Origin of the sequence: Fortiea sp. LEGE XX443 (genome assembly GCF_015206815.1) — a bacterium.
In the GTDB taxonomy this organism is placed as follows: Bacteria; Cyanobacteriota; Cyanobacteriia; order Cyanobacteriales; family Nostocaceae; genus Nostoc_B.
Genome location: NZ_JADEXZ010000003.1, coordinates 1 through 115,343 on the forward strand (window position 1 = coordinate 1; position 115,343 = coordinate 115,343).

General features: G+C 40.1%; 93 protein-coding genes and 4 pseudogenes (1 of these 97 running past the window's edge). 50 read left to right on the forward strand and 47 right to left on the reverse strand.

Annotated elements, in window-relative coordinates; all coding sequences use genetic code 11:
* Positions 1-108 precede the first annotated feature (108 nt).
* The 7 genes from IQ259_RS01900 to IQ259_RS01930 all read right to left on the reverse strand — a co-directional run bounded on the left by IQ259_RS01900 (position 109) and on the right by IQ259_RS01930 (position 6,104).
* Positions 109-501, reverse strand: coding sequence for a hypothetical protein (locus IQ259_RS01900; protein WP_228014303.1), 393 nt, complete (start codon positions 499-501; stop codon positions 109-111).
* Positions 502-1,338: 837 nt separating this feature from the next.
* Positions 1,339-1,536: a hypothetical protein gene (locus tag IQ259_RS01905; protein ID WP_193880127.1), complete on the reverse strand. Its 198-nt coding sequence runs from the start codon at positions 1,534-1,536 to the stop codon at positions 1,339-1,341.
* A 298-nt stretch (positions 1,537-1,834) separates the two neighbouring features.
* Positions 1,835-2,323: a DUF2808 domain-containing protein gene (locus tag IQ259_RS01910; protein ID WP_193880130.1), complete on the reverse strand. Its 489-nt coding sequence runs from the start codon at positions 2,321-2,323 to the stop codon at positions 1,835-1,837.
* A gap of 217 nt (positions 2,324-2,540) precedes the next feature.
* Positions 2,541-3,005 (reverse strand): DUF2808 domain-containing protein, encoded by a 465-nt coding sequence (locus tag IQ259_RS01915; RefSeq protein ID WP_193880133.1) that lies wholly within the window; start codon positions 3,003-3,005, stop codon positions 2,541-2,543.
* 415 nt (positions 3,006-3,420) lie between these two features.
* Complete coding sequence (locus tag IQ259_RS01920; protein WP_193880483.1) at positions 3,421-4,098, reverse strand: tetratricopeptide repeat protein; 678 nt, start codon at positions 4,096-4,098, stop codon at positions 3,421-3,423.
* Between the two features lie 57 nt (positions 4,099-4,155).
* Positions 4,156-5,484: an Nramp family divalent metal transporter gene (locus tag IQ259_RS01925; RefSeq protein ID WP_193880136.1), complete on the reverse strand. Its 1,329-nt coding sequence runs from the start codon at positions 5,482-5,484 to the stop codon at positions 4,156-4,158.
* A 218-nt stretch (positions 5,485-5,702) separates the two neighbouring features.
* Entirely contained in the window at positions 5,703-6,104 is a 402-nt protein-coding gene (locus IQ259_RS01930) for a helix-turn-helix transcriptional regulator (RefSeq protein ID WP_193880139.1), read from the reverse strand.
* A gap of 153 nt (positions 6,105-6,257) precedes the next feature.
* Between IQ259_RS01930 and IQ259_RS01935 the strand changes: the two genes are divergently transcribed.
* Complete coding sequence (locus IQ259_RS01935; RefSeq protein ID WP_193880142.1) at positions 6,258-8,513, forward strand: heavy metal translocating P-type ATPase; 2,256 nt, start codon at positions 6,258-6,260, stop codon at positions 8,511-8,513.
* A 160-nt stretch (positions 8,514-8,673) separates the two neighbouring features.
* A complete protein-coding gene (locus IQ259_RS01940; protein ID WP_228014304.1) occupies positions 8,674-9,312 on the forward strand; it encodes a cation diffusion facilitator family transporter in 639 nt (212 codons plus the stop codon).
* Positions 9,313-9,322: 10 nt separating this feature from the next.
* Here IQ259_RS01940 and IQ259_RS01945 read toward each other — a convergent pair.
* The 5 genes and pseudogenes from IQ259_RS01945 to IQ259_RS01965 form a co-directional block, all read right to left on the reverse strand.
* Positions 9,323-9,475: pseudogene (locus tag IQ259_RS01945) on the reverse strand (ATP-binding protein); the annotation flags it as partial.
* Entirely contained in the window at positions 9,457-10,857 is a 1,401-nt protein-coding gene (rppB, locus tag IQ259_RS01950; protein ID WP_193880151.1) for a two-component system sensor histidine kinase RppB, read from the reverse strand. The pseudogene IQ259_RS01945 and the gene rppB, both read right to left, overlap by 19 nt.
* Positions 10,835-11,572, reverse strand: a complete 738-nt coding sequence (rppA, locus tag IQ259_RS01955) for a two-component system response regulator RppA (RefSeq protein WP_193880154.1) — start codon at positions 11,570-11,572, stop codon at positions 10,835-10,837. Before rppA ends, rppB begins: the two co-directional genes overlap by 23 nt.
* A 242-nt stretch (positions 11,573-11,814) precedes the next feature.
* Positions 11,815-11,961: a porin gene (locus IQ259_RS01960; RefSeq protein ID WP_193880157.1), complete on the reverse strand. Its 147-nt coding sequence runs from the start codon at positions 11,959-11,961 to the stop codon at positions 11,815-11,817.
* 225 nt (positions 11,962-12,186) lie between these two features.
* Positions 12,187-13,554 carry an IS4 family transposase gene (locus tag IQ259_RS01965; protein WP_339383907.1) on the reverse strand — a complete coding sequence of 456 codons (1,368 nt, stop codon included), beginning with the start codon at positions 13,552-13,554 and terminating at the stop codon, positions 12,187-12,189.
* A 246-nt stretch (positions 13,555-13,800) separates the two neighbouring features.
* Here IQ259_RS01965 and IQ259_RS01970 point away from each other — a divergent pair.
* A pseudogene (locus IQ259_RS01970) lies at positions 13,801-15,067 on the forward strand (IS701 family transposase).
* Positions 15,068-15,163: 96 nt separating this feature from the next.
* Here the strand turns inward: IQ259_RS01970 and IQ259_RS01975 are convergent.
* The 5 genes from IQ259_RS01975 to IQ259_RS01995 all read right to left on the reverse strand — a co-directional run bounded on the left by IQ259_RS01975 (position 15,164) and on the right by IQ259_RS01995 (position 24,034).
* Positions 15,164-15,709 carry a hypothetical protein gene (locus IQ259_RS01975; RefSeq protein WP_193880159.1) on the reverse strand — a complete coding sequence of 182 codons (546 nt, stop codon included), beginning with the start codon at positions 15,707-15,709 and terminating at the stop codon, positions 15,164-15,166.
* Positions 15,710-15,809: 100 nt separating this feature from the next.
* On the reverse strand, positions 15,810-18,986 hold the full coding sequence (locus IQ259_RS01980; RefSeq protein WP_193880162.1) for an efflux RND transporter permease subunit: 3,177 nt from the start codon (positions 18,984-18,986) through the stop codon (positions 15,810-15,812).
* A gap of 50 nt (positions 18,987-19,036) precedes the next feature.
* Positions 19,037-20,713: an efflux RND transporter periplasmic adaptor subunit gene (locus IQ259_RS01985; RefSeq protein ID WP_193880165.1), complete on the reverse strand. Its 1,677-nt coding sequence runs from the start codon at positions 20,711-20,713 to the stop codon at positions 19,037-19,039.
* 463 nt (positions 20,714-21,176) lie between these two features.
* Positions 21,177-21,446 carry a YnfA family protein gene (locus IQ259_RS01990; protein ID WP_193880167.1) on the reverse strand — a complete coding sequence of 90 codons (270 nt, stop codon included), beginning with the start codon at positions 21,444-21,446 and terminating at the stop codon, positions 21,177-21,179.
* Between the two features lie 149 nt (positions 21,447-21,595).
* Positions 21,596-24,034 (reverse strand): heavy metal translocating P-type ATPase, encoded by a 2,439-nt coding sequence (locus tag IQ259_RS01995; protein ID WP_193880170.1) that lies wholly within the window; start codon positions 24,032-24,034, stop codon positions 21,596-21,598.
* 113 nt (positions 24,035-24,147) lie between these two features.
* Here IQ259_RS01995 and IQ259_RS02000 point away from each other — a divergent pair, with 113 nt between their 5' ends.
* From IQ259_RS02000 to IQ259_RS02010, 3 genes are all read left to right on the forward strand, one after another.
* A complete protein-coding gene (locus IQ259_RS02000) occupies positions 24,148-24,540 on the forward strand; it encodes an ArsR/SmtB family transcription factor (RefSeq protein WP_370567992.1) in 393 nt (130 codons plus the stop codon).
* Between the two features lie 200 nt (positions 24,541-24,740).
* A complete protein-coding gene (locus IQ259_RS02005) occupies positions 24,741-25,364 on the forward strand; it encodes a cation diffusion facilitator family transporter (protein WP_228014305.1) in 624 nt (207 codons plus the stop codon).
* Positions 25,343-25,819 (forward strand): hypothetical protein, encoded by a 477-nt coding sequence (locus tag IQ259_RS02010; RefSeq protein ID WP_193880176.1) that lies wholly within the window; start codon positions 25,343-25,345, stop codon positions 25,817-25,819. The genes IQ259_RS02005 and IQ259_RS02010 overlap by 22 nt, the downstream gene beginning before the upstream one ends.
* Positions 25,820-26,024: 205 nt before the next feature.
* On the opposite strand, the gene IQ259_RS02015 is transcribed toward IQ259_RS02010, so the two are convergent.
* Positions 26,025-26,582: a DUF192 domain-containing protein gene (locus tag IQ259_RS02015; protein ID WP_193880178.1), complete on the reverse strand. Its 558-nt coding sequence runs from the start codon at positions 26,580-26,582 to the stop codon at positions 26,025-26,027.
* Between the two features lie 124 nt (positions 26,583-26,706).
* Positions 26,707-28,344 carry an ATP-binding protein gene (locus tag IQ259_RS02020; RefSeq protein ID WP_193880180.1) on the reverse strand — a complete coding sequence of 546 codons (1,638 nt, stop codon included), beginning with the start codon at positions 28,342-28,344 and terminating at the stop codon, positions 26,707-26,709.
* Between the two features lie 199 nt (positions 28,345-28,543).
* Between IQ259_RS02020 and IQ259_RS02025 the strand changes: the two genes are divergently transcribed.
* Positions 28,544-29,122, forward strand: a complete 579-nt coding sequence (locus tag IQ259_RS02025; protein WP_193880182.1) for a hypothetical protein — start codon at positions 28,544-28,546, stop codon at positions 29,120-29,122.
* Positions 29,123-29,310: 188 nt separating this feature from the next.
* Here IQ259_RS02025 and IQ259_RS02030 read toward each other — a convergent pair whose 3' ends face one another.
* The gene (locus IQ259_RS02030; protein ID WP_193880185.1) at positions 29,311-30,693 is read right to left on the reverse strand and encodes a HEPN domain-containing protein; all 1,383 of its coding nucleotides are present in this window, start codon (positions 30,691-30,693) and stop codon (positions 29,311-29,313) included.
* A gap of 62 nt (positions 30,694-30,755) precedes the next feature.
* Between IQ259_RS02030 and IQ259_RS02035 the strand changes: the two are divergent.
* Positions 30,756-30,896: pseudogene (locus IQ259_RS02035) on the forward strand (tyrosine-type recombinase/integrase); the annotation flags it as partial.
* Positions 30,897-30,945: 49 nt separating this feature from the next.
* On the opposite strand, the gene IQ259_RS02040 reads toward IQ259_RS02035, so the two are convergent.
* From IQ259_RS02040 to IQ259_RS02080, 9 genes are all read right to left on the reverse strand, one after another.
* Entirely contained in the window at positions 30,946-31,926 is a 981-nt protein-coding gene (locus tag IQ259_RS02040; protein WP_193880187.1) for an SLOG family protein, read from the reverse strand.
* Complete coding sequence (locus IQ259_RS02045; protein ID WP_193880190.1) at positions 31,916-32,137, reverse strand: hypothetical protein; 222 nt, start codon at positions 32,135-32,137, stop codon at positions 31,916-31,918. Before IQ259_RS02045 ends, IQ259_RS02040 begins: the two co-directional genes overlap by 11 nt.
* Before the next feature lie 48 nt (positions 32,138-32,185).
* Positions 32,186-32,554, reverse strand: coding sequence for a hypothetical protein (locus tag IQ259_RS02050; RefSeq protein ID WP_193880193.1), 369 nt, complete (start codon positions 32,552-32,554; stop codon positions 32,186-32,188).
* Between the two features lie 183 nt (positions 32,555-32,737).
* Entirely contained in the window at positions 32,738-33,187 is a 450-nt protein-coding gene (locus IQ259_RS02055) for a hypothetical protein (protein WP_011316882.1), read from the reverse strand.
* A gap of 424 nt (positions 33,188-33,611) precedes the next feature.
* On the reverse strand, positions 33,612-34,214 hold the full coding sequence (locus IQ259_RS02060) for a siphovirus Gp157 family protein (protein ID WP_193880196.1): 603 nt from the start codon (positions 34,212-34,214) through the stop codon (positions 33,612-33,614).
* Between the two features lie 398 nt (positions 34,215-34,612).
* Positions 34,613-34,912, reverse strand: a complete 300-nt coding sequence (locus IQ259_RS02065; protein WP_071524687.1) for an HNH endonuclease — start codon at positions 34,910-34,912, stop codon at positions 34,613-34,615.
* Positions 34,913-35,238: 326 nt separating this feature from the next.
* Entirely contained in the window at positions 35,239-35,778 is a 540-nt protein-coding gene (locus IQ259_RS02070; protein ID WP_193880198.1) for a hypothetical protein, read from the reverse strand.
* Positions 35,775-36,338, reverse strand: coding sequence for a GNAT family N-acetyltransferase (locus tag IQ259_RS02075; RefSeq protein WP_190591997.1), 564 nt, complete (start codon positions 36,336-36,338; stop codon positions 35,775-35,777). The genes IQ259_RS02070 and IQ259_RS02075 overlap by 4 nt, the downstream gene beginning before the upstream one ends.
* A 54-nt stretch (positions 36,339-36,392) precedes the next feature.
* Positions 36,393-36,884, reverse strand: a complete 492-nt coding sequence (locus IQ259_RS02080; protein WP_193880201.1) for a hypothetical protein — start codon at positions 36,882-36,884, stop codon at positions 36,393-36,395.
* A 456-nt stretch (positions 36,885-37,340) separates the two neighbouring features.
* Here IQ259_RS02080 and IQ259_RS02090 point away from each other — a divergent pair, with 456 nt between their 5' ends.
* Genes IQ259_RS02090 through IQ259_RS02105 form a run of 4 tightly spaced genes read left to right on the forward strand, consistent with a single transcriptional unit; the run spans position 37,341 to position 44,003 of the window.
* Complete coding sequence (locus tag IQ259_RS02090) at positions 37,341-37,604, forward strand: HNH endonuclease (RefSeq protein ID WP_193880207.1); 264 nt, start codon at positions 37,341-37,343, stop codon at positions 37,602-37,604.
* Positions 37,605-37,630: 26 nt separating this feature from the next.
* Entirely contained in the window at positions 37,631-38,362 is a 732-nt protein-coding gene (locus tag IQ259_RS02095; protein WP_228014306.1) for a hypothetical protein, read from the forward strand.
* Positions 38,359-39,117, forward strand: coding sequence for a DUF1822 family protein (locus IQ259_RS02100; protein ID WP_096585084.1), 759 nt, complete (start codon positions 38,359-38,361; stop codon positions 39,115-39,117). Before IQ259_RS02095 ends, IQ259_RS02100 begins: the two co-directional genes overlap by 4 nt.
* A 50-nt stretch (positions 39,118-39,167) precedes the next feature.
* Positions 39,168-44,003, forward strand: coding sequence for a CHAT domain-containing tetratricopeptide repeat protein (locus tag IQ259_RS02105; protein WP_193880210.1), 4,836 nt, complete (start codon positions 39,168-39,170; stop codon positions 44,001-44,003).
* A 60-nt stretch (positions 44,004-44,063) separates the two neighbouring features.
* Here IQ259_RS02105 and IQ259_RS02110 read toward each other — a convergent pair whose 3' ends face one another.
* Positions 44,064-44,534 (reverse strand): hypothetical protein, encoded by a 471-nt coding sequence (locus tag IQ259_RS02110; protein ID WP_228014307.1) that lies wholly within the window; start codon positions 44,532-44,534, stop codon positions 44,064-44,066.
* Between the two features lie 245 nt (positions 44,535-44,779).
* Positions 44,780-45,862 carry a site-specific integrase gene (locus tag IQ259_RS02115; protein WP_193880216.1) on the reverse strand — a complete coding sequence of 361 codons (1,083 nt, stop codon included), beginning with the start codon at positions 45,860-45,862 and terminating at the stop codon, positions 44,780-44,782.
* Positions 45,863-46,141: 279 nt separating this feature from the next.
* On the opposite strand from IQ259_RS02115, the gene IQ259_RS02120 reads away from it, so the two are divergent.
* Positions 46,142-46,636 carry a hypothetical protein gene (locus IQ259_RS02120; protein WP_193880219.1) on the forward strand — a complete coding sequence of 165 codons (495 nt, stop codon included), beginning with the start codon at positions 46,142-46,144 and terminating at the stop codon, positions 46,634-46,636.
* Between the two features lie 142 nt (positions 46,637-46,778).
* Here IQ259_RS02120 and IQ259_RS02125 read toward each other — a convergent pair whose 3' ends face one another.
* Together IQ259_RS02125 and IQ259_RS02130 are read right to left on the reverse strand one after the other, a co-directional pair.
* Positions 46,779-47,282: a hypothetical protein gene (locus IQ259_RS02125; protein WP_193880224.1), complete on the reverse strand. Its 504-nt coding sequence runs from the start codon at positions 47,280-47,282 to the stop codon at positions 46,779-46,781.
* 127 nt (positions 47,283-47,409) lie between these two features.
* Positions 47,410-48,498: an ImmA/IrrE family metallo-endopeptidase gene (locus tag IQ259_RS02130; protein WP_062296200.1), complete on the reverse strand. Its 1,089-nt coding sequence runs from the start codon at positions 48,496-48,498 to the stop codon at positions 47,410-47,412.
* Between the two features lie 89 nt (positions 48,499-48,587).
* Here IQ259_RS02130 and IQ259_RS27005 point away from each other — a divergent pair, with 89 nt between their 5' ends.
* The 3 genes from IQ259_RS27005 to IQ259_RS02150 are packed head-to-tail and all read left to right on the forward strand — an operon-like array spanning position 48,588 to position 51,058.
* Entirely contained in the window at positions 48,588-49,307 is a 720-nt protein-coding gene (locus tag IQ259_RS27005; RefSeq protein WP_200929866.1) for a multiubiquitin domain-containing protein, read from the forward strand.
* 9 nt (positions 49,308-49,316) lie between these two features.
* Complete coding sequence (locus tag IQ259_RS02145) at positions 49,317-50,717, forward strand: ThiF family adenylyltransferase (protein WP_193880227.1); 1,401 nt, start codon at positions 49,317-49,319, stop codon at positions 50,715-50,717.
* Positions 50,714-51,058, forward strand: coding sequence for a DUF6527 family protein (locus IQ259_RS02150; RefSeq protein WP_144427524.1), 345 nt, complete (start codon positions 50,714-50,716; stop codon positions 51,056-51,058). Before IQ259_RS02145 ends, IQ259_RS02150 begins: the two co-directional genes overlap by 4 nt.
* A 74-nt stretch (positions 51,059-51,132) precedes the next feature.
* Here the strand turns inward: IQ259_RS02150 and IQ259_RS02155 are convergent, their stop codons facing one another.
* The 5 genes from IQ259_RS02155 to IQ259_RS02175 form a co-directional block, all read right to left on the reverse strand.
* The gene (locus IQ259_RS02155) at positions 51,133-53,319 is read right to left on the reverse strand and encodes a hypothetical protein (protein ID WP_193880230.1); all 2,187 of its coding nucleotides are present in this window, start codon (positions 53,317-53,319) and stop codon (positions 51,133-51,135) included.
* Positions 53,319-53,831, reverse strand: a complete 513-nt coding sequence (locus IQ259_RS02160; RefSeq protein WP_193880233.1) for a phospholipase D-like domain-containing protein — start codon at positions 53,829-53,831, stop codon at positions 53,319-53,321. Before IQ259_RS02160 ends, IQ259_RS02155 begins: the two co-directional genes overlap by 1 nt.
* A gap of 10 nt (positions 53,832-53,841) precedes the next feature.
* A complete protein-coding gene (locus IQ259_RS02165) occupies positions 53,842-58,809 on the reverse strand; it encodes a DEAD/DEAH box helicase (protein ID WP_193880236.1) in 4,968 nt (1,655 codons plus the stop codon).
* A gap of 519 nt (positions 58,810-59,328) precedes the next feature.
* On the reverse strand, positions 59,329-60,348 hold the full coding sequence (locus tag IQ259_RS02170; protein ID WP_193880239.1) for a PD-(D/E)XK nuclease family protein: 1,020 nt from the start codon (positions 60,346-60,348) through the stop codon (positions 59,329-59,331).
* An 11-nt stretch (positions 60,349-60,359) separates the two neighbouring features.
* The gene (locus tag IQ259_RS02175; RefSeq protein WP_193880242.1) at positions 60,360-62,570 is read right to left on the reverse strand and encodes a UvrD-helicase domain-containing protein; all 2,211 of its coding nucleotides are present in this window, start codon (positions 62,568-62,570) and stop codon (positions 60,360-60,362) included.
* Between the two features lie 388 nt (positions 62,571-62,958).
* On the opposite strand from IQ259_RS02175, the gene IQ259_RS02180 reads away from it, so the two are divergent.
* Positions 62,959-64,056: a DNA sulfur modification protein DndB gene (locus IQ259_RS02180; protein ID WP_193880245.1), complete on the forward strand. Its 1,098-nt coding sequence runs from the start codon at positions 62,959-62,961 to the stop codon at positions 64,054-64,056.
* On the opposite strand, the gene IQ259_RS02185 is transcribed toward IQ259_RS02180, so the two are convergent.
* The 7 genes and pseudogenes from IQ259_RS02185 to IQ259_RS02215 form a co-directional block, all read right to left on the reverse strand.
* The gene (locus IQ259_RS02185) at positions 64,053-64,892 is read right to left on the reverse strand and encodes a hypothetical protein (RefSeq protein ID WP_193880248.1); all 840 of its coding nucleotides are present in this window, start codon (positions 64,890-64,892) and stop codon (positions 64,053-64,055) included. The two genes, IQ259_RS02180 and IQ259_RS02185, sit on opposite strands and share 4 nt — an antisense overlap.
* Before the next feature lie 49 nt (positions 64,893-64,941).
* Positions 64,942-67,086: a tRNA-guanine transglycosylase DpdA gene (dpdA, locus tag IQ259_RS02190; RefSeq protein ID WP_228014308.1), complete on the reverse strand. Its 2,145-nt coding sequence runs from the start codon at positions 67,084-67,086 to the stop codon at positions 64,942-64,944.
* Positions 67,079-67,222: pseudogene (locus tag IQ259_RS02195) on the reverse strand (6-pyruvoyl tetrahydropterin synthase family protein); the annotation flags it as partial. The pseudogene IQ259_RS02195 and the gene dpdA, both read right to left, overlap by 8 nt.
* 712 nt (positions 67,223-67,934) lie before the next feature.
* On the reverse strand, positions 67,935-68,240 hold the full coding sequence (locus IQ259_RS27705) for a DUF3155 domain-containing protein (RefSeq protein ID WP_193880254.1): 306 nt from the start codon (positions 68,238-68,240) through the stop codon (positions 67,935-67,937).
* Positions 68,209-68,541 carry a GIY-YIG nuclease family protein gene (locus IQ259_RS02205; protein ID WP_228014309.1) on the reverse strand — a complete coding sequence of 111 codons (333 nt, stop codon included), beginning with the start codon at positions 68,539-68,541 and terminating at the stop codon, positions 68,209-68,211. Before IQ259_RS02205 ends, IQ259_RS27705 begins: the two co-directional genes overlap by 32 nt.
* 55 nt (positions 68,542-68,596) lie before the next feature.
* On the reverse strand, positions 68,597-69,706 hold the full coding sequence (locus IQ259_RS02210; RefSeq protein ID WP_193880260.1) for a hypothetical protein: 1,110 nt from the start codon (positions 69,704-69,706) through the stop codon (positions 68,597-68,599).
* A 72-nt stretch (positions 69,707-69,778) separates the two neighbouring features.
* Positions 69,779-70,366, reverse strand: a complete 588-nt coding sequence (locus IQ259_RS02215) for a hypothetical protein (protein ID WP_193880263.1) — start codon at positions 70,364-70,366, stop codon at positions 69,779-69,781.
* 233 nt (positions 70,367-70,599) lie between these two features.
* Here IQ259_RS02215 and IQ259_RS02220 point away from each other — a divergent pair, with 233 nt between their 5' ends.
* The 27 genes from IQ259_RS02220 to IQ259_RS02345 all read left to right on the forward strand — a co-directional run bounded on the left by IQ259_RS02220 (position 70,600) and on the right by IQ259_RS02345 (position 106,783).
* A complete protein-coding gene (locus tag IQ259_RS02220; protein ID WP_228014310.1) occupies positions 70,600-71,580 on the forward strand; it encodes a hypothetical protein in 981 nt (326 codons plus the stop codon).
* Positions 71,581-71,600: 20 nt separating this feature from the next.
* Complete coding sequence (locus tag IQ259_RS02225) at positions 71,601-72,422, forward strand: hypothetical protein (RefSeq protein ID WP_193880266.1); 822 nt, start codon at positions 71,601-71,603, stop codon at positions 72,420-72,422.
* Positions 72,423-72,436: 14 nt separating this feature from the next.
* Positions 72,437-73,288: a hypothetical protein gene (locus tag IQ259_RS02230; protein ID WP_193880269.1), complete on the forward strand. Its 852-nt coding sequence runs from the start codon at positions 72,437-72,439 to the stop codon at positions 73,286-73,288.
* Positions 73,289-73,789: 501 nt separating this feature from the next.
* Entirely contained in the window at positions 73,790-77,011 is a 3,222-nt protein-coding gene (gene drmD, locus IQ259_RS02235; RefSeq protein ID WP_339383910.1) for a DISARM system SNF2-like helicase DrmD, read from the forward strand.
* 14 nt (positions 77,012-77,025) lie between these two features.
* Positions 77,026-80,997, forward strand: coding sequence for a DNA methyltransferase (locus tag IQ259_RS02240; RefSeq protein ID WP_193880272.1), 3,972 nt, complete (start codon positions 77,026-77,028; stop codon positions 80,995-80,997).
* A 76-nt stretch (positions 80,998-81,073) separates the two neighbouring features.
* Entirely contained in the window at positions 81,074-82,303 is a 1,230-nt protein-coding gene (locus IQ259_RS02245) for a hypothetical protein (RefSeq protein WP_193880275.1), read from the forward strand.
* Positions 82,304-82,319: 16 nt separating this feature from the next.
* Positions 82,320-85,772, forward strand: a complete 3,453-nt coding sequence (drmA, locus tag IQ259_RS02250) for a DISARM system helicase DrmA (RefSeq protein WP_193880278.1) — start codon at positions 82,320-82,322, stop codon at positions 85,770-85,772.
* On the forward strand, positions 85,769-87,643 hold the full coding sequence (drmB, locus tag IQ259_RS02255) for a DUF1998 domain-containing protein (protein WP_193880281.1): 1,875 nt from the start codon (positions 85,769-85,771) through the stop codon (positions 87,641-87,643). The genes drmA and drmB overlap by 4 nt, the downstream gene beginning before the upstream one ends.
* On the forward strand, positions 87,640-88,440 hold the full coding sequence (gene drmC, locus IQ259_RS02260; protein ID WP_228014311.1) for a DISARM system phospholipase D-like protein DrmC: 801 nt from the start codon (positions 87,640-87,642) through the stop codon (positions 88,438-88,440). Before drmB ends, drmC begins: the two co-directional genes overlap by 4 nt.
* Before the next feature lie 7 nt (positions 88,441-88,447).
* Positions 88,448-89,788, forward strand: a complete 1,341-nt coding sequence (locus IQ259_RS02265) for a DUF262 domain-containing protein (RefSeq protein WP_228014312.1) — start codon at positions 88,448-88,450, stop codon at positions 89,786-89,788.
* Positions 89,692-90,285 (forward strand): hypothetical protein, encoded by a 594-nt coding sequence (locus IQ259_RS27010; RefSeq protein WP_228014313.1) that lies wholly within the window; start codon positions 89,692-89,694, stop codon positions 90,283-90,285. The genes IQ259_RS02265 and IQ259_RS27010 overlap by 97 nt, the downstream gene beginning before the upstream one ends.
* Before the next feature lie 281 nt (positions 90,286-90,566).
* Positions 90,567-95,576 carry a RecQ family ATP-dependent DNA helicase gene (locus IQ259_RS02270; protein WP_193880284.1) on the forward strand — a complete coding sequence of 1,670 codons (5,010 nt, stop codon included), beginning with the start codon at positions 90,567-90,569 and terminating at the stop codon, positions 95,574-95,576.
* Between the two features lie 521 nt (positions 95,577-96,097).
* Positions 96,098-96,496: a hypothetical protein gene (locus tag IQ259_RS02275; protein ID WP_193880287.1), complete on the forward strand. Its 399-nt coding sequence runs from the start codon at positions 96,098-96,100 to the stop codon at positions 96,494-96,496.
* A 22-nt stretch (positions 96,497-96,518) separates the two neighbouring features.
* Positions 96,519-97,070 (forward strand): hypothetical protein, encoded by a 552-nt coding sequence (locus IQ259_RS02280; protein WP_193880498.1) that lies wholly within the window; start codon positions 96,519-96,521, stop codon positions 97,068-97,070.
* A gap of 8 nt (positions 97,071-97,078) precedes the next feature.
* Positions 97,079-97,327, forward strand: a complete 249-nt coding sequence (locus tag IQ259_RS02285; protein ID WP_190706433.1) for a hypothetical protein — start codon at positions 97,079-97,081, stop codon at positions 97,325-97,327.
* Positions 97,328-97,329: 2 nt separating this feature from the next.
* Positions 97,330-97,548: a hypothetical protein gene (locus tag IQ259_RS02290; RefSeq protein ID WP_011316696.1), complete on the forward strand. Its 219-nt coding sequence runs from the start codon at positions 97,330-97,332 to the stop codon at positions 97,546-97,548.
* A 10-nt stretch (positions 97,549-97,558) separates the two neighbouring features.
* Positions 97,559-98,401: a phage terminase large subunit family protein gene (locus tag IQ259_RS02295; protein WP_096585991.1), complete on the forward strand. Its 843-nt coding sequence runs from the start codon at positions 97,559-97,561 to the stop codon at positions 98,399-98,401.
* A gap of 4 nt (positions 98,402-98,405) precedes the next feature.
* On the forward strand, positions 98,406-98,972 hold the full coding sequence (locus IQ259_RS02300) for a hypothetical protein (protein ID WP_193880290.1): 567 nt from the start codon (positions 98,406-98,408) through the stop codon (positions 98,970-98,972).
* An 18-nt stretch (positions 98,973-98,990) separates the two neighbouring features.
* A complete protein-coding gene (locus IQ259_RS02305) occupies positions 98,991-99,479 on the forward strand; it encodes a hypothetical protein (RefSeq protein WP_190970517.1) in 489 nt (162 codons plus the stop codon).
* A complete protein-coding gene (locus IQ259_RS02310) occupies positions 99,479-99,820 on the forward strand; it encodes a hypothetical protein (RefSeq protein ID WP_193880293.1) in 342 nt (113 codons plus the stop codon). The genes IQ259_RS02305 and IQ259_RS02310 overlap by 1 nt, the downstream gene beginning before the upstream one ends.
* A gap of 4 nt (positions 99,821-99,824) precedes the next feature.
* A complete protein-coding gene (locus tag IQ259_RS02315) occupies positions 99,825-100,475 on the forward strand; it encodes a M23 family metallopeptidase (RefSeq protein ID WP_193880296.1) in 651 nt (216 codons plus the stop codon).
* Positions 100,476-100,501: 26 nt separating this feature from the next.
* Positions 100,502-101,329 (forward strand): lysozyme, encoded by an 828-nt coding sequence (locus IQ259_RS02320; protein ID WP_193880299.1) that lies wholly within the window; start codon positions 100,502-100,504, stop codon positions 101,327-101,329.
* Between the two features lie 9 nt (positions 101,330-101,338).
* Complete coding sequence (locus IQ259_RS02325) at positions 101,339-103,513, forward strand: DNA translocase FtsK (RefSeq protein ID WP_193880303.1); 2,175 nt, start codon at positions 101,339-101,341, stop codon at positions 103,511-103,513.
* Positions 103,503-103,967 carry a hypothetical protein gene (locus IQ259_RS02330; protein ID WP_193880306.1) on the forward strand — a complete coding sequence of 155 codons (465 nt, stop codon included), beginning with the start codon at positions 103,503-103,505 and terminating at the stop codon, positions 103,965-103,967. The genes IQ259_RS02325 and IQ259_RS02330 overlap by 11 nt, the downstream gene beginning before the upstream one ends.
* Before the next feature lie 21 nt (positions 103,968-103,988).
* Complete coding sequence (locus IQ259_RS02335; protein ID WP_193880309.1) at positions 103,989-104,468, forward strand: ATP-binding protein; 480 nt, start codon at positions 103,989-103,991, stop codon at positions 104,466-104,468.
* A 271-nt stretch (positions 104,469-104,739) separates the two neighbouring features.
* Positions 104,740-106,005: a hypothetical protein gene (locus IQ259_RS02340; protein WP_193880312.1), complete on the forward strand. Its 1,266-nt coding sequence runs from the start codon at positions 104,740-104,742 to the stop codon at positions 106,003-106,005.
* Positions 106,006-106,276: 271 nt separating this feature from the next.
* Positions 106,277-106,783 carry a hypothetical protein gene (locus IQ259_RS02345; RefSeq protein ID WP_193880314.1) on the forward strand — a complete coding sequence of 169 codons (507 nt, stop codon included), beginning with the start codon at positions 106,277-106,279 and terminating at the stop codon, positions 106,781-106,783.
* 91 nt (positions 106,784-106,874) lie between these two features.
* Here the strand turns inward: IQ259_RS02345 and IQ259_RS02350 are convergent, their stop codons facing one another.
* Positions 106,875-107,327, reverse strand: coding sequence for a helix-turn-helix domain-containing protein (locus IQ259_RS02350; protein WP_045873776.1), 453 nt, complete (start codon positions 107,325-107,327; stop codon positions 106,875-106,877).
* 517 nt (positions 107,328-107,844) lie between these two features.
* Here IQ259_RS02350 and IQ259_RS02355 point away from each other — a divergent pair.
* The 3 genes from IQ259_RS02355 to IQ259_RS02365 all read left to right on the forward strand — a co-directional run bounded on the left by IQ259_RS02355 (position 107,845) and on the right by IQ259_RS02365 (position 112,192).
* Positions 107,845-109,029 carry a hypothetical protein gene (locus IQ259_RS02355; protein ID WP_193880316.1) on the forward strand — a complete coding sequence of 395 codons (1,185 nt, stop codon included), beginning with the start codon at positions 107,845-107,847 and terminating at the stop codon, positions 109,027-109,029.
* A gap of 557 nt (positions 109,030-109,586) precedes the next feature.
* Positions 109,587-111,788, forward strand: coding sequence for a hypothetical protein (locus IQ259_RS02360; protein ID WP_193880318.1), 2,202 nt, complete (start codon positions 109,587-109,589; stop codon positions 111,786-111,788).
* 86 nt (positions 111,789-111,874) lie between these two features.
* Positions 111,875-112,192, forward strand: a complete 318-nt coding sequence (locus IQ259_RS02365) for a hypothetical protein (protein WP_339383912.1) — start codon at positions 111,875-111,877, stop codon at positions 112,190-112,192.
* A gap of 69 nt (positions 112,193-112,261) precedes the next feature.
* On the opposite strand, the gene IQ259_RS02370 is transcribed toward IQ259_RS02365, so the two are convergent.
* On the reverse strand, positions 112,262-113,203 hold the full coding sequence (locus IQ259_RS02370) for an Rpn family recombination-promoting nuclease/putative transposase (RefSeq protein WP_193880320.1): 942 nt from the start codon (positions 113,201-113,203) through the stop codon (positions 112,262-112,264).
* A gap of 301 nt (positions 113,204-113,504) precedes the next feature.
* Here IQ259_RS02370 and IQ259_RS02375 point away from each other — a divergent pair, with 301 nt between their 5' ends.
* The 3 genes in view from IQ259_RS02375 to IQ259_RS02385 are tightly spaced (at most 55 nt apart) and all read left to right on the forward strand, a layout consistent with a single transcriptional unit that may run on beyond the window.
* The gene (locus tag IQ259_RS02375; protein ID WP_193880322.1) at positions 113,505-114,413 is read left to right on the forward strand and encodes a chromosome partitioning protein ParA; all 909 of its coding nucleotides are present in this window, start codon (positions 113,505-113,507) and stop codon (positions 114,411-114,413) included.
* A gap of 23 nt (positions 114,414-114,436) precedes the next feature.
* Complete coding sequence (locus IQ259_RS02380; protein WP_193880324.1) at positions 114,437-115,243, forward strand: hypothetical protein; 807 nt, start codon at positions 114,437-114,439, stop codon at positions 115,241-115,243.
* A gap of 55 nt (positions 115,244-115,298) precedes the next feature.
* On the forward strand, positions 115,299-115,343 hold the 5' portion of the coding sequence (locus tag IQ259_RS02385; protein WP_193880326.1) for a DUF6753 family protein. 576 nt of this gene lie beyond the right edge of the window; 45 of the gene's 621 nt are visible here — the first part of the coding sequence; the start codon lies at positions 115,299-115,301; its stop codon lies off the right edge, out of view.

Consider the following 115,343-nt stretch of genomic DNA (forward strand, 5'->3'; position numbering starts at 1 on the left):
TATCCCTCAACTTTCATTGGGATTTGCTAAACTTCAAGCCATTGTTTATAGGCTCACTTCCCCAATTTTTATATTCCTAACTCACCCTGAATTCTATTTTTCCTCTGCCTAAAGTGACACAACAGGGATAAATACTATACCTACCAAGCAAAACAGAACAGTATAAATATTGATGCCATACTTGCGCTGCCATTTCTCAAAGTTGGAAAGTAGCAAGTTTGCTTCCTTGGGTAGTAACGCCACAATGCCAGTTCCAAACGCGAGTGATGCCATCACCATGTGGTGGAGTGAGATATCTGCAATCATCAAGCCCGTACCAACTGCCATCAGTCCGGCAATGCTGGCGTTTTCTTTCCAGTTGCGCTTTTTGCGGCGGGTGGAAGCGGGGTATCCGTATTCTTCGTTGGAAGGAATGCGATCTGCGCTTCTCTGCGAGACGCTCCGCGAACGCAGCAGCGCTTCGCTATCGCTACCAAAATCAGATTCGTAGTCTGTTTTCATAAAAAGATTATTTCAGAAATTAGTGGATGAGACTTTGTAGAGTAACTAAGGTCGAATCACTGCTTTTTACCAAAGTTTTGATTGGAGTAAATATTTGCTCCAACTTCTCACTTGTGAAATTATTTTATGAGATTAATAACCGTGAAATCATCTAAAAATTTTCTATTTTTAGACACTATGTTTTTCAGTAAATCCTTCATTAAAAAATTAGAAAAATTCGATTGACAACTTTCAATAATTAAATCAGTGGTTTATTTCATAATGTTTACCTTTTGGTATTTATCATGCTGAAGGAAAGCTTTGATATGTGCAAAGCTTCCAAATCCGCTTTTAATGAGGCATAAGAAAATTTCATTCAAAAATAGTCAGAGCGATGGACTCTTACCATTTCAACGGTGCTACTGCCGATGCATCTGTGTCAAATATGGGTATGGAATTGGATGCAAACGAAAGCCTTGAATCCAAAAAGGCGAAGAGTGCAGATAAACGGGCTATTAGGTTGATTTTTCAAATTTTTATTGCAGATTTGGCTAAAAACAGTATAGTATGTTTTTTATTGCGTTCAGATAGTATTATTTCTGAGTATCTCAGGAAACGAATTTTGCTATCTACCTTTAGATAATTTTTTACTAAAAATAATCTCTATGAGAAAGATTTTTTAACTAATAATGAAACTCATTCGTCGAAAGAGATTACACCTGTATCTTTAGTCCCTAAAATCGCTTCTAGTTCGGCTCTAGAACGCGTATCAGCCGCAGTAAACAGACAGAACTCATAATTAGCCAGAATTTTTCAACTTTCCGCTCTAGATATGGTTCAAAATGCTCAAAATATGATTCAAATCACAAGGATAATCCCAATTGCTATTAACCCAGCACCGATCGCATAATGCAACACAGCAGTAGCGCGATCGCCAATCAAGGGACGAAAAAATTTTCGACTTGCGTTATTCCAGTATGCGGAAGGCTTGTAGTAAGTCAGGATAATCGTGATTAAGCCTGAAAGGATAGAGGCAATGGCACTGGCACGTTGCATTGATTTAAGCACTCACTACAGTGCTGTTACATACATCATAGCTAGACCTAGAACAAATTCAAAAAAACTCGCTTGAGACAACAGCCACGAGCCACCCTGCTTTTGTGCAGTGCGTGTCAAGTATGACCCCACTTCAACAATTACTTGCAACACAGATCCTGCGCTAATGCTGAAAAAAATACCGCCCAAATCGGAGTAAATACGAACGCCCCGATCCAAGTGCCAATCACAGCAGGCAAACCTGCTAAAGATGCTTCGAGTGTGCCTGCGAAGCTTGTTTTATTGAATAGCATTGACTTTAAAGATTTATACGAAATCTAGCTACACCTATAGGTATTTCTGTATTAGTGCCAACAAGATTAACAGATAAATGGTAGACAGGGCCATTACCAAGAAATGGTTGTTTAACATTCTTGATGTCAATTTTTAGCTTAGTGTTAGGAGCAACTGGTTCAGCAAAAGCTAATAGTATAGTTTTGCCATTCACAGAAACAGTCGTCTTAACTTCTTTACCATTTTCTTCGCTTACAACAACATCATTAGTATTATCGCTCCACCTGACGGTACTTGGAACTTTAACTTTTAACTGTGAAACACTCTTGCTATTTTTGGGAATGTGGACTCGCAAAGTGTGCCTAACACGTGACCAGCGAGTCTGAGGAAATTGATAGTTACCATCGACATGAGGAAGACTATCATTTTCGTCATTAGCATTTGCATAGTGGGTGGGAAATAAAAATGCAGTAGCTAAAGTAGATATAGCAACATAAAGTAACATTTTTTTCATATTGACGATTAATTTAAACAGTAATGTCCGCAAATCTTTAGGTTAGTGCTTTATAGGTTGCTATAAACTCATACAAAAGAATTACGTAAAGATACAATTAAATAACTCCTATATTTATATATAAATCAGGAGAAATTAAAGTTCTAACTCTATTGAATAGTTTGACAGGTCTTAATGAAATTGGGGTGAAATTTTTGATTAATGTAAAATTTAAATATTAAAATGTAGGAAATTGAGCCACACCAATGGGAATCTCTAGCTCACTACCAACGACTTTGGCCGAAAATCGGTATACCGAGGCTGGTCCAGTAGTTGGCTGTTGAACTTTATTAAAGTTAACTAAGAGTTTATTATTAGAAATAACCTGTTCAGGAAAATCTATAATAATCTGTCTGCCATTAACGGAAATATTAGTATTAATCCTCTGACCATTCACATCCAAGACATTAATGTCATTACTCACTGCTACAGTAGATGGAGTTTCAATAATAAGTTGAGAAAGAGCATTGTTATTTTCGGGAATGTTTACTCGAAAAGTATGTTTTACAAAACGCCAGCTATTAGTAGGATATTGCAAATTATTATCAATATTAGTCTCCTTAGCATTTGCAGAATCAAGGAAAATCAAAGCTATAGTGCTAATAGCAAACACTGTACCTATATAAATCGATGTTTTCTTCATCTTGAATTGTTAAACAACAATTATGTCAAATATGTTACGAGGTTCAATGAATAGACCTTTAAATAATAAGTTTGACAGGTCAGGATGAAATTAGGGTGAAATTTTGGCTAGTTCAAAAAATAATTTATTGATGTTGTGGTAGGTAGCTAAACCTGAACTCAAACTTTAGTTACTGCCACAAAAAATTCAATATTTTCAGTCTCAAGAACTAACAAGATCGTGAAAATCAGTTGCAGATGATATTAAAAAATCAGGCTTTTAGTTGTAATACTACAATTAAAAGTCTGATTCTGCATCAAAGCATAAGTTTAAACGGCTCAATAATAGTATAGAGACATCAAAGTGAAATTAAGATGAAAATTGAGCATGACTAAAGAGAAAATTAGTGTTTACTATCATTCACCCGAACAAATTATTAACGCTGAATTTGCTGAATCAGGGCTTGTGTTTGTTGATAAGCTTGGGTATCACCTTGTTTAAGAAACAGGTTTGCAGCTTGCTGAAGGTCTGTAACAGCACTATTACTGTCTCCTAAAGCATATTGTGCCAGTCCTCGGTTCCCATAGGCATCAGCTAGGTTAGGATTGATTTGTAGTGCTTGGTTAAAGTCTGCGATCGCTTGTTGATGATTACCCTGTCTAAAATGAGCAAGTCCTAAATTATAGTAACCGTCTTGTGAGGTCGGATCAATTTTTATTGTTTGCTTAAAGTCAGCAATGGCTTTCTGAAAATCTCCTAGTTCTACATAAGAAATTCCCCGACCATTATAAGCATCTGTATGCTTGGGATTTAACCGCAGTGCTAGGTTAAAGTCAGAGATTGCGGCACTAAAGTCTCTCAATTGAGATTTAGCTAAACCTCGAAGGCAAAAACCCTCGTAATATCGTGGATTCAGCTGCACTACAGAGTTAAAATCTGCGATCGCATCATTGAAGTTACCTTGGTTAAGCTTTTGCACCCCTTGGTTGTAATAATCTTGAAAATTCGCCGCCTTCAGAGGTAATTGTGCTTCCCGCGCCGAGACAGCAATAGGTATGACACCCAGTAGACTTGTTATTCCCAGGATGGCTATTGTTCGCTTGATATGGTTCATAGCTTTACCCTTTACTTGCAGCATGACGTTGGATTGCCAAGGAGTTGTTCTTTCATTTTAACTGGGAACTGATAACAGCCATCCCAAAAGACTTTGTAATAGCAGCCAAGCATTTAAGCCAACGATGACAATAGCAACTCCCCAGGCTAAAGATTTTAACCACAAAGGATTAACAAACTCACCCATCAAGCGGCGATTACTAGTAAACATTACTAATGGAATCACTGCAAACGGTAACTGCAAGCTGAGGATAACTTGACTAAGAACGATGAGGCGACTTGTACTATCTTCCCCAAAGATAATAATCGTAATTAACGCTGGAATAATAGCAAGCAAACGGGTAACTAAACGGCGTAACCAGGACGGAAGGCGAAATTGTAAAAATCCTTCCATCACAATCTGCCCAGCCAGGGTTGCAGTCAGTGTTGAACTTTGACCAGAGGCAAGTAAAGCAATTCCAAAGATGGCACTAGCAGCACTAACTCCTAACAATGGTGAAAGCAGTTTGTAAGCATCTTGAATTTCTGCCACATTCTGATTCCCAGAGAAATGAAATGTGGCCGCAGACACAATTAAAATAGCTGAGTTAATAAACAATGCCAACGACAGAGCAAAAGTTGAATCAATTGTGCCAAACTTAATTGCTTCCCATCTTTTGTTAGAAGTTGGTTGCCAATCACGGGTCTGCACAATAGAGGAGTGTAAATATAAGTTGTGAGGCATCACGGTTGCGCCTAAAATGCCAATGGCAATGTAGAGCATTTCTGGATTTTGTAAAATTTCTCGCTTGGGCAAATATCCTAACAAAATTCCCCCCATATCAGGTCGGGAGAACAGAATTTCCGCTGTGAAACATAAGCCTACGGTTGCTACCAGCATTATTACCAAGGCTTCTGTATAGCGAAAGCCTTTATGTTGCAAGAATAGTAAGACTATGACATCTAGCGCAGTGATGCACACACCCCACACCAAGGGAATACCGAATAAAAGTTGCAGCGCGATCGCACTTCCTAGTAGTTCTGCTAAGTCACAAGCTGCAATAGCAATCTCGCACAGTACCCACAAACAAAAGCTTATCTTCGGACTGAAATAGTCTCGACAAGCCTGTGCCAAATCTCGCCCTGTAGCAACACCCAAACGTACACATAGCGATTGCAGTAATATCGCCATCAGGTTAGACAGCAAAATGACTGTCAACAAGGTGTAGCCAAACTTAGCCCCCCCAGCGATGTCTGTAGCCCAGTTTCCAGGGTCGATATATCCCACTGAAACGAGATATCCTGGCCCTGCATAAGCCAGCATTTTACGCCAAAAGCTCTTGCTGTTGGGGACTCTGATGCTGCGGTGAACTTCGCTTAAGCTGGGTTTGTTTTCTGGTATAGCCATTTATTCTGCCGAAGAGATTTTCATATTTCTCTCATAATGTCAAAAAATCTGGCAGAAATATCAATATACTGAATATAGATATTTATATATGTACTCATATCTGTACTCAGACATAGAAAAGAGCATTTGTAACTGCTGTCACAAATATTTTTATAAAGATTAGTTTAGATGGAATTGCATAACCTTTTTATACACTATTGTTAAAAACAAGGCTCAGCTTAATCCTTTACCTCTCTCAAATGTTCTGAAACTTCTGTGTAAAGGTTGATAATATGGCGGTCAGCCAAACTGTAATAGACATTACGCCCTTCTCGCCGATATTTCACCAAGCGTTGCGATCGCAAAATTCGTAATTGGTGCGATACCGCCGACTCACTGACCTTGACAGCAGCAGCTAAATCGCAGACACAGAGTTCTCGATGAGCTAACGCAGACATCAAACGCAAACGGTTGGGATCGGCCAAGGCACTAAAAAACTCTGCCATCTGTTGCGCCCGATCGATCGGCATTACCTCTGACTGCACCTGACGTACCTGCTCAAGATGGACGAGATGCGTGTCGCAACTGGGTAGATCCTGGCTGGGAAAAGACTGTGATTTTGATGACGATGATTTGCTCATAGAACTTGGAGTTAGCTGCAAAGCGCAGGATGCAGATTCAGTATAGGAAATGATTCTCATTCTAACACATGAATATCTGAGAATATCTTCAGATATTTCATGATTTATGTTAAAGTTCAGAAAAGTTCTTCCTCAACCGTGGATTAAACCCCTATGGCTCAAACTCCATCGCTCAAAACTCAGCAGATGCAGATAGGTGGTATGGACTGCACAGGCTGCAAGATGAAGATAGAAGGTAGCCTGGAACGATTGAGAGGGGTGAGTGAAGCATCTGTAACGGTGGCAACTGGGCGGTTAACAGTGACCTACGATCCGCAGCAGGTGAGCGAGGTAACAATCCAAGAGCGAGTCAAGTCACTGGGCTATACCATTGAAAACCCAAAATCGCCCGCACCTAAAACTTCCACTAAAGCGCCCAACCATCACCACCATCATGGTGAAGGACACAACCATGACCATGATTGTGCAGGGCATAGTCATGAAGATGGTCATACTCACGACGAGCATGACGAGGAAGATGAACACGATCATGGTCACTCTCACGGTGCTGGCGAATTTAATCTTAAGAAAGAACTACCACCCGTACTGATAGCGATCGCTTTGTTTACCATTGCCATTGTGTTTGAAAAACCCTTACACAACACACCCTACAACATTGCTGAATTTGCCGTAATTATTCCAGCTTATTTGTTAAGTGGTTGGACAGTGCTGAAAACGGCTGGAAGGAACATTCTCCGAGGGCAAATCTTTGATGAAAACTTTTTGATGACGATCGCAACCTTGGGCGCACTCGCCATTCATCAGCTGCCTGAAGCCGTTGCCGTAATGTTGTTCTTTCGGGTTGGGGAGTTGTTTCAGGAATACTCAGTCGGGCGATCGCGCCGTTCGATTAAAGCGTTGCTAGAAGTTCGTCCCGATACCGCTAACCTGAAAGTAAATGGCACAATCAAACAGGTTTCCCCAGAAAAAATCAACGTCGGAGACTTGATTTTAGTGAAACCAGGCGAGAAAGTACCGCTTGATGGTGAAATTCTTGAGGGTAACTCCCAAGTCGATACTTCAGCTCTCACAGGAGAGTCAGTCCCCCGCACCGTGAAACCTGGAGATACCATTCTCGCAGGCATGATTAATAAATCGGGTGTGCTGACGATTCGAGTCACGAAACTGTTTGGCGAATCATCGATTGCCAAGGTGCTTGACTTAGTGGAAAATGCCACCAGCAAAAAAGCATCTACTGAGAAATTTATTACTAAGTTTGCCCGCTACTATACACCCGTTGTAGTCTTTCTCTCACTAGGGATTGCCCTGTTACCTCCCCTACTGATTCCAGGAGCAAATCGAGCAGACTGGGTATATCGGGCTTTGGTGCTACTGGTCATTTCCTGCCCCTGCGGACTAGTAATTAGTATTCCTCTGGGTTATTTTGGTGGAATTGGGGGAGCCGCCAAGCGGGGAATTTTGGTCAAAGGCTCGACGTTCCTAGATGCGCTGACTACGGTAAAAACTGTTGTGTTTGATAAAACGGGAACCTTAACCAAAGGCACATTTCAAGTTACCCAAGTTGTGACAAAAAATGGGTTTTCTGAGTCGGAATTGCTGACCTTGGCAGCGAAAGCCGAATCTCACTCAAATCATCCGGTAGCACAGTCGATTCTCCAAGCTTACGCTCAACCAATTGCTGAATCTGAGGTTACAGATTACGAAGAAATTCCGGGACATGGTATCCGGGCAGTTGTTCAAAATCAAGTCGTGATAGCAGGCAACGATCGCCTCTTACATCGAGAAAAAATTGACCATAACACTTGTGATGTCGCAGGTACAGTGGTTCATTTGGCAGTAGATGGACGCTACGCCGGATACATTCTCATTGCAGACGAAATCAAAGAAGATGCTCTTCAAGCCATTCGAGATTTGAAACGAATGGGTGTAGAGAAAACTGTGATGCTGACGGGAGATAATCAGGTGGTTGCTTCCTCTGTGGCTCGTCAACTCGGTTTAGATACTTTCATCGCCGAATTGCTACCAGAAGGAAAAGTAGACGAAATCGAAAAACTGCTAGACCTATCTGGCAAAGCAAAACTCGCATTCGTCGGCGATGGCATTAATGATGCGCCTGTAATTGCTAGAGCCGATGTCGGTATAGCAATGGGTGGTTTAGGGTCAGATGCTGCCATTGAAACTGCTGATGTCGTGCTAATGACAGATGCTCCCTCTAAGGTGGCAGAAGCCATCAAAGTTGCCCAGAAAACCCGTCAAATCGTAGTGCAAAATATTGTAGTAGCACTAGCAATTAAGGCACTCTTTATTGCGCTAGGAAGCATTGGACTGGCAACACTTTGGGAAGCCGTGTTTGCAGATGTGGGTGTAGCACTGTTGGCAATTCTCAATGCTACCCGCATTGCTAAGTAGTGGACTGTGCTTTCAGGAGTAGTCGCTCTCTAGAGCAGTCGGAGTATAGGTTAGGACAGTCCTGATTACTCAAAACCTATCACCAACCGCATTTTCACTCAGTACGCTGCTCAACGCCCCGCTGACGCTAACAGCACTTTTCTCTAGCTTCTATTAAATTATGTATACATCTACACTTGCAAATGAAACAAGAGAACAGCCTATCAAGCTTCTATGGATAGTGTTAGGAATGCGGAGTTGGCTTTTTTTGGCAGAGTTAATCGTCGGACTGTGGATTCATAGCCTGTCTTTACTTGCTGTTGCGGGACACATGATGGTTGATGTCTTAGCGATCGCTGTTGCTCTAGTGGTAGCTGAACTCAACCGTCGTTCATCAAATAAACTAGACTTTAATCCAAACCATTTAGAAGCTTGGTCAGCTGCGTTTAATAGTTTGCTCCTACTCGGAATTGCTGTATTCGTAGCTTGGTCAGCGTTCAAGCAGATTCAAGCGCCACAACTTAGTGCAGGTCTGCCCATGCTAATTATGGCTGTCTTGGGATTTGTGGTGAAAGGGGTAAACGCTGCTTTGCTATATGAGGAGAGCCATCACAGCTTAAATATACGCGGTGTATTTCTGCACGCGATCGCTGATGCTATCAACTCTATTAGCCTTTTAGTTGCATCTTTGGCAGTTATAATGCTGAACTGGTTTTGGGCAGATGCGATCGCCAGTATATTTGTTTCCCTACTAATTTTCATCAACGCATTATCCCTACTTCGAGAAAGCTCAAAAACTCTTAAAACTGAGTTGAATTGAAAATACAGCGTCATTGATTTTCGGTCGGTTCCTTCCGCTTGTTTGTCAAGGGTAAGTGAACGATGAAAGTGCTACCCTTACCAACTTGGCTTTGCACCTGTATACTACCTCCATGAGCTTGAACAATTGCTTGGGCGATGATCGCTAATCCCAATCCAGATCCCTCAGTACGATGCGAGCGATCGCTTCGTCTGTCAAGGGTAAGTGAACGATGAAAGTGCTACCCTTACCAACTTGGCTTTGCACCTGTATACTACCTCCATGAGCCTGAACAATTGCTTGCGCGATCGCTAATCCCAATCCAGATCCACCAGTACGACGCGAGCGATCGCTATTAACTCGATAAAAACGATCAAAAATCAGCTTATGCTCATGCGACTCAATACCAATACCTGTATCTTGAACTTCAATTACAGCATGACCGTTGCTGCGTTTGAGAATGACATTTACATAACCGCCAGCAGGGGTGTATTGAATAGCATTGGCAATTAGGTTAGAAAGTACACGTAACAGTTGGTCTTCATCTCCCATTACATATAAAAGTTCTTGGCATAAAATCGAAGATGTTAGCTGCAAAGAAGCCGCAGCCGCTAAGGCTGAAAATTCTTCTATCAGATCATTAATCAAAACATTCAGACAGCAATGTATTTTTTGTGTCGCCAGCGTGTGCTGTTCTAATCGAGACAGTAACAGCATATCCTGAACTAATTCAGCTAATCGATGATTTTGACGTTGAATAGATGCCAAAATATCTCGCGTCTCCTCAGTTAGATACTCCATATCAAATAAAGTTTCTACCGTTGCATTAATCGCTGCTAGGGGAGTACGCAATTCATGAGAGGCATCAGATGTAAACTGTTGCATTTGTTTATAAGACCTGTCAATTGGTCGCATTGCTAACCCTGCCAGCCACCAACTAGAACCGCCAACTAACAATACCGTAATTGGCAATCCCAACGCCAAAATCACTTTTAAAGCAGCCAGACGACTGTCAAGGTCACTTAAACTGCGTCCTACCTGAATATAGCCCCAATCCCGATTATCTTGAGTGTGTAACAATAGAGATTTTTGACTGTAACGATTGCCTTGTAAGTCTTTGACTGTTTGCCACACTTGAGTTTCCACAGTCGGTGGTAGTTCATTAGCTTTGAAACCTGCTACCGCAATTAACCGCCCTGAACCATCGACAAAACGGATGTAATATTGCTTATCTCTGTATACAGTACTAAAAATGCCGTGTTCATTATGGGTGCTTTGACTGTGACTGAGAATCTTTTGGGTAGGACAACTGGACTGGGCTAAACAAATATTTGGTAAAACCTGCTGGAAAACTGGCTCTATAATACTAGGTTGTTTTAAATTTGGTTCAATTACATCATGTAGTGTACCTGCTACTGATTCCAGTTCTCGGTTGATAGAAACTACATAAGCCTCAATGATTACCTCATAAACTACGAAAGCGCATAAAGACAGAATCAGAGCCATAACTACCGCATACCAGGTAGCCAATTGCCAGCGAGTCTTACGAAATAGTCGAATCTGCATTGCCAGGATTGAAACGATAGCCCATACTAGGGACAGTTTCTATTAAGCCATCACAACCATATTCCGATAATTTGCGTCGCAAAAGTCGGATTTGAGCTGCTACTACATTACTAACGCGTTCTGCACTAAAGGCATACAGATGATTTAAAATTTGATCGCGGGTGATAACTGTATTAGGACGTTTCATCAAGTATTCTAATAACTGAAATTCTTTTTTTGTTAAATAAATTACCTTATTTTCACCATTAGGATACTGCCGAGAAACTGTAAAATTACCGCAGTCTAGAATCAGTCCACCAACTTGCAATTGTAAAGGTTGGATCTGGGGCGTAAGCGATGCGCTTCCAAAAGCAGCTCGCCTTTGCAAAGCACGCAACCTTGCCAATAGTTCTGCCATACCGAACGGCTTGATCAGATAATCATCAGCCCCAGCATCTAGACCAGCCACCCGATCTGCCATGCTATCTTTAGCGGTTAGCATCAACACAGGCAAAGCATTGCCCCGACTACGTAATCGCTTGCATAGTTCTAAACCTGAGATTCCCGGCAACAACCAATCAAAAATTGCTAGTGTATATTGAGTCCAATTATGTTCTAGATAAATCCAGGCTTCATTTCCATCCAAAACCCAGTCAACAATATATCTTTCTTTACTCAACTTTCGCTGAATCGACGCACCTAGATCCGGCTCATCTTCAACTAGCAAAACTTTCATAAGCAGTAAATTTACTTTAGTAATTTGTTAATTTAATTACTTCAATATGTTGTTTAATGATCAGAATCATTTTTGGTAAATGAAGCTACCACTTAAATAGTTTGACAAAATGAGATGAAATTTGGATGAAATTTTAGCTAGTTACATGGATTTAAAATTGTCAAAATCAAGGCACTAATAAGTTAGTGCCTTTCCCTTAGTACTTAAAATCGGCAAGCAAAATTAAATACGATATAGACAAATTATTTGTCACAATTTACTTCTGGACAATCAGGAGTAGGAGTAGTACAAGGGGTTGATGCCCAAACTGCTAAACCAGTAACCGCGGTAACAGCAAGCGCAGCAACCGCCGCTAGAGAAAGCCTCTTAATCTGATTGAGTTTAACCATGAATTTGTCCTGTTATTGAAAGGGTTTTCAAGTTTCTGTAGGAAACTTTTGCTAATATATACTCTCCTCTTGACTGGAGAGTCAAGAGAGAATAAGAAATTCTCCGATTACAGATGCCATTGATAGCAATCAACTAATATGAATTGTTATCGGGACTTAAACAGAAGAGTAAATAAAAAAGGGTTATAATGGAATGGCACTAAGAAAAGCGAAAACGCTTATCAATTAAGCACTCTGCAATTGCTGACGTAATTCGTGCCGGGGTTTGGTCAATCTGGGGTAAGCTTTGGGGCGGCGTTTAATAACTCGTGGTTCATTGCGTGCGGGACGCTCAGGAACGATTTTGTGAACGATAATTTTAAGCAAAGTGCGGTAGAGTCTAAGCCGTTTTTGAGAGCTAGCAGCTTCTAATTTGGGAAAAAAGTTAATTAAATGATGACGAGTACCTTGCAGGGATAAACGTAAGGGAGGAGTATTGTAAGTAGTCCCGGCAGACCACATTAAGCTACGAAGTAGATTGTAAGCTAATAAATAAACGTGAATTTCTTTTCGTACCATTGAAGGTGTTTTACATCGTAAAACATCCATATCTAAGGTAGTTTTTAAATGTTTTAAGTCGAGTTCAACTTGCCATCTTTGATAATAAAGCCGAACGATTTTTAAGGTAGGATAGATATTTTGCTCCAGAAGGGTAGTAATTAAACTAATCGTTTGAGTACGAAAGCCAGGAATAACAATGTAATAGTAAATTTCTCGCACAGTTATACTTTTAGGTAAAGCATCAAATTCATCTTTACTTAATCCATTAGGGCATTTTTTAGGTTTATGCCAAGTAACAAGCTTGTCACAATCACCAATAATTTTACCTTTCCGCATAGTGGTTGTGCGAGATTGATGCTTACGAAATACAGCATCACAACCTAGTTTAGTAATAGTAACCATATCGGCATAAGCGCAAAAAGCTCTATCACCTAAAAGTACATCATTGGGTTTAAGAAAACTGTACAGTTTTCTTGCTAATTTAATATCATGAGTATTCAAGACATCGATGCACAAAGCAACGGCGGCTCCTGTAATTAAACTGAATATCACCCCAATTTTCGCAATTGGAAATCCACATCCTTCTTGTTGGGTACTAGGTTGAGGATATTCTTTTTGGTTCTCTACTGTGTCTGGCATAGATACAGTAGAGCCATCTATTACCTTTACATTACGACCACACCATAAATTTCCTTGGTTCACTTTCTCTTCTAGGCTTTGTGCAGAATAATTGAAAAGTTTCTCTAATAATTTCTCTGGCAACCTTGCCCTAGCTTGACAGTAAGCACTAGTATCAGTTGATGGAATTTCTACCTCTTCTTCTGCCAAATGTGCAATTACTTTACTCACAGCATTATGACAAGTTTTATCATTATCTAATACTTGCGATAAAAATGTCCATAAAGTTATTAACGGGTCAAATAACCGCTTTTTATATTTTATTTTTAGCTCAGATATTGCTTGTTTAATTATCGATTCTGGCAATATTTCTTTGAAAGGTAAACCTAAACTTTGGCTAAATTTATCCTTGAGGATTTGTACTCTTAGTGTCACAGTAGTCTTTATGATCTTGGCTTGCTCGTCTTCAAGAAGTATTTCATGAACGAGTAAGCTTTTTCTACCTCCAAAAATTTTTGACTAACCATACATCATCTTTAAGAGAGCGATCGCCTGACTCAGGCTATTACTACTAAATGGGCATTAAAGGCTGTAGCCCTTGAAATGTCTGGCTTCTAGCTTTTCTTAGTGCCATTCGGTTATAATGCTTAAACAGCATAGCTTTCACGTTGACAGAAGCTCATGAAAGAAACTACCTCCGCAGCCATGCCTCCGTGCTTTGAAAGATGGTGTCAACGGTTTGATGATTTGTTTAGTCATAAAGCTCAAAAAAGAGAGTTTAGGCACTATGTAGGAGGATTATTGGGTGAAAGCGAAAGAAAAAACTTGTCTCAAATGGCAGAGAACGCGGTAGAGGTGAGTTACCACCGATTACACCACTTTTTAACCGAAGCACCTTGGTCTAGTTCACAGGTGAATGAGCGTCGCTTAGAAATCATGAACAAGTGTAGCCAGACGAGAATTAGTCGAGGTTTTAGTTTAATAATTGATGATTCTGGTCATAGAAAGAGTGGGAATTTTACTGCTGGAGTAGGGAGACAGTATATCGGAGAAATTGGCAAAACCGATAATGGAATAGTAGTAGTAACAACACATTTAGATGATGGAAAAAAAAGCTTACCGTTAGATATAGAGTTATATCAACACGCTGATTCGTTATCCCAAGGAAAGCAAGACCCGCTATTTGAGAAGAAACCAGAACTAGCAATCAAGTTAATAGACAGAGTTATAAACAGAAAATATCATCCTGGGATAGTAATTGTAGATGCAGGATATGGCAATAACACATCCTTCCTATTAGAGCTAGAAAAGCGGCAATTAAAGTATTTAGGAGGATTGGCTAAAAATAGAAAAGTAAATGTTGCTTCTCAAGATGAAATTCAACAAACAATTAGGCTTGATGAACTCGCACAGAGTTTATCCAAAGAGGCTTTTAAAAAAAATTCAACTAAACTTAGATAAGCCAAAAACAGTATGGGTAGTAACTAGAGAAATAGAGATGCCGCAACTTGTGGGCAAGCGAAATATTGCCATCGTCATGAACGCTGATACTTTCGCTCAAGCCACGGATATTGATTATTTTATTACTAATATTTCCTCATCAATTGTTACGCCTCAATGGATAGTTGACACTTATTCTCAACGGAATTGGGTGGAAGTTTTCTATCGAGAAGCCAAGGGATGGTTAGGATTTAAAGAATATCAAGTTCGAGATAAAAGGAGTTTACTGCGCCATTTTATTCTAGTTTTCTGTGCCTACACTTTTATTCTTTGGCATCAGTTAACTGGGGGATTAAGACGAAGGTGGGCTAACAAACCTTTGAATACTTTTACTGAAGCTTTAGAAGCGTTTAGAACAGCCATGTCTTTTCGATTTGTTGATTGGTTGAACTTGAATCGGGACGTGTTTGCTTCTTATAAAGCTAGTTTGGGCTACGTTTGGGCTTGATTTTTGTTTAAGTCCCGTTATTTACTTCCATTTGGTTAGTTCGCGGTCATGTTGGTGAACCATAACTGTTATCTGATTGTTAGCACTTGCTGTTAATTATCGCTTGAAGGTAAAGCGACCGTTCACTTTTTCACCATTGATATCAGAAAGAATAGCAACTTTATACTCACCTGCTGCTTTTTTAGAAAGTACAGCATGGTAATGTTGTTCTTTAGCTTCATAGGTGAGGGGAAGCGATTTTTGGCTACCATCAGGTAGCTGAATTTGAGCCGTTACTCTTGCATTGGAAACTGTATCGTGTTTCTCTCCTTTCTTTAAATAGAAATCTATGTGAGTCACATCATTTTCCGGTTCAGCAAGAAACTCCAAATGATACTGCCCCGACTCAATAACCTGACCGCCGTGTGAATGCTCGCCTTTGCCATCTTCGGAATGACTATGAGCATTATTTTTATTATGAGAATGACCATCATTTTCTGAATGATTATCTTTCGCTGCGGTTTCAGTCTTGGCAGCCGTTTTTGTTGTTGATGCTGCTGAATTAGTCTCTGAATTTGCAGCTTGATTACTACCACTACAAGCACCTAAGAAAAGCAAGCTGACACTGCCTAAAACTACAAAGCTGGTTTTTAACAATTTCATTGATTGACACTCCTCAATATTTGGTAAATTAACAATTAAAAACTTGCCTCTCCTGCAACTTCTGACTGCATCACAAGCTGGCGGAGTTCTTCTAAGAAAATTAATTTTCTAAAACAGGACTAGCAACTTTCCCATCCTCCACAAAGGTTGGATTTTTCTGAGGCAATAAAAATTTGCCAAATTTAGAATATAAAGCTGGTAAAACCAGCAAGGTTAACGCTGTAGAAGTAAACAAACCACCCAAAACTACTATCGAAAGTGGTTGCAAAACTTCTTTACCTGGCCCTACTGCAATGACTAATGGTACTAATCCTAAAGCCGAAGTAAATGATGTCATCAAAATCGCATTGAGTCTTTCCATTGACCCAGCTATCAGGATTTCTTTTAACGACATTCCGATCGCAAATTTGGTGATGTAATTATCTACTAAAAGCAGTCCGTTACGAGTGGCGACACCAAATAAAGTTACAAAACCTACCAAGGAAGCAACTGAAACAACCCCCCCTGTTAAGGCTACAGCAATTACACCTCCGACTAAAGCAATTGGCAAGTTAATCATAATCATTGCTGTAGAAGCAATAGATTTAACAGAAAGATACATTAATACCGTAATTACTACGAAAGAAATGGCACTGAAAATTAAAATATTTTGTGACGCTCTTTCTTCGGCTTCAAATTGACCCCCATATTGAATAAAGTAACCAGAGGGCAATTGCACTTGTGCCTTGACTTTGTTTTGAATTTCATTGACTAGCGATCGCAAATCTCTACCTTGAGCATTCGCAGATACTACAATTAGACGAGAGACATTTTCCCGGTTAATAGTATTGGGGCCAGTGCCATAAGTAACTTTAGCTAAGGTAGCTAAAGGAATTTTATTTGCCCCTGCATCTCCCCCAACAGAAGGGATATCAACTAATAAATTTTCAATTGTTTGTAAATTATTTCGGTATTGTGGTTGTAACCATACCACTAAATCAAAACTTTGTTGTTGCTCCAAAACTTGCGATACTACTTTGCCATTGAGCGCAGTTTCAATTATTTCAGATAGTTGCCCAACAGTTAAACCATAACGTGATGCAGCAACACGGTCAAATTTTATTTGAATCTGTTCGATAGGCACTTGCGGTTCTAATTGTAAATCCACCAGCCCAGAAACAGATGACATTACACCTTCAACTTGTTTACCAATTGCGCGGAGTTCTTCTAAATCTGAGCCAAATATTTTCACAGCGATTTGACTTCTGACCCCAGATAATATTTCATCAATTCTGTGCGAAATAAATCCACCAATATTGGCAGCTGCACCCGGTACTTGATTAAATTCTTCTCGCAACCATTCTACTGTTTCTTGACGTTTTTCCATTCCTTTGTCAGTCAAGCCAATATCGAGGTGAGCGAGATTTACAGGTGCTGCATCTGGGTCATTAGGGGCGCGTCCTGCCCGTAATTGCACATATTTTAATCTGGAATCATCTTTAAGTTTAGTCTCTAATACAAAGGCGGCACTGTTAGTAGCTTCTAAAGATGAGCCTGGATAAACAGCTAAAGTATTTACCAAAGTTGTTTCTTGAAACTCTGGTAAAAAAGCCCGTCCTAAAGCTGGAAAAATCACGATTGCTGCTACCATTCCCGCCACAGCCACAGAGATAATCATCATGGGACTGTGGATAGCAAAATCTAAACAAGGATAATATAACCGCTTGAGAATTCGGGGTATTAATGGTTCTTTTAACGGCATTTTTCCCTGTGGCAGTAAAATTGCACACAACGCCGGACTCACTAGTAATGCTTCTAAACTAGAAACCATGACCACTACTAGATAAGTTATCCCCATTGGCCCAAAAATTCGACCTTCTACACCTGCGAGGGCAAATATTGGAGAAAATACGACAATAGTAATTAAAGTTGCCCCAATTAGAGATTGCTGGACTTCCTGTACTCCTTCAAAAACAATTTCTAGTACTGAGCGAGGGTTGGAAGAGTGCTTATTTTGTCGCAATAAACGAACAACATTTTCCGCATAGACGATCGCATCATCGATCGCTGTCCCAATGGCTACGGCTAATCCTCCCAAAGTCATTGTATTTAGCCCTAAGCCCAAAAAAGATAATACTTGCAATGAAAATATAAAAGTTAGGGCAAAATTCAACAGCACAACTCCCAGAGTCCGCCAATTCATCAAAAATGGAATGAGGATAATTGCGGCAATAATACTACCTTCCACCAAGGCGGATCTGACATTTTCTACTGAAGCATCAATATAATCTGCTTGGCGGAAGGTTTGTGTTACCTTTACTCCTTTCGGTAAACCTGCTTGCAACTCTGTCATTGCAGTTTCAATGGCACGGGTAACGGTAGGAGTATCAGCTAGGGGTTGTTTATTTACCAGCACCACTACAGCATCTTTGCCATTTAAGCTGCCATCGCCAATCTTAATCGCACCGCCAATTTGAATGTCGGCAACATCTCCCAACCGGACAGGCGTTCCTTGACGGGCAACAATTACAGATTGTTTTAAATCATCCAGGGATTCAATTCGCCCTATTCCCCGAATCAAAGTTTGCTTATCAGGTGTGATTAAAAAGCCACCAGGAGCATTGACATTTGCTCCCTGTACTGCTTCAGATACTTGCTGTAAGGATACATTGAAAGCTCTGAGTTTGTTCGGATCTACTAATACTTGATACTGACGCACTTCACCGCCATACACTAGCACTTGACTCACGCCAGGAACTGCTAAAAGGCGGTTTGTCACTTGCCAATCAACGATGCGCCGTACTTCCATTAAATCGATTTTGGATTTGAGGTTTTGGTTTTCTTCTTCCGCTTCTACTGTGAAAGCATATTTTAATACAGTGCCGATAGGCGAACTAATCGGAGCAAGTCTTGGTGTTTCAATTCCTTCAGGTAGCTTACTCACTGCTTGTTGCAGTCGTTCTTGTATCAACTGGCGGGCTTGATAGATGTCTGTTCCCCAGCCAAAAACAACTCTGACTACAGACAGTCCTGCTGAGGAGGACGAACGAACAGAGTTAATCCCCGGTGTACCGTTGATTGAGCTTTCAATTGGTAATGTCACTAGAGATTCTATTTCTTCAGGAGCAAGTCCAGGAGCTTCTGTTTCAATTTCGACCTGGGGAGGAGCAAAGTTAGGAAAAACATCCAGTGGCATTTGCGGGATGGTATTAAATAATATGATTACTGTAGAAATAAGTGCCGCAATTACTACTAACCAGCGTCGAGAAATTACCCATTTAGCGACTGCACTAATCATTATTTATTGAATTGTTGATTGCTAATTGTTGATTTTGTTTTTGTGAATTGTTAATGACTGTCTGAACGACGAGATTTTTCCTGTTCTTCGGCAGAAATAGAGGCGGTTGGTTGTTTGTGGTTGTCAATATAAACCTCTGTTTCATAATTAAAAGCATCACTTACTGGTACTAGACCGGAACGGATACGACGGCTAGACCAGAAGCTACCTCCCATGAAAGCTACGATAGCAATGCCTAATCCTCCCCCTGCACCTAGCAACCATAAGGGTATTGGCAAACTGCTAGGTTTAGCCTCAGTTTCTTGAGAGTGGGAATGTCCTTCTTCGTTATGTTCTTCTTTACTACCACCCTTCAAAGACTGTGCATAAAGTTGTGGCGCACGCTGAGTAACGACTGAATCTCCCTCAAATAAACCACTTTTAATCTCTATTAAATCTCCAGAGGTTTGTCCTAACTCAACTTCCACAGATTGGAAGGCTTTGCCGTTTTGGACATAGACTAATTTCTTATTATTTGCATCCACTACAGCAGAACTAGGAATTGCCAAAATAGCTGGAGATTTTTGGTCTGTTAGAACTTCCAGTTCGGCAAACATTCCAGGTTTGAGCTGTCCTCTAGCGTTATTGATTTCGGCTTGTACTGGTACTACTCGCGTTTCTCCTGCAACTACTGAGCCAATCCGTGTAATTCTTCCTGTAAAGGTTTGATTAGGCACACTAGCAACCTTCATCCTTAAGGGTTGACCTGTCCCTACCTTGCCTAAATCTTTTTCATAAATATTTGCTGTGGCAAACACCCGACTATCATTCACAATTGTCATTAACTTGCCACCTGCGTCCTCAAATGATTGACCGATGGTAACTTCTCTATCAGCAACCTTACCGGAAATTGGCGAAGTGACTGTGATTAGCCCCTTAGCATTAGCGCGGCTTCCTAGTTGTAGTAGCCGCGTTTCATAAATAGCACTGCTGCGATTAATATTAGACTTCGCTAGGCTAACTGCTGCTTGAGCGCGTTTTAGCTGATTTTCAGCAGCAATCACATCACGGCGACTATTGGCTGCTGTTAGTTTGGCTTTAGCTTCTGCCAGTTGGGTTTGAGATTCTAAGGCGTTGCGTCGGGGTAAAGCACCAGTGTCAGCTAACTGTTTGTCTTTCTCGTACTTTTCTTGAGCAAATGCGACTTGGCTTTGGGCTTGGGCAATTTCAGAGTCGGCTATTTGTTGGTAGCGGTCATAGTTTTGTTGTGCTAACCTCAAATCAGCTTCAGCCTGCTGTAAATCAGCCTGTGCTTGTGCCAGTTTTTCCTGAGAATTAACTCGTAGTTCCACTAAGTCAGGACTAGTGACAACAGCGACGGGTTGACCTTTCTTTACTGATGTGCCTGGTTCTACCAGTAGTTCAACTACTTTTACTCCTTGAATTGGAGTGGTAACTTCTACTTTCTGGCTAGGTAGAGTTTCAATCTGTCCAGTAGTTTTAATGCCAACCGCTAACCGTTGGCGTTGCACCGGTTCTACCTTAACTGCTAACAGTTTTGCGGTTTCTGCATCTACTTCAACGGAACCCGTCGATTCGCCTCCTGCTTGAAACGCACTGCTGCCACTGTGGTCGTGACCAGCACCAGCCAAAACAGTAGTAGGCGTATTTAGCAGTAACAAACTCAACGTTGTCAATGAAACATAACGCAGTGGAGCAGAAGATTGAAACAAATTCGAGATTCCCATCGCTTGTTGTGTCCTAAATATACTCAGAAAGCGGAGTCGCGTTTGATGTGTAAATTTGGACTACCACTTTCTTTAGCTAGTTACATTGCTTTTGTGAGTAGTTTACAGAATAGTAGTCTTTTTCCAGTGTTTCATATCAACATGAAATTTGGGTGAATTTTTTAGTGACGATTGCTATTAAGAAAAACTGCAATATTTAGAATAGATTCATGTTATGAAAATTACAGTTTTCTCAAATGCGTTAATTACACACAATATTTTGATAATTGTAGGTATTTTCATTACATAACCATAGATATTTACTTAAATATATTTACTGTGATCGCGGTGTTCCGATTCAAAATTAATTCTGCTTGGTTAGTGCTGGCAGGAGGAGCGCTCGGACTTGCCTCACGTAATATTGCTAGGCTCTAGGTGCATACATCATCACTAGAACACCTACCAGAACGATCGCAGATCCTACCTAGTCCAAGCGATTAGGTGCAACATTGTCGATTCGCCAGCCCCAGAGGATAGAAAGGATGATGAAAACTCCGCCGTAAGCGGCATAAGCCCGACCAAAGTTTGTCGGTTGAAGGGTGGCAACAAAACCATAAGTTGTTAGCAAAACAGCCCCACATAGCACTAGCCAAAGACTTTTCCCTTCACGCAACCATAGCCAAACTAAATAGCCACCTCCGATTTCACAGAAACCAGACAGAATGAATAGAAGTAGTGAATTGAGAATGTGCATATTGTAGTAGTTCAAATCTCTGACATTAAAAGCTTAGTTCTTGAGACTGACTAGGCAGTGGAAAAAAATGGCTGTAAACAAAAGTGTTGATACAACTGCTAAATGATACATAATAACCTCCAACAATATTGACCTGATTTAGCAAAACCTTAAACTTCGCCAATTCGTGTATTAAACAATCGCATGGCATTGAGCGTTACGAACAAGGAAGATCCCATATCTTCTAACACTGCTACTGGCAAACCGATTATCCCCAAAGTTCCCAAGAGAATAAACGTGCCATTCAAGACAAGTGCCAGGACAATACTTTGCTTGATTACTGACAGAGTGCGTTGGCTGAGTTTAATCGCATAAGCCAACCGGCGCAGGTCTCCACTTGTTAGTACAACATCAGCCGTTTCCAGGGTAACGTCGATGTTGCCCACTGCAAAACTGACATCGGCGGCTGCCAAAGCGGGAGTATCGTTGATGCCGTCCCCGACCATACCTACCACTCCAGTACGGCGAAGTTTGTAGATTGCTTGGAGTTTGTCTTCGGGTAGTAATTGAGCTTGATATTCATCAATGCCTACCTGTTGAGCAATCTCTCTAGCTACAGGAGAGCGATCGCCTGTCAGCATTACCAGCCGCTTCAATCCAAGTCGTTTCAACGCTCGAACCGCTTCTTTTGATTCCAGACGCAAACCATCTGCTAGAGCGATCGCACCGATTAAGCCTTGGCGAGTCCCGACTAACACGGGAGTTTGTCCCTGTGATTCCATCTCCTTCAACAAAGATTGATCTGCTGCTGATAGTGAAATTTCTTGCTCAGTAAACAATCGGCGATTGCCGACAAAGTAAATAGACTGTCCAAACTTTGCCCAAATTCCTTTACCAGGGACAGCAGTAAAGGATTCTGGCGACTCCAGTTCCATTTCCTTGGCTTTTGCTTGTGCCACGATCGCCTTTGCCAAGGGATGCTCTGATTGTTGTTCTAAAGAGGCAGCAATTAGTAGCACAGTATCTGCACTCATTTCCCCTAAAGTATAAACCTCTTGTACAACAGGCATTCCTTGAGTAATCGTGCCAGTTTTATCAAAGGCAAGGGTTGTTAGTCGTCCGGCTGTTTCTAATGCCTTGCCACCTTTGAACAACACTCCTTTTCGGGTTGCTGCCCCAATTGCACTGACAAGAGAAACGGGGGTAGCAATTACCAAAGCACAAGGGCAAGCAATGACGATCAGTACCAATGCTTTGTAGAACCAGACATTAAGCGGTTGGGCAAAGAACAACGGCGGAATAAATGCAATTGCTGCTGCAAGAGTCAGGACGATCGGTGTGTAGATGGTAGAAAAACGGTCAACCCACTGCTGGATAGGAGCGCGGCTTTCTTGAGCCTCTTCAACCAGATGAACAATCCGAGCAACAGTTGTATCTTTGGCAGTATGCGTGACCTCAACTTCTAAAAACCCTGTCTGATTCAGAGTTCCCGCAAACACTTGGTTTCCTTTTTCCTTGTTTTCTGGCAGAGATTCCCCGGTAATAGGAGATTGATCGACTGCACTTATCCCGGACATAACTATGCCATCGAGAGCAATTCTCTGTCCGGGGCGGATGGTCAAAATTTCGCCTAAGAGAATACTTTCAACCGGAACAGAAAACTCTTGCCCATTCCGCCTAACAGTTGCGGTTGTAGGAGTCAGATCCATTAAGTCTCGAATCGCATTGCGGGTACGACCAAGTGTAAAATTTTGTAGCGTTGTTCCGAGTGCAAAGAAAAAAATGACTAATGCGCCTTGAAACCACTGATTCAAAATTGCCGCCCCGATCGCTGCTAAAGTCATGAGCAGGTTCATATCGGCACGACGCAATTTGAGTGCAATCCAGGCTGCCCTGAGAATGGGTACGATGGCAACAATCAAACTAATAGCATAGAATCCCTGAGCAACCAGAGGTAGTGACAGTAGCCGTTCTGCAATCAACCCCAGTATTAGCCCAACGCCACTCAAAACAACCGTTTGTCCCCGGCGAGTATAGAGCCAGAATTGCCATCCACCTAGATCGGACTTGCGAGATTGCAAATTATCAGCCAGGTTCTCTGTTGAAATGCCCGTACCAGCAGATGAATTCGCTGTCGTATCTAGTTCGACTATGTAGCCCAAATCAGTTACACGCTTAACTATGTCAGCTTCACTGGCTTGTTGCGGGTCATAAATGACGTTCAACCGTTCTGAAGCGAAGTTAACCGTTGCCTCCGTAATTCCCGGTAACTGCTGTAAATTTGCGGCAATAGTCTTAGCACAGCCGCCACAGTCCATCCCGCCTATATACGCTTGTAGAGTTTGAGTCGATGGTGTTTGAACTTGAGTGACCTGATTTGGAATTGGTTCAATCGTGTAACCCAAGGCTGTAACGCGATCTCGAATAGTGGCTTCATTCGCCTGCTGCGAGTCGTAAGTTACACTCAGCCGTTCTGTAGCGAAACTGACTTTAACTTCAGCGACTCCGGTAAGTTTCTGCAAAGTCGCTTCGATTGTCTTAGCACAACCACCGCAGTCCATTCCACCGATTTGTGCCTGGAAAATTTTCAGTGCTGAAGCTGAGTTCATCTTGCCAGCCCTTCAAAAATGTGCTTTTGTTGAGGTCAAACGTATCAGTAGTTGCTGATATGTAATATATTATCAATTAGTGATATGTTGTCAACGTATCAGCCTTTGGTAATATGTCATGGTCTAAAGCACGCAATAAGCAAATGACTACCTGTACTCAAACAGCAGACTTGAAGGCGAAGCTATTTCGAGGATTTTCTGATTCCTCTCGTCTGTCCATCCTTAACACGCTGCGGAAAGGTTCGCTAACGGTAAGTGAAATCGTTGACCAAACTGGTCTTAGCCAATCAAACGTATCGAATCATCTCAGTTGTCTGCGCTGTTGCGAGCTGGTGGTACGCAAGCAGCAAGGACGGTTTATGTACTATGAGCTTGCCGATATGCGAATTGCGAAGCTTTTAGATTTAGCGGATGAATTGCTAGCAGACGTAGCCCAAGGCGTTCGTCAATGCTCTCACTATGAATCTTCGTCAGTAAATAAATTGAGTCAGTACTCAAGCGATTGAAGCCAACTGTTCAATAGTTATTTCATGCCGTGTATGGTGGGTGGCATGATGAGAGGACGGTAGCTGACAAATAACTTGGAGTAGCGATCGCAGTTTTGACACTATTGAGGATGATTGGAGAATTGAACCGAGATATCAAAACGAAAAATATATCTGAAACAGAATCTAAAACTTAGCCACTCGAACTCTTATGGATTGTTTTGTGTTTGCGAAGCGGACTATTTCTAGCGGAGTTCATGACGGGATTTCGAGTACATAGTTTATCCTTAATCGCTCTATCTGGTCATCTTTTCGTCGATTTAAGTGCGATCGCTATTGCTATAGTTGCTGCTTGGTTAGTCGATTATTATCCTCAAACTAAGTTACCTCTCAATCCTCCGCAAATTGAGGCTATAGCTGCCTTACTGAACGGCTTGATTCTCTTAGCCGTGGCAGGATCGATTCTTTGGGGAATCATACATAATTTTCAAGCTTTTGCATCTGAAACTAGCTTACCGATGCTGGCAATAGCAGCATTAGGACTGGCTGTTAAAGGAATAAATGCCAGTTTGCTTTACGAAGAAAGTCATCATAATTTAAATGTGCGGGGCGTATTCTTTCATGCGATCGCCGATGGTGCTAGTTTCTTCGGTTTATTAATAGCAGCGTTAGCTATTTTTTATTTAAATTGGGTTTGGGCGGATACGGCAGCTAGTTTTTTAGTAGTAATTTTTATGTTAGTGAGTGCATTTTCCCTACTGAGAGATAGTTGCTCGCTGTTAGTTAGTTTTGATATAGAAAACGGACAACACCCCTCAAGAAATTGCGAAGACAGTGGGGATTAACTCAGGTAGCTGGTGCAGCTTTTGTGGGTTTAGCTGCTGCTAGTCCCGAAATTGGTATTAATACGGCGAGTGCGATTACAGGAGTTTCGGATATCGGTTTAAGAACGATGCTCGGTTCAAATATCATTGCTATTCCTATAATCGTTACTAATGCTTACTTGGCTTCTCGCCGGGAGCGATTGGGAGAAGAAAACGATCCAGAATCGGGAAAAGATTTTGATACCCATGCCCGTCACCGCCAGCAAATATTGTTGCGAGTAGAAAAAGCAGCCGTGAGCGTCCAAGCGATTCCTTATTTGGCAATTATTGCCATAGTTGCCGTTTTGACTCTGCCGAAATCGGTACGGGGACTTCAGCCCATCGATGGTTTGGTAAACAGAAATGACCGTATATTGCAGTCCTTCTTGTGGCTGTTGTGGAGGATGGATCGAACATGCTCAAAAGCATGGTTTTAAAGTCAAAAACCACCAAATCATCGAGCGGTAACGTTTGGTAGCATCCACAACAGGGGTAAATAATAGAAGAAATGCCACCTGCAATTGCAAATGGCTTCACTGTAACATCTCGTTCGCAACTTCAGACACCGAAAGGTAAAGTTGTACTCCTCCAACAATTAGATGCACCCTGCCACGTTCTTCTCAAAAAGACTGTTTATTTCTGCTATTTACTTTCTAAAAAGTTTAGATGAAGTTTCTTGCCAACTTTAATGCCTAGAGTTTTGGTGCTGTTAGCAGGTAGTTCGATAACCTGGTTAACAGGATAGACGGAATCGTACTTAGGACAGATTTTGGTATTGCAAGGGGGAGCTGCTTCTACGATTGATTTGATAACTCCATCTTGGAGGAATATCATATCTAAAGGAATATACGTATCTTTCATCCAAAGTTTAACTTTTTCAGGTTTTTTGAGGACAAATAACATTCCGTGATTTTCAGGAATCGAATTACGAAATTTGAGCCCGTGGGCATATTCTTTTCTATCGTCAGCTAATTCGAGTTGAACTGTTTGATTGTTACTGGTAAAGGTCGCGCCAATAGGTAAATACTGGGGCTGGCGAGTCCAAAAGTATAGCGGTAGGGGTGATAAGGCAGCAGTAAAACCAGCAATTGGCCCAACAAATTTGATAAATTTGATGAATTTGTAAAATAGGCTTTTTTCTGGATTTTGTGATTGTTTAGTTTGAATGTTGGTTTGAGCAGTTTGTCTTGTGACTTCCATAGTTTTAGCTAAATAAGGTAGTAAAGTGTTTAGAAATGGTAAGGATTATGAACTGTTGAAATGTTTTGGTTACATTTGCTTTCGTCCAAACATGATGAAACTTTGAATTGATTTATGATGTGTCCTAGCTAAAAATATCAATGTTGCCAACAGCAAACTTGCTTTCGTCTATGGGACTACTAGGTAAAGCTTGTTGGTCAGCTTTGTTACGCATTGATTCGACTCTATCGGCTTCACGGATAGCAAGCGGATTAATCTGGCGGCGTTCTTCTAGTAATGCCTCGATTGTTAGTTCAAGTGCCGGGAGTTGGCTTTCTGAGTAGGTATCTTCTGTTATGGTTTCGCAGAATATCGTACTAGCAGCGCGTTCTACAATTGTCTGGATTTCTGCACCTACACACCGATTGGTGGCTTTAAGAATTCTGCGCCACTGTTCCTCACTCCAGGGGTCGCCGCCATTGCGAAAGCGTTCGTCAAACCGGGCAGCGTGCAGTTTGAAGATACTATATCTTTCTCCATTATTGGGCAAGTCTACTTTAAATAAATAGTCAAACCGTCCAGCACGGGTGAGTTCGGGTGGCAGCCATTCCATGCGGTTAACTGACGCGATGACCAGAACATCTGACATACGCTCTTGCATCCACGTCAAAAGCTGACCAGCAAGCCGTTTGGCGAGGTCATCATCCCCGGCGAAGCCTTTATCAAAGTCGTCGAAATACAAAATTACTTGGTTGAGCCTATCTGCCAGTCGCAACAAGCGTTTGAGTTTCATTTCTGCTTGGTTGCCAAAACTTCTAAAGTTGCCCCAATCGACCATGATGAGGGGAACACCCATGTTCTGGGAACAGGCTTTTGCTGAGTGTGATTTTCCTGTCCCTGGTGGCCCCACAAGCATAATCCCCTTGGGTACGCGCAGATTGTATTGTTTGGCACGGGGGGTAAGCAATCGCTTGAACTTTTTGAATGACTGCTGCATGAGTTCTAACCCACCAAGTTCGACTTTTGGTGGAGGTAAGAATTCGATGTCATACAAGCGGTTGAGCAGTTGAATTTTTTTTGCTAGTAGAAGCTTTGCTATCTCACTGGAATTTCCTAAGTCATGATTTTTTCTAATATCGCTTATGCAAGAAATAATATCAGAAATATACAACCCAGCACTAGCGTTAGCAATTTCTAAATAGTCTTGTTCATTATAAATTAAAGGAAATAAATTACTGCTGATTAAACTAGTAATTATTTCTTGTATATCTGGTAATTCTTGACTCCATAGTGGAATTTCTGCCGCTATCTCGCTTGCTATCTCGGCATTGGCTCCTAGTAATATGGTAGTCTTATCACTATTTTTTGTATGAAATTTTAGATTAACTAGCGACGACTTAATCCATTCTGATAGAAGAAGAAATTCAGTATCTTTAGTTATGCTTTCTTTTAACCAAGGAAAAATATTCTCAATGATTAGTACTCCAGTGCCAGAATAAACCCTCCAAAAATTGAGTACTTGAAAATAATCTTCCGTATTTTGTTTAACAGAAGGTTTATAGTCGTGAAAATATTGAAAAATAAGATTATTTTCGGGGCTGACGACCAATTCTTTAATACTGTCCTCGCTTAAATTCCATATATAGACTTTTTTACCTACTTGCTGGCAGGAAGTAGTAAGACGAATGAGGAAGCGGTGACGTTCTTGGAGGGGGGATTCACAGGCGATGATTGGATAATTGTCCGCAAGCAGGTCTTCGAGATACTCAAAGCTAGACTTCATCTTAGTTGCTTGTAGCGTAATCAGAAGCAATCTTATCTAGAAGGGATGCTGTACGATAACTGATAATTTTCTAATTTCTAAATCCAAAAAATTAGAAAAAAGTTGGTTTCTTTTCAGTATTTTGTTGATTGTGTAATGGTGTTGTGAATTTAGATAATTGCCAAGAGTTCTGATTTTCTAAGTGTTTCGATTTTCAGTTATGGCAAAAACACCGGAATATCCAATCGTTGTTATTCCAGAGTTAGTGAAAGACAGAAAACAGTTTACCCCTTTAGTTTTTCCGTCCGGACAAGGAGATGCACCAATTGGGGCAAGTGAGGGGCTGTTTGAAAATGTTCTCAAACATTATTTTGGTGAAATTGTTTCTCCTCAGCAGATGATGCTTCCACCAGGGCATCGACTACCATTTACGGCTGATTTTCTGATGGTTGAACCAAATACTGGCTTACACATAGACTTGGAGGTTGATGAACCTATCTCATTTGCAACTGGGAAGCCTACTCACTGTATCGGCGAGGATGACTATAGAAACAAGTGTTTTGTCGATGCAAACTGGCTGGTTATCCGGTTTGCAGAAGAACAAGTCTCATCTCAGCCAGAACGCTGCGCTCGATTTATTGCTGGTGCGATCGCCCAACTAACAGATAATAATACTTATCGCCAGAAGCTACTTCATGTAGAGAAAGTTACTCCTATGCGTCAGTGGTCTGCACGTCAAGCTTCCAGATTAAAGAAAAGTGATTACCGCCAAGGCTATCTTGTTCAGAGGAAGAACTAAGAGATAATTTGGTCAAAGCGATGAGCGTTCATCAGTTTTGAAATTTATCGATGAGGGTTTTGTTTTAAGATTTTTGGTGGGCTGATCGCAAAGATCATCGAGTTAAGTTGTTAAGCTAGGCAGCAAAAACAACTCAATGTCGGTTCAATAATTGCGTTAGGTAGCGTTTTACACACAGTTCCTGGCTATTAACCATTCCACTGTGAATATAACCTATTAATTTGATCGCCAACCTCTTGCATACTCGTGTAACCAATAGAACGTAGATGGAACAAGCTGAGAATACTCCATGCTGTGTACTTACAAATTTTAGAAATGTCAGCTTCGTTAATCACTTGATTGGCTAAATAATTCATACCTCGATGAATGATATCTGAGCGTTTGTCATAAAGCTTCGTCATATTTTTATACACTTCTTTGGCATCTTCAATCCTTATAAATTCATAGCCACTAAAAGCATTGACTGTTGCAACCCCTTTCGCTAAAGCGTGTGTAGGTTTTTCAGTTCCAGTAAATATACACTCCAGTGCAGTCCAGTACTTCAGAAAAGACACATCTAGATCGGCTTCATTTTGGGCTTCACCTATCCAGTAAATTGCCGTCAAAATGCATCCTTCTAGCTGCGTTTGAGAAGAAGCATTAATAATTGTAGAGAAGTCATCTAAGAAACCATTAAAAGATAAATCCTCAAGTCGGTTTTTATTGATGGGAAAAGTTTGTAGAGGTTTGCGACCGCGACCAGAAACCAAAATAATGGCATTATCTTTATTCCTTCTAATTAAAGTTTTTTCGCTATTACCATATGCTTCAAATGAAAGATTTATCTTTATCATTTGCTCTGAAACTCTATCATGTATGAACAAACAGAGTATATATCTAAAATAGTTTATTAACTCTCGTGCTTGCCTGTAAGCTTTTTTATTAGCAATATCATAATCTCCATAAGCAGTAGATTTCATACACAAGCGATTTAGGAAATTCTTATTAAAGAAATCTTGGGTATGCGATAAAACTTCTGGCTTCTGTGAATCAATTTCTCCAAAGTAAGCAGTGATCATCTGATCGCACAATTCTTGATTAAAAGCAAAAATTTCAACTTTATTACAACTGATTTTATCAAGGTCTTCTAGCTCCAGTCCTTCAACTGCAAAAAAGAAGTCAAAATAACTAATCTTATCATCAATATAATTTTGAATACTTTCTAGCGCAACGACAAACTCTCTTTTGCTTGTTGAATCTTTGTCTCTATTAGCAATTTCTACTTCTAATTCCTTCTTTAAAGCAGTATAAACTGTTTCATAAGAAACTACTCCCTTTAACCCAGGAGCCTCATGAATTCTGTTAAAAACTTCATTAAATGCCGTGATTGCATTTTCTAATAAGATCCAGTCTCGAAAATTAATTTGTAATCTGGGCGCAAATTTATCAAAATTATTGTACTCCTCAATACTGGTAGGAAGGCAATAATTTTTGTTTTTATTTTTGTTGTTTACTAACGTATTCCAATTCTGTGTAGCTGCTTTGAGATCACCTTTACTTAGCTGAATTTTCATAGATACTTCTTTTTTCAACTCCTATTTCGGATATCATACAGAATTTTTCCGTATAACCAACCTTCACTGGAGGATTATGCTTTGCTACCCGTTTATTACAAAACGGCTACGACATTCGCACAGTGCAGGAATTACTCGGACACAAGGATGTAAAAACTACGATGATTTATACCCATGTTCTGAATCGGGGCGGTAAGGCTGTGTGTAGTCCCCTTAATTAGAACTACTGGCCTATACCTTAAACAGCAGTCTCATTGACTGCTGATTAATTTACCAACTTCCTAACTTTTGATAAGTGTTTGTAAACCAGTTATAAATTATGACTCTGCGGTTTAATTTTGCTGCATCAGCGATAAAATTACCTGTTCCTCCAGGTTGCCCATCCCAGATAGCAATAATCATATCGTAGGCATTTTTTATTTTATTAACTATCCATCGATTACGAGCATTTAAGCATTTGATTCCTCCAGCTTCTTGGTAAGGTAAGTTGGAAATAAATTTGATAGCGTCGCATTGGGATAACAGCCAATGATACTTCTGCTTATCAAGATTATTCCATTTGGCATCTTGGTTAATGCAGTGTACGGCGGCAGTGAGGTTTATCTCAATAGGGTACTTATCTTTTAAGCCTAAGATTATCTCTACTGCTGCTGTATCAACCCCCAAAGCCATGCCTGAATAGAACTGGATGCGTTTGTAACCCCACTCAAGAGCGCGATCGCAAGCACGAACAATCATAGCTTCAAGTCGGTTACGCACCTGATTCCATCCCGACTCATCAAATTTTTTGTGACTGTTTCCTGTAAATGCCACTTTTAGGGTTGGTTTATCTTCTATAAGGCAATCAACAAACTCTTGGGGCAACCAGATATTAGGAGGAAGATTAAAATTGCTAATCAGGGAAGCTATCTCTGGGTCAGTGTATCCTGCAAGGTTGCATCCAATCCTAGTTGTTAGGAATTCTAGTTCAGGATGAGTCTTTGCATATTCGACTAGTTTCTCAATTTGGGATTTGATTTGGGGAAGGGGAATTGACCGGATACCCTTATTTAGGTCTTTGGTCACGATCGCCCAGGATTGTCCTTGTCGTCCTTGGGGATTACCGTATTCTGCATTGCAGTACTGTCGCGCAAATAAAGCACTTCCAGCACCATGTCTTCCTTCTGTGTTGCTGCCAAATACAAAAATCTGGTTTTTTGCTAGTTTGATAATTCTATCAGGAATAATTTTGTAGGGATGATTATTTGACATTTGGTTCTTTTACCCAAAAGAAAAGATTGGGATATCTGTGATTAAATTTTTTTACTTCTGCTTGAGCAGCAGTTAGGTTATCCCATAATTCCATCTCTCCATAATCACCTCTTATCATTGCTTCTTGTCTAGAATTTGGATGATTGAAAATTAGGGGTGTTGCGTCTTTACTAAAATTTTTTCTTCGCCAACAAATACAATATTTGTCCATTTTATATAAACTGATAATAGAATTAATTACTATCAGTTTATATTCTTATTATGCTGACTGTTTCATTTGGCTTAGAGCTATTAACATTTCTTCTCGATTGAGATGTCGTTTCTTGCCTGTTTTAGATACTTGGATAGCGTAACTCCATTTTATTCCAGCTTGCGAGCATCTTTTTCTTAACTGTTGAACAGTGATATGTTTGTTTGTAGATACTTGATTTTTGTTGGATATCTGAAGTTTGGATTTATCAGTTAAGTTTTCAATTTTACTTACAGTGTATTTTATGGATGTAGTGCAATTGCAGTGCTTTTCAAAAGCGATAGATATCTCTAGCAAGAATTGGAAAATGAAGAGAGTAGAAAATCCGTAAATAAGAATGTAGAGAAGCCCTGTTAGCATATACTGTGCTAATTCCATTGTTTTAACTCCTGTTGATATAATTAGTAACTGGCTATTTAATGAAGCGGTATACCAGCCTTCTATTTATATCAAAGCGTTAGCTTGTGTAAATTTACTCTGAAGAAAAGGCTCGATAATAAATTAATGGTGTAATAGTGATGAAATATCTTGGTCTTGGTTTGCTTAGATAAAGATGTCACTCTACATATATCTAACAACTGTTCTAATATTATCAACTAACTGTATTATCATATTCCAAATAGCTTTCCAGCCAAGTATCATTCCCCAAAATCCGCTAACAAATAGACCAAGTACTGATTTAAGGAAGATAACTCCCCTGTAATTTATCTCGACATTTGATTCGACTTTGGCATAGATAACACCATCCTCAATTTTATTTTTCAAATTTTTCATTTTTTGTTCTTCTTCTCTAATCCTTCTTTCTTCTTGCACTTTCCAGCCCCAAGGAACAAATCCCAAAATAATCGAAATTGGAAGGTAGAATGGCCAGTTATATATGTAGCCCAGGGAAGCATAGATGATGAAAAACGTTAGCCCCAAACCAGTACGCCAAACTAAGCACCAAATAATAAACAAACTGTTGATAATAGCGTTACGGATAACTATACTTCGATTTTGATGATATGACATTTGAAGATGTCTCCCGATAGCTAATATTTAATTTTTATTTCTGGTGATTGCCTACCTTAAGGTTAAACTTAAGGCTGGTTTGAATTATCATCTTGATAGTTGGAAATTATAAAATACATAATAAATTCAATTACTTATTGAACCACACCAAATAAGGTTAAATCTACCAAACTATCATAACAATGTTTGTACTTAGCCCGGTATAGTTACTGTTGCTTAAATTGATATTTACTGTTTTACCAATTATATCTTCACTGATTTTAAATCTAAGCAAAGTTTTGATGATTTTTTTAATAAGTTTAAAATTGAGGTATAGTTTAAAAAAATAAAAATGATTAAGATTTGACTCTTAACCATTTGATGATATATTTGTAAAATGATGGGATATACCTGTGTTTGATTTACATGGTTGAGGCGTATGCCATTAGTTGTGGTTTTTCTTGTTGCGCCCCTTAGTCGCTGATTGCACCTTAAACCGTACCTGTTTCCCAATAGTTATCTCAGCAACATCGCTAATATCTTTACCAGATTTATAGGCTTCAAGAATTGCCTTATTATTAGCTTGGTACTTAATAACTCTAAATTCATCAGGAAAATCTTGATCGTCTACCTCTACTAGTAAGTTAGCGACTTTGGGTGGGTTATCCCTGATTTCAATTACCCTTTCCTTACCAATATTTTTGTCACTGATTAATCCAATCTTGTGTAGATGGATCAGGGTACGCTTGATTTGTTCAAGTTGAGTTTTACGACGTGAGATTACCCGGTCGTGGAGTTCGGCTACTAGCACTTTTCTTTCTTCCCACGTTTCCAGGTCAAGATTTAACTGGTCAACTACCCAGGCGATCGCATCGATTTTAGTTTCGATACCATCTTGAACACCCATAAGTTCTTGTACGAGTTGTTCTACTTGACCTTCTTCGCCTAACTCGCTTGCTTCTTCTATCTGTGACCAGAGTTTAGCAGCATCTAAGCTTAACTCTTTGAGCGTGAGTTGATTGATTTCGCGTTCAATTGCTTGAGTCATGATTTACTTTTTGATATGAAAAGTCAGTAGCAGTTACCTATTTACCTGCTACTGCTTGTTGACTAGGAAGAGTTGATGCTTGAAGGGAGATTGAATCTAGTACCCGTACTGCAAGTGATAGTAATCTGACTTTTCTTGTGCTAATTCTGCTTCGTAGTCGTAGTAATCCGCCTCGCTTAGTAAGGTGCTTATTTGTTGAATTTGCTGGGCAGAGGTTACTAATTTTTTGTTAGCTTTTAGATTAGAATTAGTAGTAGTTTTCATGTCTATACAACTTCAATTTTTCAATGAAGTTATTGCGTTAGCAAATGTTGTGATATTGACTTAGAAAGATAATATTTCTTTTTTACCTTTCTCATAACTATCTACTACTGATTTGTCTTTAACCACTGGCTTTTCTACCACAAAGATAGTTGTCCTGGTGATATGTTTCCCCGTCGTCGCGTATGGAACAGCAGATGACAAGCGGTGCATAAAGCCGCGAGATTCTCGACTCGATTATCTTCGGGCAGATAATTCCAATGGTGAACCACTAAAGTTTTAATACTGCGTTCTCTACGATTTAACCCATCTCTTTTATCAGTTGGGCGTAAGCATTGTATACCACAGCGCGTGCATTTCCAGTCGGATTTTGATTTGACCTCAAGTGCGATAGTATCCCAGTTTGAAGAATAGCGACTGCGGGTTTTGCTAGTCATTAATCAGTCCTTTTGGGTTACACAAAAATAATTTTGATTATATCGTTAATGTTTATCATAATATATGTAATTTTTTTATATTCAGTTTGGTTTATAAATTTATTTGCGTAGTTAAGGAACTCTTAACTTTTAAAAAAGGATAGATATGCACTGATTATTGTAATTGAATAACGCAGGTTACGCCAAAAAATAAAATATAAATCTTTGATATCGCTATGGATTCATAGCGGAGTAAGTTAATGATTGACGCACACAAAGTACCTATTACTCTTGCGGTTACCCCTTTGATGAATTTGATGCAATATTGTTGTTTTTATATTGAGTATTTAAGCAGAAAGTTTTTCGGAAAAATTCACCTGCGACATAACTTGTGCGCGTATTGAATTAGCAGCCGTCTCTGCAATTTCTGCTCTATCAGAATCAGTAAGAAGTACTGCAAGTAGCGATTTGAGAGCTTCGCGGTTAGATATAAACTCTTCACCGTATAAATCATCTTGCAGTAGGGTCGCTTCTAAGTGAGGTAATAGCTCAGGCGCAGGAGATAGTAACCGCTCTTTAATGCGTGTTCTTGCAGTCTCTGTTGCCGCTTTTGTACCTACACCTAAATCCCATGTTTCAATTATTAGCCTGATTTCACGGTTAAGTGATACACGCAGCGTTGATAGGCGACCAAATAAAGGAAGGTTAAGCATTAAAGGTGGTAGTGCATTACCCCAATCCAAACCAGCACCAATAGTGCAATTGGCTTCATCTTCGATACGAACAGCCTCATCGAGCCATCCTTCACCAAAAAGTAAATCTATAGCTTCTTGGGTTGTGACTGGCTCATTCACCTGAGAATTATTATTTTGCTGTTGATGATTCATAAATTTTCACCGGCTCTCCGTCTCAATACACCATACTCAAAATAAACCAAATTATCATATTCTTCTTCAGGCCCGCAGTTAAACATATTTTGTTTTTCATAAAATCCTACAGACCTTGGTAAAGAATGCAACCCAACTCTACCTTCATACCCAAGCTCAACACTTCTAATTCTGGCAAAATTTAAAAGTGCTTGACCAACACCTTTGAATTGAGGCGGACGCTGAATTTCAATTCGGTTAGTGGGGGCAGTTGCAATACCATCAACATAAACTAGTCTCTTACCAATATTCAACCGGGAACCGTGCATTTGTGTTTCTATTATCATTAATCCTTGAGTTGTGTTTTCGCACTCAACTGCATAACCTTCAAGATTTGCTTGATTAGCAATATATCTTAATTTAAATATCCAGTCCCAGTATTTGTCTTCTTGAATAAATAACCTTAATTTTTCGACCCAATCATTTACATAATCATCAACGTGTCTTTGTCCTAAATCTACCAAATATGCTTCAACAGATGTGTTATCGCTACCTCTTTTTAATTCGATTTTTCGCTGCACCTAAAGCTCCTATTTATTAACTTATTCTTAAAGCTTATAACGGCTATTTTACTACTAAATAAAAGAGTAAAAGGAACTGCGTATATCAGTGGCTTTATGCCAACCAGCCAGCACAGCATCATCTGAAATTTCTCCAATAACTACCAAACTATTTTCTTTATCCACATAGTAGGGTAAAGGTTCAGCACTCAACCAACCATAAGCAATGGCTTCTTGGTCTCGCTCAAAAATTGAAACTTCTAAACTTTGCTCATATCTTGAGTAGTAGTAAGGTAAATAGCAAGCTGGATATTCTCTTAAAGATTCGCGATTAACTGTATATGATTGCCAGCGCAGTCGCTCACCCTTAATTTCTTTTGGATTAGCTTCTAGCCAATCATAAAGTTTTTTAGCTTGCCGCAATGCGTGGTCGTTGCCTTCAAAAACAACGCTGGGAAGAAAAATATCGCCGTCAAAATGTACCGCAACTTCAAATAAATCTTCATCCTCATCTTCGGCTTCTGCTTCTGTTACCTCAATGATTCCAGCCTTATATAGTTCGCTCATTTCCCAGCATTGCTTGATCAGATATACCTCTACATTATTAAAATTTTAGCTTTCAGTTACAAAATAATCAGAACGCTCTGTTGGTTCTAATCCTTTATCTGGTAGGAAATTTTGTTTGTGTAGACGAGCCAGAGCCGCAGTGCTAGCGCGGGTCGGCAGTCCGATTTTGCAGGTTTTCTCCTGGAGGAACTGCCGTGCATGGTTTCCCACTCCAGTTCCCACAATGGAGGTTCCCCCGGCAAGTGGTTGGGTTGGCTCGACTTGAGGCGACTGGTGTGCGGTTTATAACCACATTTTTAAGTTTAAGTTGGCACGAATAAGCTACCGTTGCATCCAAACAAGAACTGCTATAGTTTCTGCTTTTTACAACGCCCTTAAAAATTTTGCGTCATTTTTTAATACTGCCCTGTTAAGCAAGTGAACACCCTCAAACCTTGAAACTCAGGCAGCTGAATTATGGCTAATATGTCTCCAGCCTCTAAGCGTCGCAAGAGACACCAACTACTACAAATGTATGGAAACCATTGTTGCTGGTGTGGTAAGCAAATGACCAAATCGGAAAGAACCATTGAACACTTGGTTCCCAAGAGCCTGGGTGGATCTAATAGTCTCTCGAATTTGCGTTTGGCTTGTTTCAGTTGCAATAATTCTCGTGGTAACAGTCTGTTACCTCCACGGTTAAGAAATGTTTTTGAGCTTTCAATTGGCTCAATGGCATAATGGCGATGCCTAAGGCGAGCAAAGCTATGGCAAAAACCACACTGTTGAACAAAGAAAGTGGCATGGATGATTTAGAACAACAATTGACTGCTTTAATTACGCAGATACGTCAACACCCACCTCAGAGCCTACAATGGCGATTGGCTATGGATCGCTTACTACGTGAAATTCAGCAACTCCCAGGATTACTCAAATCCTCTCATCATGATTATCCAGCAGTCTTAAACCGTACTTTCGAGTGGGTTAGTAAGAATATTTCTAAATTTGAGCCTTATTCTGGTTCAGTTGTAGAAAGTTTGGTGAAGTGGATTAATAGTTATCTCTATAGGCGAATTCAAGATTTATCATTACCTAAGAAAAATACTCCACTCAGCCTAGATGCTCCCATAACCTCAGACTTTGGGGAAATAACTCTGCTGGATAAGTTACCCAATTTTACTTTGAGTGGTTTGGATAGTCTAATTGAAAATTCTCAGCGAGAAAATAACCAACGAATTGGTCTTCAATTAGAGCATTATATTGAGCAAGATCCCGAAGAAAAGCTCAAAAATAGTTATCCTCGTTCTTGTGTTGAGTGTAATTGTCAACTACTCAGCCAACGATTAATACTCAAAGAACCACCTGACAAAGTTGCAGAGATAGCGCGAGACTTGAGCATTCCTAGAACAACTGTCAATTCGCATTGGAAGAGAAAATGCGAACCAATGTTGCAAAAAATTGCTGAAAATTTGGGATATAAACAGGAGCAATCGTTATGAGTAGTACAACTTCCCCTTTATTAATGGTTCCGCTAGATTTAGAAATTCATTCTAGAGCCAGACATTTAGCGGCTCAACAAAGCACAGTAGAAAAAGGTAAGCGAGTTTATTTGAATGCGTTAGCAGTTTACGCAGTTCATAGCTATTTAAAATGGTTGCAAATACCAACAAATTTTCAGGAATCAGATTGTTGGAATCCAGTAAAAGCAGCTTTATCAAATGCAGCTGATTTGGTAATTCCAAATGTGGGAACTTTAGAATGCCGTCCAGTTTTACCCCAAGAAACTGTCATATTATTACCAAGCACTAGCGAAAATCGGATTGGCTATGTAGCTATACAGTTTCAGGAAAGCCTAGATTCAGTGCAACTATTGGGATTTGCACCTGCCTTTGATGAAGTAAATCTGCCTGCACAGCTAGAAGTGTCACAACTCCAACCTATTGACGCTTTGATTGAGCAAATCACCCGTCTTGAAGAAGCGATCGCTTTTCTACAAACTGATGACTCAGTGGCAGTACAAGTACGTTCTGTATTAGACAATAAACCTTTATCAGAGATTGTGGCACAATTTGAGCTTCTTTACCGGACTGTCGATGAATTTGAGTGGCGGTACGCCGGAGGAGAAATATTAGCTGGAGATACTCTTGCTGTTGGTGCTACCCGTGAAACAATTCAGCAAGATGATAGCGAATTACAAGATTTAGCCCAAATGCTATTGGAGAAGTTAGCTGAAATTTGGGGAGATGTTGCGTAGTTTGAGCGGTTGGGAATGATGTATATAACTACCCAAAACATCCAATTGTCATGGCTAAAGGATTCGGCTATCAAAAATTACCAGATTTTACTCAACGCCAAAAAGCTTATTTCAAGCTGATTAAACAGCTACTCAACTGTCCTAGTGGCAGGGAAATGAAGATTCTCAGGAAACACGCACACTTGGTTGATGCTGGGTTTGTAGAAACTTTGGAAATGGTAGCTCAAATCCGGTCTAACCAAGGAGATATTCGTTCTGCTTACTTTTTGAGAAATTTAGCTCATTGGCTAGGTGAGGAACTGGAATTATATAGAGATGAGCCTTCAGCAACAGATAATCTTATCAGACCTCCTGCTTTTTTAGGTGAAATATTGTGGGCGATCTCACAAAATAAAAGCAATCCACAAGCCCTTGATCGTCTACTTAAAGCTAACTTAGATCAACTCAATGATGATTTTTATGAACAGTTTAATTACTGGATAAACTTTAGCCTACTCAACAACGACTCAATAACAGAACAAGTAATATTAGTAGGATTGGGTATTGTTGATTTCTGCACCTCGCTTGGGCAGTTTCGTAAAGGAAACAGGGCAATTAACTTAGAAATTAGCATTACAGGTTTAGAAGCAGTTGCCAAAATTTTTAACCGTCAAATTGTCCCAGAAACTTGGGCGCATATTCAAACTAATTTAGCACCAGCCTACCGTAATCGAATACGAGGAAATCACGCCGATAATCAAGAAAAGGCAATTGCTGCTTGTAATAATGCCCTACTCATCTATACCCGTGACGGTTTTACAGAAGAGTGGGCAAGAGTGCAAAATAATCTCGGTCTTGTCTATACAGATAGGATTACAGGAGACAAAGCTGAAAATATCGAAAAGTCAATTTCTTGCTATGAAACTGCTTTAAAAGTTGTTAACCGCGCTCAACTTCTTGAACTTTGGGGTACTCTTCAAAATAATTTGGGCAATGCGTACCTTTTTAGAATTCAAGGTGATAAGGCACAGAATTTAGAAAAGGCGATCGCTTGTTATCAAGTCGCGCTACAAGTACGTACACGTTCGGCATCGCCCTATTATTGGGCTAGCAGTCAAAATAACCTCGGTTCTGCCTACGCTCAAAGAATTTTAGGCAATAAACAAAAGAATCTAGAAAAGGCGATTTTGGCATATATTAACGCCTTAGAAGTCTACACTATTTCTGATTATCCTCAGCGATGGGCGGAAACAAAAACCAGCCTGGGAAATACCTATTATAAAACAGGTCAAATTACTGAAGCGCTTGACTGTCTCCGCGCTGCGTTGCAAGTCTTCACTCCCACCAATTTCCCTAGATATTGCATCACAACTGGATTGAGTTTAGGTAAAACAGCTTTGGCTACTGGTATGAAAGCGGAAGCTTTTGAAGGTTATGCGATCGCCATTGAAGCTGTTGAACAAAGCCGTCACTGGGCTGGAATTTCTCAGGAACAAGAAATTCTTGCATACACAGAGATGGTGGTTTTTTGTATCACCAATGGGGAACGAGATAAAGCTAGAGAATATGCAGAACGTTCTGGTTCTCAACAGGTTTTAAATCTTTTAGATAGTGATGAATTTCAACAAATTTACTCAAATTTACAATTCCTCGGACAGGTATTACAAGCAACTGCTGAAAACAATGGAGAATCACAGGCTGTATATCAAATACTAGAAAACAACCTGAATAAATTAGATGAGCAATTTGTTCAACACTTACAAAAGCTTGAGGATGTTTTCGGACACATACCATCAGGGCAATCTCTTCAAATTGCTACAACTATTTTAAGTTTTAGTAATCTGATTCGGGAGTTTCCACAAGGCGATAAAGCAATTAACTTAAGAATTGCTACCACAGGTTATGAGGTAGCCGCTACTATTTATACCAAAAAAGATTTCCCTGAACAATGGGGAAACATTCAAGATGCGATCCGCGAACTATTTCAGATTCAGCTATTTGAAGCAGTATTCAAGAACCTAGAAAATCCTAAAGCTGTTGTATACCCATTACTGGAAGCAAATAAATATAAACTCGATGAACGTTTTGCAACTGTATTGCGATTAAAGACAGAAGCTATGTTGTCTGAAGTTTCGCCAAAGTATGCAAAAGATATTGCCGCCAGCCTCTTAGGTTTAAGTCTTCTGATTAAAGAATTTCGACACGGTAATGAGGCGAATAATTTAGAGATTGCCATTACAGGGTATGAAATTGCTTCTAAAATTTTGACTTGCGAAGCTTTACCAGAAGCATGGGGTATGTGTCAATTCATGCTGGGCAATGCTTACCACCGTCGAATAAAAGGTGAGCAAGCAGAAAACCTGGAACAATCCGTTTCTTACTTGCACAATGCTTTGAAAGTCTGTAACCGTGAGCAGTTTCCCGAACTTTGGGCAGAAATTTACAGCAATTTGGCCATTGTTTATGGCTATCGGATTCGTGGCGATCAAGTAGAGAATGCAGAATTAGCGATTAAGGCTGGTGAAGCTGCGATGCAGGTTTTCACTCGCGATCAATCTCCTGAAGGATGGGGAAAAATCCAAAACAATTTAGGTATTGTTTACCGCGATCGCATTCTCGGTGACAAGGCTGAAAATTTAGAAAAAGCGATCGCTTGTTATCAAAATGCTCTTTCCATTCGTACTCGTGAAGACTTCCCAGAACTTTGGGCACAAACTCAAATGAATTTAGCATCTGCCTATCGTCACAGACTCAAAGGTGATGCAGCAGAAAATGTGGAAAAGGCGATCGCTGCTAATCAAGGAGCTTTACAAGTCTACACAAAAGCAGCCTTCCCTCAAGGTTGGGCAGAAGTACACATGAATTTGGCTAATGCCTATCTTCACCGAATTCATGGGGATAGGAGCGAAAATTTAGAAAAGGCGATCGCTGCTCATCAATCTGCTTTACAAGTTTTATCGAAAGAAGAATATCCGCGACAGTGGGCTATGACTCATCTGAATCTAGGAAATGTCTTCTTACAACAACAGCAAATAGAAGCAGCAATTACCTCTTATCGTTCAGGTTTAAAGATATTCACTCCCACGGCTTTTCCCGCAGATTGCCTAAAAGCAGGACAAATGCTGGGAAACACTGCTTTTAACATTGGTGATTGGGCTGAAGCGATTAGGGGCTATAGTATGGCAATTGAAGCTGTAGAAACCAGTCGCACTTGGGCAAGTTCAGAATCACGCCGTCAAGAAATCTTAGCTGATTCTCTCCATGTTTATGAAAATATGGTGCAAGCTTGTATTAATAATAAACAACTGAATAAAGCTGTTGAATATGTCGAACGTTCTCGCTCAAAACGACTCGTAGATTTAATAGTCAGTAATGACCTTTATTCAGATGGTGAAATTCCTGATGAAATTCAACACTATTTACAAGATTTTGAAGCTATACAGCGGCAAATTGATAATGAATTAAGACACTATAATAATACCAGTAACTTTGATGGTAGTAAACTCGGTAAAAGCCCACAGAACCGTGCTGCTATCGAAGCTCATAACAAAATAATTGCAGATTTGGAAGCTGACAAACAGCAAATTTGGGAACAAATGCGCCGTCTAGATCCTGTCCTGGCTGGTCAAATTCAAGTAAGCCCTATGAATTTATCATCCATACAGCAGTTAATTGACCTACCCACCACAGCTATTCTGAGCTTTTATACTACCTCGAATGATACTCATATCTTTATCATCCGGCAGAGTCAAATTACTTTGCACACTTGCACTAACTTGGGATTTGAGACTTTACAATCATCGATTTTAACTCACTGGTTAGGGCAATATCTTAATAATCAAGATAGTTGGAAAGAGCAATTTAGTTTTTTAATAGCAGAACTAGCTGAAGTCTTAAAGTTAAATGATTTAATTGCACAACATCTGAAAAATATTGATGAATTGATTCTTATTCCTCATCTGGCATTACATCAAATTCCTTTTACTGCTTTACCAATTGGAGAAAATCAATATTTGGGGGATAAATTTCTCATTCGTTATGTTCCTAGCTGCCAAATTTTAGAATTTTGTCACAACCGCCCCACAGTAAGTAATATTATGAATTACGGTATTGTTGAAGATGCTACTGAAGATTTACCTTACGCTAGTTGGGAAGGAGAACAACTAGCAAATTTATATAATATTCCCAATAATCAACGTTTAAAAGGTAGTCAAGAAGCTAGTGTCAGCAACTATCGTCAACTGATACAAAAAGTCCAAGTAATTCATTCTAGTCATCACGCGCGTTCGCGGCTCGATAATCCTCTAGAATCCGCATTATTTTTAGGAGATGGCTGTATTACATTAAGTCAGTTATTAACTCCAAGTTGGCGCAATCCCCAGTTAGAAGTTGTATTTCTATCTTGCTGTGAAACTGGTTTAAGTGTGACTGAAATAACTGACGATATTCTCACTTTTTCAACAGCTTTCCTTTGTGCTGGTGCTAAAAGTGTTATCAGTACACTCTGGGCAGTAAATGACTTGGCAACAGCACTCTTTTCAGTATTTTACTATCAATCCCGACATCAGGGAAACAAGCGACTGCAATCAATCAGACAAGCTCAATTTGAACTGCGTACCCTTACAGGTGAAACTCTTACCACAATTTACAAACCTAAGTTAAGTTATTTTTTGACGCAAAAACTCAAGGAAACTGACACGCTACGTAAAAAAATTCAAAAAGAACGGGATAGTCATCCCCATAGTTCCCTATTATATGAACAATGCAATGAAGAATACAAAAAATACGACAAAATCGGAAAATTGATTTATCAAGCAAAAAAAGATTTAGAACTTTTTTGTCGAGAATCTAAACCTTTCTCTCATCCTTATTATTGGGCAGCTTTCACCTGTTCCGGGTTAAATTGATAACTGCAATCTCTGAAGTATTCAGTCTAAATTCAGAAATTATTAAAATTAATAAAAATTCTAACTTGCCGGATAATATAATCCCGTATCCTGATTAAATTCCCACCCTAACCCTGCTCTATCCTTGCCTTTGCACCATCCCACAAAAAGCGGTGGTGGCAGATTAATTCGCTGCTCGCGTATAGTTTCTACACTTACACCAAGTCTTGAAGCTAAACCTTCTTCCGTTAGTGGTTGGATTCGAGGAGTAAGCCCAGGATAATATGAATTGTTGTTGTACGATTTCTTCTGCCGTTTCGGTTGGTTGTTGAGATAATTTTGAATTTTAATAATCGCCTCAGCAAATTGTTTCATTTGGGCTGTTATCTCTTCAGTTTTTTGTTCTAAAGAGTCCAAACGTTTATTTTCATTACCAGCAATTGCATCAAGGTCATCTAGAGAACCATCTAGGTATAGCTCAATAAAACGGGTGAGCGTCGCTGTTGCTGTCGTGCCTTTCGAGTTGCAACGGGCGATAAACTGCTCCCACATCTTTTGGTCACAGTTGAAAGATGCTAGCTTCTTTGTTCTCCCTGTATTGCTCATATCTAGGTAAAGTCTAGGTAATATCTAGGTAAACTAGTCTGCGGACAGGAACAACTGAGCGTGTTTCCATCTTGATAACTACCTTGACACTATCATGATGAGCGTATGAGTGCGATGGCCGAACCGCCCAGCGGAGGCGATACCTTCTGGAGTGGCTTCCCCGTAAGGGTAGGGTACACCTACGTTTTTTATTACCTATGTTTGCTTTTTTTACGCAGTGCGTGAGAAGTCCCAACACGCCCAACATGGTGAATGTACTTTGCAGTTGTCGCCGGGGAAGCGTGGCCCAAATCTGCTTGCAAGTCAAAATCAGAAGCTCCATTTTTCTTAGCCAGCGTTGCGTGAGTGTGGCGCAAAAAGTGGGCGCTGAACTTAATTCCCGCACAAGTAGAAATTTCCTCCATCATCAGTCGCAACCCGCGATCGCTTAAAGGTTTACCCCTATCCCGCCGACTGGGACTAGGAAACACCGGCCGATCATTGCTGGCATCCCCACGATAATCCAGTAACACTGCACTAGTTTCCGGATCGAGACTAATGGTTCTAGTTTTATTTCGTTTCCCCGTCACAGTTAACAACAGACAATCTCCATCCTCCCGAAACTGCCGCCAAAATAACCCCGGCGTAATTACGCGCTTACCATAATCAGAAGTTTGCCGGGCAATTTCTCCCGCCCTCACCCCACTGTAAAAGATGAGAGTAAACAGCAGCCAGTGCATCTTATTAGTGTTATGTTGCAAGTCTACTTCAATCGCCGCTTTTTCCAACTTAGCAATCTCGCGTTCCGAGAGAATCCGCTCTGCGAGCTTATCATCCCACTGTATGCTTAAGTCCTTGCCCAAGTCGATAGCAAAATAACCAATAGAAGCTCTAGTACCCCACTCCCACAAACTTTTAATCGCCGCAGTGTACTTAGCCGCAGTATTTTTACTAATTCCATAAGTATTTTTCTTTCCGCGTACTGGCTTTTCATCCTTGAGCCAAGCCAGATAAGCGTGTAGGTGGAATAACGTTACCATCCTCAAATCAGATATCCCAAACCGCGACTGCATATAATCGACAAGCTCATAACCAATTTGCCGATATGCCCGTCGCGTTTGGTCGCTTTTGATAGTGACAGAATGCACCCATAGCTCAATTAGCTGCTGTGTCGAATTAATTTTCTGGCGGTTGGGAAAATAATAATCCACAAGCGCGACACGAGCTTCATCAAGCGGTAGAGTCACCACCTCCACAGCAAGTGATTCCACGCTTTTGACGGGTAAATTTTCCATAATAAAATTCCCCAACCCCCACTGATAATTATGATGCCGAGAACTGTAATTCCCGGTATCTTTATGATAGTTGTTTCCAGGACACGATTAAATTGCTCATCTAGAATCATCTATATCGTATATACGCGGATATCCCATATGCGATGATGGTAGTGAGAAGAGTAAGGGAAGTAGAGGTAGATGGGGAGGTAGGGGGAGTAAGTAAATATTAGAACTTGAAGCAAATGGTTAAAGAACTGGTTAGAAATCACTTCTCCACAACAAAAGCGCGAGGGACTGGTGGAATATCCGCAGATAAATATAAAACTTCTGTCTGAAGAAGACCGGGAGTTGGTGAAGCAGGCCAAGCAGCGTGCTGAGGAGTTGCGCCTCACTTTTAAGGAGTTTGTGCTGAATTGTATTAAACAAGCACTTGTGGAAGAGAGTCCCGATAGTGCAGATAGTGTAACTGCTGCTGAAATTGAGGCTTTGAAAGCTCAAATCGCCGCCCTGGAAGAGAAGGTGAATATTCCTTCTGCGACTAAAACGGAAGTGAATACCCTTCAGGAGCGGTTAAATCAATTGCGGTTGGGGATTTCAAATGAAATTAAGAAAGATAGGGAGCAACTTGCATCTTTAACGTTGGCGATCTCCCGACTTGAAAGCCAAATTGAACAGCTAATACCTTCCTTAAATCTTCAGGTGGATGGCGAAGGTAATGCCGACAGTGATAGCGACTGGATTTTTGGGGAAGGCTCAGGTAGTTTGGGAGGAGAAGATGTTGAGGGTTTTTGAAATTGGTTATAAGACAATTGTATTCACCAAAAAATAAGTTCCCAACTAATGAATCGGGATGCGTTGGCAGTGGTAATTAATTAGTATCATTTCTTGTCCGTGCGCTTAGGCATTTGGCACAGCACATGGCTATTCCGAGTAATTAGTGCACTTTTGGGGATTTCCGCTGAATGATTTTAAATAAACAATCTTCTGCTTCCTTCCTTAATAAATGACAACGAGTCATTGTAGTAATATTGGACAATCCTTGTTGGAGAAAGTCGTAGCTAATTACTTGACGGTCAAGCATTAACTCAAATAGCAAGCTCAGTGGGTAATATTGGATATGTTCTATTTCAGCTAATTTTCCCAACTCAGGATTAATTATTAAAAGAATAAATTCAGACTTTTGAGCCAAAGCAAAGGCATAACCTTCATCCTGGCATAGAGTTGTATTACTCCGACAGTATTGCATAGCAAAGGTTGCCATTTCTGGATCAAGTGATTGAATTTGTAAACCTAGCTTTAATAGTTTTTGTCCGTCATAGTTTTTTAGTTCACGCTCGTAGAGAAAATCGGTGACATTGACTTCGATAGGTAGGTTGAACAGTGGTTCAAGAAACCCCACTCGCTCTAGCCCTATCAATATTGAAGGATTTGATACCAACAAATGCATCACATTGTACTTATGAGAATGAGCGTTCTAAAGAGATAAAAATTCAGATACTAAACTCTTAAATTTACAAATAGGGTATAATTCTTACAACAATTTTATTAGTAGCATTAACGAAAACCTACTTACGTATATCAGTATTTGGAATAGATTCTTCTTGAGCAGAATCCATCCTGGCTATCAAATCACACACTGTTAGACCTAGCAGTTCTGCCGCTTTGGCTTCAGAGATAGCATTTTCTGATAAAGCCCTAAAGCAAAGCCTTTCAAAGCGGTGTGGTTGTTCTTTAGGTACTGGAAATGGTTCATAGGGAGGAGTACGCCACCCTCTTCGCCCAAATTCAGCAAACAAAGTTTGAAAAGTGGAATTATCAATAATTTCAAGGTCTTTACATCGATAAGTTAATGCTTGCATACTAACTCCTAATAATTGCTTTAACTGAGCAAGCTCTGCAATTGTTAAGCGACTACGACGCTTCCCAATTTCAAGCCATAAAATCGAGGCTGGCATGAGAAATGCACTTGCAACTCGATGAGCGACTTTCTCTACATCAAGGTTGGGCGAAGTAGCCAGCACCATATGCCCAAGTTCATGCATTAGTGTAAAGCGTTGCCGTTCACCATTATCATCTGCATTAATCACAATCACGGGTACCTGCTTACGGTTACGGCGTTTTACCCAGCAGGTTAATCCTGAGACATTATTGTCTAGAGATAGAGACAAAATTTTGATGCCTTGAGATTCAAGAAATTCAGCCAAATTAAGAATTGGGTCAGTCCCTAATTGCCAGTAAATACGTAGACGTTCAGCCACAAACTCGGCATCTCTCAGTGAATTTACGGGAAACGGAGCTTCGCGAGGTGAGTCCCATTCCGTACTTGGAGCATAAATAATCTCTTCAATTTCTAGATACCGCTCAACATGGCTCAGAACGGCTGCTACAACGTGAGTCTCCTCTTTCTTACTGGTAATTTTTTTCTTTCTAAATTCTAACCCTTCAAGTTCTAGCTCACTTTGCCCCAGTAAATATGTCTCAGAAACCCCTAAAGCTTTGGCAAGAGCGATTAGTGTCGTCGAGTTCGGCATCATCTCGTCCCGCTCGTATTTGCCAATTGCCTGGGCCGAAACCAAGTTTCCAATTTTTGATTCTAGCTCTCGTAATGATAGACCACTTCCTTGCCTTGCTAGCTTCAATCTTTTACCAATCATAATTTATCCGTAATTCTACTAGTTTACAAATAAAGTTTTTTTGAATTAGTTTGTAAACACGTTGAAATAAATTATCCAATAAGGTCAGCATGATTAAGGTAGATGGTGAACAGCCCTTTGTTGATGAAATTATTGATTTAGAGGAATTTGCTAAATCAGGAAAAGTACCACCTGCAAGGTGTCGTGGTTACAGAATCAGGATTGGCAAGCAATTCTATACTGTAACCCGTTCAACGATGACAGGACGTGAACTGCTAGAGTTAGCAGGTAAGATTCCACCAGAGCGGTTCCGTATTGACCAGAAGTTTCGAGGTGGGCAAACGAAGCGAGTTGGGCTAGAAGAAACGGTCAACCTTGCTACGCCAGGTGTTGAACGTTTCCAAACACTACCGCTTGACCAGACCGAAGGGTATACTGCTCGTCGTCAATTTCGGCTGCCTGAAGTGGATGAAGAATATCTTAATGCCTCTGGTTTACTGTGGGAAACAGTTCTTGAGTCTAGTAACCGACGTGTTATTCTCTATAATTTCCCAGTCCCAGATGGATATAACGTCCGCACAGTTGACTTAAATCTTCGGATTGATACAGGCTACCCTGATACCCAGCTTGACATGGTGTATTTCTATCCCGCTCTGGCGTTAAGTAATGGAAAAGCGATCGCAGCAATCTGCAATGATACTTTTGATAGCAAGATTTGGCAACGTTGGTCAAGACACCGTACACCTGCTAATCCCTGGATACCTGGTGAAGACTATATTGGTACGCATTTAGGGTTGGTTGAACATTGGCTGGAACGTGAACTAAATTAAGGTGAACCAATGAAGTACTCTCTCAGTATGACTGCTGTTCAGCAGGCAGAAATTAAAGCACACGTTCTACCACCTGACGGCAAAGAAGCAGTTGCGATCGCTCTTTGTGGTCGTCGTGCTGGAGCTACAAGCCATTGTCTGCTTGTTCACAAGGTTATTCCTGTTCCTTACGAAGCTTGTTCAATTCGAGAAGTTAATCGCGTTTCTTGGTCAACCGATGTATTGATTCCGTTACTAGGGGAAGCGTCAAGGCGGGGAATGGCAATTCTTAAAATTCATGGGCATCCGCAAAATTACCCCTGGCACTCTGAAGTTGATGATGAATCTGACCGTGAACTGTTTCCTTCCATCTATGGCTGGATGGAGGATGATTACCCCCACGCCAGCGCAATTATGTTGCCTAATGGGCAGATTATTGGACGCATCGTCTTTCCAGACGGAACGTTTGAATCACTCGACGTTGTTAAAGTTGTTGGCGAAGATTTAAAGTTTTATTACGCTAATGCAGATTTACAAACTGTGCCGGAATTCGCGAAGCGAACAGCACAAACTTTTGGTGAAGATACATACGCCAAACTTAAACGCTTAAAAGTTGGTGTTGTTGGTTGCTCTGGTACGGGGAGTTGGGTTGTAGAACAATTTGGACGTTATGGTGTAGGTGCATTAGTGTTAGTTGACCCTGATTATGTTGAGGAAAAAAATTTAAACCGTATTCCTGCTTGGATAACTGATGCCCAAACGAAAATGCCCAAAGTGGAGATGGCACGACGGAACATTGAATTGATGGGTTTAGGAACTCAAGTCGAAATCTTTCCTACCAGCTTATTCAACTCTGAAGCAGTGCGATCGCTGGCAGATTGTGACGTTGTTTTTGGTTGTGTGGATACGATTGATGGTCGTTGGCTTTTAAATCGTTTAGCAACGTTTTATTTGCTACCTTACTTCGATTTGGGTGTGAAGTTGGAAGCTGATGGCAAAGGAGGTATCGATCAATCCTGTGGCGGCATCCAGTATCTTCAGCCAGGACAAAGCCTTTGGAGTCGAGGCATGTTCACACTAGAGCAAGTTCGGGCAGCTGGGTTAAGACGAACTAATCCAAAGGAGTATGAGCAGCTACGTCGTGACAAATATATTGCTGGATTACCACCAGATGAACGACCTGCTGTTATTAGCGTCAATATGAACATTGCATCGTTTGCCGTGCTGGAATTCTTAGCAAGACTGCATCCTTACCGAGAAGAACCTAATTCACAGTATGATTCCTTGATGTTCAGTTTTAGTCAAATGCAACTATACACTGAGCCAATGACAACTCTTTGTCCAACTTTAGTGAAGCATATAGGCCGGGGTGATGTGATTCCTCTATTAGATAATCCTGAGTTAAGTGACACAGAGGCGATTTGTATATGAAGTGGTTTTATTATGCCTGTCGAGTACTAAAGCTATGGCTGTTGAGAAAACCATTGCCACTAAGAACTGTATGGGTAATGGATTTACCCGAACAACTGCATTCCAAATGTGTTTACATTGCTGGTGAAGGTGAGTATCTTTGGTACGCTGCAATGTGCTGTCCTTGTGGTTGTGGTGCAACGTTACATATGAGTTTAATGCCAGAAGGTTCACCGAGGTGGCACTTAACAGAAGGTCTAGACGGCACAATTAGTTTACATCCTTCCGTTTGGCGTACAGTTGATTGTCGAAGTCACTTCTTTTTGCAAAAAGGTTTAATACATTGGTGTTCTAACAATTAATCTCAAGTGTGGACAACATAAAGAAATTGATGTGATGAAATTAGATTTTTCCAAGTGTGGAATCAGCCATTTTATTATCGCACCTTATTAAGAATTGCGCGAACTACACCACTTTTGCCCCGACAAGCTAGAAAAAAGACATCACCTGTTAAAGTGCCATCTTTTTTTAAGTCAGAGACAATTTGACTTAAATCATGACCCATATATCCAGTAATTATTGCAATTAAATTACAATTGCTTATTTGTGCCTGTACGTTACTGCGACTTATATATGCTTCACTTGAGGGGGCAACCTCAACACAATTTTTTAAACCGTAGTTTTCGCACAATTCACGGATGACTTCTCGTCGAGTTGCTTGGTGTCCACCCACTAACGCAAGATTTATAGATGCCAAGTTTTGAGTTGTTGATACTATGTTTTCATCTGAAGCTACTTGTACATTCAGCTTAGTAGCCTCAGCACGACGTTGCTGGCGATACTCAACAAGCTCATTTGCTGAATCTGAGTTAAGACAGAGTAATGCACGTTTTAAATCTTCAAAAAAAGGGGCTTCGATTTCTTCTTGACGTAATGCGTTATCTATTTCAGCGATCGCTAAACCAAAATAGTCATTTGCTAAACTTTGGCGTAAAGTAGGTTGCACATTTATGTATGCTTCCAGTCCTTCAAGTAATTCAAAATACTGTAGCGAACTGATTTTTTGTTCGATTGCAAATTTTCTTAAAATACCTAGTTCTTTGTTTAAATCTTCCCACTTTTCTACGTTAGCAAGCCAGTCTAACCAGTCAGCATAAGCATTGAGCATTCCTGACGTGTTTTGTACCTGCTTCCACAAATCTAATCTGTCTTTTAATATTTCTTCTGCTTCTGGTAAATCCCGCAGGCGTACTCCAGCAAAATTTACACATAACTCATAATAACTAACTTTATCTTCATCAGAAATATCACCAAAACCATCAAGATTAGCAACTCTAGCTATTAAAGCACGATCTGATAATGTTAATTTTTCATCAGCTGTTTCTAGGAGTATTTGATATACCTCCCCAGCTTTTATTGGATCGCCAACTGTAGCCCATAATTTTGCTAAAGGTAGCAGAATTTGAACTCTACGTTCACCTCCTTGCCACGCCTTTTCTAGGAATTCACTAGCTTGTGTTTTCTGCCCCAAGTTATAAAGGGCAGCACCACGTAATCCTGCCAATGCTGATGAAAGTTCAGAAATTACACTTGGTAATAATTCAATTACTTCTTGGAAACGTTTAGTATTTAGCAGCAGTTCTGCATGACGTTGTTGCAACTCTTCTGTCTTTTCGGTAATTGCTTGATATATTTGTAAAGCAGAGTCAGTATTATCAATTGTTACGTAAGCATCAGCTAAAGCAAGTAGTACATTAATAGCTTTGGGATACTTCTCTTGCAGTTTCTCCAGTTGGGAGATACGTTCGCCTGGATCAACTTCTAATAAATGCGTCAATTGTTCGTTAAGTGTAGCTCCTTCTATTGTTGATAAGGGTTCTTGAGGAACCAAGGACAAATGCAACAGTTTTCGTACTCCGTTAGCTTGGCGTAATCTTTCTAATTCGGGTAAAAATTCTTGTGCTAATGCTTGCACAGAAGCTAATAAATCTTGTTCTTTTGTTTGTTGGTAATGCTGGAGATGAGCATTTACCAACTGCTCTACCAACCTTCCAGAAACAGGTAAAGCTAAAATACTGTTATATTTAGCCTTACAAATTTCTACTAATTGTTCATGCTGTTCTGTCTTGGCATAAAGTGCAATTAATGTTCGCAAAGCATTGCTATCATTAATATCAACTTGCCGCAGCAGATGGTCTTCAACTTCTGTTATCCGTCCAGCAGTAATTTTTTGTTCGAGGTTATTTTGATTAATTTCTTGAACAGAGCTTATAGGATTTTGATAGTCATTATTTAATTGTTTGATAGCTTTACGAAATAGACTTTGCCATGATTTAAAGTCTTTAATATTTGATTCTTTTTTGACGCTATTAGCATTGTTTAAAGCTATGGTATTAGCTTTAATTTGTAGCATAACACTACTAACATTATCTGCTGTAGCAGTTACATAAACAAAATGAGTATAATCTTCATGACTTGAAGACATCAGGCGAGTGACTTTGAAACCCGCTTGTCTAAGTTCTCTATAAATTTCATCTGCTTGAGTTTGACCATTACACCGCAAACGTAGTCCCACTTGGTCAGCACTTCCCAGTTTGGCATTAATTTCATATTGAAAAGACATTATAGTGGCAACCCTTGTTCAAAATGCTGTGTGCAAACTTGCCGCAACTGAGCAATACTGCGTTCGTCATGGTAGTATGTGTACAACTCAATGTTTTGGTTGACTCCCCCTGCGGTTAAATTGAGGGAACCATCAACTGCACCGTAACGACCAACGTATGCCTTGGCGTGCAATTCTGATAACGTTCGCACCTGAATGCGATCGCTTTTATTGCCCAGTTGTCTCAATAAAGGATAATACTCTTTATCGCTACCTACTGTGATGTACACTTTACCGCCATTGGCGGCCATTTGATGCAGAATATCAAACAGGTGTAGTGCTTCTTGCTTTGTCTCTACAATTTCCCCAAAAGAGACATAGTAGGGTTTTTCTAAACGGAAATTTGTTACCCAAGGCGAAACAATCCAAAACTCGTAACTGCCTTCTAGTTGTGATGCTAAAATCTCATTGAGCAGAAAGTTGTAAAGCATTGCTTGACCACTGGGTTGCAATTGAGTTGATTGCTTTGCCATTGGCAGAACCTCACTTAATAGGACGAACTGTTACTTGAATGACAGGTAATTCGTTTGGTTTTAAGTCGTTAGGGTAAATAGTTTGAATATCGGTAATCATTGGGTAAACCATACCGATATCTGTGTCGATACCTGCGTCTGTCAAGTAGCTAATTGTGACACAGAGGGACGCAAGATTATCGCTTCTTACCCGTAAGTAAATTGTTTGACAGCCATTTTCCAGCAAGGTTCTCATTCTTTCACTGATGTCAGTACCGCTGACAGTGCCATCTAATTCTAGGGTTTGAGGAGTACGAACCTGATTTAACCATTCGGTCAGTAGGGGACGATTAAGAAGGTGACGGCTTAAACCTGGCGCTTCGATGTCGCCACTGCGGTCATCTAGGCAACTGGAACAATTGCAGCGACAATTTAAAAGCATCCTGCGTTCTACCCCTGCTTCAAATGCTTTACGTGCTTCGTTATCTGAAGCATTATATTCGGCTTCATAAATTTCAAGTAAGCGCATTAACTCTGGATAGGGCGGTGATTGTTGATCGCGCCTAGCTTTAACTAATTTGCGGTAAAGTAGTGCCGTTGCTTCAGTAAATGTAGGATCGCGTCCTAGCTGTTCGGCACACTCAGGAAGAAACTCGTGGTTAATTTCCCGAAAAATACGCCAGTTAACCAAAGGTGTACCCCCTAGTTGTTGAACGTAGTCGGGAATAAAAACCCGAAAGATGGCTTTGAGTTGGGCTTGGCGCATAGGCACACCCAATTGTTGCCGTACCTGTGCCATTAACTGTTCAATTTTATTTTGGCGATCGCTAGATTTACCTGCTGCTATAATTTCATTTACTCTAGTTGCACATCCTTCTAACCAAGACTCAGGTTGTGCTAATAAATGACGCAAAAAAGCTTCCTCTTGGGCAGTAGTACAGCGAGTCATTTTGTTGGCAAGGGTTGTCCAGAATTTATCAGCATGGTTGCGAAGCAAGTCATGGGTTGCCCGCATTACACCAATACCTCCCATACCAATTTCGTACAACCAAATCCGGTTAGCCGCCGTACCCTCAAAGTCAGCGTGTAACTCAGTCCAGGCGGCAACGTAATTTAGTGCCTCAACACCTGCAACTTCTTGGGCCACAGACTTTAAAGCTTGAGTCAGACTATACTGAAAGCTGTCCCGTAAGTATTGCTGATAGCTCAATCCACCGCTATGAATTTCAGCATACAAATTCACAAATATCGATAAATAATCATTGCCACTATTTATGAGGTGGTAAACAGCTTGTTGATTTTTGCGGGATAACTGCTGTATTCCATTAATTGCTTCTGTCAACCAACGGTCAAACTGATTGTTACCACGAGTAAACCAATCACGTAGCCCTTCTGGTGTTCCTCCCTCTCCACCACACCATCTATCTGCCATAGTCAGCAGCACATTAACAAGATATTCAGCAGCAAAGTAGTTTGCCTGATATTCAACCGTGAGAACACTAACAAAGGCATGGTGGATGGCATGGTAACACAGATTTTTCTGTGTCGAAGCAGAAAATTGGAGCTTAGTTAGCAAATCGGAATTGAGATCAAAACAAACTCCTTCCGTCAATATCTGGTATCCTAAAGCACAGTTACTCAGGCTCTCCTCGTCTGCTGTAAAACCCACGACTCCACGAATTTCTTCAGATGGTGAATTGTGGAATTTAATCGTGTATTCACTTCCCAAAATAATTCGCTGCACATCTAACAAATTAAGATTTGCAGTTTCGTCACTGTGAAAAACAACTCGTTGTATTAATTCTTGCCCTAATGGATCGCAAACAAGTGAAGGATGACCAGACTTAAGGCTATATGCGGGGGTGGGAGTATCACCTCGGACAGGGCGAATTGCTACCGCACTGATAGCGTTAGCCGAACAGGAGTGGGCTAATGATTGTGTATCTTGGGCTGCATTTTCAGAGGTACGGCTTTCAGATAATTCTCCTGTTTCTGGGTTACACCACCAAAATGATGAGTTATAGTCTCGACTAAACTGCTTAGGCTTAATTGCAGTGGGACGATATAAATTCAAAAAGTTGGTACTTTTTTTACTAATGTCAACTTTCTTTAGCGCCCGTGTTGGCAAGTTAACTGTATTTGGAGGGTAGTTTAAGGGGCTAATTTTATAATACTGATTAATGGCTATTCGGGAAGGTTCTCCATCAGAAATTTCCGGCGGTATCCAAGTTGAACCCTCGCCACCGCGAAATGTTACATTACCTGGGATTGTTTCGCTCACCGCCAAACTGATACTTTCAGAGTTAGGCTTCTTATTCGGGTTGTTATTATCGGGACGGTAGTCAACTTGCACCTCTGGCAAATTAATGTCAGAAAATAAATTTTCTGGTAAATGCTTGGATAACAAATTTCTCAATTCTTTGGAATTAATGCGCTGTGTGTTTTCGTGCTCAAACTGCGGATTTACTCCCTTCATTAAGCCTTCGTAGAAAATTTGGCACAAAAATCCTTCTGACTCATCGTCAAGTACCTGTTTTATGGCATCGTCTGGGATTGCAAAAGTTTGTTTGAGATAATCTTTAAATTCCAGCAATACTCCCAAATCCAAACTTTGCTCCATTAAATACTCATACCCTTGCCTAGATAAATTATCAAGTTCAAGGTCAATTCCTGCACAACTTGCACGGGTTACTAACCAATCAAAGAAAGCGTAAAACCCATGAATTCTTTGCAGGTATCGGTTTTGGGAATTGAGAGGAAGTTTTTGGAAAGTAGGGTCTGTAAGTATGTGTTCGTTACGAAACAAAAACAAATCAGTAGATTTATAGGGACTGAGTACAGTAACTACAATCGGTCGCGTGCCTACTTTCCGCCCTCCTCGACCTTTACGCTGTACAAAACTAGCGACATTTGCAGGTGCGGTGTATTGTAAAACACACATTAATGCTTCGTCATCGTAACCGACTTCTAATGCAGTTGTTGTAATTATTAAGTCATCATCAGGCTCGATAGTAATTGAGCGATCGCTCCCTGTTTTCCGTATAATATTTAGAGATTCTTGACGTGCCTTATCTTTCTGGCTGAGTACCCACCAGCACTCTCCTGCTTGGAAATATGGACAATTTAAATCTGGAATTTTACTGTTATGGCAATTACAGTTACAACTAAAATTGGCACCAAAGAAGTTAGGAAAAAGTAGCCGATTAAATGGTGGATATCGATACGCATATAGTGGAATGTACCTGATTTGCCTTTGGTCAAGAGGCGTTTTTTGCGATTTATATCTTTCTCTTTCTCTGCGTTGTTCTGGTTTTATTTTCTCAGCATCTTCCATCTGGTATAACCAGCGACCTGCAATGTCTAAAGACTGGACAAAGCCAAATGTTCGGTAGCGCTTTAGGTCTGAACTTGTCGATGGTTGTGGCATTGTGTGCAGTACGCACATTGCTGTTTGAATTAAAGTTGAAATTACAGCAGTATCTTCGTTATCCTCAGCCCGGACAAATACATAGCGTTCGGCACCAATTGTCTGCATTTCATTATCTTGAGGGTATACCCGTTTAATGCGAGGAGCAGGTATACCAGATAACTCCGACAGAAATTCAATTGGCTCAGAAATAGTGGCGCTTAATCCTACAAATGCTAAATTGCTTTGTTCGTTGCGATGCTGCTTACCCAAACGAATCCTTGCCATTAACCGTCGCAGGAGAAGCGCTACTTGAGTCCCAGCAGTTGAAGTTTGTAGGTGAATTTCATCTAACATCACAACTGAAGGCGCACAAAAAATATCATTACCAAACAGGTATTGATATTTTGTTGATAACAGCCGTCGATGAAGTGATTCTGTCGTAGCGATGAGCAAATCAGGTGGATGCTTTGCCATGACATCCTCCCTGGCAAACTGGATAAACGGATATTGCTTGTCACAAATAGGACAAATCAAGGTTTGTGGGTTTGTGGGACGCACAAGTAATCGTTGTTTATCTGTTTTGCAAGCTTTACCATCTGTACCTACACAGTAAGCAAAAGGTGATAGATAACCTGCATATTCTTCGCTAAAAGTCCAGCCCCGTTGCTTAGAAAGTTTTTGTTGGCGATCCGCAGTGATATCTTGGAAGTCTCGGATTTGATAAACTGCTGCACCACTTTCTACCCCAATTGTCAGTTGTGGAAGATTGTACTTTGCTAGGACTTGGTTGAGATAAAATAATACTTCAATAAAATCAGTAAGTTGATTTTCAGACAGTGCAACCCGTGGGTAAATGCAAATCGCTTTAACCCCTTCTCGCTCTCGCAAGCAACGTTCCAGTACCATTTTGGCGAGTACGGGTAAAAAGAAAGCATAGGTTTTACCTGCTCCTGTGCTAGCAGTAACTACAACGCCTTTTTCGATACCTTCTTGTGCTTTTAACTCGATTGCTTCGAGAATTCTTTCTAAAGTTCGTTTTTGGAAGCCACTCATCTGGCGTAGCTTCGGGAGATAGGTGTCAATTACCTCTAAAATTAGGTTTGCTGTTCGCTGTTGCTCTGTATCACCACTAAGTAAAGGTGTCATACAGCTTTGTACTGCTATGTTCCTTCGAGGTACGCGACGAGAAGCGACACTAAACTTAATATCTGCCACTAAACGCTTGCTATTGCTGATGCGGTGCGCTACTTTGAGGTTGTTTTCTCGAACAATTCTTTGACGGAGTTTTGATAGCAACCTTACAGTTTCTGCGATTCGACTGCGAAAAATCCAACCATCAGGAGACTCTTCTTGGTTAAAGCGGATAATTTGCAAGTCATTTGCTAGTTGCTCTAAAGCTTTTCTGAGTGCTTCTGGTTTTTCTTGAGGAGTTAACTCAATGTCTTCGGAGGGTTGAAAATTATCAATTACTTCAACCCCTGCCATTGTTACATCGTAAATACCGTAGGCAACTTGTTCTGCTTCACGTTGTTCAATAAAGGTCAGAACTTCATCAGCTAGGCGTTTTATTGTGTCAAGGTCTAAGCTCATGGTTTTTGGACTCTAAGGTAGATGAACCTAGTAAGCTAGAATTGGCTAATTTCACATCAGATGACAACGCTTTAGCTAGCGTCAATTTTTTTCTGCCCATATGAACAGGCTACCCTGCGTTGTTCAAGAAGCTCATCATGTACTAAATCTTGCCGATGGGGTTTTACCAATCTTCAATCAATCGGCTTAATGCCACATTTATAATGTCTTGTATGGTTAGGGTATTGTTAGTTTGGTGAAGAGCAAGCAATTACTCGAACGAATATCTGATTGTGTAGTGTACGACTGGGCATAAATTTTATCATCGCTGTATATATGAATTCCAGCATAAATACATATACACAGTTTCTGCTACCATGTATGCTTGTATGCAAGATTATAAGTAAACTGTTCGCATAATAAAAACAAGAAATCACTAAATATTAGACTTGCAAAGAACTTATTGCAGTGATTACGCGAACCAGGAGTGATTAGTTACAAGCTTTTAAATTAGATAAAAAATATTTTTTGAAATAGTAATTATGGATATCTAAGCGTAATGCCACTACCACCATTTGGAGTAGTGCAATCCCAACGAAGGTCGCAAATTGCACAATCTTTTTCACTTATAGTTCCTGTTAACGCTGGATTCCATTGGTCATTACAACGCGCTTGTTCAATCTGTATGACAGTTTGTGCAAACTCTTGTACTGCACTATCAATCTCGCTCGGTGTAATGCTGACTTCTAGCAAAGCATTAACCGGACGTTGAGTTGGACAAGTAGGCCCATCAAGCTCATTAAGAAAATACAAAATAGCTTTTCGAGGTAAAACACCATGCTTTAATTCATACAGCTTGGCATAAACCCGCATTTGAAATTCATAATTTTCTAAGTCTTTTGGGTTGACATTCAATAAACTGCTGCCTTTATAGTCCCACATTTCGCAGTCGGCAGGGTTTCCGGTTGAACCCGGTGTATCAACTAAAAGGTCAACAACACCATGAAGAATATGGGTAGTACGATCTGCTTGCAATCGGTGTTCCGTATCTTTAACTCGTTGGTAAAGCGTTGGCCCTTCAAGGGTGTTGAAATATTGAAGCAATCGTACAGCTTTCAGTCGAATGTCCTTAGTTATAGCTCTAATTCCTTGACTTTTTAATCCATTTTCAACTTCAATAAAATATTTAACAATCTGGCTTGGTGGTGTCGGCTTTGCTGATTTTGTTCTTTCCGCTTGTCTAAGATCATCAAAATAGTTAAGAATCTCTTCATCTTTTAAGATTCTTCCATTATCTGGTAAAGTCCCTATTATCGAAGGGTCAAATTTTCCATGAAAATGGGTATGGCAGCGATCTAAAACTTGATGAAGGATAGTACCAAAGTAAGCCTGAGTTTGATAAGCCGGTGCATATTTATGGACATTAAAAGCCCCATACTGACGAGCGCATCGTCTAAATGCAACTATATCTTGAGTAACGCTATAACGACGTTTTATATTTGGTGTTTTAGGAAAAGAGATTGAAAAACCTTGAAAAGGCTTTCGCCTATTTATAGTCATAAATTTTTCCTCTATATTGTAATAGCAAATATATTTCGCTTAAATTCCACATGATTACGATTGGGTACGGCAATATGATTTTTAATCTGGTCTTGCGTACCAACTAGAATCAAACCGTATTGTGCGCGTGAATAAGCTACATAAAGTAAACGTATATCATCTTCTACTGCTAAATCTTCTGGTTGTCTAGTAAATCTTGGATAGAGAACTTGTCGAAAAGGAGCTAAGGTTTGCTCAAGCATTTGTGATGCTCCGACTTTTCCCTCTTGACCTAGCTTTGTAACAACAAATACAAAAGGAAATTCTAAGCCCTTTGATTGATGAATTGTCATAATAGGTAAAGAGCCTTGAGGAACAATAACTTCCTCTTCTTCGTCATCATCAATTCCTGCTTCAATTAAATAGCTAACAAACATTGAATAAAACTGATTGAGAAAACTATCATCAATATCAGTTCCAGCAGTATTAGCTCGTAAAATATCTAAATTGAAGCTATTATAACCTTCAAAAAGGCGAGTTACCTTGGAAAGACGTAAATTTTTTTCGGGGTTTTGTTTCCATATAGAAAAAGGTTCTCGTGAAAGAATACGATAAATAATTTCTAGTAAATTTAGGTTGAGAAAATTACCAGCATATTTTGCACATATTTGCGGTAAATCTGCATTGCTACGGTTTAAGTAATCATCTAACTGATTTGTTGCTAAACTAGGGCTGTTTCTAACCTTGTTTAGAGTATCAAGCCATTGCTGGACTGTTCCCACCCAGCCAAGAGGTCTTCCTTGTGGATCTGTTTTAGATTGAAAAGTATAGTTTCGGTCAATAACTTGGACTAACGCTCCAAGTAAAGTTTGAACTTCTTCACTTTCCATGAAAGATTTTGAGCGGGGATTATATATAGGAATTCCACGTTGCTGGAATGCTTCAATAAAGGGGCCAGCATTTCGTGCGGAATCTTTTGCACTTCGTAACAGCAAAACGCACTGACTTAAGTCGGAGATAATTTTATCCCCCATTAAATGATTAATTATAAATTCAGCAACTGCATTAGCTAAGTTTCCTACTTTCTTTGTTTGAATCCAAGAAACAGCAGGATATGCACCCGTAATAGATGAAGCAGAGTTGACTGAAGCTTTCCCAGGAGCACGGACTCCTGGTACTGTCATTTCTGGGAATGAGGTAATGTAGTGATTAAAGAATTGGACAATATCAGGATGGGAACGATAGTTGTTATCAAGCTGAATTTGATGAGGAGATTTATTAAATTTTGCGAAACAAGCTTTATCAAAATTCACCATACAAGTTACATTTCCACCTCGGAAACGATACAAAGCTTGATCGTCATCACCAACTACTGTAATATTATGTGGATATTGATGAGCTAGAGCTAAGTAAATTTGTTCTTGAATTGGGTTAGTGTCTTGATATTCATCTACTAATACATATTGCAAAGGAGGATTCTGACCGCTTCCTTGCAAAAACTGTTGGCCTATAGTAGAGGTGATAAACTCAAGAAAACAAGCTTGAAGATGAGCGAAATCACAACGATAATTGTTCTTGAGTTCTTTAGAATATTGTTGATAAAAATCTGCCAAAGTTGCCCAATGTACACCAGCAGAGTGCATTGCTTTTATATCAATACAGTCTTCTACAATGTGGTTAAAAAGTGTAACTGCTGCTTTCGCTCGCTTCCATTTGTTAGGAAGATAGTTGGGATTACGCCAATCGCGCACAGTGTAGTTAAAATTCTGCCAGAAAGCTAAGTCTTGATGATTTGAAATTGAAGCATAGCGGTAAGTAAATAAATCTTGTTCTACCTGATCTAAAAGACGAACATTTTGATAATTTGGATATCGGTATTCTTGGAGAATATCATTACACAAGCTATGCAATGTCCCAATTCTTATGTCAGCTAAATCTACATTTTTCAGATTAGGATCTGTATTTTGTAGCGCCGCTAAGTAAGTCGCCAAGCGGTCTTCAAGATTATGTGCTGCTTTATCAGTAAAAGTAGTTAAAAATATAGAGCGTGGCTCAATACCATCCACACAGAGCAATTTCAGTGTTCTTGTTACCAGCACTTCGCTTTTGCCCGAACCAGGCCCAGCCAGAAGCCACAAACAACCGTTGCCATACTCCACAGCTTCTTTTTGTTTCTGATCAAGGTCGTAACCACGAGCTGATGGTTGGGCAAGACATTTGTGGAAAGTGTCCAAATCAATCATTTTGCACCCTTATTAGCTGTCCTCACTTTTTTTCCGACCCATATTTGAACGCGCAGTCCTGCGCTGTTCAAGAAGTTCTTGCTGTAGCAAATTTTGCTTGTTTTCGTCTTGCCAATCTTTAATCAGTCGCTTCAGCGCTACATTTACAATGTCTTGTAAACTTGGGGCATCACTGGTTCGATTGGGAGCAAGCATTTGCTCGCACGAGTGTCTAATTGTGTACAACTGGGCATAAATTTCATCTGGAATCCGTGCTTGGTGAGGCAATGGTTTTACCGATGCTACATATCTCACCCCAGCATAAATACACAGACATAATTTCTGCTACCATGTATGCTTGTATGCAAGCTTATAAAAAATCAAGTTAACCTATAGGACAAGCAAAGTAATGTTTGAATTGGTTATCAAAGGCGTGCCTGTAAAACGCGGTCAGGCGTGCGAACATATGAGTTATGTTGCCAGCATCACATTTGGAGATGTTGTCCGACTGTTAAATGACGGTCATCTTTATATCCCCAACATTCCGGAGTTGCCAGACTTTGCTCAACGTAAACTTAACCAGACACGAGTTAAGGCGATCGCTCGGTATATCTTAGAGACTTATCAGGATGGAACTACTTTTTTCCCACCGATTTGCGTTAACGTTCAACCATCCCCAACTTACAGAGATGGCAATATCTACCTTCCTTACCATTCGGTTAGTTTGCGGTTAACCGACGGTCAACATCGATGCTATGGCATTCGCCAAGCATTGCAAGATATCCAGGCGCAAGAGTCAGAGTATGCGATCATCCTTTCACAATTAGAAATTGGCGTGTTGATATATGCAGGACTGTCATTAGAAGAGGAACGCCAAGCTTTTCGTGACCAAAACCTATTAGTCCAACGACCAAGTGTGTCGCTATCCCATGCCTTTGACAAGCGTTCGCCTACGGTTTTAATCGCCAAGGAATTGATTTGCCGAGTTCCTCAGTTTCGTAACAATGTGGAGACAGTGGAAAACGGGTTAGGTAAGCACAATCCCAAGCTGTTAACTTTATCAACCTTAGTCACTGCTACCCAGCATATGTTTCCTCATTTAAAATCTCAAATTGATTTAGAACCTCAAATTGATTGGGCGACAACATTCTGGGCTGCGACTGCAAACATTATTCCTAACGATCCTTGGAGAATTATGAATCAACAAGAACGTGCTACCCAAAGACAGGAGTCATTGGCAGTGAGCGCTACCATTTTTCAAGCGCTCGGTATGTTGGCTCACGATTTATACCAAGAGGGAGTTTCAGCAGAGAAACTTATCCAATGGTTAAGTAGACTGCAAGAAATAGACTGGAAACGTAATAATCAACTATGGCATGACCGAGGTATTACACAAGTTGGGAGTCAGGGAGAAGCTATTATTTCAAATACTAAAACGACTATCAGTGCTTGTCATCGACTTTTACGAGAATTTGTAGGTGTTACACCCGTAAGTGGCGTTATCTAAATCGCTGCTAACTCTAAAACTTCTTGGAAGGCATTGCGATCGCGAAATTTAGTGTCATATTTCTCATTCCACCACAACCAACCAGTAGAATCTGCCCAGACATTGTGCTTTTTCAAGACTTCTGCACGGGTTAACGCTAGTCCCCCTAGAACAAATTCCGGTCGGCTCCAAGCAAGAAGTTCATCTAATTCCTGTGTGGACAAACCAAATTTCAAGCCTGTAGTTCGGGTTTTATCAACTTTTAATAATCCTCCCAAAGCAATATAATCATAACCAATCTCCCGGTAAGCACTGATCAAAGAAGCTAAGAAACTTTTGGGTGAATAATAATGGGGAGGAAAAGAATTTAATTGGGGAACTAAATTTTGTTGCCAATTATAAATTGAATACCCTACTTGAACAACACCAATCAAAGTATAGTTTCTTGGCTTTTTCCAATACTCTTGCCAGGTTAATCTTGCTAAATAAAGTGATAGTAATGGCTCTCCAAAAATATCTTGTGTAAAAACAAAATTAGGTAAAAATTGATCGCAATGTTCTAAATATTCTCTGACTTTACGTCGCAAATGCTCTTCAGAAGCCAATTTTCGTTTACGAACCCAACGCTCATCAAGGTACTCAGAATGAGTTTCATAATACCAGGGACACTCTTGATTACTAAAAACCCCACTATCTATAAAAAAAGTTTTTCCCAAATCTCGAATATTTGTCAGCAGACTTTTATTAGAAGAAATAGGTGCAAGAATACCATAATTTCCCTCTAAATTCTTTAATCTATTGAGTAAACCTAACCAATCTACTGAAAAAACAGGGAGGAAATTCTGTTCAAAACTCATACTAGCATTTATCTTAAAATAATTAAGTTGATTTACTAAAAACTCTATATTATATCGATTCTCCAGTCCTATCAAAATTATCGTTTTCAAGATGATTTTCAGTATTTAAAAATTCTTGAAACCTCTGAAAAAATACATAAGTATTGTGAAAACCACGTCTGCGGTTACGGTCATTACCACGAAAAATAGCTGTTTCTACTCCATAGTCTTTGCAGATTTTACACTCACATTCCTGCCAAGGTTTTACTTCTAATAATTCCCTATATAATTGAGTGTGTTGTCTTAAACGTCTAGCTTTCGCTGTTGGGGTTACTTTACCGTCGCGAGGTAATTCTAATAACTCATCGTAAGCTAGTAATTTCTCAAGAGATTCATCTAGCGATATATTGCCTTTATCATATTCCCGAATGGCTTTTAATGCTTCTTGCTCAAGCTGCCTAAGAGTTTCACGCTCATAACCTTCTAATAGCAAATGTTTAATTCGTGGTGATTGCTTATCTACAAAAGGAATACGCACAGCAGCATAAGCTTTACCACTTAAAGTATGATAGTTTTCTACTGCATCAAACCAAGCTTTACGTAATGGACTTGCTGAATCAAAACTGGTTACTCCCAAATGGCGGAAATAAGGAAGAGCATCAATACGCCCTACGCCAAATAAATGTAATCTGGTTTTCGGTGTTAAATGTTGATAAACTTCTTTCAAAATTTCTAAAATTTCTATGGTTGGTGTTCTGGCAACTCCCCCTATAGCAATATAGTCATATCCCATTTCAACCAGTTTTTTTACTGCATCAGCGTAAGTTTCTGGGTCCCAACCTTGAGCTACACCAATAGGAGTAAAAGTATATCCAATTTTTTGATGTTTGGATATAAATTCCTCTGCATTTTGCAAAGTCAGATCATATCGCTTCTCTCTAACTCCAGGCTCGGCAAATGGCCCTACAATTAAATGGTCAATACTTACTCCATAATCGAATTTTAATTTTTCATAATAATCTAAAATTTCTACAGTGTTATAAGGAGGTGCTTCGAGTTTAATATATCCAAAAGCTCCGCAATCTCCCATAATTTCACCTGGGAATCTTACAAAATTACGGATACCTCCTAATTTCTCTATATCTGCTCTTTTATTTTTTATCTTATCAACAACTACTTTCGATACCAGAATACCGTCATAATTAGGCTGTGAATATATTTCATGAGCATATACATCATCTCTATATGCATTTCGATTTAGACTAGATTCATCTAGTAAAAAATTATATCCAATATCTACCTTATCATCCCATTCTGGAATGAAATATTTCATTGTTAAATGTGTATTAACTGCTCTTGGTAAATTCAAAAATTCATCTAAGTCTGCTATTGCTCTTTTCGGTTTTTTATTTTTAATATTTGATTTCTTTGCTGTAGCTACAGAAATCCCTAAAGGAAGTTCTAATTGTTGGGGCTGATTATTTAAAAGATTCTCTAATATTTTTGGGTTGTTATATATCTCTGACAATAAGTTAGGTTCTTGTCGAATTTCAGTAGCAATTAACTTAAGTAATTGTCCTTTTAATCCAACTAAAGCACAGCCAAATCGTGATGCATCTGCATTAGAAAACGTTAACAATTCAAAATTGGCATCTCCTAAAACCACAAGATTTCTACTTTTATTAGAAGCTAAGAAAATAAAAGTCTGTTTGGGATTAGTTTCAATTGGTAAGTTTAAAGCGCGTATGTATTTATCTCCTAATAAGACAAATACTAAATCATATCCAATAACTGCTTCCTGGAAATCTTTATGTATTCCGATAAAATTTGCCCATGAAGAAATTTCATCATTTTTCATTGAGTTGAAAGTAACGGTATAGGGGACAATAACTTTGTCTTCAGGGATTAGTCCATAAGCTGCTGAGATGATTTTTACATCTACCACTTCTCTTCCAAAGCGCGATCTCAGGATATCCACCCCCTCCATTAGCCGTAGATGTTGCAGCCCTGTGTACATCTGGCCAGACGGACAGGAGAATTCTAAAAGTGATTGTGTGCGTTCTCTTAATCTCTCTGTGTCTTTAAAATCTTCTATTGTTAGCTGATTTGTTGGGTTATGAAGCTTTTTTCCAGTACAAGAAGTAATAATTAGTGTACGAAGGCGTGAAATTGTGCTAGTTGAAACCAAGGTTTTTGTTGGAATAGATTTAGTCATCTTCATACTCTACCCAAGAATTAGGAGTTTCTGACACTGCAACCTTTAGCTGCAAATCAGATGGTACTTGCTTCTTGGTTACGTCATAAATGTATTTGGCAATCATCTCCGCTGTCGTTTCGTACGAATGAGGCAAGTAAGTCATTGCAATCCTTTGCTTGCGTGTCCATCTGAACCAAGCGCTTACATCAGAATTCACTTGTGCCACGCACGCCACTCCGGCTTTCTACCTCCTTTACAAGCCGCGACAAATACAGCCTGCGGAGATTGAATTTTCTTACTCGTTCGGAGTGATTCTTTGAGAAAGGTGATCGCATTCGACCAATAACGCTTCACTGTATGTTGGATTTGTGAATTTAGACGGAATTTTAGCGTACAAAACATTTCGTGTAACTTTTGTAACAATTCTTGAACTTTTGCCTGGCTTGATTGGGTTGATTTTTCCACAGGCTCTAACTCCGCGTCCGAATAATTATCCGTAATTTGGGGATAATTCCATACGACTTGTTAACAAACACTGTTGTTGTGCCGAGATTTAGTAATGATGAGTCTTAGAACTTATCCCACTATTCTAAAAATGCCTACTTCTTATAGTAAAATGTGCTAGAAAAGCTTAATCTTTCGTTTCTAGTTCTCGATAAGCTGAAGCTTTTTAGCACAAATCTTAATTAATGGGATAGATACTAGAATTGCTTGGTCTTCTTTGTCCGGTTTGTAATACTCGTACCAGTAAGGCAAGATGATATTATTGGCAACCATCTCTAAAATTTCTGACTGGCTGAGGTCACTCACTAGTTCATTTTTAGCCTGCTGGAGTTGACCAGCTATTAAAAAATTTATTTTTTGATTTAACTAGCGATGTCTGCTATTTCCAGTGAGAATAGGTTGTGATTTTCAATTGCATATTTATAACTAAACAGTCCATTGTTTGACAAGAAAAATTTTTCCTCACTACCCGATATCTTGAGTACCGTGATAACGCATGGTGGTTGAATATTGTTATTGCGAATGAATTTCCTTGCAGTTGTACAGGTTTTTTCTTGATGGTTTTGTTGATAGCAACTAAAGCTTGTAACCTTTGATAGCAAAACTTTCCCACGTAACTTACGTTTCAAATGGTATCTACCTAGTTTTTGTCGAATTCGTTTTGGCATTTTGTACTCTCCTTAATAATTGTGCATGGTTTTTATATCGTTTGAGTTGAATTTCAAGCTGACGGGCTTCTTGTTTACTTGAAGTTCTCCACACATGGACAATTTTGAATTCGATGCCGCGTTTTATCGCAGCACGAGTAAATGCTGCTCCAGATCCTTGTAGATGCTGCTGAAATCTTTTTTTAAGGTTCGCGCATGAACCTAAGTAATAACGAGCTTGATGTTTCTCATTTCCAAGTGGACGAGATAGCTCAATCATGTAGCAGCAAGGAATTGAGGGTATTTTTCCTGACAATTCCATTTATGCTTTTTTTAGGATTATTTTGAAAACTGAGGCGTTAGCTGATTGTGGTGGTTTACGTAGTTACGCAGTTGAGTCTTTCTTGTTCTTGTACCCAACTAATTACATTTGATTTACTAATGCTTACAGGCTTATCTTCACCTGCAATAAATACTTGAAACCAGCCAGTTTCTAACTCATAGTAGTCAATAATTAAACCTGCTTCTCTCGCTGTTTGGAGAGCTAATACTTCCTGGGGCAACAATCTTTCAATTCTTAACTGTTCTTCTGGGGAAAGCTGCTTCCAAGCTTCATCTTTAACAGCCAGATGCCTGTATATAGCACTTCTAATTTGATAATAACTGGTAGCTGATTTGAGTTTTTCTGCCAGCATTAATACTTCTTCTCCAATTGGCTGCTGTTTTGTAGCGTTACTAGTGCTGGTTTGTTCGTTTTGTTTTAGCCTGAAGTTAACTTCTATAGCTTTTTCGCTCTCTGTTGGGGATGTTTCTAATTGTGGAAGCATACTCGACTCAACCACTTCAGATTCAGCAGTCTCTTCCTGGGGCTGCTCTTTTTCTTGGGATTTGATTTTGGCGTGATAATCTGCGATCGCTTCGCGGAGAATTTGCTGAGGGAGTAGTCCATATCCGTCAATCAATTCCTGTGTGAGTACCCCTGTTTGGTGGTCTTCTTCCCACTGAGGAGGAAACTGACAGTAGCGATCGCCTTTTGGAGTTCTGCGCCAGATTGATATCTGCTTTTGTTGTTCCTGCTTTTGGGTTTTAAGGAGGGCTTTCCTCTCTTCGATTAACTCCAGTACTAGTTTGCAGGTCAATCCTCCAATTGGATAATCCTCTAGCTGACTGATAATTGGTTTGTATTGAAGAGAACACAACCTGAGAAGTATTGTTACTGGAATTGCAGCTAGGTGTTGAGGACAAGTTAAAAATTCTTGGAAGTTTTCGGCTATTTTGAGCGCTCGTTTTTCCTCAGAGCTTCCTTTGTCCCAACCGTATGTATCGAGCAAGGTTCGGTATTCTTTCTTGCTATAGGTGGTTTTGTATTCGTAGAGTAGGAAAGCGGTGTGCAAATATTCCAGACTGCTGGTTTCGATATGTGCGGTTGGATTTGGATCTAATTGATGTTTTTGGGAGTAAGGGATTGATGTGATAGTTCCTGGCATGATAAAATTCTCTTTGCATTAATTTCGTTGGTCTTAAAAGACCACTTACCTATTTCGGTTACTGCAAATAATTCAGGCTGCTTGTTTGTCCCAAGCTTTTGATGATTTGGAGATAGCAGCCAAAGCATAGCCCAAGGTGTGCTTGTGAATTTTGGGCATTTTGTGAAACGACATATCTTGACCCCAATCTTGGACTGATTTGGTGCCAATATGTAATACTTGCGTGAGAGTTTTGACACAAGTTGCGCGAAAATTGGCGTGGGAAACAGTTTGCAGTATTTGCTGTTCAGTTAACCCTTCAAGGAATATTCTTTCTAGAAAAGTTTGAGCATCTACTTCCGGTGCGTTGTATTCTCCTCTCAAGATGCTTTTTAGCTGGTTTGGTATGATTTCAGCCGCCTGAATGTAAGCAAGTGAAATTTTGCAGTAGTTGGGTATTCCGTCAAAATTGAGATCGCTTCCCCATTTACGAACTGTCGGTCTTTGCACACCTAAGACTGCACATAGTACAGTGATACATTTTTTGCGGTATTGTGAGTCGGTTTCTTCTTCCAGCAGTTCTCCTGCATTGAGTTCGGCGATACCAAAACAGTGGCGTAGGAACTGCCTAGGTTCTAAGGCTTCTTTGGGAAGATTTTTGAGGATTTCGCAGTATTTCATATTCAATTCATGCAGAAATTTTGATTGAAATAGGTGTTTTTCTGCCATCTCAACTTTTTTGTGCTTTTGGTTGAAGAATACCAAATTAACTAATTATGTATGTGTTTTATTTACATTACGTAACTATTTAGCAGTGTAAAAATATTTTTACACTGCTAAATAGTTACGTTTGTTAACGTTTTTGCATACAAAGGCTTCAAATATGCTTTGTGGTTCCGATAAACTGAAGTAACATGAGTAAACAACAGCCCGAACAAAACCCAAAGCTACCTCCGAAGCGCGGTCGTCCTGTAGACGCAGAGAAAGACCGCGTGACAGTCCATATTAATGTTGATATGCGGAGTCAAATTGAGAAGTTAATACCTGACATGGGTAAAAGCTTGTCGATGGTAGTTAGGAACTTAGTAAATTTGGGTTTAGAGCTTGTTGGTTTATCTCAAAAGGGACTTACTGCTCCTCGGTCAGGTAATTTGGAGGAGTGGCTTGCGAGTTATACGTCTTTGGGAACTGAGCTGCTTATAGCGTGTGAAACTTTAAATTTATCAGCTCCAAAATCAGGACAAATAGCTATTTGGCTTTTAGACAAAATGGCTTTTGGGTCATTTGACCCTCAAATCATTAATGAAGAAGATACTGGTACAAAGCTTTTAGAAAGAATTCGTTTAGGAAAGAAATTACAAACATTTAGCCTTGAACAAGGCATAGAATTACCTGAAAATGAGGAATTTGCTACTTGGTTGGGGCAGCTATATACTAATGCTGTTATTGGGCAAGAGTTTGTAGCTGCTTGTCAGACGCTGGGTTTGCAGTTACCAGAGACAGGAAAACTACAGGAATGGTTACAAGATTTGGTGGAGCGATCGCGCAGCCTGTCTACAGTAGAATCGCAATTATCAAATGAGTTATTAGAAGAATGTGAGCGATTGGGGATAGATCCGCCAAAACCTGGTGAGGTTGGAGCGTGGCTACAAAATACCCGCCCTGCGGTATTTGAGGAGCCACTGCACGAACATAGGTTACCTTTTACAGATGATGGTTTGCCTTTAGGGGGGTCACAACCGTTTTTGGAGCATATACTGACACTAAATGCACCGCCAACTGAAGATGAGGAGTATGACATTGCTCACAGGTTTGGTGTAGACCCAGCGCATCTGAAGGAACTCATATCCCGTATGAGATTTGACAGGAACGGACAGACAAATAATTGTCATTAATTTGCTGAGGGGATAAATGCATGGATGCCATTGAAGATTCCTCAACGTTGTGGACTTTATTATCTAGACCTGGATGGGAGATTAAGCCGAACCCAGTAAAGCATTTACTCAAAATTAAAGCTCCTGACTACCAGGAAGCATTAATACTTTATACTAACTATCGAAAATTTCTAGCGACGTGGGCTGCATCCCTCAACTGTACCTGTGCTTTGATTGGAATTCAGGGGATGAGTGGGTCTGCATTCAAAATTCTTGCAGCAACGCCAGCATCGCAGCAGAAGTTATACGAAGACTTAATTTTTGTGAGCTTACAAAAGTCGGTTCGTTTTAAATGTAATGCACTTGTCGGAAGCGATGGCTACGCCCGCCGCAGGCATCGCTACTTTGAGGATAATATCTGCAAGTCTTCAGGCTTTTACATTGCCGAAACTTTTTTGTACCCTGAACTCAGACCAATTGTTGATGAAGTATTTTCAAATCCAGACAAGAAACTTGCTCTAACACGAATGTCTGACAATTTTCAATTGATCGTGTCTGCATCAGCAGCACGGGCAATGAGTTCTGACTCACAAGATGTAGTGCGTCGTCGAACCACAGATTTTTGGCACGCTAGAGACTACCAGATTTTTATACAGAAGTTTAAGCAAGATGGTAGCACAGGTTTTGAAATCACTTACCAAGCAACGACAAATCTGCCCAAGACTAATCCTTTAGCAGCGTGGGCACAGTTTACTACAAGTTATAGGTTTTTTGAGATTGATATGGGCGGGCGCAGGGAAGTTTACCGTTTGGGCGAAGGTAAAGACATTACACCAATCAACCGTCCCAAGATTGTTTCATAAAATAGCGAGGTTTTATGGCAGTAAGATTCCTAGAAAACAAGGGAAGTGGCAATATCCTAGAAATTAGTAAAGCTAGGCTTTTAGAACTTACTCCTAATGTTTATCCCCTTACTTGGGAAGCGATTCTTTCAGGTAAAGGTGATAGTGTAGCTATTTTGGGTGCAGGTTTTGCCGAACGTGAAGTTTTTTTTGGTTTTGAAGGAGTTGACCTAACGCACTACCAACTTCCGACAATCGACTGTTACGACATTGCTACTAATCCGCCAGAAAAGTTTTTAGCTTTACGCAGCCAATACCCAAATCTACAGTTAAATTATTTTTGCGATCGCAATCTAGCAGAACTAGAACTGACAAAACTTTACGCTCCTAATGGCCTACGGCTAGTTTCAGTTCATGGAGTATTAGATTACTTACAACCAGATGCCGTTACGAAAACATTACTTGATATTGTGAAAGTACAGCCAGAGGCAATATCGATACGCCTATTTTTAATAGGCAACCCGTGGTCGCGGAATTTTGCAAGTATAGAGCAACTGGCAATGGAATTAAATTCAATTGAAATTATTATAAGTGGCTTAGTTAAGTCGATTGACTTTGATGTATTTTGTAGTACAGGTGTGATGCAATTAAATATTTCAGACAAGGATAAAATTGAACATAATTTATTACCAAGTTATGGCGCATCCCATGTCATGCCTGATAAATTAGTTGCTTATTTAATTAATCAAGGATATCAACTTATTGCAACTGATGTGTACTCACTTTCAAGTCAAGATTTACAAGGGGATGAATCGGAAAATCACAATAGTAATAAAGATGTATCTTTAGATAATCCACATGGAATGTTATTATTTTTTAAACGATAAATACTTCATTTGGATCGAGCTAATCAACGAAAATGAATCCGTCCACAATGAGAATTTATGAAATTTCGTGAGTTAAATTCTCAAAGCATAAGGCGCTCGCTACTCCAAGAAGCTATCTCAAAGTCGTACTACAAGATATCGCTTACTCTAAAAAACTAAGTGTTATTACTATAAAATTTTAATGTTGACCTGAGTTTGAGAACTAATCTACGTAAGACTTCTGAGAAAAATAGTCTGTAAATTGCTTATAGAATAAAAGCTTTAAAATTTCCTTGATAATTAGCCAAATAATATAGCCGTATATAAAAATACTTCATAAGATGTAGCAGGTGCTAAGACTCGAATAGATTAAGAAACTATTTTATACCTGCTACTAAAAAAGCATAGTTGCAGATTAGCACTCTAGTCCAACCAGTCATTAGACATAAGGGTTTAGGGGAGTGAGTTTCTCATGATTAGAGGAGGGATAATACCAGCCGAGTTACAAGGGGGCAGACACGAGTGACTGACATTGTAACTGGACAGATTGTGCGCGTGCGATCGCGGCAGTATCTTGTAGAGGAAGTTGTGTCGAAACCGTCTCCAGAGCAAGACACTAAAGTTAGCCTTTCTTGTTTAGAAGATGATGCGTTAGGAGAATCGCTAGAAGTCCTATGGGAACGGGAAATAGATGCCAAAATCGTAGGGGCGACATCATGGGATTCCATAGCGAATCGAGGTTTTGATAATCCGCGTCTGTTTTCTGCCTACCTGCACACATTACGGTGGAATTGCGTAACCTCCACAGATGCCAAGCTTTTTCAAGCGCCTTACCGAGCCGGTATAGAAGTCAAAGCTTATCAATTAGAGCCGCTACGTAAAGCTTTGCTGATGCCTAGAGTTGGTTTGTTCATTGCTGACGATGTAGGGCTGGGCAAGACAATTGAAGCAGGGCTGATACTGCGTGAGATGTTGATGCGGCAGAAAGTTAGGCGAGTCGTTATCTCGTGTCCGCCATCAGTGGTAAGGCAGTGGCAAGAGGAAATGGAGAGTCGCTTTGGACTCACATTTATGATTCTTGACCGTGAGTTTATTGCTGCGCGTCGTCAAGAACGGGGTTACGGAATTAACCCTTGGATGACGCACACCCGGTTCATTATTTCCCACGCTTTGCTACGAGATGAAACCTATGCCGCACCGTTACGGGACTGGCTTGGAGATTTTGCGGCTGCTTCCATGCTCATCCTTGACGAAGCTCATAATGCTGCACCTGCGAGTGGTGCAAAATATGCTGTGGATTCACAGTTAACACGCACTGTTCGAGATTTAGCACCGCGTTTTGAACACAAGCTGTTTTTGTCTGCCACTCCTCACAATGGACACTCCAACAGCTTCGCCGCCTTACTAGAAATTCTTGATCCCCAGCGTTTCTGCCGAGGAGTACCCGTTCGTAATCGCAAGTTGCTGGACACTGTAATGGTGCGGCGCTTAAAACAAGATTTACGGGAGATCGGAGAAGAGTTTCCCCAACGCTACGTTCTTCCTATAGTTATTGATAACCTGCCAGAAGACGCGCCCGAACTCAAATTATCCCGATTGCTGCAACAATATCGCAATCTACGTGAGGAAAAGCTCAAAGATGCAGCGAAGTCTACCCAGACTACGGCGATGCTGGTGATTACTTCACTACAAAAGCGTCTTTTGTCTTCCATTGAGGCATTTGCTCGGACTTTAAAGGTGCATCGGACGGGGATGGAAAAGCAAGCAGTTAACCGTTCTTCCATACATCAAGCCAGTCTCCCGTTGCTGTTTGAATCCCCTGGTGCTGATGACGAACGGGCAGAATTTTCCGAAGAGGAAGTACAAGCAGAAGAAGATGCTCAAATGGCAGCAGCTAGTATGCAGGCTGCGGGACAAACAGCACGTGAATTAGCGATCTTAGATGAAATGGCAGATGTTGCGAATTCCTCTCGCTACCAGCCAGATCCGAGGATTCAACAACTGGTACAGTGGATTCGCCAAAATCTTTGTCCCGATTTGGGTCAACCGAATGCTGCTTGGTTAGAACGGCGAGTAATTATATTTACAGAATATACAGATACTAAACGTTATTTACAACAGCAATTACAAAGTGCGATCGCTGGCTCTAACCGCGAACACGAACGCATAGATGTATTTCACGGGGGCATTGGAGAAGAACGCCGCGAAGCTATTAAAAGTGCATTTAACGCTGACCCAGCACGTCATCCCCTGCGTATCCTGATTGCTACAGATGCAGCGCGAGAAGGGGTGAACCTCCAAAACAACTGTGCTGACTTGTTCCACTTTGATGTGCCGTGGAACCCGTCGAGGATGGAACAGCGCAATGGACGGATTGACCGCAAATTACAGCGATCGCCTGTTGTCCATTGTTATTACTTTGTCTTACCGCAACGCACAGAAGACAAAGTATTGGATGTACTGGTGCGGAAAACAGCCACGATTCAACAAGAACTTGGCTCTCTTGCACCAGTAGTTGAAAGAAATGTGTCGCGCTTACTGGCTAATGGGATTCGCCACCAAGAAGTAAATAATCTTGCCGATTCGATTAATAAAGCAGAACAACTCAATAACAAGGAAACAGTCAACACCCAGGTAATTAATGAGGAACTGGAGCAAGCCAGACTTCGCCAACAGGATTTGACTAAACAAGTTGAGAATTTACAAGAAATGTTGAAAGACTCGCGGGATTGGTTGGGACTAGATGACAATCACTTCCGTAATGCCATCTCTGCTTCTTTAGAAATCTTGGGAGTCCCAACACTTACCCCTGTAGATGTGAATGAGGTTGCTAACAATCCTGTAACTGCGCGTTGGACAATTCCGGCTCTCGACCAGCGTACTGGTGCAGATCCAACATGGTCAACTACACTTGATACCCTGAGAACACCTCGGAAAATCGGACAAAAGCCTTGGGAATGGCGAAAAGAAGCACCGATTCGTCCTGTAGTTTTTCGAGATCCTGGTTCTTTAGATGGAGATGTAGTTCATCTGCATTTAGAACACAGAATTGTCCAGCGTTTACTGAGCAGGTTTTTAGCTCAGGGTTTCTTGCATGATGAATTAACTCGTGCTTGTGTTTGTCTGACTAATGACCCAATACCAAAAGTGATTACACTGGGAAGACTAGCTCTATACGGGGAACGGGCTTCTCGCTTACACGATCAAGTGATTGCAGTAGCAGCAGAGTGGTCAGACCCAACCAGTCGGGGACGCAAGAAACTTCAGCCTTTAAGAGAAGGCGAGAAAGACAACGTACTGGAATTACTCGAAAATTCCCTAGCTTCCCCCCACTTGTTGCAAGTTGCCGAAGGGGTGAAAGAGCGACTGAAAAAAAGTGCTGCCCAAGATGTAGCAGAATTAATTCCCCATCTTGAACGTCGCGCCACAGCTTTAGCAGAAAGTGCTGAGAAAAAGCTGGCTAATCGCGGTACTAAAGAAGCTGTTGAGATGAAGAACATTCTGGAAGAACAGCAGACGCGAATTCTCAAGTGTCAAGAAGAATCTAAAGTAGTGCAGTTGTCTCTTCCATTCATAGAAGAACAGCGCCAATTGGATGCAGACCGTCGCCATTGGGAAAAACGCCTTCAAGCGATCGCAACCGAACTGATTTCCGAACCAGCCCGAATTGAAGCCGCCTACAAAGTCAAAGCAGTAAGAGTTGAGCCAGTCGGCGTAATTTATTTATGGCCGATTTCCGGCTAGAGGAAGTATAAACAATGGCAAACGATCCAGAAATTCGCTTACATAAAGAATGGTTAGGCTTTCTCCAGCCTGTGGGGTTGGTGGTGTCTCCCCCTGCATTGTCAGCAGCCCAAGCTGTGGTTAACCGCAATGTGGTGGAACTGCAACAAACACTCGCTACAGTTGCCAGACGTGAACCTCTGACTGGTGAGATAGGCAAGGAAACCTTTGGAATTGACGACTTTCCTGCTTTCACTATCAATGTTTTAGGTTGGCAACCAGAAGATTTAGTTGCCAGTCCAGAAGAATTAGCGATCGCACTCCCAGATTACAACGAAGTTTTGATACCCACGTATGCTGTACCCGACCCTAATGGCAACTGGATGATGCTGGTACAGGTGCTTCCTGATGGTACTGAACTTGACAATGCTGGGGCGGAGGATAGTAAATCTACTGGTTGGCACGCCAGCTCCCAATCTAAGTTTGAGCGCCTTTTGAAAGAAACGAAAGTTTATACTGGGCTATTGTGCAACGGTACAGAATTGCGTTTGGTTTATGCACCACTTGGTGAGTCATCGGGACATCTCACCTTTCCTGTACAGGCAATGTGTGAGGTATCTGGGCGGCTGATTTTGGGTGCAATGGAGATGTTGCTCTCGGCTGACCGACTGTTTAATGTCCCTAGCGATCGCCGTTTGTCTGCAATCCTGGAAAAAAGCCGGAAATATCAAAACGATGTCTCTATTAAACTTGCAGAGCAGGTATTAGAGGCATTATGGGATTTACTGCGTGGCTTCCAAATAGCAGATGCAACTACTAAAAGCGGCTTAATAAGTGATATTGCCACGACTGCACCGCAGCATATTTACGGTGGACTGATTACCATCTTGCTGCGGTTGGTGTTCCTGCTTTACGCTGAAGACCGAGGACTGATGTCTCAAGATGCAGTTTATACACGCTACTACTCAGTTAGTGGACTTTACGAGCGCTTGAGAGAAGATGCAGGCAACTACCCAGATACAATGGATCAACGGTATGGTGCTTGGGCATGGTTGCTGAGTCTGTTTCGTTTGGTTTACGATGGCGGCGGTCATGCTGATTTGTACTTACCTGCTCGTCATGGGCAACTATTTGACCCAGATGAATATCCGTTTTTAGAAGGTCGTCTCCAATCTACAGAATATCAAACAGGGGAAAGTCTTGAACCCCCTCGCGTTTCAGATGGGGTCATTCACAGGGTATTGCAAGGGTTGCTGGTACTGGATGGAGAACGCCTGTCTTACCGTTCCTTGGCGGTTGAGCAAATTGGGTCTGTCTATGAGGCAGCCGCCGGCTATGAGGTAGAAAGAGCAAGTAGTCCTGCTATCGGTGTTTGGAGTAAACCCAAAGGTTCTAAATCTTCGGTGACAGTTGTTGTCAGCGTTGGGGACATTCTCAAAACTAAGGCGGGAGAACGGGCTAAATATTTAAAGGATGTTGCAGGTTGCGAAATTACTGGTAAATCTCTAACTGAATTAAAGGATGCAAGGACACCAGAGGATGTAGTGGCGGCTTTAGGACGCAAGGTATCACCGAAAACGCCGAGTTTAATGTCTGTGGGTTCTCTGTATTTGCAACCGGGGGAAGAACGGCGGCGTAGTGGTTCTCATTATACGCCTCGTGCTTTGACAGAGCCGATTGTTAAAGAAACTCTCAGACCGATTTTATCGGCTTTGGGAGAAAACCCCACACCAGAGCAGATTTTAGAGTTGAAAATTTGTGATTTGGCGATGGGTTCGGGGGCATTCTTGGTTGAAAGTTGTCGTCAGTTGGCAGAGAAATTAGTTGAAGCGTGGAATAAGCAAAACGTATTACCTGAAATTCCAATTGATGAAGAACCGTTACTTTATGCGCGGCGGTTAGTGGCGCAACGGTGTTTGTATGGTGTGGATAAAAACCCGTTTGCGGTGAATTTAGCTAAATTATCTCTGTGGTTGGCGACTTTGGCAAAGGCTCATCCTTTTACATTTTTAGACCATGCGTTGAAGTGGGGAGATTCTTTAGTTGGGTTGACTCCTGAACAAATTAAAACGTTTACTTGGTCAGAAGACAAGACTTATAAAGACCCAAACTTACCTTTGTTTAATCTAGCAATGGAGAAAGCGAAGTTTTATCGCAATGGAATTCACAATTTAGATGAAGATAATTATGCAGCCAAACGCGAATTTTACAAAAATATAGAAACAGAGTTGCGGGATATTCGGCTGAAAGGAGATTTGGTTATTGCTTCATTTTTCGCCCAGGATAAGGACAAGGCGAGAAAGGATGAGCGTGATAATTCATGGTTAAAGTTTTACCAATGGCAGAAAAATCAAGAAGATGATTTAGATGTCAGGCGAATTTGTGCAGAGTTGCGGTATGGGGAGAAACCAGTTCCCACCTTTAATTGGGAGATTGAATTTCCAGAAGTATTTGATAGAGATAATCCGGGGTTTGATGCAATTGTTGGTAATCCGCCATTTGCCGGGAAGAATACAACAATAAATGCTCATGCTTCTGGTTATCAGGATTGGTTGAAAGTTGTTAATCCCGAATCTCATGGGAATGCTGATTTGGTAGCGCATTTTTTCAGACGAGCGTTTAGCCTTTTACGCCAGTCTGGATGTTTTGGATTGATTGCTACAAATACTATTGCCCAAGGTGACACTCGCAGCACTGGTTTGAGATATATCTGTGAGCAGGGCGGTACGATTTACAATGCTCAAAAGCGGATGAAGTGGCCGGGTTTAGCGGCGGTTGTCGTGAGTGTTATTCATGTTTTTAAAGGGAAATATGAAAATCCAAAGTTGTTAGACGGACGAGATGTTGACTTAATTTCTGCGTTTCTATTTCATACTGGTGGCAATGAAAATCCCAAGATGTTGTTGGCGAATGCTGATAAAAGCTTTCAGGGTAGCATTCTATTAGGAATGGGTTTTACGTTTGATGATTCCAACCCAGATGTTACACCCATTGCAGAAATGCACAATTTAATTGAACACAATCCTAAAAATGCGGAAAAAATATTTCCTTATATCGGGGGTGAAGAGGTTAATTCAAGTCCAACTCATGCTTCACATAGATATGTGATTAACTTCTTTGATATCAGTGAAGAAGAAGCTTGTAATTATCCTGATTTAATGAAAATTGTAAAAGCTAAAGTCAAACCTGAACGTGATGTTCAAAAGCGGGATGCTTTACGCATTAAATGGTGGCAATATGCAGAAAAAAGACCTGGATTAGTAAAAGCGATCGCACCTCTTAATCGCGTGTTAGTAACAAATTGTGGTGCTACACCGCATTTATCACTAACATTTTTACCATCAAACATGGTATTTGCAAATACTTTAGCTATTTTAGCTTTTCAAAATCATGGGATTTTTGCAATTCTGCAATCTCGCATACATGAAATTTGGGCAAGATTCTTCAGTTCATCCATGAAAGATGACCTACGCTACACCCCCTCAGACTGTTTTCAAACCTTCCCCTTCGCCGAAAACTGGGAAACCAACGCCGCCCTAGAAACTGCTGGTCAAACCTACTACGAATATCGCGCCGCCTTAATGGTTCGCAACAACCAGGGACTCACCGACACATACAACCGCTTCCACGATCCCGACGAACGCCACCCCGATATTTTACAACTACGCTTACTCCACGCCCAAATGGATCGGGCTGTACTCGATGCTTACGGCTGGACAGATATTTCCACAGATTGCACCTTCCTACTTGATTACGAAGACGAAGAAGACGACGAAAATACGAGCAAACGCCAGAAGAAAAAGCCTTGGCGCTACCGTTGGCCTGAAGAAATTCACGACGAAGTATTAGCCCGTTTACTTGAACTCAACCAGCAACGCGCCGAAGCTGAAATTTTAGGTGGTAAAGCTGCTGAGAAAGGGAAGGTAAAAGGGAATACTAAAAAGGCAGGTAAAACGCGGAAGGCGACAGAAACGAATCTAACTATTCCTGGTTTCCTATCATCCTAGTATGTTTTAGTAGCAGTCTAACTACAGCAATATTTTTTTTAAATTAAAATTTTAGCTGCATAACTTTCTATATTACATGAAGCGTACATTAAAGTTAAATCTTAACAACTTCGATCCCATTCCTGAATCGCTAGCTGAGTCATTACCTTTACTTCCTAATTTTTCTGACCATGTAGATTTTTTAGAGGTTGATTTATGTGAACTTTTTCACCACCTATATTTAGATAATTATGGGCAAAATGTACCAAATCCTAATCCTATACATCAGCTTTATATAAATATGCTGACAGATGAAGATGAATTTTGTTTTAGAGGAGATGGACTAGGTTCTCATAAAGAAGCAAAAATAGGTGAATCAAATAGGTTTGGTAAAGCTTTTTGCCGATGGTTTTTATATAAACACTGTTCAATAACATATTTCGCTCATTTAGACAAAGTTTTAGGTAGAAAAAATCATGGTTTTAGCAAGCTCAATGGTTTTAATTTAAGGAGAATAGACAAAGGGGATACACCTGATTACTTATGCTTTGATGAGCGCAAAAATATACCTTATATTGCTGAAGCTAAAGGTACCTATAGTTCAATTAGTTTTAAGAATGCTAAATTTAATGAATGGAGAAATCAATTTAAACGAGTCCAACTAGTTGATTCAAAAAGTAAAACTTATTCTATCAAAGGCTATATTGTAGCTACTAGATTCAAAAATGAACATAATTCTAGAAGTGAATCCCAAATTCTTGCAGAAGATCCAATCACAAATGGTGAGTTTCCAATAGAGAACAATGATGATTTAAGTAGACGGTTTCGACGTTTTATATATTGTAATCATTATGCTTATATTTTTAATAAATTAAAGTTACCTTTACTTGGTACAGCCTTAGAATTTGGTTTTAATATACCACAAAGTATAAGGTTTACAGTTGGACTATGGCGATGTTTAGTACCACCTATATTAGAACAGGAATTCATTGGCGGTTATTTTTTGCCTACTTTATCCTCAGAGCAACAGCTTTTTTATATTAATCCTTTTATTTATGATGATTCGAGTAATTTAATTAATATTCCTCTTAACCCGCAACTGAACCTATCACTACCAGGTTTTACCTTTTTTGGTTTAGAACGAAATGTATTTGACAGAGTAAGAAGAATTACTTCACGAGGTTCGGAGTTTTGGGAGCAATTGGGAGTTTATGAAAACGAGTACGACGAGCGGGAGGAAAAACCACAAGGGTTGAGTATTTTACGTGATGGTAGCGTTTTAGCACCTCTAGACTACTTTCAATTCATTGAAACTATAGAAATTTAAAAGAAGTAATATTATTATGCAAGCTACAACATCTGCCGAAGTGCGATCGCATCTAATTGATGCCTTACAACTTGACCTTGTAGGGCCAACACCCGATGATGCTGTCCACGCTGAAGAAACTTTAGATCAGGCTCCTTCCAAGTGGTATCTCACAGGATTCCTTGTACCCTACGGCGCACCAGTTGTGGATAACTCTGGCGATGAAGAAATGGACGAAGTTGGACGTGTTGGCTCTGGCGAAGACGAAAAGATTCCAGAGAAAGCCTTTGCTCGTAAAGCCTATTTCCCTTCTTCAATGGGGTTAAGTGTGCTTTTACCCCAAACCGTTAACCAACTTCATGTTACTGTCGGGTGGGGCGATTACCAACCACTAACCAAACCAGATAGCGAAGGAAAAGAAATTACCTTCACAGGTGATTGGCAGAGAGTTCCAAAAGAGGCTGAACTTACCGTACCGTTGCGTACAAGCGGCAGACCGACTCAATTAGACCTTGGTTTAAATTTAGGCAATACGACTAAACAACTAGAGATTCCCCTTGGTGGAAGTAGTTCTCCAATATATTTAGATGTTCCAAACAGCGATGGCTTACAACTGGTTGTCTCAGTTCGCTCCGTAACTTCTGAGGAATTAGTACCAGCAGGAACACGCTCAGTTTCAGTATTCTTGGTCAATCATCGCCGCCCTAGTCCTGACCAAAAGCGGGATGCTGGTTATGCTTTCCAAACAAATTTAATAATTCAGGCAGCCGATTCCTTTGTACCACGCCCTAATTTACGTGGACGGGATGGCGATGATTGGGATGAGAAAGTTGCTGACTTGCAATACCGAGATGATTATGAATATGCTGTTGGTCATAACGTCTCTGCGATCGCAGTTGCAAATCCCAAGGGTGGCTGTCAGGAAGTAAGAACCGCTTGGATACCGACTGCTGACGTAGAAAAGGTAATTGCAACCCAAGTTAAAGATGTCGAAGTCGGCATGGAAGCATTAGCCGCCGCAGCGACAGCAGAAGTACTGCGAAATCTGCTCAGTCCGATGGTTAGTGCTTATTCTGAATGGATAGATGAGCAACGAGTCAAATGTCCGACTGGGCAAAAACGCTTAGGTGTAGCTAAAGACCTATTAGATCGAGCCGGAATTGCTAAAGACCGGATTGCTGCTGGTTTAAGCGCATTGGATGACCCACAAGTATTAGATGCGTTTCGCATTGCCAATCGAGCGATCGCCTTAGCAATTCGCCAGCGTGCGACTCATAAGAAAAACATTACTCCCGAATCTGTAGCCCCTCCAACTTGGCGACCGTTTCAACTTGCTTTCTTGTTAATGAACTTGGTAGGTATCGCCAACCCCGAACATTCAGACCGGGAGCTAGTTGATTTACTGTTCTTCCCTACAGGCGGTGGTAAAACTGAAGCTTACTTGGGGCTGGCAGCTTTTACACTTGTATTACGGCGGCTACGTCATCCCGGTATCGACTCTGCGGGATTAAGTGTATTGATGCGCTATACATTACGCCTCCTTACTCTTGACCAACTAGGACGTGCGGCGACAATGATTTGCGCTCTAGAGTTAGAACGGGAGCAAGATGTAGAAAAACTGGGGAAATGGCCGTTTGAGATTGGATTGTGGGTAGGGCAAGCAGCTACACCTAACCGGATGGGCAAGAAAGGAGACAATGATGAAAACAGCGCCCGTTCGCGTACCATTGCTTTTCTAAATAACGATCGCAAACCTTCACCTATTCCTTTAGAAAACTGTCCTTGGTGCGGAACTAAATTTACCCGCAATTCTTTTCAGCTACTGCCTAATACTGACCAACCAATAGACTTGCGTATAACTTGCGCCAATCGCCGTTGTAATTTTAGAGGCGATCGCCCTTTACCAGTATTAGCAGTAGACGAACCGATTTATCGCCGGTTGCCGTGTTTTATGATCGCCACAGTAGATAAATTTGCGAGTTTGCCCTGGGTAGGAGAAACAGGTGCTTTATTTGGACGTGTAGAACGTCATGATAAAGATGGCTTTTACAGCCCAGTTTATCCAGGTAGAGGTAAAGCACTTGATGGTTATCTGCCACCACCAGATTTAATCATTCAAGATGAACTGCATTTGATTTCTGGCCCTTTAGGCACAATGGTAGGGCTTTACGAAACTGCAATTGATGCTCTTTGCAGTCAAGAGATAAATGGTCAAAAAATCCGCCCGAAGATTGTAGCTTCCACTGCGACAGTGCGACGGGCAACTAAGCAGATTCAAGCATTGTTTGGGCGAAATGAAGTTGATGTATTTCCGCCACCAGGGCCAGATCGGCGCGATTCCTTTTTTGCGAAGACAGTACCTGCCGAAGAAAAGAATGCTCGAACTTATGTCGGAATTGCTGCTCAAGGGCGAAGTCTGAAAGTAGTATTATTACGTACTTATCTAGCATTGCTGGGAGCTGCACAGAAAGAATGGTTAGCAGCAGGTGGGAGCAAAAACCCTGATAATCCGGCTGACCCCTACATGACATTACTCGGATATTTTAATTCCTTGCGTGAACTGGGTGGCAGTCGGCGGATTGTTGAAGATGAAGTTAACTCTCGGCTTATTGGTTATAGCAAACGAAAACGAGGCGGTAAAAGTTCGGGTTTGTTTGCGGATCGGAAAATCGACGATGAACCAGAAGAATTGACCTCTCGTGTCAGTACAAGTGAAGTTGCAGATACCAAAAGCCGTTTAGAAGCAACGTTCGACCAAAAAGAGCGTGTTGATGTAGTCTTAGCTACCAATATGATTTCTGTCGGTCTGGACATTACGCGCTTGGGCTTAATGGTAGTTCTCGGTCAACCTAAAACAGCCGCAGAATACATTCAAGCTACCAGTCGTGTAGGACGGGATGAAGAACGACCCGGATTAGTTGTTACATTACTCAATGTTCACCGCCCGCGCGATCGCTCACACTATGAACGTTTCTTTGCTTGGCACGCTACTTTCTATAGGGCAGTAGAAGCTACCAGTGTTACACCATTCTCTCCTCGTGCTATTGACCGAGGCATTGCTGCGATTACTGTTGCTTTAGCACGTTTGGGACATTCTGGGATGACAGCACCGCTTCGGGCGATCGACATTCTTCAGCACCGTAACGAGCTAAATTTTGTCATCGATGCGATCGCCAAGCGTGCCGAGATGCACGACAAAGAACTTGATGCAGGTGATGCAGAAGCACTCCGTCAAAAAGTCAGGGGTCGAGTTAAGGATTTACTAGATTTATGGGAACGGATTGCTGGTGAAAAAATTAACCTTCAATATCAGCGTGAGGTTGGGGAAGCGCCGCCTTTATTATTCGACCCACTTGACCCGGAATTAGAAAAAAAACCACTAGAGGAACGAAAATTTAAAGCTCAACGCAGTTTACGTGATGTTGAGCCAACAGTTAATTTGTGGGTTCGTAATCCTGATGGATTTGAGGTAGAGGAGGAAGAGTCATGAGTAAATCAAACAAAAAGCGTCCTCCATCTGGAGAGATTCGACAGAGCCAAATTTTATCTACTTTTGGCCCTGGGGCAATGGTGGATTTACCCGATTATTCCATCCTAATTGGCGGACTCAACCACTGGCACGGTGACAAAAAACGTATTTACGAAGACCGATTAAAGCAACGAGTGGCTGACATCTTAGGGGTTAATGATATTGCCTTATATGCCCCACCTGTAGACGAGAAAGACCCGAAAGCATCTCGCACTGGAATGACAGCTTTTGCTTTCCCCACTTGGTTTGTGGCTCAAGTAGAAGAAACTTGGCCTAAACCAAATGAAGCAGCGCCCAATGCCAAAGTTTACCGGACACGTCCTCTACTACCTTGGGGTAGTTTGGTAACTGGTAAATATCTCAATGCTGACAGAAAGAAAGTGCCAGTCGTACCTGTGCGTTTTGTACAAGCTTGTGTTAATGGACACATCAAAGATATTGATTGGCGTGGTTTTGTCCACGAAAAGTCTCAAACTAACTGTCGAGGTCAGCTATGGTTTGATGAAGGCGGATCTGGCAACGATTTTGCTGATATTTTTGTGCGCTGTGAAGCTTGCAAAGCTCGTCGTCAGTTATCAGATGCAACAGTACCCAATGGCAAGGTCTTAGGAAAGTGTGAAGGACATCGCCCTTGGCTTGGCCCCAAAGCTCAAGAACTCTGTATTTCTGAGACAACAGGGAAACCAGAATATAATCGGCTTTTGGTTCGCTCTGCCAGCAATGCTTACTTTTCCCAACTTCTCAGTGTCATTTCTCTACCAGACTCGGATGATGCTTTGCAAAAGGCTGTTGATTCAGTTTATGAAGACTTCCTTCAGTATGCAGAAAGTAGCGATGAAGTTAAAAAAGAACGCCGGAAGCAAAAAGTAGCTGCTGTTTTAGAAGGATTTACTGATGAAGTAGTATGGGCAGAAATTCAGCGCAGACAGGGTGGGCAAGGTAAGCAATACAAGGGTATTAAACAAGTAGAAATCGAGACTTTGCTATCTAGTCCCTTTGAAGTCGGAGAAGATGTACCAGAAAGTGACTTTTATGCTCGTGCGCGGAAATTAGATAACATCAAACCAAAATTACTATCTCTTATAGAGAGCATTGTCTTAGTACACCGACTTAAGGAAGTAACTGCCCAAATTGGCTTTACTCGCTTTGAGGCAATTATGCCTGATATTGATGGCGATTTAGATATTCAAGTCAGGCGAGCTGCTCTTGATATAGAGCCTACTTGGGTGCCGGCAATTGAAAATAGAGGCGAAGGCGTGTTCATCGCTTTCCGTAAAGAAGCTATTGAAAATTGGCTCAAGCGGAATGCAGTGCAGCAACGAGGGAAGAAATTAGCAAAAGGCTTTGATATCTGGCGCAAACAAAAAGGTATTGGTCAAGAGAAAGCTAAGTTCCCTGGATTACCTTACATTATGCTGCATTCCCTTTCACACCTATTGATTGCAGCTGTGTCTTTAGAATGTGGTTATGCTGCTAGTTCAATTCGTGAACGCATTTATGCTGGCGAATCCGGCTATGGCATTCTTTTATACACTGGCTCTCCTGGGTCGGAAGGTACTTTAGGGGGACTGGTACAAGTAGGAAACCGGATTGAATACCATTTGGATGTTGCACTGGAGATGGGGAGGCTTTGTTCTAACGATCCAGTTTGCGCCCAGCATCAACCAGATGCCGAACAAGAAGATAGGTTTTTACATGGTGCTGCTTGTCATGGCTGTTTACTCATTGCTGAAACTTCTTGCGAACGACGCAATGAATTTCTTGACAGAGCATTGGTTGTTGCTACTGTTGAAGGCCCAGGGGCAGAATTCTTTGAGGATATGAGAGTATGATGGCTTTTCTCCACCTGAGCCGTCCAGCCCTCGTTAATTTGGCAGTCGCTTTGGAAACTGGCAGACTTTCCCCACCCTTTTCCACATCGAATGTAGCGAACTACATCCCAGCAGCTTTGAATCGAGACATTGTTGATGAACTTAACCGCCTGAATGTTATGGGGGTACATTCTCAGCATATTGCTTATACGCTGCGGCTTTTGGCAGAAGAACGAAGTACGTCTCAAGCTGTGAGCGATCGCGTTGATTTGGTTTGGACTGGCCCAGAAATTACTGGTTCTCAAAGCCGTGACACTGGTGTTGTTGTGCGCGAGTTGTTTAGCACTGCCAAAATAAGCGTTCTCATTTCTAGCTTTGCTATTGATAAAAAACAAAAAGCACGAGAGTTATTTATGGTGCTGGCAGAACGAATGGATTTAACCCCAGAACTAAATGTGCGAATGTTTCTTAACGTCAACCGACCACACAACAGTGAAGTGCCAACATCTACTTTACTGCGGGAGTTTGCCAGTAGTTTTCGTCAAGATATTTGGCCAGGAAAAAGACTACCTGAAGTGTTTCACGATCCGCGATCGCTGACGGCGGGTGTGGAATCAAAAGCTTGTTTACACGCCAAATGTGTTGTTGTAGATAAGGAGCGTGTGTTTGTGACCTCCGCTAATTTTACAGAAGCGGCTCACGAGCGCAATATCGAAGCTGGTGTATTACTAAATGATCCAGTAACTGCTCAAGCTTTACAAATGCAATTTGAAAGCTTGGTTACAAGAAATATACTCTCTAAAATATCTGGAATTTAAATATTTTATGTCTACATTTGATTCTACAAAAACAAGACTACAAACTTTGCTAAATAGTATTGTGACAGGCGAAATTCAACTGCCTGATTTTCAAAGAGGCTGGGTTTGGGATGATGAACACATCCGTTCACTTTTAGTCAGTATTGCGCGTGCTTTCCCTGTGGGAGCAATTATGCTACTTGAGGCTGGTGGTGATGCTAAGTTTAAAGCTCGACCTGTTGAGGGGGTAGATCCAACACAAGCAACACTTGATAAATTGAAAAAGCTGCTTCTTGACGGGCAACAACGGCTGACTTCATTAACGCAAGTATTAATATTTAAGCAACCTGTCCAAACTCATGATTCTAAGAAAAAATTAGTACAACGTTATTACTACATTGATATTGAAACAGCTTTATTGGGGCCAGAACATTACGAAAATGCGATTATTAGCATTGATGCAGATCGCATCCAAAAGCAAAACTTTGGGCGTGATGTCAAGCTTGACCTTAGTACGCCAGAGAAAGAATATGAACACTTTTATTTCCCGTGCAATCAAATCCTTAATTCAGATGTTTGGGAACAAGGGTTAAATAAATGCCACCCAGATAAATTTGGGCGTTATATGGAATTTCGCTGCCAAGTCCTCAATGAATTCCGTTCTTACGATCTACCCATCATCGAACTTAACCGCAATAACAAAAAAGAAGCCGTATGCCTTGTATTTGAGAAAGTAAATACAGGAGGCGAACCATTAACAGTTTTTGAACTGGTTACAGCCAGCTATGCTGCTGATAATGTCAACTTGCGGGATGAGTGGTTTGGGAATAGTCAAGAAAAGATTGAAGGTATTCAGGCTCACCTCAGAAAACAACGCTTGTTACGGGAAGTTCAACCTACGGAATTTTTGCAAGGGCTGACACTGTTGTACACTTTGGAAAAACGCCAGCAAGACTTAAAAGCAAGTAAAACTGGTAAGCAAGTAACAGGTGTGACTGCCAAGCGCGAAGCAGTCCTATCTTTGCCTGTAGATGCTTACCAAAAATGGGAACAGTCTCTGACTCAGGGTTACTGGAAAGCAGCTAAATTCTTACGCCAGGAATCGTTTTTCTCAACTGGTGATTTACCTTACCGCACTCAACTTATTCCTCTTGCCGCAGTTATGGCATTGTTGGGCGATCGCTGGCTGGAACCGAAAATCCATGAAAAATCGCCCGTTGGTTCTGGTGCGGTATCCTTGGCGAATTGTACGGCGGGGCAGTTGAAACTCGCATGGCTTTGGATATTCAAGAGCTTATTGACTGGATTGAGGACGGTAAGGAAGAACCTGCAACTGTTCGGGATGCTAACTTTCAACCTGCACGTTTAGGGACTTTACGTTCCCGAACTAGTGCTGCATATAAAGGTATTAATACCTTAATTCAGCGTGAAGGTTCTCAAGATTTCTTTTGGAAGTCTACTATTCGGGATTTGGATGAAAGCGATTGGGAAGAGCGCAGACTAGATATTCATCACATTTTCCCCAAAAGTTGGTGTGACAAGCAGGGTATTCCCGCATCTCGCTATAACTCTATTCTCAACAAAACACCGATATCGTTTAAAGCAAATCGCATGATTGGCGGTAAAGCTCCAAGCGAATATCTGGTTCAGCTTCAAAACCATGACAGTGTTCAGCTAGACGATGCAGGCATGAATGCGATTTTGGCAACTCATCAAATCGACGCAATAACACTTCGACAAGACGACTTTGAGAGTTTCATGACATCGCGTCAACGGATGATCCTTGCCAAAATCGAGACTGTTATGGGCAAGCCTGTATTGGCTGTGGATGATTCAGCATTTAGCGATGTTGTGGATGAGGAGTAGTGAGCGGAGATAGATTAACTTCGTACAAGTGAGGTAATAATTAATCTCATATAAAACCAAAATACTATTGGAGCTTTAATATGGAAGCAATCTTAGATACAGAACTTATAGATAACTAAAGTTTTGGGCAGCAACTTTTTTTTACAAGTAAGTATTACTTTTATACTACTTATTGACAAATAAGTACTTGTTGGTAAGATCTTTTAACAAAGTTAGGGAAGGTTAAGTTAGTAATTTTTTAGAAATGAAATTGCTAAAAAGCAATTTAATCAGGGATTATCATGCAAGATTTATCAAATATTAAATCATTTTATGTTTATTTAGACTTAGAAATTAATAGTGAAAATAATATATACCGTATAGGATTGGTATCTCTGAATTTAACAAAAGATTTTTATCAAGAGCATCTAAATCAAGCTTACGAAGAAATTAGGAAGCTGAAGAATAGTAGTTTAGCAGTATGCGGTCACAACTTCCGCCGCTTTGATTACCCTTATCTGATTGAGCAAGAACCGCAATTATCTTCTTGGCATATAATTGACACTTTAGAACTATCAATACTAGCTTTTCCTTTACAAGAGTCACACAAACTAAATAAAGACTATAAACAAAGTGAGTATTCAAGTAATAATCCTGTAGAAGATGCCCAGGCGACTCGATTATTACTTGGTCAACAATTAGAAGCACTTTTTAAAAAGCCTGATGAAGTACAACAGGTATATATTTGGCTCCTGACTTCTGGTTGCGAAGATGCAGACCTTGCATATCAACAATTTTTCAGTGATAACCTTGGTTTGAAGATTGAACAACCCGCCATAGAAATGCTGCCAGAAACAATGTTAAAAGGAATAAATCAATCCTATTTGCAGCAGGTATGGTCTAGTCCACAAACTTATAATTTTGAGACAAGATTATGCGTGGCGGGATTACTGGCTTGGAACTATGAGTGCAATACCAATGAATCGAAGCAGGTTTTTTGTGATTGGCTCAGACATTTAAATGGTTTTCAAGCTGTACTTGAGAATTTGCGTCCTTTAAGTACAGATGAATTCGCTATCAGGTCTTACTTGGAATATTTTGAAATTCCCAGTTTTCGACCTTTGCAAGAAGAAGCTGTCCAAGCAATTATTAATAATGAGCGTCCGTTTGTTCTCATGCCTACTGGTGGTGGTAAATCTTTATGCTATCAACTGCCAGCTTTCATGTTCCATGAAAGACATAAAGCATTAACTGTTGTCATTTCACCGTTACAAGCATTAATGGCAGATCAGGTAGCAGATTTAGAACAAGGGGGGTTTTTCTTCGCTACTTTTATCAATGGAAATCTCTCAGCAGCAGAACGTCGTCAGCGATTATCAGAACTGCGTTCCGGCTCCAAAGGGTTGCTGTATATCAGCCCTGAGCAATTGCGGTCAATGAGTATTCGGGCATTGTTAGAACAACGCCCTCCGGTTCTTTGGGTGATTGATGAGGCTCACTGTGTTAGCCAATGGGGTCACGATTTTCGTCCAGATTACCGTTACATTCCTAAATTTATTTATGAATTGTATCAAGAGCGGCAGCTTGCAATGCCTTTGTTAGCTTTGATGACAGCAACAGCAACTGTTGCTGTTGTTGAAGATATTAAAGAGCTATTTGCCCAATACGAACTAAATATTAATCGTACAATTGATGGGGCAACAACAAGAGATAATCTAACTTTTAATGTGATTCCAGTAGCAGGGAATAAAGAGCAAGTTTTGTTGAATCAAGTAAAAGAAGCTATTGAACTTGGTGGTAGTACACTAATTTACACTACTACACGCAAAAACGCCCAGAAGCTAGCAGAACTTCTTAAACAAAGCCATATTGAAGCTAAAGATTATCATGGGAAACTTGCAAAAGAACAAAAATCTCATGTTTTACAAGAATTCAAATCAGGTAAATTGAATGTAGTTACTGCAACTTGTGCTTTTGGCATGGGCATAAACCGTAAAGATGTACGCGCTGTCATTCACCATTGCATGAGTGCCAATTTAGAAGGTTATATCCAAGAGGCTGGACGGGCAGGACGTGATGGTAAAAAGCCATCAATTTGTACTTTACTCTTTGATCCAAAAGATGCTGATACAGTTTTTCGTTTGCAAAGTTTGAACCAACTGAGTGAACAAGATTTGAAAAATATTTTTATCTCCACCAGACATATTCGTAAGTGTACGTTTGGTAGTGCTAGAGATGATTGGTTTTGGGTGACAACTAATGAAATTTATCAAATGGGCGACTTTGATGAAGAGTTTGGAGAAGAATCAGAGCAGCAAAATACAAAGATTAAAGCAGGGTTGCATTACTTAGAAAAATTTGGTTTATTAGAACGAGCCGAGAACTTTTCAAGCTTTATCGAATTTGAACTAAGCCATAATACCTTCACTGAGTCTATAGATCAGTTTGAGGAATACAGCCGGATGAAGGATTTATCCCGGTTTGAAGCAGACAATTTTGAGCGGCTGATTCAAGCAATGCATATTGCGAAAGCTTATTGTAATAGCAACGATCAACCGTTTCCCCTTGACCGTCTCAGTGATGAAGCTGGAATTAGCTTACATGACCTGACTGCCAGAATCCGTGAACTGCAAAAGGCTGAAGTCTGTTCTTTTGAAATACCAATTACACTTGTGATTACCAAGGGTGTAAGAGGAGATGCCCGTAATAATCATGAACGCATTCGCCAGTTAGAAGACCAATTACTCAAAGTGCTTAATGAGTTGTTTGGTAATGAAAATGAAATACAAATAAATCTGCGTGGACTTGCTTCTCGACTTGACCCAGACAATAGTAAAAAAATCAGAGCATCCAACATCATAGATATTTTGGAAGGTTGGGTTGCTCAAAAATGGCTAAAGTTAAGTAGAATTTCTAGTGATGTGGTTCGCTTAGGAGAAATGGAAGTTGTAGAGCATTTACCTGGGCATAAAATTCTAACAACTACAGTATTGGAAGTTTTGTATCAAGCATTGAGAGATGCAACAGGGGCGAGATTACCTCTGAAGTACGAATTAGGTAAACTTGCTAAAGAAGTTACTCAAAAAACTCAACTTGACTGGAATAATGAAGAGTTAGAAGTTATTCTTTTGTGGCTGCACCAGAGAAAAATCATTCGATTAAGTGATGGGCTGAATCTCTTTCAACAGTCGCTGAAAGTCCGTGTAATAAAAAACGCAAGTGTTTCCACAGTAAAACGCCGTTACCCTGAAGTTGAAGCTCACTATAATGAACAAACTCGTCGCACTCATTACATGGTGCAATATGGTCAGTTAAAGTTAACAGAACAGCGTCAGCAATTCGTTAGTGATTACTTTGGCACAAATCAAGAAGAGTTTCTCTCAAAGTACCAATTTTTGGCACAAGAGATTACCAGACCGATTCTTCCAGAAGACTACAACCGTATTCTAGAACCGCTTAACCCTGCTCAAAAAGAAATCGTTCTTGCTTCAGACCCAGCAATAGCAGTAATAGCAGGCCCTGGTTCGGGTAAAACAAGAACTATTGTTCACCGGATTGCTTATCTTGTAAAGGTTCAGCAAGTTGGGCCAAAGCGTATTCTCGTTTTAGCTTACAACCGTAATGCAGTTAGAGAATTACGGCTGCGGTTGCAAAAACTCATTGGGGAACAAGCGTCACGAATTCGGGTTTTGACTTTCCACCGTTTAGCCTTATCACTTTTGGGACGGACGGTAGGTGAATACAGAGGAACTCAAACAATAAATTTTGATCGGCTTTTGGATGAAGCTTGCGAATTAATTGAAAAAGGCGAAGAATTTGAAGATGCAGATGAAGATACTCAGGCACGACGAATTCAATTATTAGGAAAATTAGAATATATATTTGTTGATGAATACCAAGATGTCACTGAGAAAGAATATCGTTTAATTAAGTCAATTTCTGGCTTAAATCAATCTGAGGATAAAACACAGCCGGTACAAATTAATCTCTGTGTTATTGGAGATGACGATCAAAATATTTTTACGTTTAAAGGTGCTGATACTAGATATATCCTTCAATTTCAAGAAGAGTATAAAGCAAAACGATTACTACTTAATGAAAATTACCGTTCTACAGAAAATATTATTGAAACTGCTAATTGTCTTATACAAAATAACTTAATACGCTGTAAACAAGCTCTAGAAGAACAAGTTCGTATTAACTCCGAACGCCAAGGATTAAGGGGAGAGGCAGTCTCCGCTTTAAGGTTCAGTAATTTATCACAACAAGCAGGATGGGTTAAAGACAAAATTCAATCTTGGGTCAACGTAGGGATTGCTCCTCATGAAATCGCTATTTTAGCTAGTCGTTGGGATGATTTGAGTCCTATCCGCTTGCTTTTAGAAAGAGAAAGTATATCTACTTATGCACTAAGAAATAATACTATTCCACTATTAAAAAACCGTTGTACTCGTCTACTAATTAATGCTTTACAGAAAGACTATAGTTTAGTTTTAAATCCTGAAGAATTAGTTCAGAAAAGATTTGAGGCGTTTTTTGAGCGTACTGGTCGTAGCTTAACAGAACCTACTGTTAGAATCTTAATAAATATTGCTAGAGATTTAGATAAAGAACGAGGCTATGGGTCTGAAGATGTTGTGCTACCTATTAGTGTTGATGAAATATTGACTGCTATATTTGAGTTTAATGAGAATGGTGAATCTTTCCTAGAAGATAACTCAGTTTTAGTTACTAGTTGTCATGCTTCAAAAGGTCTGGAGTTCCGTAAAGTAATACTTTTAGGTGATGGATTTAAAACTAATTGTAATGAAATGCAATCAGAACGACGGCTCTTTTATGTTGCTATGACTCGCGCCAAAGAAGAATTAATTGTTTGTTCTACTCAGCAGAATTTATTCGTACAGCAAGCTGGTTTAACTTCAGAGGTTATTGGTTATAGAGAAACTCAGCTTCCTCAATTAATGTGTTACTTTGATTTAACTCCAAGTGATGTTTATTTAGGATATGAAATCACTAAAAATAAACAAAATATTATTAAAAATTTATGTGAGCATGATCTTATTGAAATAAGAGCAAATAATCATAATACTACTTGGAGTATATTTACAAGAAATAATGATGAAATTGGTTGTCTATCAAAAAGGGGGAGACGATTTCTTCAGCAGAAAGGTATGTCCCCTAGTCAATTTAAATTTCAGACCAATGAGATCGCAGTTAAATATATCTATCATCATCTTAAAAGAGATGATATAAGTGGAGAAATTTTAGAGGATTGGTTTGTTGTCATTCCTCAAATTCGAGTATGCAGATAAATAAAAACAACTATTGTACAAAACTTACATTAACGCTTCCAAAACTGTACCCCACAAATAGGCATTTAATAGCTGCACAGCTCATTGTCAATAAGCTCAAATTTTTTGAGAGAGTCTTTTACTTCAAGCCCTTTACTTGTAAAGCTTTGACCATTATTGTCGCCCCTTGAACATGATACGGCAAGATAAATGGGTAAAAGTTCATTGAACTTGTCACAGACTATTAAAGCGCATATCGCGTTATATATTTCTGTTAGAGCAGTTTCTTACCAAAAGAGTTATTTTTTCCATTTATTTACTCATATATACAAACGTGCTTGCATTATCAACAGGCAGTATGTAACTTGGCTAGTGTGCAGTTTATTTGGAGCTAGGTTGAAATATAGATGTATTTGAGTTGAGCTATACCTGTACTAAACTGGCATATTTGGTAAATTAATTTTTAATCTACAAACAATTTAGTAATGTGCTAGTTTAATTCGCTTCTCATTGATGTTGTCTTTTACTTGGAATTGAGTTTGATGATATGTGAAAACGTTATCTACACCCAAAAAACACTTGCCGAAAGATACGGGATTTCAATCTCTGCTTTACAAAAGTGGTATCCCTATGCCGGTATAGTAAAACCGCAAAAGCGGGGAGGATATTTTGATGCAGCAACAGTTGAGATTGCTGATGTTTTCTACGTTGCTACCAAAATTCGGCGGTTGACGTATAGGGAATATTTACAGCAAGTAATTCCTGCTGGTGGCTTAGATGCTTATTTACAAAAAGTCAATGGCTTAACCCTTTATAACTTTTTGACCAAGCATATATCTGATGAAGAAAAAAACAACCCAATTGTGCAATCAGTAATTAGGAGAATTGAGCGCAATGAAGCATATCAACAAAGTGGCAGAGACTTTGCAGGTGTCGCCTGATATAGTACGTACCTGCTGTCGGTTGTTAGATTTAGCTTTGCAACCAAATGATACGCTTGATGAAACAATTGAACAGCAATTAGTTCAACTTAAAGAGATAGCCTCTCGTGAAGGTATGTCCCTGGAAGAAGCTGCCCAGCACTTGATTGCAATGCGCGATCGCAAATCAGAAGTAGGCGAACATAAATTCGACAAGCGCGAGTATATTAAACAGCGATTTGGCGTAGACCCAGAACAAGCTTCGCCCGATAGTTTTGTAGGAATACTTTATCGGGATGCAGACAGGGGTATTCAGTTAGGAGAATTACGCCATAAAGTGGTGCTTGAATCTTCCACACTTGCTCTAGAAGAATTTGTTTTTCATGGCAGTAGTTCGCTGGCTGAAGGTAATACTTCCGTTTCGCCTGGTTACGACCAGGCGCAAGAGCGAATCAATTCGCGCATTGATAACGATTTTTTCGGCAAGGTGAACTGGGGGGAAGAGACTCATCCAATGTTGGTCGGTACATCGACACCGCAGCCGAGACAGTTGAAGTCCTCGCAGCCGAAAACCGGGCAATCTCCGAAGAAATAGTTAGCCAGATGCTACCCATCTGCTATCGAATACGGGATGAGAGTTTACTTAATTTGAGAAAAACATCTACCCAAGCAGTTGGTATAAATTTACTTTCAGTAGTAGCTGGTACTGTGGTTGGGACATGGGTAGCGATTCCCCCAACGCAGGATAAACAGGAGATTTACAGCATCCAGCCGATTTTGGTGGGTGTAGGCATAGGTGAATTAGTTGGTTTGATTCTGGCACTAGTAGTTATTTGGTTTACCAGGGAGTAAGTATGAGTGCAGCATTTGACTTTTTGGTTAACACTGCGGGTGGTTTGTTAATGAACTTGGGTGTTTCTGGGATGGTAGGACAACTATTGGGAGTGGGGGCCACGCTTGCCTTGCACCCTCTGTTACTACTAACCGGGATAGTTGTGGGTGGTGCAGGAATTGCGATCGCACGCGAGTTAAACAAGCGCCCTCAGTTGCAGTTGGTTGTTGATAATACGTAAGGAGTAAATTATGTTTACTCCTACACCTGTGCGAAATAAACAACCAAGTCGAAGAAGACAAAAGGTAAATGTCACCCTGTGGACGGTTTGTTCGACTGTTAGTGCGCTGTCTGTTATTGGGGCGGTTGCATTAATGGTTGGATGGAAGCAACAAATTCCAGGTAATCAGATATCGGAGGTACAGCAAGTAAAGGCGCAAGTTGCCCAAATTCGAGAAGTGTACTTAGAAAAGCTGTCCCGTACTGACTACAATATAGACCATCTGTCCAGTTACTCCTCAGTAGAGGGTGCGCCTACTCTTACAGGCTGGCGACAGTTGGCGGCGGCATTGTGGGGACAGCAATTGCGGGGTGAAATATCCAGAATGCAAGCTAATGAGAAATCTGGGTTTTACCGCCTTCATTATATGCCGGCACTGGAGATAGTTAAATTCAACTCGCTGGATGTTTTACTAGAAGCGGCTTCTGGAAATAATAGTTTTTACTGGGGATACCGCAAAACCGATGGTACGAAAGTTGAGGAGAAGATACCAACTGGGGCTGCTGCTGTTTTGATCTTGGGTAAATTAGAGGCGATTGATTACGCTCAAAACTTGGAATCTCAACCATCGGTCGATCTGAATCAAATGTTAATTCAGATTAGGAATGCTCAAGAACCATACTCGCTTGCACAGGCGCAGCTGTTACGGGCGCGGGGGTATTTAGATCCAGTAGAGCAGATGGCACAGGTGGCAGACATCCGCGAGAAAATACGCCAGAAAGAGGAGGAAAGGCGAATATATCTCCAACAAATGAAGAAGCAATTACCTAATCCAATTTCTAACAGAAAGCCTGTTAATAAATCAGGGGAGTGATGTCATGTATGTTAAGTTTGCTGCTGCGATAATTTGCATAGCTTTGTGTTCGCTCAATGTTGTAGCGGCAGTCAAACGTACCCCTATTCGTACTACCCTGGAAGGTTCAACTCGGACAACGGTTGAGATGATGCCATCTCCCAATTCAGGAGTGCATTGGATGAGTGCAGTTATATTTCTGGCAGGGTTTGCTTGTTTCTTGAGTTGGGGAATTTCTGACTATAACAATGCAGTTGAAGAAACAGATGAAGTTTCTGAGAATTTGGGAAATTCTAGCAATCAACAACTTCATGTTGGTGTTTCTAATACTGATATTCAGCCTTCTTTAATCCCCCCAGTTTCGCCTCCTGGGATGAGATTTAATAACGAGTTTTCTGCTAAAAATGTCGTTCAATTTTCTCCTCGTTCTACTGTTTCTGGATTAGGGCGAGTAGATAGTAGTGAGTTTGTTGAAGATGGAGTACAAAATCAACCTGGAATCTTATCTCCAGAAGAGTTTTACGCTCAACTTCAAGATGAAGATTTTTGGGAAGATACTAACTCCCAAATAAATAATAAACCCGCCAGCTAGTTAATTTGAGGTCATATTATGAGTAGAAATCAACGCCGTAATTTTGATGTTGATTATTCTGAAGGTGGAGCAATTGTGCCTGCCAATCGATTGCAAAATATGTTGCAGCAGGTACAGCAAGGAGGAATGATAAATCAGCAACCTAGCGTTTCTCCTATGACCACTTATGATACTCAACCCGTAGAAGTTAGGTATATCAATGCGCCTACTGCTTATAAGCCGAGAGTTCCTCAGATAGAAATTCCCTACATTGAGACTTGGAAAGCACATAGGTTGCATCCACAAAATCCCTGGAGATTTGGCTGGTATCCAGTATATTTTTTATCAGATGTAATTAAATCTCCTGTGGGTGTCGCTGCTGTGGGAGTGTGGTTATTAATAATGCTGTTAAATTTTCTCCTTAATGGCAGTTATACCGGGCCAGGATATGCAGCTGGGAAGAAAATTGAAGTTGTACCCAAAGAAGTTCCTTCTTTTGCCCTGCCTGTGGTTAAGCAATTGGAATAATGTGGGTAAAGGCAATTTTTTGGTTCGTACTGCTGGTATGGATTGCAGATATCTTGCAACCGGGGTATTTGCAGTTTTATAACTGGCGTAATGCTGTGGCGTTGGCACAAAAGCTTCAATTTTTATCGCCAGCTGTTGTCTCTACTGCTGCACCTGGCGTGAATATGTCTTCTAATCCTGTCTCTACTCGCTATTCCCCTAAAGTTAAGGAATCTGCAACATCCGGAGAAGGACTAAATTCTCCTGACTGCCGTGTAGCTCAGAATGATTTTGAGGAAGTCTTGAGTAGTGCAAAGATTGGTTGTTGGCAGGTTTATCCTGCTAATGCAAAAAGGCGTTGAGACAATGCGAATAATCTTTGAAACTGACGGTAAAAAGGAGGTTAGTAATTCGACTGTAACTAGTTTGGATGAGACAGCCGATACTAATTCGAGTGAAAGTTGGAGATATGCGATCGCCACCTCAGTTGTCATTGCAGCTATGGTCATTCCCCAGGTTTCTGGATGGATTGAATCTCAACTGTTAATTAAATCTCTCCAGAATCTAATACTACCTAGAACTGTTGTTAGTAATAAGGTTTTAAATAACGGTCGAATTGCCTTTCCTACTGCGGCTGGTACTCCTGTAACTAGTGAATTTGGTTGGCGGACACACCCCATTACAGGCGATCGCAAGTTTCACAGGGGAATTGATTTTGGTGCAGCCAAGGGTACGCCAATTTATGCGGTTGATGCTGGCCGAGTAGTTTTTGCGGGTGACAAGGATGGTTACGGCAAAGCAGTTGTTATTCAGCATCAGGGAAGTTTATCTACTCTCTACGGTCATGCCAGTCAGCTGTATGTACGGCAGGGACAACAAGTTGTTCGTGGGCAGATGATTGCAGCAGTAGGTAGTACGGGGTTTTCGACGGGGCCACATTTACATTTTGAGGTTCACGTTAATGGTGTAGCCCAGAACCCCCGCCCTTATTTACACGAATATTTAGCAAACCGTTGAAAGTTATTTAGCTATTGGCAAGAGCAATGCAAATTGTACCGATTTTTATATCAGGTGTAGTTGGTGCAGCCTGCTCTGTTGCATTTTCTTTTGGAGTAGCTTCACTGCCATGTGGATTAGTATCCAAGGGTGCGGATAGTGTTTGCCAAGTGCGTAGTTTCGGTAAAGCAGTTGATAGTTGGAAATTTGGGTTTATTGTTGGTGGTTTAGTAGGATTGATTTTTAGTCCTCGTCATCAATTTGTATCCCGTTTTCAACCCATTCATTTGTCAACTGCTTCTTTAATTACTTTAGGCATTTATTTTTCAATTTCTCAAAGTACTGGTGTTTATTCATTATCGTCAAATAGTTTAAAAGGAAGAGTTAGTACAAGAGATTACCCACCACATCCTTATTCACCACGTTTGAGTGCTTTTTTAGCAACAATTCGTTGGGCAGAAACAGGAACCAGTGAGTCAGAAAGTTATCGCAAGTTAGTATTTAACGGAACTTTTAATGATTTTTCTACGCACCCGTTAAAGAAACAGTGTGCTCCGATTAATGGTAAAAATGTTTGTTCGACTGCGGCTGGTGCTTATCAAATGTTGGATATAAGTTGGTATGACCTTCAACCAAAGTTAAACTTAAAAGATTTTAGCCCAACTTCTCAGGACAAAATGGCAATTGAATATATTCGTCGTAATAATGCTTTAAGTGACATTGAAGCAGGAAGGTTTGATACTGCTGTATGCAAAGTAGGTAGAATTTGGGCTTCGTTTCCTTGTAATAATTACAATCAAAATGCTAAATCAATTGCTCAATTAAGAAGTTACTATCAGCAACATTTACAAAAGTTTAAAATTTCTAGAAAGTGAAACTTAGTAATGTTACCACCATACAATAACACTAATGGTAATACTGAAGTTCAAAAACAACAGCTTTGGACTGCAATTGTACAGGCCAAACAAGATGGTTTGAGCAATGAAGAGATTGTAGAGAATGTACAGGAAGCTTTACCGGACGCAATGGTTTTTTATGCTGAAACTGTTTTAAAGCAGATTGACTTTAGAGCAAAATTATCACGTCCAGTTGTTGAATTTAATTTAGAATTTTTATTTCAGGTAATATACGAATCAGTAATTGCAGGTACAAACGATGAGGAAATATTATCAATATGTGCAGAACACTGTACTTTAAATCAGTACGAGTTTGTACGTTATGCACTTGAATATATCCATCTCAATCGAATGCCATCACAGTGGGAGCAAAATAACGTGTATCAAAAAATGATTGAGATAGTTAGCATCTCGCCAATAGAATCTTTATTTGAATATATAGAATCCATCAAAAATATTTATCTCAAGCAGATTGGTTATAAAGTAGTTCAGGAGAATCTTTATAATTTATTTTTGAGCAATAAAGGAACTGGTTATTTTACTGATTTAGCAAATAAATCGAGAGATAACTTTATTAAAAACTATTGCTGTCGAACGGCAGTGCTTGTTGCGCGTGCCACAGGTAAACCATTAGATTTAAAAGTGACAGGTAATGGCTCAATTCTTTTAAAAGAACCTAAATATTTGGATAGTGAAATTGCTAATAATAAGATTGCTAGCTCAAATATTTTAACTATGGGACAAGCAGGAAAACTATTAGTTGATACTTTAGAAGATTTTAATATTAATGCTAAGTATGTTGATGCCAAAAATGGCCCTACTTTTAACCGTATTAGGGTAAAACTGGGACGGGGTGTTAGTTATAAAAAAGTAGAAGACATTGGTAATGACTTAGTACAGCAGCTTGGTGAAGAGTTAGGCTTAAAAGTTGCGCCAATGGTGAGTGTAGTACCTGGGGGAGTTGTATTTGACATACCCAGGTTAGACAGACAATTTGCTTATTTTCGTGATTATTTTAGTTTTGAGGGCGAACCTGACATTTATTCGGTGTCCATCCCCGGTGGTGTTGATGTTGATGGCACTTATGTCGAAATTCCCCTTTATAGCGATAACGTGACTCATATCCTGGGTGGTGGGCGGACGCGGGGTGGAAAATCTCAGTTTGAGAAAGCCGCAATCTTATACTTAGTGCGACGATATCCCCCTTCTGTTGTTCGATTGGCACTTTCAGATGTTAAACGTGTGACCTTTTGTAAATTTGATGGGCTTCCCCATCTTGTAGCCCCAGTTGCACGTGATGCAGCGTCTACCGCTAACTTGCTTGATTACTTGGTCGAAGAAATGGAATTGCGCTACCAGGAATTTGAACGCCACAGCAGTATTGAAACGATCGCACAGTACAACTCACGGTTCGCACCTGATTGCATCATGCCACGAGTGATTTGTCTAATTGACGAGTGTTTTGACCTACTTTCCGATGATAACTATTGCGATCGCATTGAGACTGCGCTGATGAAGTTGCTTGCAAAAGCGGGTGGTGCGGGTATTCATGTATTGTTATATACTCAGCGACCTGACAAAAACGTGATAGACCCGTTGATTCGCTCAAACTTTCCAGCCAAGACAGCCTTTGTTACAACCCGTCCTGAAGATAGTTGTATTATCCTGGGGGACGATAAAGATAAGCGTGCTGTTTATTTGCTGGGATACGGTGATTTTTTGTACAAGACGACTGAAGTTTTACGACTCCAAGCTTTATATGTTGCTGACGATGAAGACCCTGAATACTTCCAGCAATTACTCTTGGAAGCAAAAAACCAGAACGATCCTTATACAGCATGGAAATCTGGGTTAGACTTTGATGAATTTGTCGCTAGTTTGTATGGCGAGAGTAATGATAATGGTAAATCTAAAGCCACTACTGCTACTAAAACTAAGCAATCTAAGACTGATTTTGAGGGCAGTTTTAGTTTTAAGGTGCAGCTTGACGAAGAAGCAAGAAACTCAATTATGAATTTGTATCAAAAGGGCTATCAACTTGATGAAATTGTCAGAGCAGTATTCAATTTATCCCGTCAAGATGGTAGGTCATACAAGAAATTTAGAAACGTTGTCGAAGAATTTTTAAATAACTTGAAAGGTGGCGGTGAAAATGATATTTGAACTAACCATGCCTTTACCCCCTTGTATGAACGAAATTATTAACCAGGCACGCTCAAGTTGGCAAGCAAGTGCTGAACTTAAGAAGTACTGGACAAACTTAATTGGTGAATTTGTTAGAGAATGTGAATTTTGTTTGGATAGTACAGTGTGGATTGAGTTCCATTGGTATCTCAAAAATTTTGCACGAGATAGTGATAATGTAGCTGCTGCCGCTAAATTTATCATGGATGGGCTAGTTACAGGGCGAGCAATTCGTAACGATAATTTGACAGTTATCCAATCACCTGTTGTACATTACTATCATCGCAGTAGTGGTGATGATGGTGTACTATTAAGACTTTCACAATCACCTGATTTTTTATTAGATAATTTTATTGTATCTAACAAATTTTCTAGAAAAACTTTAGAAAGATACAATCAAAAAATCACACATTTAATCTCAACCCAATTGTAGTTTCTCTAAAGGATAATAGTAATGTTACGTTATAAAGAATATACTTGGTTGATTGGTAAACTAAATGCAGGCAAGAATGTTAATTTATGGGGTAAACAGGATATTGGTAAGACTTTTACTGTTAAAAACTGTTTACTTAAGGATATTACTTTAAAGTCTGTTTATCTTAATCTTGAATATCCTTTTAGTGTGGCTCATTTATTTGATGTTATTCCTATGAGTTTTGATTTGTACTACCACCAGGATTGGCAAAATATCATAAGCGAATTATCTGATGGATTAAATAGACTACTTGTTATTGATAATTTTGATAGATTGCACTTTGTTAGCGATAGTTTTGGCAACGATTTATTGAGATTACAAAAGTTGGCTCAACTAGAAAATTTTTCTTTACTATTAATATCTCGGCTGCCGCTAAGATGTTTTCATTTTACGGGTTTTGTTAACTGTTTTGAAGAATTGGAATTAAACGAAACTAATACTTGGACTTTTGGAAAGTAGATATGCTATTTCTAAATATTATTATTTGGTGATATTTCAGTTCGGGTAGATTGTTGTTTTAAGCAACAAAGCAAGTTCGACTCTTGCTATCACCATTGGGAATGAAACTACTACTGAGACTGAAAATTAACTATTACGAATCTATTAAATAGTTGTGGAATTGTTAATAGAGTAAGGGGTAGGTTAGTGGTGTAGTTCTCAGCAAATCCCAATTTGTGCCGGGGCGAGAGTAATTAAAAATCTTGTGACCTGCATTTTGGAGGGATGAATTATGTTGAAGAAGTTTGCGTTTAATGGCTTGAGAAACCTTAATGCTGCTTTTGGAATGGTGTCTTTGACTGCTATTGCTTTAGGCACTATAGCAACTTTTTCTGGTTTGGGCTTATTGTACTTAGCTAGGGGCGGATTCCCAATAGTTGAGAAAGAACGCTCTGGACAAATTGCCTATATTGGCACTGGTGCTATTGTATTGGGCTTTACCGGAATTATTCTTGCTTCCTTGGGCGGTGCTTTCTTAAGCATTGTTGAAGAATCGGAGGAAACTAATTCGAGTAGAGAAACTGCAAAAATAGCTGACATAAAACCGCTTGTATTAACAAAAACTGAGAACTCTGAAAAATCTGATTGTCTGCCTTTAATTTACACTTACAAGGTGATGAATTTTGAAAGACATCCTGATTTAAAGTGCTTGGTTATTTGTAGGTTTGAGGAAGAACCATATCGGAAATTCGTACTTTACGAAGAACTACGTTCTCACCAAATTGACGACTTGGCAGTAATCTATGATGAAACCGATCCAGACAGATTAATTGGACAAACATTCTCCTCATATCAGCCTTTACCTTATGAAGCTTTAGAGGAGCATTTAGATATACACCGACGCTATATTAATGCAGTTAATAGCGAAGAATTTAGTTCTTGCTATTTGCAAGTATGTGCTGGGTGTAAGTTACTGCATGGTGCCAATAATATTGTTTGTGGGATTCATCCACATGGATGGTTTGAAAATGGTTGCTGTCCAGATAAACAATGGGATGAACGTAAGGCGTTGTTTCCATTTGAAGATGATGCTGTTGTCGAAAATTTCAATAGAGAAATATCGTCCAATCAAGCGAATATTTACAAATTTTACGGCAATCTTATCTTGTGGGATGAATACGCTAACCGTAAGTTTTCTTTTTCTTATTCTGGTATCTTGCTTAAACATTCTGACAGACTGCTTGAGCTTGGTATGGAAGCAACACTTCTTTCTTACATCCAGTATTTCCGTACTCGAAATGTAGTGGTCTTTGACTATGTAGCATCAGGACGAGTTTTAGAGTTTGCAAAGGAACTCAAGGGCATAGCTCAAATCGAAGTTGATGGAGATGAAATATCTATCTTTTTTGATATATATGCGCCCTGTCATCGCTTTCGCCGTGATGGTGAATCACTGCATCCTTACTCAACTTTCGTTCCTCAAGAACTCAGATATAACTACAACTTGGTTAGCTACGTTAACTACCTTAAGAGTGAAAAATCTGGAATGTTGAGATGAATAAGGAACTTTCTAAAAGCTGCGAGTACAAGCTGGAAAAATCGCATTTTTACAATTCCCGTATTTTGAATTAATAATCTCTAGAATTCAACATCTGCAAATTTTGGAAAACTTAGTTCATCTAATTGCTTAAAAAGGCAATTTATCCTCCTTTCTCCTGCTATTGGTTGGGATACGTGTAAAAGCTTTCACTCAGTACGGGGGTTTCCCCCGCTACTGGGTGGTAAGCCGCTAAACGCCGCCCATCAGTAATTCATGGAGGAATCACACTATGTCTGCTTTTGCAATATCGCCTTTTGTGCAATCTGTTAACGATGTTTTGTTTCCAATCGAGTTGTTTTTGATGGTCTTCCCAATCTTGTATGTGGTATTTGTCCCTGCTCAATCAGTATTACTTCCAGTTACTAATAGTACTGGGGTGATTTCTGAAGAGTTGTCAGTTTTGGAAACTCTTGGTGATTTGACTGGTGTTGGTGCTGTTTCTGTTCGGAAAGAATTTTCTAAACCAGAATCTTCCATTATTGAAACTGCTCCACCAGTTGTTGAAACTGGGGTTGCGGATGAAGCTAGACAGCTTGTGCTGGTAAACGTTAAGGAAGAAAGGAAGAAGCTTTTGGATTTAGGTGCGCGGAAGCTGCGACAGTTCTGCAAAGAACGCCGAATCCAAGGCTATTCTACCGTCTACAACCGTAAAAAACTTGATGGACTCGTTGACTTTCTAATCGCGCAACAAGTGACCTCTGCTCAAGTAGTCGAGTGTGTGGAAATGCTTGCTTAGAATTAAAATTTGGTGAAAAGCCTCGGTAAAAACTGGGATTGCAAAACTACTCCCTTGGGATAGGATAATACTTGCTTGATGACTCTTTCTATTAAGGTTGAGCTTCTAAAATGCGTCCTATACTTCTTGGCGATAGTGTTGGTAAACCTCTCCTAGCGGCTTCTTCTGCTACCTGCATATGGTAGTGGTGCTTGGAACGACTAGGTTTTCGGTTCTTGCTCCATTCGCTGATTTCGACAATTTTGCTTGCCTCTGTACTTTTGCACTTCTTAGGTCTGCCTACGTTGACACCCAATACTTCATTAGCTTTTGCGATCGCTGACTCCTGGGTTTCTGACAAGATGGTACTTGATGTCCATCTTTTCTTCCACTTTGCTATTGAGTTTTCGGTTACACCAATCTCTTGGGCTAAAGCTACATATTTTTTGCCTTCGTTTAGCCCTAGCAGAATTTTCGCTCTTTTGCTAACTTCATCGCTGCTCGTTGCCGCTATGTGTTCTAGTGCTTGTTTTTCAAGAGAATTTAATATCTGAAGATGAGGCATCTAAAAATTTACCCCTCTTTACTGTACAATTTTGCCAAATGGAATGAAGCCTGATATACTCTTTTTGTAGCGTTCATTTTTTCTAAAAACCCACCCAAAGCCCTGTTTGCACCAGGGCTTTGAGGAGAAAACAAGCCCACCTGTTAGTAAAACAAGGCGGAACATTGTTTTGTCAATTTAATTAACTAGAGACATCATATCATGAGTTTAGCCAGTTTTACAAATCTTTCTTTCGGTAGATGTATTTTTCCCAAAAATAACACCAAAAAATATCTCTTCAATGAAATTGGTTTTAAATGGGTTAATAATAATAGTTTTCTACTGCAAAAATTCTCTTCGGGAGATTGTTTGATAATTAATTGTTCATTATTTACAAAAATTAATTATTTTTTAATAATATCACTTTCACTGTAGAAAGTGCCATCAGTCCTGCTGCTTGAGTTTTTCTACTTTTTGCTTAAGCTTTTCAAAATTGAACTTATCTTTATTTAGGCAATTTGTGACCCGGAGTATCAATATGTCTGAGGTGCATAGTCCGGCAATTGTATATATTTCTCCTGCGGAATTGGTAGTTCATCCGAAGCTGATAGAAATATACGGTGAAAATGAGGTTCGTCCCGCTTTGGAAAAAAGTATCTCGGAAAAAGGGATTCTGGAATCTTTAAAGGTATCTGCACGCACTGGTGTAAATGTAGTCTTAGCAGGTAAGTGTCGTTTGCAGATAGCCCGCCAGTTGGGAATTTCTGCTGTGAAAGTAGAATTTGTCGAGTCTAGTTCGCCTGAAGAAGATTTGAAATTAGTGCTTGATTTTAATCTCCACCGCGAAGGCGGAAAGACTCATTACCAAAAATTTCACGAAGGGCAGTACTGGGAGAGCGTACTTCGTCCCCAAGCGAAAGAAAGACAGAGGGAAAGCGCTCGTCGTTTGAATGAATCGAAGTATTCAAATTTGAATACTTCGATAGATGAGAGTAACTCTCAATTAAATAAGGGTAAACCTGTGATTCGGGAGGTATCAGAGAATCTAAAGATAAGTGTTGGCAGTTATCACAAGGGTAAAAAAGTTTTTGAATATATTTCTCAATTACGGGATTTGCAAAAATTTAAGGCAGTTGTTGCACTGGAGGCGGAATTTAACCGGAGTATTGATGCAGCTTACAAGTTTGTTTGCAATCAAGATATCTGTAACCAGGTTATAGACCTGATTGAAGCAGATGAGATAGGTAGTATAAGTGATGGTATCGCTTGGATGCGGAATGGCGATCGCAATCCGTTTCGGCGTTTCCAAGTTGGTCAAGTATATCAATTTAAGGAAAGACTGCGGCCAGAGTTGGAAATCGTGGGGCGTGTTATTGGTATAACTAATGAATTTGTTGTGTTTGGATTGAGGAATTTAGTAAATATGAACCTAGAAATCGTGAATCTACGTCCGCGACAGATTGATGCGGAGTTGCAAGATGAACCATCTGCTGAACAGAGAGCAAGAATTCTTCACTTAATGGAAAAGTTTAGGGATGTTTTTCCAGTTCAGGTATCTTTAGCTGAATTATTAAAACTACCAAATTTAACTGATAAAGAGGAGGTTTTATTGCGGATGTATGAATCTGACGTATTTGAAAAAACTTGGGAGGACTATAAGAGCCAAATGCAAGCAATGGAAATGTCTTTAAATAGAAAAAAGGATAATATTCGTGCTGCATAGGTAGCTGTGAGCAGTTAATCTAGCAGAGAATTTATCCCACAATTTAACGTTACCTAATAGATTAGCATCTCAATACTGATTGCAGTACGAGTTCATATTTTGGGTGCTGAACTTGTATGGATATATTTGACTGTTTTGTGTTTTTAAATTCGTTGGTGGAGTGTAATTTCATCTTCACCCATTGTACTAACCTCTGCCAGTTTTTGGTGACACTTTTAGGTGTTACTAGCTTTGCATTCTTATTCCAAAACTATTTTCTAGATTTAGTAACAACTTCGCTAGAACTGACGTATTTAAATAGCTCTCAAAAAAAAGTTGGGTAGCCGCATTGTTGTTGGTGAAGCGTGTTGGACTAAATCTTAGCCTAAGCCTACGTATGTCTAAGCCTAAACAAGTGTAACCTCTGTTTGCTTTCAACCACGAGACGATTACCAGTCGTCTCCAACAAGCGGATAACCAACCGCTTCTTAATAAAACAAAAATTTCAAATTTAGGCTAACACATTTTGACCAACAGCGAGGCTACCTGATGCACTAAAACCATCAGGACAGTCACTCATGTTCCAAGAAGATTTCGGGGCAGATGTTGATAACAGGCCCCAATTAAGTCTTTCACAGCCTGCAAAAAAGAAAATTAAACCCCACCTACCCGCAGAATCTGTGGGTAAACGCTACGTAGAGCGTTTTTGGCATCCATTTGGGGCGATAGTTGCCCCTTCTTTAGTAGAAGGTGCAAAACCAGCATGGCGCACTATCGATTATTACCTGCAACCTTCCCAACTGTGGAAGCTGCACCAAGATAACTCAAAACTAGTAGGTCTGCGTTTTGACAACACAACCCGTTACGCCACAATCGATTTAGACTTTTTTGGTGACTACCATAACATTGAATCTATAAATCGCATCAAAGCGGCACTAGAGGACATTGGCATAGTCGATATCGTCATTCTCCAGTCCAGCTTTAGTGGTGGTTATCACTTGATTTTAAACTTTGCATCTCCCCTGCCTACCTTTGCCCTAGCTTGCGCTTTAGAAATTACTTTGAGAAATGCAGGCTTTATCTTGCGCCAAGGACACCTAGAAATCTTCCCCAATACTAAACCATATAGTGCTAAACAAATAACCAACTACAAAGCCATCCGTTGTCCTATGCAACCGGGTAGTGGGTCATTTTTACTTGATGATGACCTACAACCAATTAGCGATTCCGTTTCTATCTTCCTCGATTATTGCGATCGCGCAGCCAGTCGGCAAGATTTAACCAAATTAAAACGGGTAGCAAACAAAGCCAAAAAACAAATTGCACAGGAGAGATATCGTAAGCAAGAGTCTGCTGATGCTGCACAGTGGCGTGCCAACTGGGAAGAAATAATTGCGATCGGTTGGACAGGACAAGGACAAACAAACACCCTCCTACAAATCTTTGCAGGCTACGGAATCGTCTTTCTAGACTTAAGAGGCGATAAATTAGTCGAATTTTGCCTCTCCACCGCAATTAACGCCCCTGGCTATAAGCAATATTGCCGACACCAACATGAAATCGAAGCTAGAGTACGGCATTGGGTAGAATGCACAATTCGTAACAAATGGTACAGTGCCTACGTTAGTTATCCGGAACGGCTGTTGGGTACATTCGCCAACACATTTGCAGAAGCAATAGCAGGTGTTAGTAGGATCGATCAACCCAAAGATAACGTAATTCCATTTGACCGTCGCCACCAACAGAACTGGGAACGCAGCCAACAAGCCCAAAGACGCATCCAGATAGTAGTAACAGCAATAGAGTGGGATAGTGGATTACCAGCAGGGGCTACTGAACGGGCAAAAGCTATACGTGCTGAGTATAAACGCCGCTTTAACAAAACTGTCTCTCAAGAGACACTACAAAAGCACTTACATTTGTGGCATCCCACACGCTACATTTTAGACCCTTGGGCAGAAAATAGCTTAAACCCTTATCAATCAAGTGAGAACGGGCAATTTTACGAATTTCAAAGCTCATTTGTAAAACACGATACTCAAAATCCTTGTGGAATAAGTAATTACGTTCATTCTTTTTATATGAAGGTCTTTTGTAAGTGTTTACCTCCTGCTGCTACAGCCCCCCAAGGGCTGGAGTCAGCAGAGGTAGTTGAACAACCCGATGTTTCTCAGTCAGACTCAGATCTAATCCAGCCTGCGGAAAATCTTGAATTTATAAATTCTTTTAATACTGCTGAAATTGATTCAAATAAAAGCAGTATTAAATTAGAGAATTCAGTTCATACAAATATTTTACAATCAAATCAATTCAGTTCTGATCAGGATTTTATATACCTGTGTAGCTCCGGCACGTCGTCAAAAACTGATAATCAAAACTTATCTAACACGGAGGATAACGGGTTGGGTGTAGTTTCGATACCTGCTGCGGTTCCACTAGAACAACCAATCCAAAACGCCAACAACGGCTTACAGGGTGCATCTGTTGGTGACGAGACTGCTGATGTTTCCTACCGCATTGAGGAACTCAAGCGAGTGACAAAACTACGGCTAATGGCTTTAACCCAAGTTAAGGCTAAGGTGCGCCAATACTGCGTAATCACGGGACATATTCTCAGCACTCAAGAACGCGATCGCTTAGAGCAACGTGCCAAAATGCAATTCTACCTCGATTTGGGTAACGAAACTTTAATTGCAGAAGCTAACGAGTGGGCGGCTGCCAATCCTGGATGTTTACCATTTTCCTTGGAGTTGGAGAGCGAAAAATTTTGGGAAAGATGAGGGACATCAGGCGGTAAGATGTTTGGTATTTTAGACTTTAACTGCACAAAAAGAGGTGATTCAGCTTTACAGAAGTTATTATACTTGTGAGTAAAATTTGGTACAAAAATATAGAAGGAGATATGAAAGATATCTTAATGGAAAAACTGTTTAATCAAGCAGTTGAACCAATCTTCCAAGCCAACAATTTAACTAAATATTCAGCACTCAAACAAAGAGAGGATGAATTTAAATCATTGTTTAATATTGAATTAGCAGAATACGTGGACTCGAAAAGAGGATTTAATTTTTCTCTATTTATCCGCGACTTTTTAAGTGAAGATTGCTTGCCGTACAGGGATGCTATTCAGCAAAAATATGGAGAGCGGGCAGCAGATTTGATTGGGGAATTAATTTGTATTTGAAAGCAAAAAAAAGTTGGCTGGTAGTTAGAATTTATGACTATACGGTCAGCATTCCGTGCAACTTTAAAACTATGTATTTGTATCTTCCTGACTTAATTGTTGCTCAAACTCAGATATTGAACCTGTAGTTACTGCTTTTTCTAACAATTGATTCAATAACTCAATATCATATAATTTATTTAATTTTTCTACTAATTCAGTAGAAACATCTTTAAATCGAATTGTTAGGATTTGAGCAATATATTTCTGGGTAGCTTCTGCTATACCTATACGTTCTATGCTTGTCATGTATGTCATTTGCTGTTCAGCCTCAAAACGCTCCAATTCTGCTTTGAAATTTAAGTCTAACTCCGGTGGTAGAGTCATTAATCTGTCTAGCAACCGGAAGATTTGCTGGATTTTATCTCTACTATAGCCTAACTCATACATTCGTTTAATTAAGCTCAACTTCCACTGCAATCGGCCTGCTAAATCTTGAGTTGTCGCTTGTGTCCGCAGGTGCGCCATCACCAGAACGGCAAAAGGACTATCACTTTGTTCTAATTCTGACCAACGAGATTCATAGTCCAGTAGCTTGACAATGGGAAATTGAAGACTAAGGCGACATCCCCAACGACCATAACTATACTCTTGTGGTCGCCAGTTGGCTTGATTATCCCCCAGAATTGCCAAGCTAACAACTTCTTGGTTATAACGGTCAAAGATTCTGTAGTGGTAAGAAAACATCCGTTTAGTGAAGTTGGGATCTACTTGACTTTGAATTTCCAGGTGAATCAGCAACCAAGTTTCCTTTCCATTTTTTAGCCAAACTTTGATTAGCTTATCGACAAATTGTTTACCAATTTCAGATTCTCTTATCAATTGTTGCAATTCTTGATCGAGAAAATCATAGCCTCGTTCCCAATCAATTTCTGCTTTAATATCTGGAAAGAAAAATGAAAGAAACGCTTCAAAATATTGTTCTACACCTTCCTTCCAAGCACCATCATAATCAGCTCGTACTTCACTCATAGATTATTTCCGATCAAAATATCATAATGCCCTTTTTGAAAGTCAAGTTACTTTAAACGACATAAAATTTATGACTAATTTACATATCAACAAATGTTGTTTTAATGTGGAATTTTTTTGCTTGGCTTTTTGAGCGAGAGGTTGCATACTCAAAGTAGTTTATTCAAAATAAATTAGGAAAATTTTATTGAGCAATATAGTTGCTGATTTTTCTATTTTATTAATTTTTGTTTACAAATTTAAAAATTTAGATTGATATTAATCTAATACAACAAAGTTTATTTACTTTGTAAACAATATTATGCCTCGAAAAAATAAAGAACAACCAGCCATGTCAAACAATACTTCTTCCAATAGTAATAGTAAGCCTCAAAAGCGACTGATAATTATAACAGGTGATAAAGGTGGCGTGGGTAAAAGTACCTTTGCACGAGCAATATTTCAACTTTACATTAATAAAAATTTACCCTGTGTTGCTTATGAAGCCGACTTAAGGAATCCTCAGATAGAAAGATATTTTCAAAAAGATTACCGCCCTATAATACGTTATATTGATATCTTTCATAGAGGTGGTGCTGATGATTTATTAATTAATCTAGATGAGAGTGATTGTCCTATCACATTATTAGACTTACCTGCACAATCTGGAGGTTTCTTTGAAAGTTATGTCAAAGAGCTTGCATTTTTTGAAGTTTTAAAAACTGAAATTAATTGTCGAGTGACAATGGTTTCAGTGATTAGTAGAGTTCTTGACTCTATAAATGTTTTAGAAAAACTTCGTGAACTTTGTAAAGACCAAGTAGATTATATTGTTGTCAAAAATCTCTTTCATGGTGAAGAAGAAAAGTTTGAGCGATATAATGACTCTTCCCTACGTCAGAATATGCTTGCAGAAGGTCTGATAGAACTTGTAATGCCAGATTTATTCTACAAATCTTATGACTTTCTTGACCGTCATGCTTTAACCTTTAATGAAGGTCAGACTCATAAAGAAACAAATATTGTAATTAAGTCAAGAATTAAATCTTGGGTTGCTGAGTTTGAAACGCAAATTAAGCCAGCATTTAATTTATTGGGTTTTGATATACAACCAGATGACTGTTACTACCCAGCAGTTGTGGAAAAATCTAAAGAGCTTAGAGAAAACGAAGAAAAAGAAAAAGCTAAAAACCAAGATGCAAATTTATCATCTCAAGATATAGCTGCTTAATTGAATAGTTTGCTTGGTTGATTATGTTTAAAAAGCGTTTTGTAATTACATCGGGTGATGCTCGTGTGGGTAAGTCCACAGCTTCTAGGCTCTTGCTGGAATTGTACTTGAAAAGTAAATGCAATGCGCGTGTTTTCTACCACGGTTATCGTAACAAACTGTCGATGTATAAATCAAAAGGTTTTGAAATAAACCATTTGGGATTGTCTAGGGGCGATTCAGATAGATTATTACTAGACTTAGAAATGTTTCCAAATATTGATGTAGTTTTGACAGATATGCCAGGTCAAAACCATCAAGAGTTAAAGTTTTTTGATAAAGATATTTCACTGATAGGAAATCTTAACCATCTCGGATATCGCGTTACTTTCTTGCACCCGATATCACATCGTAAAGACTGTGTTGAAGATTATCTTGAGGATTTATACAACCATTTTGGTAGTCAAGTTGACTATGTTGTTATCAAAAACTATTACTTTGGCAAGCAATTTCGATACTATGAAGGTAGTAGATTCCAAGCTGATATTAAAAAATTAAATGGCTTAGAGCTAGTTTTGGGGGGATTGCATAACGAATTTTACGATTTGCTTGAGGATACTGGTTTACCCTATGCTCAACTTATTGAAAGTAACTCGCCTCTTAATACTATTCAGCGTTCGATAGTATTTAACTGGATGGAGAATTTTCATAACTCCATTGTGACTAATGAGATAGCTACTAATTATTTAGGATTAGGTAATCACTGTACAGAACTAGCTTCTGTAGGTACAAATCAACAACATCCTTCCAATTTTGATGTAAATGAAGATATTGAATCTGAAGAATGGTAAGTATGAGCTTTACCAAATTGACAGTGAGGTTTTAAATTGACTGTTTAAACAACCTATGACCAATATTGCAAAAGTTGTTGAAAAAGTTATTGCAGAATAT

Excerpts from the sequence above, each read along its gene's own strand:
- IQ259_RS01900 (WP_228014303.1), bottom strand. The coding sequence starts at position 501 with ATGAAAACAGACTACGAATCTGATTTTGGTAGCGATAGCGAAGCGCTG.
- IQ259_RS01905 (WP_193880127.1), bottom strand. The coding sequence starts at position 1,536 with ATGCAACGTGCCAGTGCCATTGCCTCTATCCTTTCAGGCTTAATCACG.
- IQ259_RS01910 (WP_193880130.1), bottom strand. The coding sequence starts at position 2,323 with ATGAAAAAAATGTTACTTTATGTTGCTATATCTACTTTAGCTACTGCA.
- IQ259_RS01915 (WP_193880133.1), bottom strand. The coding sequence starts at position 3,005 with ATGAAGAAAACATCGATTTATATAGGTACAGTGTTTGCTATTAGCACT.
- IQ259_RS01920 (WP_193880483.1), bottom strand. The coding sequence starts at position 4,098 with ATGAACCATATCAAGCGAACAATAGCCATCCTGGGAATAACAAGTCTA.
- IQ259_RS01925 (WP_193880136.1), bottom strand. The coding sequence starts at position 5,484 with ATGGCTATACCAGAAAACAAACCCAGCTTAAGCGAAGTTCACCGCAGC.
- IQ259_RS01930 (WP_193880139.1), bottom strand. The coding sequence starts at position 6,104 with ATGAGCAAATCATCGTCATCAAAATCACAGTCTTTTCCCAGCCAGGAT.
- IQ259_RS01935 (WP_193880142.1), top strand. The coding sequence starts at position 6,258 with ATGGCTCAAACTCCATCGCTCAAAACTCAGCAGATGCAGATAGGTGGT.
- IQ259_RS01940 (WP_228014304.1), top strand. The coding sequence starts at position 8,674 with ATGTATACATCTACACTTGCAAATGAAACAAGAGAACAGCCTATCAAG.
- rppB (WP_193880151.1), bottom strand. The coding sequence starts at position 10,857 with ATGCAGATTCGACTATTTCGTAAGACTCGCTGGCAATTGGCTACCTGG.
- rppA (WP_193880154.1), bottom strand. The coding sequence starts at position 11,572 with ATGAAAGTTTTGCTAGTTGAAGATGAGCCGGATCTAGGTGCGTCGATT.
- IQ259_RS01960 (WP_193880157.1), bottom strand. The coding sequence starts at position 11,961 with ATGGTTAAACTCAATCAGATTAAGAGGCTTTCTCTAGCGGCGGTTGCT.
- IQ259_RS01975 (WP_193880159.1), bottom strand. The coding sequence starts at position 15,709 with ATGAAATTGTTAAAAACCAGCTTTGTAGTTTTAGGCAGTGTCAGCTTG.
- IQ259_RS01980 (WP_193880162.1), bottom strand. The coding sequence starts at position 18,986 with ATGATTAGTGCAGTCGCTAAATGGGTAATTTCTCGACGCTGGTTAGTA.
- IQ259_RS01985 (WP_193880165.1), bottom strand. The coding sequence starts at position 20,713 with ATGGGAATCTCGAATTTGTTTCAATCTTCTGCTCCACTGCGTTATGTT.
- IQ259_RS01990 (WP_193880167.1), bottom strand. The coding sequence starts at position 21,446 with ATGCACATTCTCAATTCACTACTTCTATTCATTCTGTCTGGTTTCTGT.
- IQ259_RS01995 (WP_193880170.1), bottom strand. The coding sequence starts at position 24,034 with ATGAACTCAGCTTCAGCACTGAAAATTTTCCAGGCACAAATCGGTGGA.
- IQ259_RS02000 (WP_370567992.1), top strand. The coding sequence starts at position 24,148 with ATGTCATGGTCTAAAGCACGCAATAAGCAAATGACTACCTGTACTCAA.
- IQ259_RS02015 (WP_193880178.1), bottom strand. The coding sequence starts at position 26,582 with ATGGAAGTCACAAGACAAACTGCTCAAACCAACATTCAAACTAAACAA.
- IQ259_RS02020 (WP_193880180.1), bottom strand. The coding sequence starts at position 28,344 with ATGAAGTCTAGCTTTGAGTATCTCGAAGACCTGCTTGCGGACAATTAT.
- IQ259_RS02025 (WP_193880182.1), top strand. The coding sequence starts at position 28,544 with ATGGCAAAAACACCGGAATATCCAATCGTTGTTATTCCAGAGTTAGTG.
- IQ259_RS02040 (WP_193880187.1), bottom strand. The coding sequence starts at position 31,926 with ATGTCAAATAATCATCCCTACAAAATTATTCCTGATAGAATTATCAAA.
- IQ259_RS02045 (WP_193880190.1), bottom strand. The coding sequence starts at position 32,137 with ATGGACAAATATTGTATTTGTTGGCGAAGAAAAAATTTTAGTAAAGAC.
- IQ259_RS02050 (WP_193880193.1), bottom strand. The coding sequence starts at position 32,554 with ATGGAATTAGCACAGTATATGCTAACAGGGCTTCTCTACATTCTTATT.
- IQ259_RS02055 (WP_011316882.1), bottom strand. The coding sequence starts at position 33,187 with ATGTCATATCATCAAAATCGAAGTATAGTTATCCGTAACGCTATTATC.
- IQ259_RS02060 (WP_193880196.1), bottom strand. The coding sequence starts at position 34,214 with ATGACTCAAGCAATTGAACGCGAAATCAATCAACTCACGCTCAAAGAG.
- IQ259_RS02065 (WP_071524687.1), bottom strand. The coding sequence starts at position 34,912 with ATGACTAGCAAAACCCGCAGTCGCTATTCTTCAAACTGGGATACTATC.
- IQ259_RS02070 (WP_193880198.1), bottom strand. The coding sequence starts at position 35,778 with ATGAATCATCAACAGCAAAATAATAATTCTCAGGTGAATGAGCCAGTC.
- IQ259_RS02080 (WP_193880201.1), bottom strand. The coding sequence starts at position 36,884 with ATGAGCGAACTATATAAGGCTGGAATCATTGAGGTAACAGAAGCAGAA.
- IQ259_RS02090 (WP_193880207.1), top strand. The coding sequence starts at position 37,341 with ATGGCTAATATGTCTCCAGCCTCTAAGCGTCGCAAGAGACACCAACTA.
- IQ259_RS02095 (WP_228014306.1), top strand. The coding sequence starts at position 37,631 with ATGGCAAAAACCACACTGTTGAACAAAGAAAGTGGCATGGATGATTTA.
- IQ259_RS02100 (WP_096585084.1), top strand. The coding sequence starts at position 38,359 with ATGAGTAGTACAACTTCCCCTTTATTAATGGTTCCGCTAGATTTAGAA.
- IQ259_RS02105 (WP_193880210.1), top strand. The coding sequence starts at position 39,168 with ATGGCTAAAGGATTCGGCTATCAAAAATTACCAGATTTTACTCAACGC.
- IQ259_RS02110 (WP_228014307.1), bottom strand. The coding sequence starts at position 44,534 with ATGTGGGAGCAGTTTATCGCCCGTTGCAACTCGAAAGGCACGACAGCA.
- IQ259_RS02115 (WP_193880216.1), bottom strand. The coding sequence starts at position 45,862 with ATGGAAAATTTACCCGTCAAAAGCGTGGAATCACTTGCTGTGGAGGTG.
- IQ259_RS02130 (WP_062296200.1), bottom strand. The coding sequence starts at position 48,498 with ATGATTGGTAAAAGATTGAAGCTAGCAAGGCAAGGAAGTGGTCTATCA.
- IQ259_RS27005 (WP_200929866.1), top strand. The coding sequence starts at position 48,588 with ATGATTAAGGTAGATGGTGAACAGCCCTTTGTTGATGAAATTATTGAT.
- IQ259_RS02145 (WP_193880227.1), top strand. The coding sequence starts at position 49,317 with ATGAAGTACTCTCTCAGTATGACTGCTGTTCAGCAGGCAGAAATTAAA.
- IQ259_RS02150 (WP_144427524.1), top strand. The coding sequence starts at position 50,714 with ATGAAGTGGTTTTATTATGCCTGTCGAGTACTAAAGCTATGGCTGTTG.
- IQ259_RS02155 (WP_193880230.1), bottom strand. The coding sequence starts at position 53,319 with ATGTCTTTTCAATATGAAATTAATGCCAAACTGGGAAGTGCTGACCAA.
- IQ259_RS02160 (WP_193880233.1), bottom strand. The coding sequence starts at position 53,831 with ATGGCAAAGCAATCAACTCAATTGCAACCCAGTGGTCAAGCAATGCTT.
- IQ259_RS02165 (WP_193880236.1), bottom strand. The coding sequence starts at position 58,809 with ATGAGCTTAGACCTTGACACAATAAAACGCCTAGCTGATGAAGTTCTG.
- IQ259_RS02170 (WP_193880239.1), bottom strand. The coding sequence starts at position 60,348 with ATGACTATAAATAGGCGAAAGCCTTTTCAAGGTTTTTCAATCTCTTTT.
- IQ259_RS02175 (WP_193880242.1), bottom strand. The coding sequence starts at position 62,570 with ATGATTGATTTGGACACTTTCCACAAATGTCTTGCCCAACCATCAGCT.
- IQ259_RS02180 (WP_193880245.1), top strand. The coding sequence starts at position 62,959 with ATGTTTGAATTGGTTATCAAAGGCGTGCCTGTAAAACGCGGTCAGGCG.
- IQ259_RS02185 (WP_193880248.1), bottom strand. The coding sequence starts at position 64,892 with ATGAGTTTTGAACAGAATTTCCTCCCTGTTTTTTCAGTAGATTGGTTA.
- dpdA (WP_228014308.1), bottom strand. The coding sequence starts at position 67,086 with ATGACTAAATCTATTCCAACAAAAACCTTGGTTTCAACTAGCACAATT.
- IQ259_RS27705 (WP_193880254.1), bottom strand. The coding sequence starts at position 68,240 with ATGCCAAAACGAATTCGACAAAAACTAGGTAGATACCATTTGAAACGT.
- IQ259_RS02205 (WP_228014309.1), bottom strand. The coding sequence starts at position 68,541 with ATGGAATTGTCAGGAAAAATACCCTCAATTCCTTGCTGCTACATGATT.
- IQ259_RS02210 (WP_193880260.1), bottom strand. The coding sequence starts at position 69,706 with ATGCCAGGAACTATCACATCAATCCCTTACTCCCAAAAACATCAATTA.
- IQ259_RS02215 (WP_193880263.1), bottom strand. The coding sequence starts at position 70,366 with ATGAAATACTGCGAAATCCTCAAAAATCTTCCCAAAGAAGCCTTAGAA.
- IQ259_RS02220 (WP_228014310.1), top strand. The coding sequence starts at position 70,600 with ATGAGTAAACAACAGCCCGAACAAAACCCAAAGCTACCTCCGAAGCGC.
- IQ259_RS02225 (WP_193880266.1), top strand. The coding sequence starts at position 71,601 with ATGGATGCCATTGAAGATTCCTCAACGTTGTGGACTTTATTATCTAGA.
- IQ259_RS02230 (WP_193880269.1), top strand. The coding sequence starts at position 72,437 with ATGGCAGTAAGATTCCTAGAAAACAAGGGAAGTGGCAATATCCTAGAA.
- IQ259_RS02240 (WP_193880272.1), top strand. The coding sequence starts at position 77,026 with ATGGCAAACGATCCAGAAATTCGCTTACATAAAGAATGGTTAGGCTTT.
- IQ259_RS02245 (WP_193880275.1), top strand. The coding sequence starts at position 81,074 with ATGAAGCGTACATTAAAGTTAAATCTTAACAACTTCGATCCCATTCCT.
- drmA (WP_193880278.1), top strand. The coding sequence starts at position 82,320 with ATGCAAGCTACAACATCTGCCGAAGTGCGATCGCATCTAATTGATGCC.
- drmB (WP_193880281.1), top strand. The coding sequence starts at position 85,769 with ATGAGTAAATCAAACAAAAAGCGTCCTCCATCTGGAGAGATTCGACAG.
- drmC (WP_228014311.1), top strand. The coding sequence starts at position 87,640 with ATGATGGCTTTTCTCCACCTGAGCCGTCCAGCCCTCGTTAATTTGGCA.
- IQ259_RS02265 (WP_228014312.1), top strand. The coding sequence starts at position 88,448 with ATGTCTACATTTGATTCTACAAAAACAAGACTACAAACTTTGCTAAAT.
- IQ259_RS27010 (WP_228014313.1), top strand. The coding sequence starts at position 89,692 with ATGGCTTTGGATATTCAAGAGCTTATTGACTGGATTGAGGACGGTAAG.
- IQ259_RS02270 (WP_193880284.1), top strand. The coding sequence starts at position 90,567 with ATGCAAGATTTATCAAATATTAAATCATTTTATGTTTATTTAGACTTA.
- IQ259_RS02275 (WP_193880287.1), top strand. The coding sequence starts at position 96,098 with ATGATATGTGAAAACGTTATCTACACCCAAAAAACACTTGCCGAAAGA.
- IQ259_RS02285 (WP_190706433.1), top strand. The coding sequence starts at position 97,079 with ATGCTACCCATCTGCTATCGAATACGGGATGAGAGTTTACTTAATTTG.
- IQ259_RS02290 (WP_011316696.1), top strand. The coding sequence starts at position 97,330 with ATGAGTGCAGCATTTGACTTTTTGGTTAACACTGCGGGTGGTTTGTTA.
- IQ259_RS02295 (WP_096585991.1), top strand. The coding sequence starts at position 97,559 with ATGTTTACTCCTACACCTGTGCGAAATAAACAACCAAGTCGAAGAAGA.
- IQ259_RS02300 (WP_193880290.1), top strand. The coding sequence starts at position 98,406 with ATGTATGTTAAGTTTGCTGCTGCGATAATTTGCATAGCTTTGTGTTCG.
- IQ259_RS02305 (WP_190970517.1), top strand. The coding sequence starts at position 98,991 with ATGAGTAGAAATCAACGCCGTAATTTTGATGTTGATTATTCTGAAGGT.
- IQ259_RS02310 (WP_193880293.1), top strand. The coding sequence starts at position 99,479 with ATGTGGGTAAAGGCAATTTTTTGGTTCGTACTGCTGGTATGGATTGCA.
- IQ259_RS02315 (WP_193880296.1), top strand. The coding sequence starts at position 99,825 with ATGCGAATAATCTTTGAAACTGACGGTAAAAAGGAGGTTAGTAATTCG.
- IQ259_RS02320 (WP_193880299.1), top strand. The coding sequence starts at position 100,502 with ATGCAAATTGTACCGATTTTTATATCAGGTGTAGTTGGTGCAGCCTGC.
- IQ259_RS02325 (WP_193880303.1), top strand. The coding sequence starts at position 101,339 with ATGTTACCACCATACAATAACACTAATGGTAATACTGAAGTTCAAAAA.
- IQ259_RS02330 (WP_193880306.1), top strand. The coding sequence starts at position 103,503 with ATGATATTTGAACTAACCATGCCTTTACCCCCTTGTATGAACGAAATT.
- IQ259_RS02335 (WP_193880309.1), top strand. The coding sequence starts at position 103,989 with ATGTTACGTTATAAAGAATATACTTGGTTGATTGGTAAACTAAATGCA.
- IQ259_RS02340 (WP_193880312.1), top strand. The coding sequence starts at position 104,740 with ATGTTGAAGAAGTTTGCGTTTAATGGCTTGAGAAACCTTAATGCTGCT.
- IQ259_RS02345 (WP_193880314.1), top strand. The coding sequence starts at position 106,277 with ATGTCTGCTTTTGCAATATCGCCTTTTGTGCAATCTGTTAACGATGTT.
- IQ259_RS02350 (WP_045873776.1), bottom strand. The coding sequence starts at position 107,327 with ATGCCTCATCTTCAGATATTAAATTCTCTTGAAAAACAAGCACTAGAA.
- IQ259_RS02355 (WP_193880316.1), top strand. The coding sequence starts at position 107,845 with ATGTCTGAGGTGCATAGTCCGGCAATTGTATATATTTCTCCTGCGGAA.
- IQ259_RS02360 (WP_193880318.1), top strand. The coding sequence starts at position 109,587 with ATGTTCCAAGAAGATTTCGGGGCAGATGTTGATAACAGGCCCCAATTA.
- IQ259_RS02370 (WP_193880320.1), bottom strand. The coding sequence starts at position 113,203 with ATGAGTGAAGTACGAGCTGATTATGATGGTGCTTGGAAGGAAGGTGTA.
- IQ259_RS02375 (WP_193880322.1), top strand. The coding sequence starts at position 113,505 with ATGCCTCGAAAAAATAAAGAACAACCAGCCATGTCAAACAATACTTCT.
- IQ259_RS02380 (WP_193880324.1), top strand. The coding sequence starts at position 114,437 with ATGTTTAAAAAGCGTTTTGTAATTACATCGGGTGATGCTCGTGTGGGT.